This window comes from Streptomyces sp. 4F14, assembly GCF_048159485.1.
In the GTDB taxonomy this organism is placed as follows: domain Bacteria; phylum Actinomycetota; class Actinomycetes; order Streptomycetales; family Streptomycetaceae; genus Streptomyces.
The window spans coordinates 340138-452253 of record NZ_JBLRVY010000002.1; the positions used below are offsets into that span (position 1 = coordinate 340138).

At 71.9% G+C, this 112116-nt stretch carries 104 protein-coding genes and 3 pseudogenes (2 of these 107 cut by a window edge); 63 read left to right on the plus strand and 44 right to left on the minus strand.

What is annotated here, in order from left to right:
- Nucleotides 1-702 carry the 3' portion of a DUF3068 domain-containing protein gene (locus tag ACLZOT_RS03815; protein WP_416967250.1) on the plus strand. 285 nt of this gene lie to the left of the window's left edge, so 702 of the gene's 987 nt are visible here — the last part of the coding sequence; its start codon lies off the left edge, out of view; the stop codon is at nucleotides 700-702.
- On the opposite strand, the gene hrpB is transcribed toward ACLZOT_RS03815, so the two are convergent.
- Nucleotides 692-3268: an ATP-dependent helicase HrpB gene (gene hrpB, locus ACLZOT_RS03820; RefSeq protein ID WP_416967251.1), complete on the minus strand. Its 2577-nt coding sequence runs from the start codon at nucleotides 3266-3268 to the stop codon at nucleotides 692-694. The genes ACLZOT_RS03815 and hrpB overlap by 11 nt on opposite strands.
- Before the next feature lie 67 nt (nucleotides 3269-3335).
- Nucleotides 3336-4145 (minus strand): class I SAM-dependent methyltransferase, encoded by an 810-nt coding sequence (locus ACLZOT_RS03825; RefSeq protein WP_416967252.1) that lies wholly within the window; start codon nucleotides 4143-4145, stop codon nucleotides 3336-3338.
- 405 nt (nucleotides 4146-4550) lie between these two features.
- On the opposite strand from ACLZOT_RS03825, the gene rpsA reads away from it, so the two are divergent.
- From rpsA to ACLZOT_RS03845, 4 genes are all read left to right on the plus strand, one after another.
- The gene (gene rpsA, locus ACLZOT_RS03830) at nucleotides 4551-6047 is read left to right on the plus strand and encodes a 30S ribosomal protein S1 (protein ID WP_020137547.1); all 1497 of its coding nucleotides are present in this window, start codon (nucleotides 4551-4553) and stop codon (nucleotides 6045-6047) included.
- Nucleotides 6048-6209: 162 nt separating this feature from the next.
- Nucleotides 6210-7148, plus strand: a complete 939-nt coding sequence (locus ACLZOT_RS03835; protein ID WP_416967253.1) for a PAC2 family protein — start codon at nucleotides 6210-6212, stop codon at nucleotides 7146-7148.
- A gap of 76 nt (nucleotides 7149-7224) precedes the next feature.
- On the plus strand, nucleotides 7225-7833 hold the full coding sequence (coaE, locus tag ACLZOT_RS03840; RefSeq protein WP_416967254.1) for a dephospho-CoA kinase: 609 nt from the start codon (nucleotides 7225-7227) through the stop codon (nucleotides 7831-7833).
- Nucleotides 7834-7929: 96 nt separating this feature from the next.
- Entirely contained in the window at nucleotides 7930-8310 is a 381-nt protein-coding gene (locus ACLZOT_RS03845) for a tetratricopeptide repeat protein (RefSeq protein WP_416967255.1), read from the plus strand.
- A gap of 3 nt (nucleotides 8311-8313) precedes the next feature.
- Here ACLZOT_RS03845 and ACLZOT_RS03850 read toward each other — a convergent pair whose 3' ends face one another.
- On the minus strand, nucleotides 8314-8583 hold the full coding sequence (locus ACLZOT_RS03850; RefSeq protein WP_416967256.1) for a DUF6343 family protein: 270 nt from the start codon (nucleotides 8581-8583) through the stop codon (nucleotides 8314-8316).
- Nucleotides 8584-8682: 99 nt separating this feature from the next.
- Between ACLZOT_RS03850 and ACLZOT_RS03855 the strand changes: the two genes are divergently transcribed.
- From ACLZOT_RS03855 to pip, 4 genes are all read left to right on the plus strand, one after another.
- Nucleotides 8683-9603, plus strand: a complete 921-nt coding sequence (locus tag ACLZOT_RS03855) for an acyltransferase domain-containing protein (RefSeq protein ID WP_416967257.1) — start codon at nucleotides 8683-8685, stop codon at nucleotides 9601-9603.
- A 41-nt stretch (nucleotides 9604-9644) separates the two neighbouring features.
- On the plus strand, nucleotides 9645-9779 hold the full coding sequence (locus ACLZOT_RS03860; protein WP_416967258.1) for a hypothetical protein: 135 nt from the start codon (nucleotides 9645-9647) through the stop codon (nucleotides 9777-9779).
- 81 nt (nucleotides 9780-9860) lie between these two features.
- The gene (locus ACLZOT_RS03865; RefSeq protein ID WP_416967429.1) at nucleotides 9861-10442 is read left to right on the plus strand and encodes a uracil-DNA glycosylase family protein; all 582 of its coding nucleotides are present in this window, start codon (nucleotides 9861-9863) and stop codon (nucleotides 10440-10442) included.
- A 38-nt stretch (nucleotides 10443-10480) separates the two neighbouring features.
- Nucleotides 10481-11431: a prolyl aminopeptidase gene (gene pip, locus ACLZOT_RS03870; protein ID WP_416967259.1), complete on the plus strand. Its 951-nt coding sequence runs from the start codon at nucleotides 10481-10483 to the stop codon at nucleotides 11429-11431.
- Nucleotides 11432-11473: 42 nt separating this feature from the next.
- Here pip and ACLZOT_RS03875 read toward each other — a convergent pair whose 3' ends face one another.
- Complete coding sequence (locus ACLZOT_RS03875) at nucleotides 11474-12193, minus strand: GntR family transcriptional regulator (RefSeq protein ID WP_416967260.1); 720 nt, start codon at nucleotides 12191-12193, stop codon at nucleotides 11474-11476.
- Between the two features lie 147 nt (nucleotides 12194-12340).
- Between ACLZOT_RS03875 and ACLZOT_RS03880 the strand changes: the two genes are divergently transcribed.
- Both ACLZOT_RS03880 and ACLZOT_RS03885 read left to right on the plus strand, forming a co-directional pair.
- The gene (locus ACLZOT_RS03880) at nucleotides 12341-13783 is read left to right on the plus strand and encodes an NCS1 family nucleobase:cation symporter-1 (RefSeq protein ID WP_416967261.1); all 1443 of its coding nucleotides are present in this window, start codon (nucleotides 12341-12343) and stop codon (nucleotides 13781-13783) included.
- A 5-nt stretch (nucleotides 13784-13788) separates the two neighbouring features.
- Nucleotides 13789-14505 (plus strand): aspartate/glutamate racemase family protein, encoded by a 717-nt coding sequence (locus ACLZOT_RS03885; protein ID WP_416967262.1) that lies wholly within the window; start codon nucleotides 13789-13791, stop codon nucleotides 14503-14505.
- 62 nt (nucleotides 14506-14567) lie between these two features.
- Here ACLZOT_RS03885 and ACLZOT_RS03890 read toward each other — a convergent pair whose 3' ends face one another.
- Together ACLZOT_RS03890 and ACLZOT_RS03895 are read right to left on the minus strand one after the other, a co-directional pair.
- Nucleotides 14568-14969, minus strand: a complete 402-nt coding sequence (locus ACLZOT_RS03890; RefSeq protein ID WP_416967263.1) for a RidA family protein — start codon at nucleotides 14967-14969, stop codon at nucleotides 14568-14570.
- Between the two features lie 87 nt (nucleotides 14970-15056).
- Nucleotides 15057-15707, minus strand: coding sequence for a hypothetical protein (locus ACLZOT_RS03895; protein ID WP_416967264.1), 651 nt, complete (start codon nucleotides 15705-15707; stop codon nucleotides 15057-15059).
- Between the two features lie 37 nt (nucleotides 15708-15744).
- Here ACLZOT_RS03895 and ACLZOT_RS03900 point away from each other — a divergent pair, with 37 nt between their 5' ends.
- The 3 genes from ACLZOT_RS03900 (at nucleotide 15745) to ACLZOT_RS03910 (ending at nucleotide 20831) form a co-directional block, all read left to right on the plus strand.
- Nucleotides 15745-17745 carry a TIR domain-containing protein gene (locus ACLZOT_RS03900; RefSeq protein ID WP_416967265.1) on the plus strand — a complete coding sequence of 667 codons (2001 nt, stop codon included), beginning with the start codon at nucleotides 15745-15747 and terminating at the stop codon, nucleotides 17743-17745.
- 131 nt (nucleotides 17746-17876) lie between these two features.
- Complete coding sequence (locus tag ACLZOT_RS03905; RefSeq protein ID WP_416967266.1) at nucleotides 17877-18641, plus strand: nucleotidyltransferase domain-containing protein; 765 nt, start codon at nucleotides 17877-17879, stop codon at nucleotides 18639-18641.
- A 210-nt stretch (nucleotides 18642-18851) separates the two neighbouring features.
- Nucleotides 18852-20831, plus strand: a complete 1980-nt coding sequence (locus ACLZOT_RS03910) for an FUSC family protein (RefSeq protein WP_416967267.1) — start codon at nucleotides 18852-18854, stop codon at nucleotides 20829-20831.
- A gap of 96 nt (nucleotides 20832-20927) precedes the next feature.
- On the opposite strand, the gene ACLZOT_RS03915 is transcribed toward ACLZOT_RS03910, so the two are convergent.
- Nucleotides 20928-21869, minus strand: a complete 942-nt coding sequence (locus tag ACLZOT_RS03915) for an endonuclease/exonuclease/phosphatase family protein (protein WP_416967268.1) — start codon at nucleotides 21867-21869, stop codon at nucleotides 20928-20930.
- A gap of 128 nt (nucleotides 21870-21997) precedes the next feature.
- Between ACLZOT_RS03915 and ACLZOT_RS03920 the strand changes: the two genes are divergently transcribed.
- From ACLZOT_RS03920 to ACLZOT_RS03930, 3 genes are all read left to right on the plus strand, one after another.
- A complete protein-coding gene (locus ACLZOT_RS03920; RefSeq protein ID WP_416967269.1) occupies nucleotides 21998-23326 on the plus strand; it encodes an amidohydrolase in 1329 nt (442 codons plus the stop codon).
- 98 nt (nucleotides 23327-23424) lie between these two features.
- Nucleotides 23425-24066, plus strand: coding sequence for a DUF899 domain-containing protein (locus tag ACLZOT_RS03925; protein ID WP_416967270.1), 642 nt, complete (start codon nucleotides 23425-23427; stop codon nucleotides 24064-24066).
- A gap of 141 nt (nucleotides 24067-24207) precedes the next feature.
- Nucleotides 24208-24381: a hypothetical protein gene (locus ACLZOT_RS03930; RefSeq protein ID WP_416967271.1), complete on the plus strand. Its 174-nt coding sequence runs from the start codon at nucleotides 24208-24210 to the stop codon at nucleotides 24379-24381.
- Here ACLZOT_RS03930 and ACLZOT_RS03935 read toward each other — a convergent pair.
- The 3 genes and pseudogenes from ACLZOT_RS03935 to ACLZOT_RS03945 all read right to left on the minus strand — a co-directional run.
- Entirely contained in the window at nucleotides 24366-26237 is a 1872-nt protein-coding gene (locus tag ACLZOT_RS03935) for an ABC transporter ATP-binding protein (RefSeq protein WP_416967430.1), read from the minus strand. The genes ACLZOT_RS03930 and ACLZOT_RS03935 overlap by 16 nt on opposite strands.
- Before the next feature lie 338 nt (nucleotides 26238-26575).
- On the minus strand, nucleotides 26576-26980 hold the full coding sequence (locus tag ACLZOT_RS03940) for a hypothetical protein (protein WP_416967272.1): 405 nt from the start codon (nucleotides 26978-26980) through the stop codon (nucleotides 26576-26578).
- A 434-nt stretch (nucleotides 26981-27414) separates the two neighbouring features.
- Nucleotides 27415-27984 (minus strand): annotated as a pseudogene (locus ACLZOT_RS03945) (ATP-binding protein); the annotation flags it as partial.
- A 324-nt stretch (nucleotides 27985-28308) separates the two neighbouring features.
- Here ACLZOT_RS03945 and ACLZOT_RS03950 point away from each other — a divergent pair.
- Both ACLZOT_RS03950 and ACLZOT_RS03955 read left to right on the plus strand, forming a co-directional pair.
- Nucleotides 28309-29169, plus strand: coding sequence for a helix-turn-helix domain-containing protein (locus tag ACLZOT_RS03950; RefSeq protein WP_416967273.1), 861 nt, complete (start codon nucleotides 28309-28311; stop codon nucleotides 29167-29169).
- The gene (locus tag ACLZOT_RS03955) at nucleotides 29170-29430 is read left to right on the plus strand and encodes a DUF397 domain-containing protein (RefSeq protein WP_416967274.1); all 261 of its coding nucleotides are present in this window, start codon (nucleotides 29170-29172) and stop codon (nucleotides 29428-29430) included.
- Nucleotides 29431-29561: 131 nt separating this feature from the next.
- Here the strand turns inward: ACLZOT_RS03955 and ACLZOT_RS03960 are convergent, their stop codons facing one another.
- From ACLZOT_RS03960 to ACLZOT_RS03975, 4 genes are all read right to left on the minus strand, one after another.
- The gene (locus ACLZOT_RS03960; protein WP_416967275.1) at nucleotides 29562-30266 is read right to left on the minus strand and encodes a protein-tyrosine phosphatase family protein; all 705 of its coding nucleotides are present in this window, start codon (nucleotides 30264-30266) and stop codon (nucleotides 29562-29564) included.
- 190 nt (nucleotides 30267-30456) lie between these two features.
- Entirely contained in the window at nucleotides 30457-31740 is a 1284-nt protein-coding gene (locus ACLZOT_RS03965; protein ID WP_416967276.1) for a hypothetical protein, read from the minus strand.
- Nucleotides 31741-31879: 139 nt separating this feature from the next.
- Nucleotides 31880-33748, minus strand: coding sequence for a PEP/pyruvate-binding domain-containing protein (locus ACLZOT_RS03970; protein WP_416967277.1), 1869 nt, complete (start codon nucleotides 33746-33748; stop codon nucleotides 31880-31882).
- A gap of 535 nt (nucleotides 33749-34283) precedes the next feature.
- Nucleotides 34284-35699 carry a PLP-dependent aminotransferase family protein gene (locus ACLZOT_RS03975; protein ID WP_416967278.1) on the minus strand — a complete coding sequence of 472 codons (1416 nt, stop codon included), beginning with the start codon at nucleotides 35697-35699 and terminating at the stop codon, nucleotides 34284-34286.
- 46 nt (nucleotides 35700-35745) lie between these two features.
- Between ACLZOT_RS03975 and ACLZOT_RS03980 the strand changes: the two genes are divergently transcribed.
- Complete coding sequence (locus ACLZOT_RS03980; protein WP_416967279.1) at nucleotides 35746-36267, plus strand: carboxymuconolactone decarboxylase family protein; 522 nt, start codon at nucleotides 35746-35748, stop codon at nucleotides 36265-36267.
- Between the two features lie 49 nt (nucleotides 36268-36316).
- Here ACLZOT_RS03980 and ACLZOT_RS03985 read toward each other — a convergent pair whose 3' ends face one another.
- A complete protein-coding gene (locus ACLZOT_RS03985) occupies nucleotides 36317-37804 on the minus strand; it encodes a glutamate synthase subunit beta (RefSeq protein WP_416967280.1) in 1488 nt (495 codons plus the stop codon).
- 96 nt (nucleotides 37805-37900) lie between these two features.
- Complete coding sequence (locus ACLZOT_RS03990; RefSeq protein WP_416967281.1) at nucleotides 37901-38380, minus strand: DUF1772 domain-containing protein; 480 nt, start codon at nucleotides 38378-38380, stop codon at nucleotides 37901-37903.
- 161 nt (nucleotides 38381-38541) lie between these two features.
- Between ACLZOT_RS03990 and ACLZOT_RS03995 the strand changes: the two genes are divergently transcribed.
- The 3 genes from ACLZOT_RS03995 (at nucleotide 38542) to ACLZOT_RS04005 (ending at nucleotide 40223) form a co-directional block, all read left to right on the plus strand.
- The gene (locus ACLZOT_RS03995; protein WP_416967282.1) at nucleotides 38542-39183 is read left to right on the plus strand and encodes a uridine kinase; all 642 of its coding nucleotides are present in this window, start codon (nucleotides 38542-38544) and stop codon (nucleotides 39181-39183) included.
- Nucleotides 39184-39252: 69 nt separating this feature from the next.
- On the plus strand, nucleotides 39253-39648 hold the full coding sequence (locus tag ACLZOT_RS04000) for a PPOX class F420-dependent oxidoreductase (protein ID WP_416967283.1): 396 nt from the start codon (nucleotides 39253-39255) through the stop codon (nucleotides 39646-39648).
- Between the two features lie 155 nt (nucleotides 39649-39803).
- On the plus strand, nucleotides 39804-40223 hold the full coding sequence (locus tag ACLZOT_RS04005) for a CBS domain-containing protein (protein ID WP_416967284.1): 420 nt from the start codon (nucleotides 39804-39806) through the stop codon (nucleotides 40221-40223).
- 36 nt (nucleotides 40224-40259) lie between these two features.
- Here ACLZOT_RS04005 and ACLZOT_RS04010 read toward each other — a convergent pair whose 3' ends face one another.
- The gene (locus tag ACLZOT_RS04010; RefSeq protein WP_416967285.1) at nucleotides 40260-41387 is read right to left on the minus strand and encodes a magnesium and cobalt transport protein CorA; all 1128 of its coding nucleotides are present in this window, start codon (nucleotides 41385-41387) and stop codon (nucleotides 40260-40262) included.
- A 222-nt stretch (nucleotides 41388-41609) separates the two neighbouring features.
- Between ACLZOT_RS04010 and ACLZOT_RS04015 the strand changes: the two genes are divergently transcribed.
- The gene (locus ACLZOT_RS04015; RefSeq protein WP_416967286.1) at nucleotides 41610-42404 is read left to right on the plus strand and encodes a methyltransferase; all 795 of its coding nucleotides are present in this window, start codon (nucleotides 41610-41612) and stop codon (nucleotides 42402-42404) included.
- A 20-nt stretch (nucleotides 42405-42424) separates the two neighbouring features.
- On the opposite strand, the gene ACLZOT_RS04020 is transcribed toward ACLZOT_RS04015, so the two are convergent.
- Together ACLZOT_RS04020 and ACLZOT_RS04025 are read right to left on the minus strand one after the other, a co-directional pair.
- A complete protein-coding gene (locus ACLZOT_RS04020; RefSeq protein ID WP_416967287.1) occupies nucleotides 42425-43333 on the minus strand; it encodes a carbohydrate kinase family protein in 909 nt (302 codons plus the stop codon).
- A gap of 23 nt (nucleotides 43334-43356) precedes the next feature.
- A complete protein-coding gene (locus ACLZOT_RS04025) occupies nucleotides 43357-44265 on the minus strand; it encodes a pseudouridine-5'-phosphate glycosidase (RefSeq protein WP_416967288.1) in 909 nt (302 codons plus the stop codon).
- A 99-nt stretch (nucleotides 44266-44364) separates the two neighbouring features.
- On the opposite strand from ACLZOT_RS04025, the gene ACLZOT_RS04030 reads away from it, so the two are divergent.
- The gene (locus ACLZOT_RS04030; protein WP_416967289.1) at nucleotides 44365-44793 is read left to right on the plus strand and encodes a VOC family protein; all 429 of its coding nucleotides are present in this window, start codon (nucleotides 44365-44367) and stop codon (nucleotides 44791-44793) included.
- 17 nt (nucleotides 44794-44810) lie between these two features.
- On the opposite strand, the gene ACLZOT_RS04035 is transcribed toward ACLZOT_RS04030, so the two are convergent.
- Together ACLZOT_RS04035 and ACLZOT_RS04040 are read right to left on the minus strand one after the other, a co-directional pair.
- Entirely contained in the window at nucleotides 44811-45365 is a 555-nt protein-coding gene (locus ACLZOT_RS04035) for a methylated-DNA--[protein]-cysteine S-methyltransferase (RefSeq protein WP_416967290.1), read from the minus strand.
- A 36-nt stretch (nucleotides 45366-45401) separates the two neighbouring features.
- Nucleotides 45402-46277, minus strand: a complete 876-nt coding sequence (locus tag ACLZOT_RS04040) for a glycerophosphodiester phosphodiesterase (protein WP_416967291.1) — start codon at nucleotides 46275-46277, stop codon at nucleotides 45402-45404.
- A gap of 275 nt (nucleotides 46278-46552) precedes the next feature.
- On the opposite strand from ACLZOT_RS04040, the gene ACLZOT_RS04045 reads away from it, so the two are divergent.
- The 6 genes from ACLZOT_RS04045 (at nucleotide 46553) to ACLZOT_RS04070 (ending at nucleotide 54793) form a co-directional block, all read left to right on the plus strand.
- Nucleotides 46553-47416 (plus strand): MHYT domain-containing protein, encoded by an 864-nt coding sequence (locus tag ACLZOT_RS04045; RefSeq protein WP_416967292.1) that lies wholly within the window; start codon nucleotides 46553-46555, stop codon nucleotides 47414-47416.
- 56 nt (nucleotides 47417-47472) lie between these two features.
- Nucleotides 47473-49620, plus strand: a complete 2148-nt coding sequence (uvrB, locus tag ACLZOT_RS04050) for an excinuclease ABC subunit UvrB (RefSeq protein ID WP_416967293.1) — start codon at nucleotides 47473-47475, stop codon at nucleotides 49618-49620.
- 155 nt (nucleotides 49621-49775) lie between these two features.
- Nucleotides 49776-50354: a TerD family protein gene (locus ACLZOT_RS04055; RefSeq protein WP_010352498.1), complete on the plus strand. Its 579-nt coding sequence runs from the start codon at nucleotides 49776-49778 to the stop codon at nucleotides 50352-50354.
- Between the two features lie 49 nt (nucleotides 50355-50403).
- Complete coding sequence (locus tag ACLZOT_RS04060; RefSeq protein WP_416967294.1) at nucleotides 50404-52332, plus strand: TerD family protein; 1929 nt, start codon at nucleotides 50404-50406, stop codon at nucleotides 52330-52332.
- Nucleotides 52333-52564: 232 nt separating this feature from the next.
- Entirely contained in the window at nucleotides 52565-53578 is a 1014-nt protein-coding gene (locus ACLZOT_RS04065; RefSeq protein WP_416967295.1) for a TerC family protein, read from the plus strand.
- A gap of 114 nt (nucleotides 53579-53692) precedes the next feature.
- Nucleotides 53693-54793: a calcium:proton antiporter gene (locus ACLZOT_RS04070; protein ID WP_416967296.1), complete on the plus strand. Its 1101-nt coding sequence runs from the start codon at nucleotides 53693-53695 to the stop codon at nucleotides 54791-54793.
- Here ACLZOT_RS04070 and ACLZOT_RS04075 read toward each other — a convergent pair.
- Together ACLZOT_RS04075 and ACLZOT_RS04080 are read right to left on the minus strand one after the other, a co-directional pair.
- Nucleotides 54783-56063, minus strand: a complete 1281-nt coding sequence (locus ACLZOT_RS04075; protein WP_416967431.1) for an MFS transporter — start codon at nucleotides 56061-56063, stop codon at nucleotides 54783-54785. The genes ACLZOT_RS04070 and ACLZOT_RS04075 overlap by 11 nt on opposite strands.
- Nucleotides 56064-56167: 104 nt before the next feature.
- On the minus strand, nucleotides 56168-57214 hold the full coding sequence (locus ACLZOT_RS04080) for a S66 family peptidase (protein ID WP_416967297.1): 1047 nt from the start codon (nucleotides 57212-57214) through the stop codon (nucleotides 56168-56170).
- A 96-nt stretch (nucleotides 57215-57310) separates the two neighbouring features.
- On the opposite strand from ACLZOT_RS04080, the gene aroQ reads away from it, so the two are divergent.
- Nucleotides 57311-57784, plus strand: coding sequence for a type II 3-dehydroquinate dehydratase (gene aroQ, locus ACLZOT_RS04085; RefSeq protein ID WP_416967298.1), 474 nt, complete (start codon nucleotides 57311-57313; stop codon nucleotides 57782-57784).
- 56 nt (nucleotides 57785-57840) lie between these two features.
- Here the strand turns inward: aroQ and ACLZOT_RS04090 are convergent, their stop codons facing one another.
- The 5 genes from ACLZOT_RS04090 to ACLZOT_RS04110 form a co-directional block, all read right to left on the minus strand.
- The gene (locus ACLZOT_RS04090) at nucleotides 57841-58593 is read right to left on the minus strand and encodes an amino acid ABC transporter ATP-binding protein (RefSeq protein ID WP_416967299.1); all 753 of its coding nucleotides are present in this window, start codon (nucleotides 58591-58593) and stop codon (nucleotides 57841-57843) included.
- On the minus strand, nucleotides 58590-59465 hold the full coding sequence (locus tag ACLZOT_RS04095) for an amino acid ABC transporter permease (RefSeq protein ID WP_416967300.1): 876 nt from the start codon (nucleotides 59463-59465) through the stop codon (nucleotides 58590-58592). The genes ACLZOT_RS04090 and ACLZOT_RS04095 overlap by 4 nt, the downstream gene beginning before the upstream one ends.
- Nucleotides 59462-60349: an ABC transporter substrate-binding protein gene (locus tag ACLZOT_RS04100; RefSeq protein ID WP_416967301.1), complete on the minus strand. Its 888-nt coding sequence runs from the start codon at nucleotides 60347-60349 to the stop codon at nucleotides 59462-59464. Before ACLZOT_RS04100 ends, ACLZOT_RS04095 begins: the two co-directional genes overlap by 4 nt.
- A 360-nt stretch (nucleotides 60350-60709) precedes the next feature.
- On the minus strand, nucleotides 60710-61366 hold the full coding sequence (locus ACLZOT_RS04105) for an MBL fold metallo-hydrolase (RefSeq protein ID WP_416967302.1): 657 nt from the start codon (nucleotides 61364-61366) through the stop codon (nucleotides 60710-60712).
- Nucleotides 61367-61375: 9 nt separating this feature from the next.
- The gene (locus tag ACLZOT_RS04110; protein ID WP_416967303.1) at nucleotides 61376-62062 is read right to left on the minus strand and encodes a maleylpyruvate isomerase family mycothiol-dependent enzyme; all 687 of its coding nucleotides are present in this window, start codon (nucleotides 62060-62062) and stop codon (nucleotides 61376-61378) included.
- Between the two features lie 223 nt (nucleotides 62063-62285).
- Between ACLZOT_RS04110 and uvrA the strand changes: the two genes are divergently transcribed.
- Nucleotides 62286-65231, plus strand: coding sequence for an excinuclease ABC subunit UvrA (uvrA, locus tag ACLZOT_RS04115; protein WP_416967304.1), 2946 nt, complete (start codon nucleotides 62286-62288; stop codon nucleotides 65229-65231).
- 96 nt (nucleotides 65232-65327) lie between these two features.
- Here the strand turns inward: uvrA and ACLZOT_RS04120 are convergent, their stop codons facing one another.
- The 3 genes from ACLZOT_RS04120 to ACLZOT_RS04130 form a co-directional block, all read right to left on the minus strand.
- Nucleotides 65328-66239 carry a carbohydrate kinase family protein gene (locus ACLZOT_RS04120; RefSeq protein ID WP_416967305.1) on the minus strand — a complete coding sequence of 304 codons (912 nt, stop codon included), beginning with the start codon at nucleotides 66237-66239 and terminating at the stop codon, nucleotides 65328-65330.
- The gene (locus ACLZOT_RS04125; protein ID WP_416967306.1) at nucleotides 66236-67384 is read right to left on the minus strand and encodes a LacI family DNA-binding transcriptional regulator; all 1149 of its coding nucleotides are present in this window, start codon (nucleotides 67382-67384) and stop codon (nucleotides 66236-66238) included. The genes ACLZOT_RS04120 and ACLZOT_RS04125 overlap by 4 nt, the downstream gene beginning before the upstream one ends.
- A 289-nt stretch (nucleotides 67385-67673) precedes the next feature.
- Complete coding sequence (locus tag ACLZOT_RS04130) at nucleotides 67674-68627, minus strand: hypothetical protein (protein ID WP_416967307.1); 954 nt, start codon at nucleotides 68625-68627, stop codon at nucleotides 67674-67676.
- 424 nt (nucleotides 68628-69051) lie between these two features.
- On the opposite strand from ACLZOT_RS04130, the gene uvrC reads away from it, so the two are divergent.
- From uvrC to ACLZOT_RS04195, 13 genes are all read left to right on the plus strand, one after another.
- Nucleotides 69052-71076 (plus strand): excinuclease ABC subunit UvrC, encoded by a 2025-nt coding sequence (gene uvrC / locus ACLZOT_RS04135; RefSeq protein ID WP_416967308.1) that lies wholly within the window; start codon nucleotides 69052-69054, stop codon nucleotides 71074-71076.
- Entirely contained in the window at nucleotides 71073-72008 is a 936-nt protein-coding gene (gene rapZ, locus ACLZOT_RS04140) for an RNase adapter RapZ (protein ID WP_416967309.1), read from the plus strand. Before uvrC ends, rapZ begins: the two co-directional genes overlap by 4 nt.
- Nucleotides 72005-73072, plus strand: coding sequence for a gluconeogenesis factor YvcK family protein (locus ACLZOT_RS04145; protein ID WP_416967310.1), 1068 nt, complete (start codon nucleotides 72005-72007; stop codon nucleotides 73070-73072). Before rapZ ends, ACLZOT_RS04145 begins: the two co-directional genes overlap by 4 nt.
- Nucleotides 73063-74052, plus strand: coding sequence for a DNA-binding protein WhiA (gene whiA / locus ACLZOT_RS04150; protein WP_109363254.1), 990 nt, complete (start codon nucleotides 73063-73065; stop codon nucleotides 74050-74052). The genes ACLZOT_RS04145 and whiA overlap by 10 nt, the downstream gene beginning before the upstream one ends.
- A 344-nt stretch (nucleotides 74053-74396) precedes the next feature.
- Nucleotides 74397-77345: a M14 family zinc carboxypeptidase gene (locus tag ACLZOT_RS04155; protein ID WP_416967311.1), complete on the plus strand. Its 2949-nt coding sequence runs from the start codon at nucleotides 74397-74399 to the stop codon at nucleotides 77343-77345.
- Nucleotides 77346-77529: 184 nt separating this feature from the next.
- A complete protein-coding gene (gap, locus tag ACLZOT_RS04160) occupies nucleotides 77530-78534 on the plus strand; it encodes a type I glyceraldehyde-3-phosphate dehydrogenase (protein ID WP_416967312.1) in 1005 nt (334 codons plus the stop codon).
- 128 nt (nucleotides 78535-78662) lie between these two features.
- Nucleotides 78663-79874: a phosphoglycerate kinase gene (locus ACLZOT_RS04165; protein WP_416967313.1), complete on the plus strand. Its 1212-nt coding sequence runs from the start codon at nucleotides 78663-78665 to the stop codon at nucleotides 79872-79874.
- Between the two features lie 4 nt (nucleotides 79875-79878).
- Nucleotides 79879-80655: a triose-phosphate isomerase gene (gene tpiA / locus ACLZOT_RS04170; RefSeq protein WP_416967314.1), complete on the plus strand. Its 777-nt coding sequence runs from the start codon at nucleotides 79879-79881 to the stop codon at nucleotides 80653-80655.
- A gap of 102 nt (nucleotides 80656-80757) precedes the next feature.
- On the plus strand, nucleotides 80758-80994 hold the full coding sequence (gene secG / locus ACLZOT_RS04175) for a preprotein translocase subunit SecG (RefSeq protein ID WP_416967315.1): 237 nt from the start codon (nucleotides 80758-80760) through the stop codon (nucleotides 80992-80994).
- A gap of 217 nt (nucleotides 80995-81211) precedes the next feature.
- On the plus strand, nucleotides 81212-81547 hold the full coding sequence (locus ACLZOT_RS04180) for an RNA polymerase-binding protein RbpA (protein WP_319725533.1): 336 nt from the start codon (nucleotides 81212-81214) through the stop codon (nucleotides 81545-81547).
- 132 nt (nucleotides 81548-81679) lie between these two features.
- A complete protein-coding gene (locus ACLZOT_RS04185; RefSeq protein WP_416967316.1) occupies nucleotides 81680-82912 on the plus strand; it encodes an MFS transporter in 1233 nt (410 codons plus the stop codon).
- Nucleotides 82909-84558 carry a glucose-6-phosphate isomerase gene (gene pgi, locus ACLZOT_RS04190; protein ID WP_416967317.1) on the plus strand — a complete coding sequence of 550 codons (1650 nt, stop codon included), beginning with the start codon at nucleotides 82909-82911 and terminating at the stop codon, nucleotides 84556-84558. Before ACLZOT_RS04185 ends, pgi begins: the two co-directional genes overlap by 4 nt.
- Before the next feature lie 53 nt (nucleotides 84559-84611).
- Nucleotides 84612-85028: a hypothetical protein gene (locus tag ACLZOT_RS04195; protein WP_416967318.1), complete on the plus strand. Its 417-nt coding sequence runs from the start codon at nucleotides 84612-84614 to the stop codon at nucleotides 85026-85028.
- Nucleotides 85029-85079: 51 nt separating this feature from the next.
- On the opposite strand, the gene pgl is transcribed toward ACLZOT_RS04195, so the two are convergent.
- Genes pgl through tkt form a run of 5 tightly spaced genes read right to left on the minus strand, consistent with a single transcriptional unit; the run spans nucleotide 85080 to nucleotide 91816 of the window.
- Nucleotides 85080-85853 (minus strand): 6-phosphogluconolactonase, encoded by a 774-nt coding sequence (gene pgl / locus ACLZOT_RS04200; RefSeq protein WP_416967319.1) that lies wholly within the window; start codon nucleotides 85851-85853, stop codon nucleotides 85080-85082.
- A complete protein-coding gene (gene opcA, locus ACLZOT_RS04205; RefSeq protein WP_416967320.1) occupies nucleotides 85850-87043 on the minus strand; it encodes a glucose-6-phosphate dehydrogenase assembly protein OpcA in 1194 nt (397 codons plus the stop codon). The genes pgl and opcA overlap by 4 nt, the downstream gene beginning before the upstream one ends.
- On the minus strand, nucleotides 87040-88563 hold the full coding sequence (gene zwf / locus ACLZOT_RS04210; RefSeq protein ID WP_416967321.1) for a glucose-6-phosphate dehydrogenase: 1524 nt from the start codon (nucleotides 88561-88563) through the stop codon (nucleotides 87040-87042). The genes opcA and zwf overlap by 4 nt, the downstream gene beginning before the upstream one ends.
- Nucleotides 88564-88569: 6 nt before the next feature.
- Nucleotides 88570-89688: a transaldolase gene (gene tal / locus ACLZOT_RS04215; RefSeq protein ID WP_416967322.1), complete on the minus strand. Its 1119-nt coding sequence runs from the start codon at nucleotides 89686-89688 to the stop codon at nucleotides 88570-88572.
- Between the two features lie 40 nt (nucleotides 89689-89728).
- Complete coding sequence (tkt, locus tag ACLZOT_RS04220) at nucleotides 89729-91816, minus strand: transketolase (RefSeq protein WP_416967323.1); 2088 nt, start codon at nucleotides 91814-91816, stop codon at nucleotides 89729-89731.
- A 388-nt stretch (nucleotides 91817-92204) separates the two neighbouring features.
- Between tkt and ACLZOT_RS04225 the strand changes: the two genes are divergently transcribed.
- From ACLZOT_RS04225 to ACLZOT_RS04235, 3 genes are all read left to right on the plus strand, one after another.
- Nucleotides 92205-93158, plus strand: a complete 954-nt coding sequence (locus ACLZOT_RS04225) for a heme o synthase (RefSeq protein ID WP_416967324.1) — start codon at nucleotides 92205-92207, stop codon at nucleotides 93156-93158.
- A 44-nt stretch (nucleotides 93159-93202) separates the two neighbouring features.
- Nucleotides 93203-93520, plus strand: a complete 318-nt coding sequence (locus tag ACLZOT_RS04230) for a hypothetical protein (protein ID WP_416967325.1) — start codon at nucleotides 93203-93205, stop codon at nucleotides 93518-93520.
- A 93-nt stretch (nucleotides 93521-93613) separates the two neighbouring features.
- On the plus strand, nucleotides 93614-94666 hold the full coding sequence (locus ACLZOT_RS04235; RefSeq protein ID WP_416967326.1) for an amidohydrolase: 1053 nt from the start codon (nucleotides 93614-93616) through the stop codon (nucleotides 94664-94666).
- On the opposite strand, the gene ACLZOT_RS04240 is transcribed toward ACLZOT_RS04235, so the two are convergent.
- The 4 genes from ACLZOT_RS04240 to ACLZOT_RS04255 all read right to left on the minus strand — a co-directional run bounded on the left by ACLZOT_RS04240 (nucleotide 94663) and on the right by ACLZOT_RS04255 (nucleotide 98530).
- A complete protein-coding gene (locus tag ACLZOT_RS04240; protein ID WP_416967327.1) occupies nucleotides 94663-95670 on the minus strand; it encodes a COX15/CtaA family protein in 1008 nt (335 codons plus the stop codon). The two genes, ACLZOT_RS04235 and ACLZOT_RS04240, sit on opposite strands and share 4 nt — an antisense overlap.
- Nucleotides 95671-95840: 170 nt before the next feature.
- The gene (locus tag ACLZOT_RS04245; protein WP_416967328.1) at nucleotides 95841-96611 is read right to left on the minus strand and encodes an ABC transporter permease; all 771 of its coding nucleotides are present in this window, start codon (nucleotides 96609-96611) and stop codon (nucleotides 95841-95843) included.
- Nucleotides 96608-97531 carry an ABC transporter ATP-binding protein gene (locus tag ACLZOT_RS04250; protein WP_416967329.1) on the minus strand — a complete coding sequence of 308 codons (924 nt, stop codon included), beginning with the start codon at nucleotides 97529-97531 and terminating at the stop codon, nucleotides 96608-96610. Before ACLZOT_RS04250 ends, ACLZOT_RS04245 begins: the two co-directional genes overlap by 4 nt.
- 204 nt (nucleotides 97532-97735) lie before the next feature.
- Complete coding sequence (locus ACLZOT_RS04255; protein WP_416967330.1) at nucleotides 97736-98530, minus strand: aminoglycoside N(3)-acetyltransferase; 795 nt, start codon at nucleotides 98528-98530, stop codon at nucleotides 97736-97738.
- Nucleotides 98531-98691: 161 nt separating this feature from the next.
- Between ACLZOT_RS04255 and ACLZOT_RS04260 the strand changes: the two genes are divergently transcribed.
- The 8 genes from ACLZOT_RS04260 to ACLZOT_RS04295 all read left to right on the plus strand — a co-directional run bounded on the left by ACLZOT_RS04260 (nucleotide 98692) and on the right by ACLZOT_RS04295 (nucleotide 105216).
- Nucleotides 98692-99405 carry a helix-turn-helix transcriptional regulator gene (locus ACLZOT_RS04260; RefSeq protein ID WP_416967331.1) on the plus strand — a complete coding sequence of 238 codons (714 nt, stop codon included), beginning with the start codon at nucleotides 98692-98694 and terminating at the stop codon, nucleotides 99403-99405.
- Complete coding sequence (gene sufB / locus ACLZOT_RS04265; protein ID WP_416967332.1) at nucleotides 99402-100817, plus strand: Fe-S cluster assembly protein SufB; 1416 nt, start codon at nucleotides 99402-99404, stop codon at nucleotides 100815-100817. Before ACLZOT_RS04260 ends, sufB begins: the two co-directional genes overlap by 4 nt.
- A gap of 81 nt (nucleotides 100818-100898) precedes the next feature.
- Nucleotides 100899-102080, plus strand: coding sequence for a Fe-S cluster assembly protein SufD (sufD, locus tag ACLZOT_RS04270; RefSeq protein ID WP_416967333.1), 1182 nt, complete (start codon nucleotides 100899-100901; stop codon nucleotides 102078-102080).
- Nucleotides 102080-102397: a non-heme iron oxygenase ferredoxin subunit gene (locus tag ACLZOT_RS04275; RefSeq protein WP_416967334.1), complete on the plus strand. Its 318-nt coding sequence runs from the start codon at nucleotides 102080-102082 to the stop codon at nucleotides 102395-102397. The genes sufD and ACLZOT_RS04275 overlap by 1 nt, the downstream gene beginning before the upstream one ends.
- Before the next feature lie 7 nt (nucleotides 102398-102404).
- The gene (gene sufC / locus ACLZOT_RS04280; RefSeq protein WP_416967335.1) at nucleotides 102405-103169 is read left to right on the plus strand and encodes a Fe-S cluster assembly ATPase SufC; all 765 of its coding nucleotides are present in this window, start codon (nucleotides 102405-102407) and stop codon (nucleotides 103167-103169) included.
- Complete coding sequence (locus tag ACLZOT_RS04285; protein ID WP_416967336.1) at nucleotides 103166-104422, plus strand: cysteine desulfurase; 1257 nt, start codon at nucleotides 103166-103168, stop codon at nucleotides 104420-104422. Before sufC ends, ACLZOT_RS04285 begins: the two co-directional genes overlap by 4 nt.
- A 9-nt stretch (nucleotides 104423-104431) precedes the next feature.
- Nucleotides 104432-104887 (plus strand): Fe-S cluster assembly sulfur transfer protein SufU, encoded by a 456-nt coding sequence (sufU, locus tag ACLZOT_RS04290; protein WP_416967337.1) that lies wholly within the window; start codon nucleotides 104432-104434, stop codon nucleotides 104885-104887.
- The gene (locus ACLZOT_RS04295) at nucleotides 104884-105216 is read left to right on the plus strand and encodes a metal-sulfur cluster assembly factor (RefSeq protein ID WP_319725581.1); all 333 of its coding nucleotides are present in this window, start codon (nucleotides 104884-104886) and stop codon (nucleotides 105214-105216) included. Before sufU ends, ACLZOT_RS04295 begins: the two co-directional genes overlap by 4 nt.
- 71 nt (nucleotides 105217-105287) lie before the next feature.
- Here ACLZOT_RS04295 and ACLZOT_RS04300 read toward each other — a convergent pair whose 3' ends face one another.
- A complete protein-coding gene (locus tag ACLZOT_RS04300; protein WP_416967338.1) occupies nucleotides 105288-106178 on the minus strand; it encodes an AbfB domain-containing protein in 891 nt (296 codons plus the stop codon).
- Between the two features lie 193 nt (nucleotides 106179-106371).
- Here ACLZOT_RS04300 and ACLZOT_RS04305 point away from each other — a divergent pair.
- The 3 genes and pseudogenes from ACLZOT_RS04305 to dapD all read left to right on the plus strand — a co-directional run.
- A pseudogene (locus tag ACLZOT_RS04305) lies at nucleotides 106372-106482 on the plus strand (SMR family transporter); the annotation flags it as partial.
- A pseudogene (locus ACLZOT_RS04310) lies at nucleotides 106458-106559 on the plus strand (TetR family transcriptional regulator); the annotation flags it as partial. The pseudogenes ACLZOT_RS04305 and ACLZOT_RS04310, both read left to right, overlap by 25 nt.
- A gap of 148 nt (nucleotides 106560-106707) precedes the next feature.
- The gene (dapD, locus tag ACLZOT_RS04315) at nucleotides 106708-107697 is read left to right on the plus strand and encodes a 2,3,4,5-tetrahydropyridine-2,6-dicarboxylate N-succinyltransferase (protein WP_416967339.1); all 990 of its coding nucleotides are present in this window, start codon (nucleotides 106708-106710) and stop codon (nucleotides 107695-107697) included.
- A 68-nt stretch (nucleotides 107698-107765) separates the two neighbouring features.
- On the opposite strand, the gene ACLZOT_RS04320 is transcribed toward dapD, so the two are convergent.
- Nucleotides 107766-108272 carry a hypothetical protein gene (locus ACLZOT_RS04320; protein WP_416967340.1) on the minus strand — a complete coding sequence of 169 codons (507 nt, stop codon included), beginning with the start codon at nucleotides 108270-108272 and terminating at the stop codon, nucleotides 107766-107768.
- Nucleotides 108273-108417: 145 nt separating this feature from the next.
- Here ACLZOT_RS04320 and ACLZOT_RS04325 point away from each other — a divergent pair, with 145 nt between their 5' ends.
- Nucleotides 108418-108882, plus strand: coding sequence for a HEAT repeat domain-containing protein (locus tag ACLZOT_RS04325; RefSeq protein ID WP_416967341.1), 465 nt, complete (start codon nucleotides 108418-108420; stop codon nucleotides 108880-108882).
- A gap of 3 nt (nucleotides 108883-108885) precedes the next feature.
- On the opposite strand, the gene dapA is transcribed toward ACLZOT_RS04325, so the two are convergent.
- Entirely contained in the window at nucleotides 108886-109761 is an 876-nt protein-coding gene (gene dapA / locus ACLZOT_RS04330; protein ID WP_416967342.1) for a 4-hydroxy-tetrahydrodipicolinate synthase, read from the minus strand.
- 134 nt (nucleotides 109762-109895) lie between these two features.
- On the opposite strand from dapA, the gene ACLZOT_RS04335 reads away from it, so the two are divergent.
- Both ACLZOT_RS04335 and ACLZOT_RS04340 read left to right on the plus strand, forming a co-directional pair.
- Nucleotides 109896-110510 carry an ArsR/SmtB family transcription factor gene (locus tag ACLZOT_RS04335; protein ID WP_416967343.1) on the plus strand — a complete coding sequence of 205 codons (615 nt, stop codon included), beginning with the start codon at nucleotides 109896-109898 and terminating at the stop codon, nucleotides 110508-110510.
- A gap of 11 nt (nucleotides 110511-110521) precedes the next feature.
- Entirely contained in the window at nucleotides 110522-111256 is a 735-nt protein-coding gene (locus ACLZOT_RS04340; protein ID WP_416967344.1) for an SRPBCC family protein, read from the plus strand.
- 3 nt (nucleotides 111257-111259) lie between these two features.
- Here the strand turns inward: ACLZOT_RS04340 and ACLZOT_RS04345 are convergent, their stop codons facing one another.
- Nucleotides 111260-112116 carry the 3' portion of a TIR domain-containing protein gene (locus tag ACLZOT_RS04345; protein ID WP_416967345.1) on the minus strand. The gene runs 148 nt beyond the window's last position, so 857 of the gene's 1005 nt are visible here — the last part of the coding sequence; its start codon lies beyond the right edge, outside the window; it ends in the stop codon at nucleotides 111260-111262.

The following is a 112116-nucleotide window of genomic DNA, read 5'->3' on the forward strand; positions in this document are numbered from 1 at the left end:
TCCTACGTCGTCGGGCCCGACGGCAAGATGGTCTCCAAGGTCCCCGAGCGCTACATCTTCGACGCGCACACGCAGGCGCCCGTCCACGCCGACGGGGAGATGGTCGACGGCGACCCCGTCACCCGCACGGGCATCGAGTTCAAATGGCCCTTCCTCGTGGAGAAACGGGACTACGAGTACTTCGACGCGCAGACCCGCACCTCGGCGCCGATCCACTACAAGGGCACCCGCACCTTCCGCGGGCTGACCGTCTACTACTTCGAGCAGACCGTCCCCTGGACGCAGGTCCCGATGCCCAGGACGATGCCCGTCGCCGGGATCACCCCCGAGACCATCGCCTCCACCGGTACGACCCGCTGGTACACCACCGTCCGCAAGTTCTGGGTCGAACCGCTCACCGGGGCACCCGTCAACGGCGAGGAGGTCCACCAGGAGGAACTGCGCGGGGGCACGCTGCTCGGGGGGCGCGAAAAGGTCACCGCGTTCGCCGGGGAGGTCAAGATGCGCGAGGACTACATCGAGCACGCCGTCGACCTCGTGAAGAGCAACCGGACGCTCGTGCTGCTCATGACGTCGTACCTGCCGTGGGGGTTCGCGGGCCTGGGCCTGCTCCTGCTGGCGCTCGCGCTGCTCCTGGAGGCCAGGGGACGCAGGCCGGCCACCCCGCGCGCGGAGCCGCTCCCCGAACCGGTCAGCGTCTGAGGCGCGCGTTCGTGTGCCGGGTCGGTTCGGCCGTCGTCGGGTCCTCGGGCCACGGGTGCTTCGGGTACCGGCCGCGCAGCTCCGCGCGCACGCCCCGGTAGCCGTCCCTCCAGAACGACGCGAGATCCGCCGTCACGGCCACCGGCCGCCCCGCCGGGGACAGCAGATGCACCACCACCGGCACCCCGGCCACCTCCGGCGACTCCTGGAGCCCGAACATCTCCTGCAACTTCACGGCCAGCACGGGCCGTTCGGGGTCCCCGTAGTCGACCCGGACACTCGACCCGCTGGGTACGACGATCCGCTCCGGCGCCAGCCGGTCCAGCTTCCCGGCCTCACCGGAAGCCCACGGCAGCAGCCGCCCCAGCGCCGCCCCGGCGTCGATCCGCGCGAGATCCCTCCGCTGCCGGGCCCTGCCCAACTCCGGCTCCAGCCACTCGTCCACGCGCGCGTACAGCGCCTCGTCGGAGACGTCCGGCCAGGGTTCCCCGACCCGCGCCCGCAAGAACGCGAGCCGCTGCCGCAGCCCCGCCCCCGCGTCGGACCACCGCAACACCCCGAGCCCTTCCAGCCGCAGCCCCTCCAGCAGGGCTTCCCGTACGAGTCCGGCATCGGCGTCCCTGAGAGGCCGCACCGCCAACTCCACGGCCCCCAGCCGCTCCACACGCCGCGCGACGACGTCCCCGTCGGCCCACCGCACCTCCTCCCGCTCGTCGAGAAGCGCGCCCGCGGCCCACCGCGCGGTGTCCTCGTCGACGACCGCCGCGAGCTGCACGCGCGCGTGCCCCTTCCCGACGGGGCGGTCGGCCACGGCGATCGAGAGCCAGGGGGACGACCGCAGGGGCGAGCCGTCGCGGAGTTCCGCGCGCGTGCCGGACAGCATCAGATAGGAGCCGCCGTCGAGCTTGGCGAGGCGCTCGGGGAAGGCCAGGGCGGTGATCAGGGCGAGGGCGGGGGCGTCGCCGGAGGCGGTGGCTGGAGTGGGGCTCGGGGCGGCCGGGGCGGGGGAGACCCCGGGTGCCGCAGCCGTAGACGTTCCTGATGCCGGTGTCGCCGTCGCCCCCGCGGCGACCCCGCGCAGGCGCCGTACCTCCGTCCGCCAGCGCGCGCTGTACGCGTCGCCCCCGCGCCGGGCTGCTCGCAGCGCGGCGGCGAGGTCGTCGCCGTACTCCCGGGGGGCCTCCTCGCTCAGCAGGGCGACCGCCTCGGCAGCGCGGTCCGGGCCGAGGGCGTGGGTGCCGTCCAGGAGGGCCCGGCCGAGGCGGGGGTGCAGGCCGAGGCGGGCGAGCCGGACGCCTCGCTCGGTGGCCCGGCCGGTGGCGTCGACCGCGCCGATCGCCGTCAGCAGGTCGCGGGCCGCCGCCATCGCCCCGCCCGGCGGCGGGTCGAGCAGGGCCAGCGAGGAGGCCCCTGGATCGCCCCAGCAGGCCGCCTGGAGGGCGAACGCGGAGAGGTCGGCCACCTTGATCTCGGGGGCGGGAAAACGCGGGAGACGGGCGTTCTCGGCCTCCGCCCAGCAGCGGTAGACCGTGCCGGGCGCCTCACGGCCCGCACGGCCGGCCCGCTGCCGTGCCGACGCCCGGGACGCCCGCACCGTCGCCAGCGCGCTCAGCCCGCGCGCGTGGTCGACGCGCGGCTCCCGCGCCAGCCCCGCGTCCACGACCACCCGCACCCCGGGCACCGTCAGCGACGACTCCGCGACGGCCGTCGCCAGCACCACCCTGCGCCGCGCACCGGGGGAGAGCACCGCGTCCTGCACGGCGGCGGGCGCGCGCCCGTGCACCTGGAGCACCTCGACATCCCCGACGTCCCCGCCCAACTGCCCGGCCACCCGCGCGATCTCGCCCACCCCGGGCAGGAAGCACAGCACGTCCCCGTCCCGCTCGACGAGCGCCCGCCGCACCACCGACGCGACGTGCGCGAGCAGCGCCGGATCGACCCACGTGCCGTGCGGCGGCCGCACCCCGCGCGCGGGCGGCACCCACACGCTCTCCACCGGGTACGACACCCCCCGCGCCTCGACCACGGGCGCCCCGCCCAGCAGCGCGGCCCACCCCTGCGCGTCGGTCGTCGCGGACGCCGCCACGAGCCGCAGCTCCGGCCGCAGGGTCTCCCGGACGTCCCACAGGAACGCGGCGGCGGTGTCCGCGTCCAGATGCCGTTCGTGGCACTCGTCCAGCACGACGACGTCCACCCCGGCCAACTCCTGGTCCCGCTGGAGCCGTTGCAGCAGCACGCCGGTCGTGACGACCTCCACGCGCGTACGCCGCCCGACGACCCGCTCCCCGCGCACGGTGTACCCGACCGTCCCCCCGGCCTCCTCCCCGAGCAGCCACGCCATCCGCCGCGCGGCCGCCCGTGCGGCGATCCGCCTGGGCTCGGCGACGACCACCTTGCGCGCGGGCCCCTCCCCGAGCGCTCCCGCCAGCGCCAACGGCACGAGGGTCGTCTTCCCGGTCCCGGGCGGCGCCACGAGAACAGCCGTCCCGCGCGCGTCCAGAGCGTCACCGAGGGCGGGCAGAGCACTGCGGACGGGCAGGGCGCCGAGAGCGTCGTAGCGGATCACGCGACCCAGTGTCGTACGACGGGTGACGACCGCCTGCGCGCGCTTAGGTGCCCGCAGGCGGTTCCCGTCAGTCGCGTTCGCAGGTGAAGATCGCCGTTCCCGGGATCAAGTTGCCCCGCAGCGGCGACCAGCCGCCCCACTCCGACGTGTTCCAGGACGGCCACTGCGGCTCCGTGAGGGCGGTCAGGCGGAAGCCGGCGGTGACGATGTCGTGGACGCGGTCGCCGAGGGTGCGGTGGTGTTCTACGTAGACCGCCTGGCCCGCGTCGTCCTGCTCGACGTAGGGGGTCCGGTCGAAGTAGGAGGCGGAGACGGTGAGGCCCTCGGGGCCGGGCTCGTCGGGGAAGGCCCAGCGGACGGGATGGGTGACGGAGAAGACGAACCGGCCGCCGGGGCGCAGCACGCGGCGTACCTCGCGCAGGACCTGCACCGGCTCGGCGACGAACGGCAGCGCGCCGTACGCGGAGCAGGCGAGGTCGAAGGAGCCGTCCGCGAAGGGCAGGACGCCCGCGTCGGCGCACACCAGGGGGATGCCGCCGCCGATCCGCAGGGAGTGCTGGAGCTGCCGGTGGGAGATGTCGAGGGCGACGGGCCGGGCCCCCTGCGCGGCGAGCCAGCGCGAGCACTGCGCCGCGCCCGCGCCGATCTCCAGGACGGACAGGCCCGCCAGCTTCTCGGCGGGGCCCAGGAGTTCGGCCTCGACCTCGTCGAGCCCCTCGGGGCCCCACACGAAGCGGTCGTCGCCGAGGAACGTGCCGTGCTCGATCTGGTACTCGTCCGCGTTGCGGTCCCACCAGCCCCGGTTCGCGCGGGCGCTCTCCGTGACGCCGGCCGCACGCCGGGTGGCCTCGGAATCGGGTTCTGGGTCGTGGTCCACGGCGGACACCGTTGGCTCTTGGATGACGGGCTCCCTCGTCGTACTCTTCCGTCACCCGTTTTCGAGGCCGGGCGCTCGTACAGGTGTCACGGAAGGGGTCTCTCGGGCCTGCGTTGGCCTCCAGAGACGCTTCTTGTGCCGGGTATGCGGCGATCCGCCCCGGGTGTGCGCCTTCGCGCATTGACCCCGTCCGGCTGCCCCCGTATGCTACAAGTTGCGCTGCGGGCCTGCGCACCTCAGACGTAGCAGGTCGCGCTCGCATCTGTTGTAGTCCCCTCGGTTTTCGAGGCGCCACCGGATCTCCGGTGTGCCGCTTCCTTGGCTGTCCGGCTTCTTCAGAGCGATACGGGCTCCCGGCGTAGCAGTACCTACGACCTTCTGTCCGTAACCGGAGCCCTTTCCCACATGACGAGCAGCACCGAGACCACCGCCACCACCCCGCAGGTTGCGGTCAACGACATCGGTAACGAGGAAGCCTTCCTCGCCGCGATCGACGAGACGATCAAGTACTTCAACGACGGCGACATCGTCGACGGCGTCATCGTGAAGGTCGACCGGGACGAGGTCCTGCTCGACATCGGTTACAAGACCGAAGGCGTCATCCCGAGCCGCGAGCTCTCCATCAAGCACGACGTCGACCCCAACGAGGTCGTCGCCGTCGGTGACGAGATCGAGGCCCTGGTTCTCCAGAAGGAGGACAAGGAAGGCCGTCTGATCCTGTCCAAGAAGCGCGCGCAGTACGAGCGCGCCTGGGGCACGATCGAGAAGATCAAGGAAGAAGACGGCATCGTCACCGGTACCGTCATCGAGGTCGTCAAGGGTGGTCTCATCCTCGACATCGGCCTCCGCGGCTTCCTCCCGGCCTCCCTCGTCGAGATGCGTCGTGTCCGCGACCTCCAGCCCTACGTGGGCAAGGAGCTCGAGGCGAAGATCATCGAGCTGGACAAGAACCGCAACAACGTGGTCCTGTCCCGCCGTGCCTGGCTGGAGCAGACCCAGTCCGAGGTCCGCCAGACGTTCCTCACGACCCTCCAGAAGGGTCAGGTCCGCTCCGGTGTGGTCTCCTCGATCGTCAACTTCGGTGCCTTCGTGGACCTGGGTGGCGTCGACGGTCTGGTCCACGTCTCCGAGCTGTCCTGGAAGCACATCGACCACCCCTCCGAGGTCGTCGAGGTCGGCCAGGAGGTCACGGTCGAGGTCCTCGACGTCGACATGGACCGCGAGCGCGTCTCCCTGTCGCTGAAGGCGACCCAGGAAGACCCGTGGCAGCAGTTCGCGCGCACGCACCAGATCGGTCAGGTCGTGCCCGGCAAGGTCACGAAGCTGGTTCCGTTCGGTGCGTTCGTCCGCGTGGACGAGGGCATCGAGGGCCTGGTCCACATCTCCGAGCTGGCCGAGCGCCACGTGGAGATCCCGGAGCAGGTCGTCCAGGTCAACGACGAGATCTTCGTCAAGGTCATCGACATCGACCTGGAGCGTCGCCGGATCTCGCTGTCCCTCAAGCAGGCCAACGAGTCCTTCGGCGCCGACCCGGCCTCGGTCGAGTTCGACCCGACCCTGTACGGCATGGCCGCGTCCTACGACGACCAGGGCAACTACATCTACCCCGAGGGCTTCGACCCCGAGACCAACGACTGGCTCGAGGGCTTCGAGTCGCAGCGTGAGGTCTGGGAGAACCAGTACGCCGAGGCGCAGTCCCGCTTCGAGCAGCACCAGCAGCAGGTCATCAAGAGCCGCGAGGCCGACGCCGCTGCCGCTGCCGAGGGCGGCGACGCCGCGGGTGCGGCTCCGGCCGCGGGCGGTGGCTCGTACTCCTCCGAGGGCGCGGACACCTCTGGTGCCCTCGCTTCCGACGAGGCGCTGGCCGCCCTGCGCGAGAAGCTGGCCGGCGGCCAGAGCTGACGCTCACCGCACGACCGGCGCTCACTGAGCGGTAGTTGTTGACTGAGGGGCCGTACCTTCCGAGGTGCGGCCCCTCAGTCTTTTCGCGTATTCGCCTGATTACGGGAATGCCCGTGGCCGTCTGATCGTTGTGCTGTACGAACACGAGGAGGAGCGGTCCAAGTGCTTGATCCGCAGGGTTTGTACGCATGGGAGCCGAAGGGGCTGGCGGTCGTCGACATGGCGCTGGCCCAGGAGTCGGCCGGACTTGTCATGCTCTACCACTTCGACGGATACATCGACGCCGGCGAGACCGGCGACCAGATCGTGGAGGGCCTGCTCGACACGCTGCCCAACCAGGTCGTGGCCCGCTTCGACCACGACCGGCTCGTCGACTACCGCGCCCGGCGCCCGCTGCTCACGTTCAAGCGCGACCGCTGGCAGGACTACGAGGAGCCGTCGATCGACGTCCGCCTCGTCCAGGACGCCACGGGCGCACCGTTCCTGCTGCTGTCCGGCCCCGAGCCGGACGTCGAGTGGGAGCGGTTCGCCGCGGCCGTCAAGCAGATCGTGGAGCGGCTCGGCGTACGCCTGTCGGTGACGTTCCACGGCATCCCCATGGGCGTCCCGCACACCCGCCCCGTCGGCCTCACCCCGCACGGCAACCGCACGGACCTGGTCCCCGGCCACCGCAGCCCCTTCGACGAGGCGCAGGTCCCCGGCAGCGCCGAGGCGCTCGTCGAGTACCGCCTCATGGAGGCCGGGCACGACGTCCTGGGCGTCGCCGCGCACGTCCCGCACTACATCGCCCGCTCCGCCTACCCGGACGCCTCCCTCACGGTCCTGGAGGCCATCACGGCCGCCACCGGCCTCGTCCTGCCCTCCCTCGCGCACACCCTGCGCACGGAGGCGCACCGCACCCAGACCGAGATCGACCGCCAGATCCGCGAGGGCGACGAGGAACTCACCTCCCTCGTCGAGGGCCTTGAGCACCAGTACGACGCCGTCGCGGGCGCGGAGACCCGCGGCAACATGCTCGCGGAGCCGGCGGACATCCCCTCGGCGGACGAGATCGGCCGGGAGTTCGAGAAGTTCCTCGCGGAGCGGGAGGGGGAGGGCTGAGGCCGCCCACGACAGTCGTGACGGCGGTTGTGACCGCCCGCCCCCCGATGTCAGTGGCGGGTTCTAAGCTTTCCCCATGCTGACAGTGGGGCTGACCGGCGGCATCGGGGCCGGCAAGAGCGAGGTGTCGCGGCTGCTCGTGGCGGCAGGGGCCGTGCTGGTCGACGCGGACCGGATCGCCCGGGAGGTGGTCGCGCCGGGGACGGCCGGGCTCGCGGCGGTCGTCGAGGCGTTCGGGCCGGGCGTGCTCGGGGCGGACGGCGCGCTGGACCGGCCCGGGCTCGGCGCGATCGTGTTCGCCGACCCCGAGAAGCTGGCCCTGCTCAACTCGATCGTCCACCCCCTGGTCGGCGCCCGCTCCCGCGAGCTGGAGGCGGCGGCCCCGGCGGACGCGGTCGTGGTCCACGACGTCCCCCTCCTCGCCGAGAACGGCCTGGCCTCGCGCTACGACCTGGTGATCGTCGTGGACGTCGCCCCCGAGACCCAGCTCGACCGCCTCGTGCGGCTGCGCGGCATGACCGAGGACGACGCCCGCGCGAGGATGGCCGCCCAGGCCACCCGGGACAAGCGCCGGTCGATCGCGGACATCGTGATCGACAACGACGTACCGCTGGCGGAGCTGGAGCGCCGGGTGCGCGAGGTGTGGGACGGGCTCGTGCGCCGGGCCCGGGGGGAGGGCGTCTGAGACGCGGGGGTGTACGCGGCCGGGCGCGACGGCGTCGTAGGAATAGCGGCCCCCGTGCGGGGCGTTGAACGCGGTCAGTGAGGGAAGGACTGTTCCGTGCCCGAAATCAGCGGTTCGACCGGACGTTCTCCGGAGACGCATGTCATCGACTTCCGCGCCGCCGAGCAACTGCTTGCCGCGCGGGACCCGCGGGGTGCGGTGAAGCTGCTCGACGGGGTCATCGCCGCGCACCCCGAGAACACCGCCGCCCGTCTGCTGCGTGCGCGTGCCTTCTTCGCGGCGGCGCAACTGCGCCCGGCGGAGCTGGAGTTCACGATCGTCCTGGAGCGTGAGCCGGACAACGCGTTCGCGCACTTCGCGCTGGCCCGGACGTACGAGCGCCAGGGCCGCGACGACCAGGCCAAACGGCACTTCCGGCTGGCCGCGGCCCTCGACCCGAACCCGGAGTACCTGCGGGCGGCGCGGTTCGACGCGTAGGCGTCAGGGCCGGCGCCCCTGCTCCGGCGGCCGGTAGGGCGGGACGTCGCGGCCCGGCTGCCAGTGCGGGCCCTGCCGGATGTGGCGCAGGATCAGCGTCAGATCGACCATGATCACCAGCCAGAGCGCCCCGCAGGCGGCGGCCCAGCCGGGCCGGCCCGCGAGGGCGAACGCGGCCGTGCCGAAGACGGCCCAGGCCAGGCCCCACAAGCTCAGCCACAGTCGCATCCGCAGCGCACTGCGCGCGGTCGTCGGCTCACTGCCCGTACGCATCGGGATCACCACTCCTTCCTGAAACGTACTCTTCGGTGGAGACGTTCTCCAGAGGTGCCGGTCCTTCCGGAGCCACAGGGAGCTACAGGGGGTGCAGTCGTGGAACTCAAGGACGGTCTGTCCGTGCTCGCCGACGCCGACGCGCTGGTCGACGCGCTGCTCGATCTCGGGGTGTCGCACCAGGACATCGAGGAGCCGGTGCGGCTGAGCCGGCAGCTCCTCGACGACCCCGCGAGCAGGGCCGCCCTGGAGCGGGGTGTGGCCGGACTCGTGCGGGACATGGGGGCGGTGACCGGCGGGCTCGACCTGCCCCGCTATCCGGGCGCGTCCCACGCGGTCGCCCGGTGGTTCCCGCTGTACGTCTTCGTCGTCGCGCTGCCCTTCGTGCGCGCCTACCACCGCGAGCGGGGGATCCCCGCCGAGACCGGCCGCCGCACCCTCGCCGACATCGGGCGCGGGGTCGCCGTCCACCGGCGCTGGCACGGCACCGGCGGGATCATGACCGCGCGCTGGCTCTCCCTCCATCTGCGGGGCGAGCTGTACCAGTTGGGGCGGTTGCAGTTCCAGCGGGGCATCGTCCCCGAAGTGCTCGGCGAGTCCGTCGCCGCCGCCGGGCTCCGGGCCGGGGACCCGGCGCTCGGACTGCACATCCCCGACTTCATGGGCCCACTCAGCCCCGAGTCCTGCGACCGCTCCCTCGCGCTCGCGCGGGAGTTCTTCGCGGCGCACTTCCCCGAGGAGACGTACCGGGTCGCCACCTGCGGATCCTGGCTGCTCGACCCGCAGCTGAAGCGGTACCTGCCCGCCGGGTCCAACATCGTCCGCTTCCAGGAGCGGTTCCACGTGCACCGCCTGGAGGAGGAGAACGACCTGACGCCGGTCCGCTTCGTGTTCGGGTCCACACAGCTGGAACTGTCGGAGCTGCCTCGGCGGACCACCGTGGAGAAGGCGGTGCTGGAGCACCTGGAGGGGGGCGGGCACTGGTACGGCGGGGAGGGGTGGTTCCCGCTGGAGGGTTGAGCGCGGGGTGCCAGCGGAAGGGCGCGGGCTACCACACGGACGTGCCCCGGGAGCGGGTCGATCCCAGCGGGTTCAGCGTCGGCGTCCGGTCGTCGACGCCCGTCGGGGAGGGCGTCGACTCGGTCCACGTGCAGTACACGTTCCCGGACGCGGGCTGCGGGTGGACGAGGTGCTGACCGAGGACGGGATGTGGGTCGGAGGGGCGAGAGGCGGCGACTCGACCCGCTGGTGAGCCGCGATCCGCCGCCGCGTCCCGCCTGGCCGTCCTGGACGCCGGGATCGCCGGCTGCCGGGCCTGCCCCCGCCTGGTGGAGTGGCGGGAAGGGGTCGCCCGCACCAAGCGCGCCGCCTTCGCCGACTGGACGTACTGGGGCCGGCCGGTCCCCGGATTCGGCGCTGAGGACGCGAAGCTGCTGATCATCGGCCTCGCCTCGCAGCCGGAGTCCGTGGCCGTGGACGACGGACTGGAGCTGTACGGCGTCCGGATCACCGCGCCCGTGCACTGCGCACCCCCGGAGAACAAGCCGACCCCGGCTGAGCGGGACGCGTGCCGGCCCTGGCTCGTGGAGGAGCTGACGGCGCTGCGGCCCGGCCTTCGGGCGATCGTCGTGCTGGGGGCGTTCGGCTGGCAGGCGACGTGGCCCGCGCCGGCCCGGGCCGGGTGGGAGGTGCCGAGACCCCGGCCGGCGTTCGGGCACGGCGTACGCGTGGGGCTGGACGGCGTGGAGGTGTTCGGCTGCTTCCACGTCAGCCGGCGCAACACGTTCACCGGCAGGCTCACGCCGGAGATGCTGAGGGGGGTGCTGCGAACAGCGGCGCGGGCGGCGGGCCTGAAATGAGGTGAGGGCGAGGAGGCCGGGGACATAGCGTGCGGGGAATGGGACTGTATCCGGAGACCGAGCCGTACGACCACGGCATGCTCGACGTGGGGGACGGCAACCACGTGTACTGGGAGACCTGCGGAAACCCGCGGGGCAAACCGGCGCTGGTGCTGCACGGCGGGCCGGGGAGCGGCTGCGGCCCGTACTTCCGGCGGCTGTTCGACCCCGCGCGCTACCGCGTCGTCCTGCTGGACCAGCGCGGCTGCGGACGCTCCACCCCGCACGCCGCCGAGCCGGGCACCGACATGAGCGTCAACACGACCGGCCACCTGATGGCCGACCTGGAGCTGCTGCGCCGGGAGCTGGGCGTCGACCGGTGGCTGGTGTGGGGCGTGTCGTGGGGGTCGGTGCTGGGGCTGCGGTACGCGCAGACGTACCCCGGCGTCGTGTCGGAACTCGTGCTGACGGGTGTGGCGACCGGCTCCGACGCGGAGGTGGACCTCCTCACCCGCGGCCTCGGCCAGGTCTTCCCGGACGCGTTCGCGCGGTTCCTCGCGGGCCTGCCGGAGGACGACCGGGACGGCAACCTCGCCGCCGCCTACAACCGGCTCCTGGAGTCCCCCGACCCCGGGGTCCGCGAGCGGGCCGCCCGCGCCTGGACCGACTGGGAGACGGCGATGGCCTCGCAGCCTCCGCGCTCGGTCGAGCGCTACGAGGACCCGGTGTTCCGCAGGGGCTTCGCCCGCACGGTCACCCACTACTTCGGCAACGACCACTTCATGGAGACGGACGCCGTGCTGCGCGACGCCCACCTCCTCGCCGGGATCCCCGGCAGCCTCGTGCAGGGCAGCGTCGACCTCGGCAACCTCACGGGCGTCGTCTGGCGGCTCCATCACGCCTGGCCCGGCAGCGAGTTGACGGTCGTCGACGAGGTGGGCCACTCGATCGGCCCGGAGTCGATGACGGACGCGCTGGTGGCGGCGACGGACAAGTACGCGGACCGCTGAACGCCGGTTTACAGCGAGGGCGTTGGGGGAGGGCCGCGCCCCCTACGCCTCCCGCACCGCCTCCTGCGCCCCTTCGTCCCCGAACAACCGCCGTACCGTCGACCGGTAGTTGGTCTGGACGTGCGTCAGCGCATGGAGCCGCGCCCGCTCGGGGTCGCCGGACGCGATGGCTGCGTACAGATCCTGGTGCTCGGTCAGCAGCTGGGCCCAGTCCTCGTTCTGCCGGGTCAGCCAGCGCAGGCGGCCGTCGACGGGCTCCATCACGGAGCTGAGGAGGCTGTTGCCGGCCATCGTGAGCACGCGGTCGTGGAAGCGCGTGTTGATGTCGGTGACGGCCTCCGCGTCGGCCGCCTCCGTCGCCCTCGCCGCCTCTTCGAGGAGCCTCCGCAGCTCCCCGAGCGCCTCCGGGGTCGCGCGCGCCGCCGCGAGCCCGGCCGCGTACACCTCCAACGCCTCGCGCAGCTCGAAGAGTTCCCGTACGTCGTCGGGGGTGAGACCGCGTACGGCGGCGCGGCGGGCGGACGCGAAGTGGACGAAGCCCTCGGCGACCAGCGCGCGCACGGCCTCGCGGACGGGGACGCGGGAGACGCCGAACCGGTCGGCCAGCTCGCGTTCCACGAGCCGGTCCCCGGGGGCCAGGCGCCCGGCGATGATGTCCTGCCGCAGCGTCGCGAGGACGCGTTCCCGGACCGCGCCGAGGGGTTCGCCGTTCGCGGTGTCCCGCGTCGGGGCCTTCGTCGCGGTCTTCGTCGTGGAGCCCATGCAGCCATTTTCTCCGACGCGGAGAGGTCTTTTACCTAGCTGTAACTGTGGAGACATCGACACGGGTGCCCGACAGCGCGACCATGTCCGCACTTTGGTATACCAAAACCCGCTCAGCGTCCCCGAGTTCTCCCCTCTGGAGCCCCTTTGTCCCTCGCCGACAGCGTCGAAGCGCCCGCGTTCACCCCCGACCCCCGGCTCGTCAACGAAGACCTCGCGCCCGCGAAGAAGCGCAACTGGAAGGTCTTCGACCTCTTCGCGATGTGGATGTCCGACGTCCACAACCTCGGCAACTACACGTTCGCCGCGGGCCTGCTGGTCCTCGGCATGAACGTCTGGCAGGTCTTCACCGCCCTCCTCGTCGGCTTCGTGCTGATCTACGTCGGCATGAACTGGATGGGGAAGATCGGCCAGCGCCACGGCGTGCCGTTCCCCGTCGTCAGCCGGATCAGCTTCGGCGTCTGGGGCGCCAACATCCCCGCGCTGATCAGGGCCGTCATCGCGATCATGTGGTACGGCATCCAGACCTACCTGGCCTCCGTCGCCGTCAACGTCATGCTGCTCGCCGCCTGGCCCGGACTCGACTCCTGGACCAAGCACTCCTTCCTCGGCCTCGACGCGCTCGGCTGGGTGTCGTTCATCGCCCTGTGGCTCGTCCAGGCGCTGATCATCCGGCAGGGCATGGAGGCCGTCCGCAAGTTCCAGGACTTCTGCGGACCCGCGATCTGGCTCGTGATGATCGCGCTCGCCGTGTGGATCCTCGCCAAGGCCGGCTGGTCGATCTCCCTCACCACCACCCCGCACCCCGTCTCCGTCGGCGAGCAGTGGCGCCAGTGGTTCGGCGCGATCGGCCTGATCCTCGCGACCTACGGCACGCTGATGCTGAACTTCTGCGACTTCTCCCGCTTCGCCCCCGACTTCAGGACCGTGCGCCGCGGCAACTTCTGGGGCCTGCCGATCAACTCGACCGCCTTCGTCGTCGTCTCCGTGATCGTCACCGCCGGCTCCCTGGAGGTCTACGGCCAGGCCATCACCGACCCCGCCGAACTCGTCGCCAAGGTCGGCAACACCTGGGTCCTGATCGTCGGCGCGCTGACCTTCGCCATCGCCACCATGGGCGTCAACATCGTCGCCAACTTCGTCTCCCCGGCGTACGACCTCGCCAACGTCTGGCCGCAGAAGATCACGTTCAAGGTCGGCGGCATGATCAGCACCGTCGCCGCGCTGCTCGTCACGCCGTGGAACCTCTTCTCCAACCCGACCGTCGTCAACTACTTCCTCGGCGGCCTCGGCGCGTTCCTCGGACCGCTGTTCGGCGTGATCATGGTCGACTACTACTGGGTCAAGCGCGGGCGCGTGAACGTCGACGAACTCTTCGACGCGACCCCCGGCTCCCGGTACTACTACCGCCACGGCGTCAACCCCAAGGCCCTGTGGGCGTTCCTGCCCTCCGCCGGTGTCGCCGCGGTCCTCGCGCTCGTCAAGACGTTCAGCGACGTCGCGCCCTACTCCTGGTTCATCGGCACGGCCCTCGCCGCCGGCCTCTACCTGGTGATCTGTCGCAGCGAGCGCGCGGAGCAGGAGGTCTGACGGACGTGCGGATCGTCGTCACCAACTGCAACACCACGCAGGAGATGACCGCCGAGATCGTACGGGGTGCCCGCGCCGCAGCCGCGCCGGGCACCCTCGTCACGGGTCTCACCCCCGCGTGGGGGCCCGCGTCGGCGGAGGGCTGGCTCGACAGCTACCTCTCCGCGGCGGCCGTCATCGACACGCTGCGTACGTACGACGGGCCCGCGTACGACGCCGTCGTCATGGCCGGGTTCGGGGAGCACGGGCGGGAAGGGGTGCGGGAACTGGTCGACGTACCCGTCGTCGACATCACGGAGGCGGCGGCGCACCTGGCGTGCCTCCTCGGGCGCCGGTACGGGGTCGTCACGACGCTGGAGCGGACGTGCGGGCAGATCGAGGACAGCCTTGAGCTGGCGGGAGTGGCCCGCAACTGCGCCGCCGTCGTCTCGACGGGGCTCGGCGTCCTCGAACTCACCGACCCCGCGCGCACGGAGGCGGCGTTCGTCGGCGCCGCCGAGCAGGCCCTCTCCGCCGGGGCGGAGGTGCTGGTCCTCGGGTGCGCGGGGATGACCGGCCTCCAGCAGGTCGTCGCCGAGAAGCTGGGAGTGCCGGTGGTGGACGGGGTCGGGGCGGCCGTGAAGCTCGCCGAGTCCCTGGTGTCGCTGGGGCTGAACACGAGCCGGGCGGGGAGCTTCGAGAGGCCGCTGGACAAGAGGAGGATGTGGGGGAGGGGCGGGTAGGGGGGGTGTGGTGCTTGTACGGAGGCGGCTTGCGTCCGGCCGTGCGCGCCCCCCGTACGCCCCTACTCCGGTACTACCGCCGTCGCCGTGATCTCCACCAGCTGGCCCGGGTAGCCGAGGCAGGCGACGCCGAGGAGGGTCGAGGAGTGGGGGCCGGTGCTGAGGCCGGACGCCTCGATCACGGTCCACACCGTCGCCAGGACGGCCGGGTCGGCGCTGACGACGTACACGTCCGTGACCGCGACGTGCGCCAAGTCGCTGCCGATCGCCGCGAGTTGTTCCTCCAGGTTGGCGATCGCCCGCTCGGCCTGCCGTACCGGGTCGCCCGGCCCCACGAGCCTGCCGTCCGCGTCGAGCGGCACCGAACCGGCGAGGAACGCGAGTCTCGTGCCGGCCTCGACGACCGAGGCGTGGGAGTAGGTGGGCGGGCGGAAGAGGGCCGGGGACGTGACGCGGCGGATCATGGGAACTCCTCGGTGACGGACGACCGCCGATCATTCCGCCCGGCGCGCGCGGGCGCACCCGAGTTTCGGCCCGGCCGGATCAGGGCATCACGCGGCCCGCAGGGCCGTCTCACGACTCCGGGCCGTCAGGGTCCGCTCGAACCTGCGGGGGGGGGTGCCCCTGTCGGCCCCCAGCCCCGGCGAGCGGGGCGCCGGGAGGTCGATGAGGTCGCTGACGCCGGCGACCTGCTGGAGCGTGCGGGCCAGCGACGACAGGGTGCGGCGGACCTCCGTGAGCTGGGCGCGCAGCTGCGGTGCGTGGTCCCAGGCGCGCTCCCACGCGACCGGGTCCCGGCCCTCGGGCCGCCCGGACTCGTACGCGGCCAGGCGGGGGTGCCAGGACGCCAGGAAGGGCCGCAGGACGCGGTTGAGGACGGTCACCGCGAGGACGCCGAAGCTGACATGGCCGGGCGCCAGCGGCGGGGCCACGTCGGGGCCGTAGCGGCGCAGGATCTCGCGGGTCGTGCCGAAGAACGTGTACAGCGAGGTCAGCGCCTCGCGCAGGAACCCCTCGTCGGGGTGCAGGTCCTCCACCGAGACCCGCGTCACCAGCTCCAGGTACAGCTCCCACGCCGCGCTGCGCTCCGCGTCGGCCGGCTGCCAGGTGCCGGAGATCTCGCCCACGAACGGTATCGACAGTGTCGCCGTGATCTGCGACGGTCCGCCCGGTCCCCGTCGCCTGCGCTGCCTGTGTCCCATGATCGCCTCCCCGGTGCCCACAGTAGGGTAAGGCGCCGTGTGGGACGTCTTCCTCAGCTACAGCCGCGCGGACGCGGAATCGGTCCGTCCCCTCGCGCGGGCGCTGCGCGAGGCGGGCCTGCGGGTGTTCACCGACGAGACGGGCGTGGCCCCCTTCGCGGGCATCAGCGAAACGATCCGCCGCGAACTCGCCCGCTCCAAGGCGCTGCTGGCCTACTACTCCGCCGGCTATCCCGCGCGTGAGGCATGCCAGTGGGAGCTGACCTGCGCCTATCTCGCGGGCCTCGCCGAGGGCGACCCCCGCCGCCGCGTCATGGTCGTCAACCCGGAGCCGGCCGCCGCCCACATCCACCCCGTCGAACTGCGCGACGCCCGCCACGCGGACCCGGCGGACCCCGCCGGGCTCGTCGCCGACGTCCTGGCGCACCTCGCCCGCCTCGACGGCCCCCTGCCGCTCCCGGAGACCGCCGCGGGAGGCGCCGGGTTCCTCGGCCGGCTGCCGGAACTGTGGCGCGTCCACTCCGCCCTGCACGCCCACTCCGCGCCCCTCACCGCCGGCCGGGCCGGGGCACGTGCCGTCCAGATCCGGGGCATGGCCGGCATCGGCAAGACCGCGCTCGCGCGCGAGTACGCGCTGCGCTTCGAGGCGGCCTACCCGGGCGGCGTCCACTGGCTGGACGGCCACTCGTACGACGCCCCCGCCCCGGCCCCGGACCGCCCCTTCCTCCGGATCGTCGACGACGTCCCGACGGAGCGCCTCACCGCCCGCGAGATCGCCGCCCTGACCACTGCCCACCCCCTGGGACACACCCTCTTCACCCTCCGCAGCCACGCCTACGACGGACTGGGCACCGCCCTCGACCTGGGACCGCTCGACGCGCACCACGCGCGCGTGCTGCTCGGCGACGGCGACGGTGACACTGACGGCACCGACGCCCTCGCGGAAGCCGTCGACGGGCACCCCCTCGCCCTCACGCTCCTCGGCCGGGCCGTCCGCGCGGGACACAGCCCGCGCGCCCTGTACGACCTGCTGCACGCGCGCGGGAGATCGCTCCTGGACACGCTGGCCGAACAGGACGTCACGGCGGGCGTCGTCGCGGACGTGACCGGCGAGGAGGCCGCCGACGTCCTGCGGTGCGCCGCCGCCCTGCACCCGCTGCCGGTCACCGTGCAGGACGCGGCCGGGGTGCTGGCCGACGTCGACCGGGTGCCGCGGGCGGTCGCCCGGCGGCGGGCCGTCCAGGGGATCGCCGAGTTGTCCGCACGGAGTCTGCTGGAGCCCGGGGACGCCGTGGGCGGCTCGGGGGGCGTGGACGGCTCTCCGGGGGCTCCAGGCGGGTCTCTGGGCGCCGCGGGCTCACCAGGGGGCGCGGACGGTTCCCCGAGGGCTTCGGGCGGGCCTGCGGGGGCTTCGGGCGGCTCTGCGGGGGCCTGGCGGCTGCACCCCGTCACGCTGCACGCCTGGCACCACCACGACCCCGCTCCGGCCCGTACGGAGGCCCTGAGGCACGCCGCCCTGCGCACGCTGTGCGGGCACCGGGGCCCGGCTACCCTGGGCCTTCCCGGCAGCCGGAGGGAGGGCCCCGTGGCAGCACCCAGCGAGTCCGAGCGGATGGCCGCGTTCGACATCCAGGTCGAACTGGTCACCCGCATCGGCGTCCAGGAACTCGCCCCCGGGCAGGGGAGCCTGCGGGAGGCCCTGGCCTCGCTCAAGTCGGTCATCGACTTCACGCGCGCGACGCTCCACACGTACAGCATCGGCCTCGCGCCGGGCGCGGGCGCACCGACCGTGCAGAGCCTCGCGTACAGCCTGGTCAACGAGGTGATCCGGCCCTTCACCACCGCCTGGCACCCGCGCCTGACCGCGTACGAGGCGACCCGGTCCCCGGAGGTCAGCCCGCTCGACCACGAGGCCGGCTGGCCCGAGGGCGAGGCGATGCGCGCCGAACTGGCCGCGCTGCGAGGGCCGTTGCAGGGGATCGTGGAGGGGCTCGGGGGGATCTCCGGGGCGGGGTTCGGGCTGACGGCGGCGGGCTGAAGCGGTCGGCGCCGGGGGCTGGATCCGGTGCTGTGTGCGGGGCGGATCCGGTGGTGCGCGCGGTGAGTCCGGTGGCGCGCGCGGGGTGAATTCGGTGGTGGGGGCGGGGCGGCGCTCCGTAGCCTGCGCGCATGTCCCACCTCACCGACACCCAGTTCCTCGACACCGTCGCCGACCGGCTCGCCGCACTGCCCGGCGTACGGGCCGTCGCGCTCGGCGGCTCGCGCGCGCAGGGGACGGGGCGCCCCGACAGCGACTGGGACCTGGCGGTCTACTACCGGGGCGCCTTCGACCCGGCGGACCTGCGGGCGACCGGCTGGCCCGGCGAGGTCTCCGAGATCGGCGGCTGGGGCGGGGGAGTCTTCAACGGCGGCGCCTGGCTGGACATCGAGGGCCGGCGCGTCGACGTCCACTACCGCGACCTCGACGTCGTGGAACGCGCGCTGGCGCACGCGCGGGAGGGCCGGTACGAGGTCGAGCCCCTGCTGTTCCACCTCGCCGGCATCCCGACGTACCTGATCGTCGCCGAACTGGCCGTCAACCGCGTCCTGCGCGGACACGCGCCCCGCCCCGACGGCTACCCCGAGAAGCTGCGTACGGCCGCGAGCACGCGGTGGTACGACACCGCGCGGGCCACCCTCGCCTACGCGCGCGCCGCGCACGCGTCCGAGGGGCGGTGGACCGAGGCCCTGGGGGCGATCGCCGTCGCCGCCGCACAGACCGGGCACGCGGTGCTCGCCGCGCGCGGGGAGTGGGTCACGAACGAGAAGCGGCTCCTGGAGCGGGCGGGGCTGCGGGACGTCGACGGCATCGTCAGGGGTGCGGGGGACGTCGGGGAGGCGATCGACCGGGCGGGCGCGTTGTTCGCGGAGCGGTTCGCGGCGGTGGCTCGGTAACGGGCGCCCCTGGAGGCGGCTTCGGGGAATCGCGGTCCCCGCGCGGGAGGTGTGTCACGGGAGTTGCGTTCATAAAGAAACCGCCTGATCGCACCCCGCTTCACCTCGACGAAACGCAACCGGCCCACCCGTTCCGTACGGTGGAGGAACAGCCCGAAGCCCCGGCCGACGTCGCCCGACGGCACCCGTCCCCGTCACGACAGGAGCCCCGTGTCCCGAAGCGCCGGTGTCGCCCTCCCGCCCTGGCTCGCGCACGCGCTGCGCGCGCAACGAGGCCCCGTCCCCTGGGCGGCGGTCGCGCGCGGGGCGCTCGCGGCGGGGCCGCTGCTGGCGGTCGCCGTCGCCGCCGGACGCACCTCCCTGGGCGTCGTCGCCGCGATCGCCGCGATGCTCGCCGGGATCAACGACCGCCCGGGCAGCAGGCGGACGTCCGTCCAGCGGCTCGGCACGCCCGCGCTCGCGGGAGCGGCCGGACTCCTCGCCGGCACCTACGCGGGCGCGCACGCGGGACCCGTCGTCCTCACCCTCGCCCTCACCGCCCTCGGCCTCCTCGCGGGCGGCATGAGCGCCATCGGCCCCGTCGCCTCCGCGGCCGGCACCCAGGTGCTCGTCGCCGCCGCGATCGGCGCCGGCATGCCGGTCGACGAGGCGGGCTGGCAGCGCGCCCTCGCCTACCTCGCGGGCGCGGGCTGGCTGCTCCTGCTGCGCCTGGCCCTGCCCACGCCGGGCTCGCTCGCCGGGGACTTCCGCTTCGACGGCGAACGCGCCGCCGTCGCGGGCGTGTACGACGCGATCGCCGCCCTCCTGGACGCCGTCGGCGGCCCCGACGCCACCGCCCGCCGAGCCGCCCTCACCGCCGCCCTGGACCACGCCCAGGACGCCTTCGCCGGACCCCGGCTGCGCCGCTACGCCAGCTCCTCCACCGAACGGCGCCTGCACGCGCAGTACGCCGCCGCGCTGCCCCTCGGGGAGGCCGCGACCGCGCTCGCCTGGGCCGGGGAGCCCGTCTCCGAACGCGCCTCCGAAGGACCCCGGCGGCTGGCCGCCGCCGTCCGCGAGAACACTCACACCGGGCCGCTGCCCGCGCCCTCCCGCTCCGCGCCCGCGCTGCGCGCCCTCGACGACGCCCTGCTGCACGCCGCCGAGGCGTTCGACCGGGGGCACAGCACCGCGCCCCACGCGCGCAGGCGTACGGCCGCCGACCTGCTGCGGGCCGCCTTCGGCCCGGGCGGGCGCGAGTACGGGATGCGCGTCGCCCTGTGCTTCGGCGCGAGCGCGGCCATCGCGCAGGCCCTGCACCACTCCCACTGGTACGGCGAGCACACGCACTGGTACTGGCTCCCGGCCACCGCCGTCTTCCTGGTCAAGCCCGACCTCGGACCGCTCGTCTCGCGCGTCCTGAACCGGGCCGCCGGCACGGTCCTCGGGGCGCTGGTCTTCGCCGGGTTCGCCCTGTTCCTGCCCCGGCCCGAGGGACTCGTCGCCCTCGTCGCCGTCTGCGGGGCCCTCGTCCCCGTCGCCACCCGGCACTTCGCCGCGCAGACCGCCGTCGTCACCGTCCTGGTCCTCGCCCTCGTCATGGTCGGCGGCGAACCCCAGGCGTCCGCCGGGCGCATCGGCGAGACCCTCCTCGCCTGCGTCCTCGTCCTCGTCGTCGGCCACCTCCCCATGCCGGGCGAACGCGGCGGCCAGGTACGCGCCCGCCTCGCCCTCGCGACCCGGGCCGCCCAGGAGTACCTGGCGTACGTCCTCAGCGGCACCGGCGAGGAACCGCGCCCCCAGAAGCCCCACAAGCGCCTGTGGCGGCCGGAGACCCACGAGAAGCACCAGACCGCCCGGACCATCCCGAACGGCCCCGAGAACGCCCCTCAGGCCCCTCCCGCAGGCGACCGCGCCACCCGCTGGGCGCTGCGCCGCGAGGCGTACCGCACCCTCGCCGAGGCCCGCGCCGCCATCGCCCTCTCCGCCGCCGAACACCCCGCGCTCGCCCGCCACACCGCTGGCACCGACGAGGTCGCCGCCCTCCTCGAACGCCTCGTCGACACGACCACGGCCTCCGCCGTGCAGCTCGACGACACGGGCCACCTGGGCCGGCGCCACCGCGAGCTGCTCGACGAACTCCTGACGGCGCTGGACGCGCACCGGGTGCCGGGGGCCAGGGGGAGGCTGAGGCTGCCGCGCGCGGTGTGAGGCCGACGCTGGGGGAGCCGGCGCCCGCGATGGGTGAGGGCGTTCCACGCACGCTGTGCGAAGGCGGCCCGTGCGCGGAGTGAGGCCCCGTGCGAGCTACCCCACCCGCACCCACACCGGCGCGTGGTCCGACCCCGCCGCGTTCCGGCGGTCCTTCGGGTCCTCGCCCACCGACGGGAGGCGCAGGATCTCGTCGGGCGATCCGATCCCGGTGCCTGCCCCGGTCGCGCGGTGGACCAGCCGGTGGCTGAGGAGGACGTGGTCGATCAGTTCGCGGCGGCCGGAGTTGACGCGGGAGTAGCGGCGGTCGGCCGGTATCAGCGGGGCGATGTCCCAGAGGCGGGCCTTGTCGCCCTTGTCGGCGAGCTGGTAGCCGGACGTGCCGATCTCCGATCCGGGCGGCCCCAGGAGGATCTGCGTCGTGGCGGCCTGCACCTCGTCGTTCAGGTCGCCCAGGACGACGACGTCCCGCGCGCGTCCGTCACCGGCGAGCAGGTCGTCGGCGAGCGCGCGCAGGGTCACCGCCTCGGCGGCCCGGCGGTACAGCGCGTACGCGCCGTAGCGGGCCCGTTCCCCCTCGTCATGGGGGAAGAAACGGTTGCCCGGATAGGTCAGGAGCTTGGACTTCAGGTGGGCCACCGCGAGGTGCACGGACCCGGCCCGCACCGCCAGCAGGCCGCGTCCGGTGGCCGAGACGGTCAGGCCGGAGTCGTCCGACTGCACGGGACGCAGCTTGTGCGGGAACGCCTCGACGTCCGCGACGACCTCCAGGGGCGTCCTGCTGAGCACCCCGACGCGGATGCCGCGCCCGTCGGGGTGCTCGGACAGCGCGGTGTGCCAGGCGCCGCCCACCACGTCGAGGAGGTCGGCCAGCGCGTCGGGGTCGCCGACCTCCTGGACGCCGAGGAGGTCGGGGGCGAGGGCCGTGATCGTCTCGGCCAGGGCGGCCAGCTTCGCGTCGTAGGCGGCTTCGTCCTTGGGGCCGAAGGGCCCGCCGGGACGGTAGAGGTTCTCCAGGTTCCAGGTGCCGAGGAGCATGCCGGGCTCCCTCCAGAGCGCTGTGCAGGGCCCAAGGGTGCCCTCCGGGGAGGCCGCCGCGACAGGTGCCGGGACACGATGCCCGCCACGGCTCACGCAGGCCGAGGACCCCGTCGTACGGTGTCAGGATGACTCCGATCGCGGACCTCGTCATCTCGGGCTGCACGATTCTCGAACCGGGTCTCACGTTCCGGGAGGACGCCACGGTCGTCGTCCGGGACGGCCGGATCGAGTCGGTCGGCGACGACCCTCCCGGGCAGGCCGCGCGACGGATCGACGCGCGCGGGCAGGTCGCGCTCCCCGGGCTGGTCAACTGCCATACGCACGCGCCGATGGTCGCCCTGCGCGGACTCGCGGAGGACCTGCCGACCGAGGAGTGGTTCAACGACGTCGTGTGGCCGGTCGAGTCGAACCTCACCGCGCGGGACGTCGAACTGGGCGCCCGGCTGGCCTGCGCCGAGATGATCCGCGCGGGCGTCACCTGCTTCGCCGACCACTACTTCGCGATGGACGCGGTCGCCGCCGTCGTCGAGGAGACCGGGATGCGCGCCCACCTCGGGCAGGCGTACTTCTCCTCCCAGGGGCGGCGGGGCCGCGAGGAGTCCGTGGAGTTCGCCCTGAGGCACCGCGGGGGCGCGGGCGGGCGGATCACCACCACCCTGGCCCCGCACGCCCCGTACACCGTCACGGAAGCCGATCTCGCGGCCACCGCGGCCCTCGCCCAGGAGCACGGACTCCCCGTCCACCTGCACGCCTCGGAGAACCGCGACCAGGCCGAGACGAGCCTCGCCCGCCACGGCGTCACCCCGATCGACGTCCTGGAGCGCACCGGGATCCTCGACACGGACGTCCTCATCGCGCACGGCACCGGCATCCTCGACCGCGACCTGCCCGTCCTCGCCCGCGCGCGAGGGCGCGTGTCCGTGGCGACCGCCCCGCGCGGGTACCTCAAGTTCGCCTGGCCGACGACCACCCCCGTGCGCGCGCTGCGCGACATCGGCGTACCCGTGGGGCTCGCGACGGACGGCGCCGCCTCCAACAACTCCCTGGACGTCTGGGAGGCGATGGCGCTCACCGCGCTGGTCCAGAAGTCGACGACCGGCGACCCGCGCTGGCTGACCTCCCGTCAGGCCCTCGACCACGCGGGCCCGCAGAGCGCGCGGGCCCTCGGCCTCGGCGACCGGATCGGCACCCTCGCCCCCGGCATGCGCGCCGACCTCGTCCTCGTCGACCTCACCGGCCCCCACACCCAGCCCGTCCACGACCTCGCCGCCACCCTCGTGCACAGCGCCCGCGCGAGCGACGTCCGTACGACGATCGTCGACGGCCGCGTCCTGATGCACGAGCGTCGGCTCCTCACCGTCGACGTGGAGTCCGTCGTCACGGAGCTGACGGCCCGCCTGCCCGCCCTCACCGACCGCGCCCACGGCCGCCGGATCCAGGACTACGGCACCTGAGCCGGACGGCCGGAAAAATCCTTCGCGTACGGCGATGAGTTCCGCGCCGCCCTCCAGTCACCCCCTCCGACGGACCGTCGTACGTGAAGGGGTGGGCGATGTCGCTCCCGGAGATCGTCTCGCGCGAACAGTGGCGCGCGGCGCGCGAGGACCTGTTGGCCAAGGAGAAGGCACTCGCCCGCGCGCGCGAGGCGCTGGGCGTCGAGCGGCGCCGGATGCCGATGGTCGAGGTCGACGCGGAGTACGTCTTCGAGGGCGGCGACGGCAAGGCGACCCTGCTCGACCTCTTCGAGGGACGCGGCCAGCTCGTCGTCCACCACTTCATGTTCGCGCCCGAGTGGGAGACCGGCTGCCGGGGCTGTGCCGCCTTCCTCGACCAGGTCGGCCACCTCGCCCACCTCAAGGCCCGCGACACGTCCTTCGCGGTCGTCTCCAGGGCGCCGTACACCCGCATCCTGCCCTTCAAGGCGCGGCTCGGCTGGACGGTGCCCTGGTACTCGTCCCACGACAGCGACTTCAACACCGACTTCGAGGCGACCCTCGCGCGCGCGGACGGCGAACCGGTCGAACGCCAGGGTCTGAGCTGCTTCCTGCGGGACACGGACCGCGTCTTCCACACGTACTCCGCCTTCGGACGCGGACTCGACGGGATCGGCACGGCGGCCGGCCTCCTGGACCTGACCGCGCGGGGACAGAGGCGTGAAACGGACACGCTCCATCACGACGAGTACGACTTCTGATCACCGTCCGTACGGGCGGTGTGTCAGGTAGGTCTCAGTCCTGTCATGCGCCGAGTCCTCACACCCCCGCTGAGCGTTCACTCCAGTACGAGCGACGGCCGACGTGGACGGCCGTACGGGTGGCGCTTACCGGAGGACGGCATGGTGAACGGGCGGACCGTACTGGAGCGGTTCCCCGCGGGCGGCCCGCGCGGGTCGTGGCCCGCGGAGGAGTTCGCGCGCGCGAGGCGCTCGGAAGGGCTGCCGGCGGAGGTCGTCATGGACCTCGCGAGCGACGCGTTCCTGGTGATCGTGCGGGCTCACTCCGGCGAGTGAGCGGGCAGCCGTACGGTGAACTGCTCGGCCTGCAGGGCGTACAGCTCGGCGTACACGCCCCCCGTCGCGAGGAGTTCGTCCGGGGTGCCCGACTCCACGAGCCGGCCCTGCTCCAGGACGTGCACCAGGTCGGCGTGGCGGACCGACGCCAGCCGGTGGGTGATCAGGACGACCGTCTGGCCGCTGCCGGCGAGCGCCCGGATCTTCTCGAACACCTCCAGCTCCGCGCGCGCGTCCAGCGCCGCCGTCGGCTCGTCCACGATCAGGATGCGCCCGCGCCGGTAGGCCGCCCGCGCGATGCCGAGCCGCTGCCACTGGCCGCCCGACAGCTCGTGCCCGCCGCTGAACTGACGCGCCAGCAGCGTGTCCAGCCCGCGCGGGAGGTCCGCCACGACGTCCTGCGCGCCCGCCTGCGCCACCGACGCCGCCAGCCGCTCCTCGGTCAGCGGCGCGGCGGAGCGGCCGATCGCCACGTTCACCTTCGCCGTGAACGGCCAGCGCTTGAAGTCCTGGGCGACCATCGCGATCCGCTCCGCGAGCTGCCGGCGGTCCGCGCCGGCCGCGTCCACGTCGTCCCACAGGACACGGCCCGACTCCGGGCGGTACAGCCCGGCGAGCAGCTTCACCAGGGTCGTCTTGCCGGAGCCGTTCTCGCCGACCAGCGCGACGATACGGCCCAGCGGCAGCGTGAGGGTGACGTCGTCCAGGGCCGGACGGTGGTCCGGCGATCCGTCGCCCGGGTAGCGGAACGTGACGTTCTCGAACCGGATCTCCCGGGGGTCCTCCGGCAGATCCGCGCCGCCCGCCGGGATCGCCCGCTCGGCCGCCTCGACGTACAGCCGCCGCAGATCGCCCACGAACAGGGCCTCCTCGTGGAGCTGGTTCACCTCCAGGACCAGCGTGTTCAGGCTCGCCGAGCCGCTGCGGATCGCGATCACGGCCGTCCCCGCCACGGCCAGCGCCATCGCGTCGCCCAGCAGCAGGCCGCCCAGGGTCGCGTACGTCGCGACGGTCGCCAGGCCCGTCCAGGCCGCCGCGATCAGGCCCGTACGCGCCTGCAGGCGGGCCAGCCGCGCCTGTTCGGCCTCCGCGGTCTCCGACATCGACCGGTAGTGCCGCAGCAGGAACGGGCCGACGCCGTGCACCCGGATCTCCGGGGCCGCCGCCGGCTCCGTCAGCAGGCTCGCGATCAGCTGTCCCGCGCGCGCGTGCTGCACCCACGTGTGGAACGACTCGTAACGGCGCCGCGCGTTCGTCAGCGCGCTCCACGCGCTGGGCAGCGTCATCGTCAGCAGCAGTGGCAGCAGCACCGGGTGCAGGACCGTCAGGACGCCCGCCGCGGCCGCCAGCGAGATCACCGAGTTCACCACGCGCGTGCCGTACCCGATCATCCTGCGCGCCGACTGAGCGCCGTACTGGGCCGTGTCCAGCAGCTTGTGGAAGGCGTGGTCCTCGATCGCCGCGAGCTCCACGGCGGCGGCCCGCTCCAGGTAGAGCTCCGTCGCCACGCGCTCGACCTTCGGCTCCAGGCGGCCCGTCGCGTACGTCGACGCCGCGCGCAGCAGGGCGCCCAGGAACAGGACGGCGGCCATCGTGACCAGCGCGGGGGCGGCGGAGCGCACCCGGTCCTCGATCGGTGCCTGGGTGATCAGGCGGCTCAGGACGCTGTTCACCGCCAGCAGGCTCACGGCCTGGGCGACGCCCCTCGACAGCTCGGCGGCCACGACGAGCCGGGCCGCGCGCGGGTCCGCCTGGCGGGCCAGCCCGAGGCTCACCGCGAGCAGGGAGGGCAGGCGGGTGAGCATCGAACGGAACCCCAGCTCCAGGAACGCGTCCCGGTGCTGGTTCCAGCCCATGTCGTAACTGAGCGGCCCTCCGAACAGCAGACGCTCCGACTCGGAGACGTCCCGCTCCTCCCGGCCGCTCTTGCGCTCACCGCGCGAACTGCGCACCGCTTCGCCTCCCCCGACGGCTGTCACCTGTCATATGCACGAACGGCCACTATGGCGCGCGGGGGCGAGGCGGGGGAGGGCGCGTGACGGGGGGCGGGTGCGCGCGGGCGTGCGCCGTGGGGAGGGCGGGGTGGACCTGACGTGGCGTGGGGCTGAGCGTGATCTCTTGAGGCTGCGCCGGAACACACGGCCTCAAGAGATCACGCGGCTCACGAGGTGATCACGGGCGTTGTGCGGGGCCCTTACGCGCTGATCGGGCGGGACCAGGTGGGCGTCGCGCCGGTCAGGCGGCACAGCGCCAGGTACAGCGGTATCGGCGGCGTGTACGGGACGGTGCCCGTGGGGCGGTTGATGAGGGTGAGGGCGTGCGGCGCGTCGGGGAGGACCGCGCCGGTGACGTACTGCGCGGGCGCGGGCCATTCGACGGCGTAGTCGGAGTCCGCCGGGACGAGCCACCACCAGTGCGTCTCGTCGGCGTACACGCACCCCACGCGCGGGAGGCGCGGCATCAGCAGCGGGCCCAGGCGCGCGGGTACGGCGACGGCGTCGCAGCCCAGGGGGACCGTCATACCGTCGGGGACGGGCAGGCGCGCGGGGGCGCCGGGTGTGTGGGTCAGATGGCGGCCGACTCGGACGAGCGTGTTCATGGTGAGCACCGGACCTTCTGCGGACGGGGCGCTCACGCCCTGCCCCGCTCTCGGCCCCGCTCGACGGCGCCGGGAAGCCCCGGCTGCGACGTCGCGGTGGCCGGACCGGGGTGCGAGCGCCAGCTGATGGGGTCCCCGTCGGGACTCTGGGCGTGCTGCCTGCCCGGCCGAGCCGGGTGCCCCGGAAGCGGAGGGGTGTCGGGGTGGGCGTGCGGCGGGTGGTGCGGCACGGGCCGCTGGACGCTGTCGACGGGGCGCGGCTGCGGCGCCGGGACGGCGTGGAGGGAGGGCTGCCCGGCGTGCGGGCCCCGGGCCGGGCCCGCGGGGGCCTCGGCGGCGTACGGCGGAGCTTCGGCGGGGGCCGTCGCCGCGCGCTGGGTCACCACCCGCTCGTCCGGGTCCGTGCCGGCACCCGCGGGAGCCGCCTTGGTGTGCTCGCCCTCGTGGGGTTCGGGCTCGTCCTGGGGGGCCGGCTGGGGGCGGGCGCCCCAGCCGAGGTCGTTGTGGGGCTCGGAGGCGCCCCGGGGGAGCTCGGCCCACACCAGGAGGCCGGGGCCGTGCTCCTGGGCCCCCCAGGCGCGACACAGGGCGTCGACGAGGAGGAGGCCGCGGCCGTGCTCCTCCTCGGGGAGCTGCGGCGACGGGCGCGGTTCACCCGGCGCGCACCCTTCGTCACGCACGGCTATGCGCAGGGTTTCGTCGCCGTCCTGGAGCTCGCAGACGACGACTCCGCCGGCGGTGTGCACGATGGCGTTGGTGACCAGCTCGGTGATGACGAGGGCGGCCGAGTCGCAGGTGTCCTCGCACACCGACCAGCCGGTCAGCCGGGCCCGCACCAGGCGTCTCGCCTGGGCCGGGGAGCCCGGGTGTGCGGCCAGCTCGAACCGGAACCGGCGCTCGGCAGAGGTCTGGTCAGAACCTGCTCCCGGCGCGGCACCGAGACCGGCGGGGCGGCCTGCGGTGGCGTCTGTTCCTAAAGGCGCGGACGGAATCACGCTTGCCACTATCGCCCCGCCGTGAACACTTGGCAAGTGTCACTCTGAAAATTGCAGAGTGCTGTGTGACGCGGTGGGACGCCGTGGCACACTGCTCGCAACAGCACGTAGAGCGGCGCCAATTGGGACCACGGACAACCGTCGCCCACGCGCGGACGTACATCGCCGTACGCGCGCGTTGCGGTCGTACGGAACTCCGCGAAGTCTTCGAACGGCGCCGCAGGGCTGTCGGGATTCTTTTTCGGCCGACAGTCCGCGCGGCCGTCGGGCGGCCGGCGTGCGGGTCAGGAGAACAGTCAGCGAGACGTTCGTGAAGCTTCGTGGAGGTGGAGCGTGAGCGAGCCGCGGTCCGCGCCGACCGTGGGACAGGTGGTCCTCGGCCGGCGCCTGCTGGACCTGCGGGAACGCGCCGGGCTCAAACGCGAGGAGGCCGCCAAGGTCCTGCGCGTCGCGCCCGCCACGATCCGCCGCATGGAGAACGCCGAGGTCGCGCTCAAGATCCCGTACCTACAGCTGCTCCTGAAGGCGTACGGCGTCGTCGAGGAGGAGGCCGCGGGCTTCGTCCGGCTCGCCGAGGACGCCAACCGGCCCGGCTGGTGGCAGCGCTACCACGACGTCCTGCCCGGCTGGTTCTCCATGCACGTCAGCCTGGAGGGCGCCGCCGCCCTGATCCGCCAGTACGAGCCGCATTTCGTCCCCGGACTGCTCCAGACCGAGGACTACGCGCGCGCGGTGCTCATCTCGGGCGCGATCGCGCAGACCCGGCCGGAAGACATCGACCGGCTCGTCGCCCTGCGCATGCGCCGTCAGGATCTGCTCACTCGTGCTGACGCGCCCCGCATGTGGGTGGTCATGGACGAGACGGTGCTGCGCCGCACGGTCGGCGGCCCGGAGGTGATGCGTGCGCAGATCGACAGGCTGCTCGACGCCGCGAAGCTGCCCAACGTGGTGCTCCAGATCGCCCCGTTCGCCAACGGGCCGCATCCGGGCACGTACGGGCCCTTCGTGCTGTTCCGATTTGCCATGCCGGAGCTTCCGGACATGGTCTACAGCGAGTACTTGACCGGCGCCGTCTATCTCGACGCGCGTGAGGAGGTGGCGACACATCTCGAGGTCATGGACCGCATGGCGGCGCAGGCCGCTACGGCACATCGCACGAAGGAGATCCTCCGGGATCTCCGCAAGGAGCTGTAAATGAATCGCATCTCGTCCTCTGCCGCCCCGCGGATCTACAACGGCATGCCCGCGCGGGACCTGGGCAACGAGGGCTGGCACAAGCCGTGGAGCGGCGGGAACGGGGGGAACTGCCTGGAGGCGATGAAGCTGGAGGACGGCCGGATCGCGCTGCGTCAGTCGACGGATCCGGACGGACCCGCGCTGATCTACACCCCGGCCGAGATGACGGCGTTCATCGAGGGCGCGAAGGCGGGTGAGGCGGACTTCCTGCTCTCCTGAACACCTTGTTCACGGGTCCGGATCATGTTCGGTGACTTCCCTTTTGTTTGCTTATCGCGCCTCTTGAAAATTGACTGCTCGACCCACATTGATCAGTTATGACCGCATCGACGACCCTCTAGGCGGGTGAACTACAGCCACGACCACATGCGGCGCGGGGCGTCCACCAGGCGGCTCAGCGCGACCACCGGAAGCGGTGGCTGCTCCGCCTCGTGCCGCTCCAGGCTCAGCCCGTAGTAGATCTGCTCGATCGACGGCGGTCCGACCGCGAGATTGCGCCGGACCGCCGCCGACGGGGACTCCTCGCCGGTCTGCACCAGATACGCCGCCGCCATCGTCCCCGTACGGCCCACTCCCGCGCCGCAGTGCACGAACACCCGCCCCGGCGCGTCCTGCACGACCGTCAGGAACCGCCGCACCTGGTCCTGCGTGGGCGTCTGCCCGTCCCGCACCGGCATGCGTACGGCCGTGAGGCCCGCCTTCGCCGGTTCGGCGAGCTGCGCCGTGCTCAGGTCCTCCGCGCGCAGGTCCACGACCGTCGTGAAGCCGAGCCTCTTCAGCTCCCGGTACCCGTCCGGCTTCGGCGCGGCCCCCCGCCACAGCCGGCCCTCGGTGTCCACCGGCTGAAAGTGATGAACCCCACGCAGCTCCCGCGTCCCCGGCGGTGTCGGGGTGCCCTCGCGCGCCAGGTACGACAACCCGAGGATCCCCAGCGCGCCGGTGGCCCACAGGGCGAGGTATCCCACCGTCACGATCAGCGCACCACGCAGCACACGTCTGCGGATCCGCCGCGAGGGCGAGGAGGTAGGGGGGAGCGGGGCGATGACGACGGCCATGGACAACCCGGGGGTGTCGGGGACGGGGGACGCCTTCGCATGGTAACCCGATGGGGTGAAGAGGTGACAAGAGTGAATAAAACGACAAGGGGTGGGGGAGGGGCGGGGGTTTCGGACGTGGGGTGTGGCGCGGTCCGCCCGGGGCTCGGCGTGGTTCGGGGCGTGGGAACTTCGGGAGGGGGCCCTTCGTTCAGTCGTCGTCCGCGTCCGTTTCTCCGATCCCCAGCACCGTCAGATGCGTCCGGTCCAAGGCCGCGTCCTCCAGGCAGCCCCGCAGGCGCATCCGGTCGTGCTCGGACAGCGCCGGGCGGACGACACCGGCGAACAGGTCGTCCCCGAGGCTCCCCAGCGTCGCGTGGTCCAGCGGCACCGACGTCGAGTCCCGGCACCCCTCCCAGACCTGCCGCGCGGCCAGCGCGCGCCGCTGGGCCGTCATCGTCGTCCCGCGCGTGTCGACCCGCATCAGCACCGACGTCGCCTCGTTCTGGTCCGCCTTCTCGTCGCGGGTCTGCGTGAGGTCGGCGAGCCCTACGACCAGCGCGCCGAGCAGCAGACCTCCCACAGCGGTCACGGCACCGAACCGCACGGCCCGCGCGCGCGAGCGCCCCGCGCCGAGCGGCGGGAGATCCTCCAGGTCGACGACCGGCGGCGAGGTCTCCCGCACGGGGCTGTACGAGACGCGCCCGTGGGCGGAGACGTACACGCCTTGCTCGGCGCCGGCGGGCGCGTACGAGTCCCGCCCGCCGCCGGGGACGTCCACGCCGTGCCCGGTGCCGGCCGCGTACGGGTCCCGCTCGGCGTCGGGCTCGTACGCCCCGGGCTCGGTGCCGGCCGCATGCGCGTCTCGCTCCGCGCCGGCCGCGTACGTCCCCGCGTTGGGCGGGTGCGGCTCCCGCTCCGCGCCGACCGCGTACGGCCCCGCCCCTGCGCCGACTGCGTACGCCCCTCGCTCCCCGTCGGACGCGTACACACCGTGCCCCGAGCCCGCCGCGTACGAGGCTTCCTCCGCGCCAGGCGCATATGCCGTCGGCCCCGCATCAGGTGCCGCGAGGACGGCGAGACGCCCGGCCAACCGCTTCTCCGCGGGCCCGCGGACCGTCGCCGACGCGATCCGCTGGACCACCCACGCCAGGCCCGACAGCAGCACGCCGGTCACCATGAGCACCGGCACGAAGACATGCGTCCGCTCGCCCGTCTCCGCCTCGTCCAGCCACCGGAACCGCCGGACCTCCCCACCGCGCTCCCGCAGCCGCGCCAGCACGTCGTCCTGCCGCCGCTCCCCGTCCCGGATCCGCTCCTCCAGCTTCGCGAACCGGCCCAGCAGCACGAGCCCGAGCAGCATGACCTCCACGACCAGCAGCAGCACGCCGCACAGGACGGCCCGCTGCCACTGCCACCGGTACAGGTACACGACGAGATACACCGCCGCGCCCGCCGCCGCGGCACCCCCGAACAGATAAGCGACCCGCCTCATCGCACACCTCCGGGGTCCGCCACGCCCGCACGCGGTACGCCTGCGCCTGAACCACCCGCACCCGCACACAGCCCGCCCCCAACACCACCGCACCCCCAACCACCCTCCGGCAACCGCCCCTCCGCCTCAGCCGTCCGCATCACGTCTCCCCCTCCCGCACATCCCCGGTCGTCCCGTCCAGCACGACCCGCGTGCCCGGCGGGAACCGCCGTACCGCGTCGGTCACCCCCACGACCGCCGGCACCCCGAACTCCCGCGCCAGTACGGCGAGATGGGACAGCGGACTCCCGGTCTGCGCGACCACCCCGGTCAACCCCGCCAGCAGCGGTGCGAGCGCCGGATCGAGGGTCCGTACGACGAGTACGGCGCTCTCGGGCCGCGCACCGGCTCCGTCCCACGCGGTGCCCAGGGCCCGCCCGCCGGACACCCCGCGCCCACCGCCTCCCCGGCCGCTCTCCCGCTCGGCGACCGCGCGCCCGTCCGCGGCCAGCCGGAACACGTCCGGCAACGGCGCGCTGGCCGCCACCGGCAGCCGCCCGGCCAGATCCCCGGGCAACCTCCCGCCCTCCAGGACCCCCACGAACTCCCGCCACCGCAGCACCCCCACCGCCTCGACCCCGACGCCCACCCGCCGAGCCCCCTCCCGCACCAGCCTGACCTGCAACTCCTGCACCCACCGCACCCGCAACCGCAGAGCCTCCCGAACGGGCAGCACAGGCACCCGCACGCCACCCGAAGCCCCCACACCCCCGGACCGTCCCCCGACAACACCCGCCGCCGCTTCTCCCACCCCCGGCGAGCGCCCCCGCAACCCCGGCGCCACCAAAGCCAGCACCACCGGCTCGCGCGCCAGAGTTCTCGCCGCGGACTCCCCGCGCGCCCGCCCCTCCGCCAGAGCCGCGAGCGCCGCCCCCGCGGCTGTCTCCGTCTGGTCCGGCGTGGACAGCAGGGCTCCGGCGAGGGACTCCTGCGCGTGCAGGGAGACCAGGACCGCCCTGGCCCACCGCAGCTCGGCGACCAGTTCGGGGCCGGTCAGGGCGGCGAGCGGGGGTATCTCCGACAGGCGGCGGTCGACGTCGGCCAGCAGGTCGGTCGCGAGGCCCGGCAGGGCTCCGCCGAGGCGCCCCACGCGCCAGGCCGCGCCGAGCCGCCGGGCACCCGGCGCCGGGTTGAGGAGCGACAGCCACCGGTGCCGGGGCGGGACCGCGCCGAGGAGGCGGAGGTCGGCCGCGGCACGCCCGCCGACGGTCCTCACCACCGGCACCCGCGCCAGCACCCGCCGCGGCGCGCTGCCGCCGATGTCGAGCGCGGCGGCGAGTCCGCGGGACATGGGCGTCACCCAGAGGTCCTCCTCCAGCGGCAGCAGCTGGTCCGGCAGGGTCTCGGCGACCGGACCGGGCCCGAGGAGCCGGGCCCCGCGCGCGGGCCGGACGGCCATCGCGGTGATCGGCCGGCTCTGGAAGAGCCACAGCCGCCCCTGCGCGTCGAACCCGAACTCGACGTCCTGCGGCCCGCCGAACACCCTCCGCACCCGCCGGGCGAGCCGCGCCAGCCGGACCAGCTCGCCCCGCGTCAGCGGCGCCTCCCCGTCGGCCGGCTCGGTGCGCAGCAGCCGCCCGCGCCTGCTCAGCCAGTGGTCGACGCCGGCCCGCTCACCGCTGACCAGACTGTCCGGCCCGCCGCGCACCGCGCTCACCAGCATCCGGTCGCGACGCCCCTCGACGGGGTCCGCGCCGAACATCACCCCGCCGACCCGCGCCGTCAGCATCGGCTGCACCAGTACCGCCATGGGGACCGCCGTCCCGTCCGGCCGCCGCGCCGAGTCCAGCACCGCCCGCACCGCCGTACGGAAGCCGTCCCACCCCCGTACGTCGAGCACGGACGTGAACTGGCCCGCCAGCGACGACTCCTCGGTGTCCTCCTGCGGCGAGGAGGACCGTACGACCAGAGAACGGCTCCCGTCCTGCGACAGTTCCCGCCAAGCCCGGCGAATTTCGTCAGAAGCCACAAAGCCTTGAGAATGCCGCGAATCGTCAGAAAATATGACAGCCGCACCGGCCCCCGCACCCCCGCCGGACGCATCCCACACCCGATGAGGAATCACGAACCCCGGCAGCACGGGCAACCCCGCCCGGGCCGCCCGCGCGAGATGCGCCGCCTTCGACCCGGCGAGCTGCGCAAGCGTGGCGGCCGCCTGATCCAGCCGGACCGCGTGCGTGGGGTGCCCGTCCGGCGCGAACGGGCCGGCGGCAGAGGACGCACCGGGGGAGAGGTCGCCCCGGGCACCGTCCCCCTGACGTTCGTAGAGCGTCGTCATCGAACAACACCCTCCAGGACCGGCCGCCAACAGGGGGGACGCGCGGGGTGGCCCTACGCCTGACGGCGGAACGAAGGATGGGGGCGCTCCGCGAACCGGCCTCGGCCCCCGGCACGCCTCCTCCTCCCAGGATCCCACCGGTCACGGCATTCCCGCCGGTCCACGACCGTTTTCCGGCCTCCAGGGCCCTGATCTCGTCCACCGGCAGGAGACACCGCGGCCGGGGCTACTGCGCCGGGAGTACGCCGCACAGGGCCTGGAGTGCCCCCTCGTACGCGTGCTCGGACGGAGTGCCGTACCCGACGACGAGCCCGTCCCCCTGCGCCCCCTGCGCCGCCGGATGCCGGAACGCGGCGAGCCCCTCCAGCGCGACCCCGCGCGCGGACGCCGCCTCGACGGTCGCCCGCTCCGTGCCGGGCGGCAGCCGCAGCACCGCGTGCAGTCCGGCCGCGACCCCGCTCACCCGGATGTGCGGCGCCCGCTCGGCCAGCGCCGCGACGAGCCGGTCCCGGCGCCCCCGGTACCGCTGCCGCATCCGGCGCACATGACGGTCGTACGCCCCCGACCCGACGAAGTCGGCGAGCCCCAGCTGATCGGGGACGCCCGACCAGGTCTCCCGCTCGCCCTTGACCGCGCGTACGGCGTCGACGAGGTGGTCCGGCAGGACCATCCAGCCCAGCCGCAGGGCCGGCGACAGGCTCTTGCTGACCGAGCCGACGTAGACGACCCGCTCCGGATCGAGCCCCTGGAGGGCGCCGACGGGACGGCGGTCGTAGCGGAACTCGCCGTCGTAGTCGTCCTCCACGACGATCGACCCGCGCGCGCGTGCCCAGTCGACCACCGCGGCCCGGCGCTCCGGGTGCAGCGGGCCGCCGGTCGGGAACTGGTGGGCCGGGGTCAGCAGCACGGCCCGCTCCCGCCCCAGCGGGTCGACGCGCGCGCCGTGCTCGTCCAGGGGCAGCGGCACGGTCCGTACGCCCGCGTCCGCCAGCAGGTCCCGGTGGAACGCCAGCCCGTACGACTCGACGCCCACCGGACCGCGCAGCACCCCGCCCGCGCCGAACAGCAGCCGCAGGGCGTGCGCGAAACCGGCGCAGACCACGATCCGGTCCGGTTCGGTGCGCACCCCGCGCGCGCGTGCCAGGAACTCGGTCAGCGCCTCCCGCAGCTCCCGCCGCCCCGCCGGGTCCCCGGGCCCCAACGCCTCGCTCGGCGCGCTGTGCAGGGCCCGCCGGTAGGACGCCAGCCAGGCCGCGCGCGGGAACGACGAGGCGTCCGGGGCGCCCGGCCGCAGGTCGTACCGCGGTCCTCGCGCGCGTGGAGGGTCGCTGACCGCCGGTCTCCCGGCGTGTCGCAAGGGCTCCGTACGGTCCGCCACGCGCGTGCCGGACCCCTGCCGCGCCGTCAGCCAGCCCTCGGCGACGAGTTCGCCGTACGCGTCCGCCACCGTGTTGCGGGCCACCCCGAGGTCGGCGGCCAGCGAACGGTACGGCGGCAGCCGGGTCCCCGGCGCGAGCCGGCCACTGCGTACGGCGTCCCGCAGCGCGCCCGTGAGCGCGGCTCGGCGGCCACCCGGCCCGGACACGTCGAGGTGCAGGTCGGAGCCGATGCGCTCAGCGGAATTGACCCATGAACTCGCCATGGAAATGCACCCTACAGAGGGGCTTTACGGAGCCTAGATTCGAGGCATGACGACGCACACGAACACGCCGGACGCCCTCACCGCCACCGACATCGACTCCGGTATCGCCGCCGCCGAGGCCGGCCGCACCCGCCTCGACTTCGCCACCGCCTCCCGCAAGACCTTCCGCGCCGTCGTCGCCCTCGGCATGGCCGCCCGCGAGGGACTCGACCCGGCCCTCGTCGAACTCGTCCAGATCCGCGCCTCGCACCTCAACGGCTGCGCCTACTGCCTCCACATGCACACCAACGACGCCCGCAAGGCCGGCGAGAACGAGGACCGCCTCCACCTCGTCCCCCTCTGGCGCGAGGCCCGCCACTTCTACACCCCGAAGGAGCGCGCGGCCCTGGCCCTCACCGAGGCCCTCACCCTCCCCCGGGGCGGTGTCCCCGACGAGGTCTACGCCGAGGCCGCGACCCACTTCGACGACACGCAACTGGCCCAGCTGATCGGCCTGATCTGCACGATCAACACCTGGAACCGGGTGGCCCTGGCGACGGGCAAGGTGGCGGGCACGGACGAACGCTGAACGCGCCACGGGAGGCCGCGCCCGGCTCCGGCACGGGGAACGGCCCCCCTCACACGGCCCTCGGCCGGTCGTCCGGGCCGATCGGGGCCGGCAGGGTCGAGGCGCCCGTCAGATAGCGGTCGACGGATGCCGCCACCGACCGGCCCTCCGCGATGGCCCACACGATCAGGGACTGCCCGCGCGCGGCGTCCCCGGCGGCGAAGACACCGGGGGCGGTCGTCGAGAAGTCGCGCCCGCGGGCGATCGTGCCGCGCGGCGCGAGGGTGACGCCGAGCTGGTCGAGCAGGCCGTCCGAGACGTCGGGACCGGAGAAGCCGAGGGCGAGGAGGACGAGGTCGGCGGGGAGGGCGCGGGACGCGCCGGTCACCGGGCGGCGGTGTGCGTCGACCTCGACGAGGTGCAGGGCGGCGACCCGGCCCTGTCCGTCGCCGGTGAAGCGGAGCGTGGACGCCGCGAAGAGCCGCGCGTCGGCGTCCGCCGCGGGCGCCGTACCGAGTTCGCCCGCCTCCTCGTGCGCGGCGGAGAGCCGGTAGACCCTCGGGTACGTCGGCCACGGGTCGGCGTCCGCGTCCCGGTCGTCCCCCGGCCGGCCGTAGATGTCCAACTGCGTGACGGACGCGGCCCCTTGCCGCACCGCCGTCCCCAGGCAGTCCGCCCCTGTGTCACCTCCGCCCACGATCACCACCTGTCTGCCGGCGGCCGACAGCGGGGAGACCTCCGGCTCCCCCTCGCACACCCGGTTGGCCGGCGGCAGATACTCCATGGCCTGATGTATCCCCTCCAACTTCCGGCCCGGCACCGAAAGTTCCCGCCACGCCGAAGCCCCCGTGGCGATCACCACCGCGTCGTACCGCGCCCGCAGCCGAGCCGCCTCCACGTCCCGCCCGACGACCACGGATGTCCGGAACTTCGTCCCTTCGGCCCGCATCTGATCGATACGGCGCTCCAGGTGGCGCTTCTCCATCTTGAACTCGGGGATGCCGTACCGCATGAGTCCGCCGAGCCGGTCGTCCTTCTCGTACACGACGACGGTGTGACCGGCTCGCGTCAACTGCTGCGCGGCGGCGAGTCCGGCGGGTCCGGAGCCGATGACCGCGACCGTCCGCCCGGAGAGCCGGTCGGGCGGCCGGGGCGCCACGAGCCCCTCCTCCCAGGCCCGGTCGGCGATCGCGCACTCGACGTTCTTGATGGTCACGGCGGGCTGGTCGATCGCGAGCACGCACCCCGCCTCGCACGGCGCCGGGCACAGCCGGCCGGTGAACTCGGGGAAGTTGTTCGTCGCGTGCAGCCGCTCGCTCGCGGCCCGCCAGTCCGCGCGGGACACCAGGTCGTTCCACTCCGGGATCAGGTTCCCGAGCGGACAGGCGTCGTGGCAGAACGGGATCCCGCAGTCCATGCACCGGTCGGCCTGCGCGCTCACGACGGGCAGCAGCGCCCCGGGCACGTACACCTCGTCCCAGTCCCGCACCCGCTCCGCGACGGGCCTGCGCGGCCAGTCCTGACGGGGGGTGCGCATGAATCCCTTGGGGTCCGCCATGGCTGAATTCCTCGGGGGCTTGCGCGTGCGGGCGCCGTACGACGGCACCTTTCCGCCACGATACGACGCCCCCGACGCTCGCGCAGAGCGTAAAGCTCAGGCCAACGCCAGGACGTACGACAGGGCCGCCGCGCCCGAGGCGACCGTCCTGACGTGGTTCCACAACGTCCACTCCCGCAGGTAGGCGGGCCAGTAGGCGAGCCCCTCCGCCGACTCCGCGCCGAGCCCGCGCAGCTTCTCGTTGCGCGGCACGTTCGCCGTCACGGTCACCCCGAACGCCCCCACCAGGTACAGCCCGCTGCCCAGCAGCAACTCGACCCGCCCGGCGGTCGGCCACAGCACGAACGTCACCACCGCGACCACCGCGCACACCACCGCCGCGCCGAGGAACAGCCACATGAACCCCGAGGTCAGCGCCGCCCTGTTGATCGCGTTCATCGCGGCCACCCCCTGCGCCGCCGGCAGCGCCCGCAGTCCCCGCATGACCAGCACCGAGAACGCCGCGAACACGCCCGCCATGACACCGGTCACCAACACCCCGGCGACCGCCATCGCCGCGTACGGCCCGTCCACCATGAACGTCAACCCCCCGTCTGCCGCCGAGATCCTGCCCCACCTGCACCGTCACCACAAGTGATGCCCCGGACAGGATCGGCGACACGCGCCGCGGCGAGCGCGGCCACGGCCGGACGGCCGTCTCCGCCCCGGAGCCCGTCGCCGACCGCCTCTGACGCATCATGACCTCTGTGCGACTAGAAGCGATCACTTGGGACCGGCTCGCCGACCTCCTGGCGGAGCGACTGTTCGATCTGGAACCGACAGACGGCAGCCCCTGGCCGCGCATCGCCTTCGACGGTGCCCCGGCGGCCCGCCCGGGAGACCTCGCGGCGCGGGTCGCGGAGGGGCTGAGGGCGCGTGGCCGGCCCTCCCGTGTCGTCGACACGCACGGCTTCCTGCGGCCCGCCTCCCTCCGCTTCGAGTACGGGCACCACGACGTGGACGCCTACTACGACGGCTGGTTCGACACCCGCGCGCTGTGGCGGGAGGTCTTCGGCCCCCTCGAACCCGGCGGCACCGGCCGGATCCTGCCCGACCTGTGGGACCCGGCGACCGACCGCGCGACCCGCAGCCCGTACGTCGAACTCCCGCCCGGCGGACTCCTGTTGCTCCATGGCCCGCTTCTGCTGCGGCACTGGTTCCCCTTCGACCTCAGCGTCCATGTCCGCCTCTCGCCGGGCTCCCTGCGCCGCCGCACCCCCGAGGGTGAGCAGTGGACGCTGCCCGCCTTCGAGCGGTACGAGCGGGAGACCGACCCGGCGTCGGGCGCGGACGTCCTGGTGCGTGCGGACGACCCCCGCCACCCCGCGTGGAACGGCTGAGAGCGAACAGGCGGGGGAGAGTCGGCCGAAGCTCTTTTATATGCACGTGCATGTAACTAGGGTGGCGGCATGACGATCTCCTTCGACGACTCCGTCCGCGCCCTCCTCGACGGCAAGAACTTCGCGTCCGTGGCGACCCTCGGCGCCGACGGCGCCCCGCACAACTCCGTGGTCTGGATGAAGCGCGACGGCGACTTCGTCCTGCTGACCTCCGTGGACAACCGGCAGAAGGTGCGCAACCTGCGCCGTGACCCGCGCATCAGCATCACGGTCTTCGACCTCGCGAACCCCTACAGCTCGGTCGAGATCCGGGGCCGGGCCGAGATTCTCCCGGACCCCGAGAAGCGGCTCCCGCGCGACCTCGCGCACAAATACCTCGGCATCGACCCGCCCGCCGAGAAGGAGGACGAGGGCAGGGTGGTCATCCGGGTCGTCCCGGAGAAGGTCGTGGGGTTCTCGGCCTGAGGCGCTCCTCCGATGCGCCTGACCTGCCCTGACCTGCCCGGCGCCGGGCACCCGCCGCGCGGACATGCGGCCCGCCCGGCGCGCGGCGAGAATGTAGGGCGCCGGGACAGCGGCGCGTCCGCGCCGTGCCGGCCGTCCGGCCAGGGAGGCTGTCCATGACCACCGCCGGAGACATCATGCACCGGGGCGCCCAGTGGATCCCCGAGCACGAGACCCTCGACCGTGCCGCCCAGCTGATGCGCGACCTCGACGTCGGAGCGCTGCCCATCAGCGACGCGGACGACCGGCTCTGCGGCATCCTCACGGACCGCGACATCGTCGTCGGCTGCGTCGCCATGGGGCACGACCCCGCCCAGGTGACCGCCGGCCAGATGGCCCAGGGCACACCCCGCTGGATCGACGCCGGGGCGGACGTCAGCGAGGTGCTCGAAGAGATGCAGGGGCACCGGATCCGCCGGCTCCCCGTGATCGAGAACAAGCGCCTCGTCGGCATGATCAGCGAGGCCGACCTCGCCCAGCACCTCACCGAGAGCCAGATCGCCTCCTGGGCCGAGAGCGTCTACGCCCGCGGCTGAACCGCACCGTGCCTCCGGCGCACCGGCCGGCCGTCCTCACAGCCAGCCGTTGCGCCGGAAGCCCCGGTACAGCGACAGACACGCCGTGACGATCACCCCCAGCACCAGCGGGTACCCGAACCTCCAGCGCAGCTCCGGCATGTGGTCGAAGTTCATGCCGTAGATCCCGCACACCATCGTCGGCACCGCGATCACCGCGGCCCACGCCGTGATCTTCCGCATGTCCTCGTTCTGCGCGACCGTCACCTGCGCCAGATGAGCCTGGAGGATCGAGTTCAGCAGTTCGTCGAAGGCGGCGATCTGCTCGGTGGCGCGCTGGAGGTGGTCCGAGACGTCCCGGAAGTACGCCTGTATCTCCGGGTCGACCACCCGCGCCGGACGGTCCGCGAGGTCCAGCAGCGGACGGCCCAGCGGCACCACCGCCCGCTTCAGCTCCAGCAGTTCACGCTTGAGCTGGTAGATCCGGCCCGGATCGGCCCGGGCGCCGTCCGCCGCGAAGACGTCCGTCTCCACCTGGTCGATGTCGGCCTGCAACGCGTCCGTGACGTGCAGATAGTCGTCCACCACGTGGTCCGCGACCGCGTGCAGCACCGCGGCGGGGCCCTTGGCGAGCTGGACGGGGTCGGACTCCAGCTCCTCGCGCAGCGGGCCCAGCGAGCCGTGCCGGCCGTGCCGGACGGTGATCACGAAGTCCGGGCCGGCGAACACCATGATCTCGCCGGTGTTGACGACCTCGCTGGTCGCCGTCAACTGCTCGTGCTCCACGTAGCAGACCGTCTTGAAGACCGCGAACAGCGTCTCGCCGTACCGCTCCACCTTCGGGCGCTGGTGCGCCTCCACCGCGTCCTCGACCGCCAGCGGGTGCAGGTCGAACAGCTCGGCGATGCCCGCGAACTCCGCGTTCGTCGGCTCGTGCAGCCCCAGCCAGACGAAGCCGTGGCCCTTCTTGCGGACCCGCTCCACGGTCTCCACCAGATCCGCGCCGGACGGGGCCCGCACACCGTCCAGGTACGTCACGCAGTTCACCACCGAGGAGCCCAGCGGCGAGCGCGCGGGATGGCTGAGATCGACCTTCGCGCGCCGCCGCGCCAGCCGGGCCACCCGGCGCAGACCGCCGACCCTGCCCAGGCCGGTGACCTTCCGCAGATTCCCCGCCATGGTCATGTGGATCTCCTCGCCGGCTCCCCGTACACCGCGTTTCCCGCGTCTGGCTGGCCAGTGTGCCAGGTCGGCGCAAGGGTCGGGTAAGCCTGTGGACAACTCCGATTCCGCTTCCGGCCCGCCTGTGGACAACTCTCTTCCCCCGGCACCGGAAGCCATGCGGGGAGCGGATTTCCGGCCGCGTCGACCCCCTCCGGGAACCAGGGTAAATGGGATGATCCGATCATGACGCGAACCGACGGGTATCTCCTCGACAACCGGCGGGCCGAGGCCGCAGAACGCTTCGACGCCTTCGCCACGCTCTTCGACCCCACCACCTTCCGCCACCTCGAAGCGCTCGGCATCGGACCCGGCTGGCGCTGCTGGGAGGTCGGCGCGGGCGGCACCTCCGTCGCCTCCTGGATCGCCAAGAAGGTCGGACCCACCGGCCGGGTCCTCGCCACCGACATCGACACCACCCACCTCGCGCGCGCCGCGCGCCCGCCCATCGAGGTCCGCGTCCACGACGTCGGCGTACAGGAGCCGCCGGGGGAGGGCTTCGACCTCGTCCACGCCAGGCTCGTACTCGTCCATGTCCCCGACCGCGAACGGGCGTTGCGCTCCATGATCAAGGCCCTGCGCCCCGGCGGACGGCTCCTGATCGAGGATGCCGACCCCGCCCTCCAGCCGCTCCTGTGCCCCGACGAGCACGGCCCCGCGCAGCAGTTGGCCAACCGCCTGCGCAACGCCTTCCGCACCCTCCTCGCGGACCGCGGCGCCGACCTCGCCTACGGCCGCCGTCTGCCCCGCCTCCTGCGCGAGGCCGGCCTGCACCGCGTCGAGGCCGACGCGTACTTCCCCGTCGCCTCCCCCGCCTGCGCCACCCTCGAATCCGCCACGATCCGCCACCTGCGCCCGGAACTCCTCGCCGCGGGCCTCGCGACGGACGAGGAGATCGACCGCCACCTCGCGAACGTGGCGTCAGGACAGATGGACCTGGCCACGGCACCGATGATCTCGGCGTGGGGGAGGAAGGGGTAGGCGGGTACCGGAACGTTCCCCTATCGCCCCGCCGGCCGGGCCCCCACCACCTCCACCGCGCGTGCGCCGGCCCGGCAGCCCTCTGCCGCGGCGGCTTCCGGCGGGGCGCCGGTGAGCAGGGCCGCGAGGAAGGCGCCGGTGAAGGCGTCGCCCGCGCCGGTGGTGTCGCGGGGCTGTGCGGGGACGGCGGGGACGTGCGCGAGGAGGGTGCCGGCGCGGGCCACGAGGGCGCCGTGCGGGCCGTCCTTGGCGATGACGAGGGGGAAGTGGCGACTGAGCTTGACCGCGGCGTCGGCCGTGTCCGGCAGGCCGGTGAGGAGGCACGCCTCGTCGCGGCTCGGGAGCAGCACGTCGACGCCGTCCACGAGTTCCAGGAACCGTTCGACGCCCAGCTCCGCGAGGAACCCCGCCGACGCGGGATCGACGCTCACCGGCACACCTCGCGCGCGTGCGGACGCGAGAGCGACCCGGACCAGCTCACGCCCGCCGGACGAGAAGAGCAGATAACCCGACAGATGCATCCGTACGACACCGTCGAGCAGCCCCTCCGACCAGTCCCCGGCGTCCAGCCGCAACGCCGCGCCGCTGTCCGTGAGGAACGTCCGCTCGGCCGCCGCCCCCGAGTCGACGAGGCAGATCACCGTCCCGGTCGGCGCGTCCGGATCGACGACCAGGTGCGGCCGTACCCCGCACGCCACCAACTCCCGCTCGTGCCAGGCCGCCTCCGCCACCCCCACCCGCCCCAGCAGCCGCACGTCCCCGCCTCCCCAGGAGGCCGCCCAGCACGCCACATTGGCCCCCGCCCCGCCCGGCAGCCGCCGTACGACGGCCGCCGTGTCGGTCCCCACGGCCAGCGGTCCCCGGTACCGCGCGACCACGTCGGTGACGACGTCCCCGACGACCAGCAGCCCGCCGTGGCCCCCGGACACACCGGCGCCCGAAGCCCGCCCCCTCAATCCCCCGCCCAGGCCGCCGCGATGCGTCCCGCGAGCCGTACGTTGCCGCGTACGGCCGCCAGGTTGGCTTCCAGGGACGCCCCGTCGGTGTGGCGGACGAGGTAGTCGAGGAGGAAGGGCGTGACGGCCTGGCCGGTGATGTTCTCCGCCTCGCAGGCGCCGAGGGCGTCGGCGAGCACGCGCGCGTGGAGGGCCGGTTCCAACTGCTGGTCCCTGGGGACGGGGTTGGCGACGATCAGGGCGGACCCCGGCCCGTCGAGGAGATCCTGGGCCCGCATCACCCCGGCGACCTCGCCGGGCGTACGGAGCGTCCACTCGACGGGGTGCCCCGAGTCGGACAGGTAGAAGCCGGGGAAGCGGTCGGTGCCGTACCCGGCGACGGCCACGCCGAGCGTCTCCAGGCGCTGGAGCGTCGCGGGCACGTCCAGGATGGACTTGACGCCCGCGCACACCACGGTGATCCGCGTGCGCGCCAGCAGCCCGAGGTCGGCCGACTCGTCCTGGGTGAGGGTCCACTCCCGGTGCACGCCCCCGAGCCCGCCGGTCGCGAACACCCGCACCCCGGCCAGCGCGGCGAGCTGCGCGGTCGCCGAGACGGTCGTCGCCCCGCTCGCCCCGGTGGCCACCGCGAGCGGCAGGTCCCGATGGCCCAGCTTGCGGATGCCGTCGCTGTTGGCGATCCGCTCCAACTGCTCCTTGTCGAGCCCCACGCGCGGCTGCCCGTCCAGCACGGCGACGGTCGCCGGTACGGCGCCCTGCGCGCGGACGACGTCCTCCAGCTCGCGCGCCACCTGGAGGTTGCGCGGCCGGGGCAGCCCGTGCGCGATGATCGTCGACTCCAGCGCCACGACGGGCCGGCCCGCCGCGAGCGCGTCCCGTACCTCTTCCGACACCACCAGCACCATGGGCCCGCCTCCTGTCGGTCGCTCTCCTCTCATCTCTGGCGACCCTCCTGGCCGGTCAAACCCTTGCGGCCTGTGGGAGACACCACCAGCCTTGGACGCATGACGGACAACTCCGCACGTCTCGACCACGTCGTGCTCTGGGTACGCGACCCCGTCGCCGCCGCGGGCTTCTACGCGCGCACGGTGGGCCTCGAACCCGTACGACTCCCCGAGTTCACCGCGGGCGAGGCCCCCTTCCCGTCCGTACGGGTCAACGACGACACCCTCCTCGACCTCATGCCCCTCACCATGGCGCCTCAGATGCGCATGCTTCCCGACTCCGCCGCCAGCGCGGGCCACCCCGTCAACCACCTCTGCCTGGCCCTCCCCGCCCCCGCCTACGACGCCCTCCGCGCCCGCCTGGAATCCCTCGCCGTCCCCGTCTCCTCCGTCGCCCACGGCTCCTTCGGGGCCCGCGGCAAGGCCCCGCGCAGCTTCTACTTCCGCGACCCCGACGGGAACGTGGTGGAGGCCCGGCACTACGACTGACGGGCCGCCCGCGCCGGTCAGAACAGCGGCTCCGGCAGCACCCCCTCCAGGGCCAGCAGCCGCCGCTTGGTCTCCAGCCCGCCCCCGAACCCGCCGATCCCGCCGTCGCGCTCCACGACCCGGTGACAGGGCACCACCACCGGCAGCGGGTTGGAGCCCATCGCCGCTCCCACCGCCTGCGCGGCCTCCGGCTGCCCCACGCGCCGCGCGAGGTCGCCGTACCCGACGACCGCGCCGTACGGCACCCCGGCCGCCAGCTCGCGCAGGACCCGCCGGTTGAAGCCGGAGATCAGCGACCAGTCCAGCGGCAGCGCGAAGTCCCGGCGGCGGCCGGCGAAGTACTCCTCGACCTGCCGGACCGCCTCGGCCAGCACGGGCGAGCCGGGCGCCTCCACCGGGACCGCCCCCAGCCGCTCCCCGAGCCGCTCCAGCGCCCGCTCCCGCACCGCGTCCGTCGCGTGGAACACGACGTTCACCAGCCCCTCGCCGGTCGCCGCCAGGAGCAGCGGACCGATCCCGCTGTCCACGACGGTCCACACGACCCGCTGCCCGAACTCCCCGTCACCGCTCATGCCCCCACGGTACGGCGCACCACTGACAACGCCCCCTCACCCCCAGGACAGGGCGTCCCGCACCACGTCCGGCTTGTTCGTGATGATGCCGTCCACCCCGAACCCGGCCACCTTGCGCGCGTTGACGGCGTCGTCGACCGTCCAGACGTACATCTGGAGCCGCCGGTGGTGCGGCCCCCGCAGCGCGTGCACGGCGGCGACGTAGTCACTCGTGACCGTGGTGTGCGAGGGATTGATCAGATCGGCGAACCGCGCGTAGGACGGCAGATCGGCCACGGCGGGCGTACCGAGGAACCCGGTGCGGACGGCCGGCCTGAGGCCGTGCACCGTACGGAGGCTCGCGGCGTCGAAGCTCTGCACGATCAGACGGCTGTTCAGATGCCAGGGGCTGAGCCACCCCTCGTTGCCGAGCACCTTGATGATCTGCTGCTCGATACCGGGATAGAGCTGGGGATTCTTGATCTCCAGGAGGAGTTTCTGCCGGTGGGTGTCGAGGCGGTTCACGAACTGCTTGAGCGTGGGCACCCGCTCACCCGCGAACGCGGGCCCGAACCAGCTCCCCGCGTCGAGCTGGGCGATCTCCGCGGCGGTGAAGTCCTTCACTTTCCACGGGGCCCGGTCCGGAAAGATCTTCGCCGCATTGGTGGTGCGCCGCAGCGTGTCGTCGTGGATCACCACGAGTTCGCCGTCCTTTGTCCGCTGGACGTCGTTCTCGACCCAGGCGACATCCATTTCGGCCGCTTTGTCGACGGCGGCGAGCGTGTTCTCGGGCGCCTGCGCGGAGGCGCCCCGGTGGGCCACGACGACGGGTGCGGGACGGGCTGCCGCGCTCGCCTCGGGGGCCTGCGCCAGGAGAACCGCGGCGGCTCCCAGAAGAGCGGTGGAGGTAACGGCGGCTACGCGCGCGTGCATGACGACTCCTCGCTTCCTGTGATCACGTAGGGATTCACTGTGACATCACAGGGGCGGCGCGGGAGGAGACCGCGGATGGCCACAGAATGAATGGAGACAGCCACACGCGCTCACCCCAGGCGCACAAGTGGGGCAAGGGCGTGTTTCTTTGCCGGAAAATCGTTCGACCATTCCGGTGGGGGTCATACTCTCTGCGTCAACCCTGACCGCTCGGCGGTCCTGGGAAGGGGCGCATTCCAGGGAAAATCATCAACAGGGCGGAAGGGCAACCCCGCATGCAAGGCACGGTCGACGGATTCAGCTACGGACTCGTCACCCCTCTGGTGGCCTACTTCATGGCCTGCCTCGGTGGCGCCCTCGGTCTGCGCTGTACGACCAGAGCCCTGCTCGTCTCCCACTCCTGGCGCCCCGGCTGGCTCGCCCTCGGCGCGGCGGCGATCGGCTCCGGCATCTGGACGATGCACTTCGTCGCCATGATGGGATTCACCGTCCAGGGCGCACCCATCCGGTACGACAAGCCCCTCACGTACGCGAGCCTCGGCGTCGCGATCCTCATGGTCGGCATCGGGATCTTCATCGTCGGCTACAAGGGGGCGTCGGGAACCGCCCTGTTCACCGGAGGGACGATCACCGGCCTCGGCATCGCCTCCATGCACTACCTGGGCATGGCCGGCATGCAGCTCAACGGCAGGCTGGAGTACAACACGCTCACCGTCGCGACGTCCGTCGCGATCGCCATGGGGGCCGCGACCGCCGCCCTGTGGGCCGCCGGACAGGTCAGAGGCTTCCTGTGGAGCGTGGGCGCGAGCCTCGTCATGGGCCTCGCCGTCACCGGCATGCACTACACCGGCATGGCCGCCCTCAGCGTCCACGTGCACTCCGGTGACACCACCTCCGGCGACTCGCCCGCCTCCCTCCTCGCCCCCATGCTGATCGGCCCCCTCGCGTTCCTGGCGCTCGCCGCGGTCGTCGTCGTCTTCGACCCCCTGATGGTCATGGGCAGACCCGCCGTACCCCCCGTCGAGCACAAGCCCGGCGTCCCCGCCCACCCGGCCGGACACCACACCGGCCGCCGCCCGAGCGTGCGCGCCCGCCGCCGCACCGCCCGCCAGGAAGTCCGCGCCCCGCAGAACCGCTGACCCGTAAAACCCCTGATGGGACCCCGTTGTCAGTGGGGGGTCGTACGGTGGGTGGCATGCGGCCCGTTTCCAGCATCGAACGTACGGTGGCGCCCTTCGAGGTCGTCAGCCCCTACCAGCCCAGCGGCGACCAGCCGGCGGCCATCGCCGAGCTGGCCCAGCGCATCGAGGCCGGTGAGAAGGACGTCGTCCTCCTCGGCGCGACCGGCACCGGCAAGTCCGCCACCACCGCGTGGATGATCGAGAAGCTCCAGCGCCCCACGCTCGTCATGGCGCCGAACAAGACCCTGGCCGCCCAGTTGGCGAACGAGTTCCGCGAACTGCTCCCGAACAACGCGGTCGAGTACTTCGTCTCGTACTACGACTACTACCAGCCCGAGGCGTACGTCCCCCAGTCGGACACCTACATCGAGAAGGACTCCTCGATCAACGAGGAGGTCGAGCGCCTGCGCCACTCCGCGACGAACTCGCTGCTCACCCGCAGGGACGTCGTCGTGGTCGCCTCCGTCTCGTGCATCTACGGCCTCGGCACCCCGCAGGAGTACGTGGACCGCATGGTCCGTCTGAAGGTCGGGGAGGAGATCGACCGGGACGACCTGCTGCGCCGCTTCGTCGACATCCAGTACACGCGCAACGACCTCGCCTTCACGCGCGGGACGTTCCGGGTGCGCGGCGACACCATCGAGATCTTCCCGGTCTACGAGGAACTGGCCGTCCGCATCGAGATGTTCGGCGACGAGATCGAGGCACTCTCCACGCTCCACCCGCTGACCGGCGAGATCATCAGCGACGACCAGCAGCTCCACGTCTTCCCGGCCACCCACTACGTCGCGGGCCCCGAGCGCCTGGAGCGCGCCGCCAACGACATCGAGAAGGAACTCGGCGAGCGCCTCGCCGAACTGGAGAAGCAGGGCAAGCTCCTGGAGGCCCAGCGCCTGCGCATGCGCACGACCTACGACCTGGAGATGCTCCGCCAGATCGGCTCCTGCTCCGGCGTCGAGAACTACTCGATGCACTTCGACGGCCGCGAACCGGGCTCCCCGCCCAACACCCTCCTGGACTACTTCCCGGACGACTTCCTGCTCGTCATCGACGAGTCGCACAACACGGTCCCGCAGATCGGCGCGATGTACGAGGGCGACGCCTCCCGCAAGCGCACCCTCGTCGACCACGGCTTCCGCCTCCCCTCGGCGCTCGACAACCGCCCCCTGAAGTGGGAGGAGTTCCAGGAGCGCATCGGGCAGACGGTCTACCTGTCGGCGACCCCCGGCAAGTACGAGCTCTCGCGCGCGGACGGCGCCGTCGAGCAGATCATCCGCCCCACCGGCCTCATCGACCCCGAGGTCGTCGTCAAGCCCACCGAGGGCCAGATCGACGACCTGGTGCACGAGATCCGCGGCCGCGTCGAGAAGGACGAACGCGTCCTGGTCACGACCCTCACCAAGAAGATGGCCGAGGACCTCACGGACTACTTCCTCGAACTCGGCATCCACGTCCGCTACCTGCACAGCGACGTCGACACCCTGCGCCGGATCGAGCTGCTGCGTGAACTGCGCGCCGGCGAGTTCGACGTCCTGGTCGGCATCAACCTCCTGCGCGAGGGCCTCGACCTGCCCGAGGTCTCCCTCGTGGCGATCCTCGACGCCGACAAGGAGGGCTTCCTGCGCTCGGGCACCTCCCTGATCCAGACCATCGGCCGCGCCGCGCGCAACGTCTCCGGACAGGTCCACATGTACGCCGACCGGATCACCCCTGCGATGGAGCGCGCCATCGAGGAGACCAACCGGCGCCGGGAGAAGCAGGTCGCCTACAACACGGCGAACGGCATCGACCCGCAGCCGCTGCGCAAGAAGATCAACGACATCGTCGCCCAGATCGCGCGCGAGGAGGTCGACACCGAACAGCTCCTCGGCAGCGGCTACCGCGCGAAGAAGGACGGCCGCGGCACCAAGGCGCCGGTGCCCTCGCTCGGCGACAAGGCCCTCAAGGGCGCCAAGTCCACCAAGGCGGCCAAGGGCAGGGCCAAGGACACCGTCCCCACGGACACGCCGGCCGCCGACCTCGCCGAGCAGATCGAGGCGATGACCGAGCGGATGCGCGCCGCCGCGGCAGACCTCCAGTTCGAGGTCGCCGCCCGGCTGCGGGACGAGGTCTCCGAGATGAAGAAGGAACTGCGCCAGATGAAGGAGGCGGGTCTCGCCTGACCCGCGTATCCGGGAGCGCCGCGCCGTACGCGCTGTGTTGCAAGACCGACACAAAACGCGCTCCCGGGTACGGCACTGTCAGTGCCCTTGCGTAGGGTTCTGGAACATCCGCGCAGCCCGCGGGAACAGGGGAAGTTCGAGAGGGGAATCAGCTCGTGACCGTCAACATGACCAAGGGTCAGGCCATCAGTCTTCAGAAGAACGACGGAGGCAGCCTGAGCGCGGTGCGGATGGGTCTCGGCTGGCAGGCGGCCCCCCGGCGCGGCCTGTTCGGTTCCCGCACCCGTGAGATCGACCTCGACGCCTCGGCGGTCCTCTTCGCCGACCAGCAGCCGGTCGACGTCGTCTTCTTCCGCCACCTCGTGAGCGACGACGGCTCCGTGCGCCACACCGGCGACAACCTGGTCGGCGGCGTCGGCCAGGGCGGGGACGACGAGGCGATCCTCGTCGACCTCTCGCGCGTGCCGGTCCACATCGACCAGATCGTCTTCACCGTCAACTCCTTCACGGGCCAGACCTTCCAGGAGGTGCAGAACGCGTTCTGCCGCCTGGTCGACGAGACCAACGGCCAGGAGCTGGCGCGCTACACCCTCGCGGGCGGCGGCAACTACACCGCCCAGATCATGGCCAAGGTGCACCGCGTGGGCCAGGGCTGGTCGATGACCGCCATCGGCACCCCGGCCAACGGCCGCACCTTCCAGGACCTCATGCCGGCCATCCAGCCGGTCCTCTGAGGCCCGTAGCACCACAACCACACAGCACGACACAGGGGGACGACAGGCGATGACGGCCGAGCTGACGCGGGGGCAGAACCATCCGCTCTCCCAGGTCCGCCTGGTGATCAGGGTCTCGGCCGGGGCCCCGGTCGTGGCCGGGGTCACGCTGGGGGACGACCAGGGGCGGGTCCCCGGCCCCGAGTGGGTCGCCCACCCCGGCGCCCCCGCCCTGCCCGGCCTGGACGTCCCTCACCGGGCCGCCGCCGAGCACCGCATCGCCGTCGACCTGGACGCCGTACCAAAGCGCGCGCACCGCGTGCACGTCCTGATCGCGCTGCCCACGGGCTCCGGGGCCGTCCGCTTCGGCGCCTCGGCCGCCCCGTTCGTCGCGGTCGCCGGCGCCGACGGCACCGACCTCGCGACGTTCACCCTCACCGGCCTGGACGCCGAGTCGGCCGTCGTCGCCGTGGAGCTGTACCGCCGCCAGGGCGCCTGGAAGGTCCGCGCCGTCGGCCAGGGCTACGCGGGCGGCCTCGCCGAACTCCTCGCCGACCAGGGCCTGCCCCAGGCCCACCAGGTCGCGTCCACGATCCAGCAGGCCACCGCCCCCACCCCGCCGGTCCCGGCCCCCCTCACCCCGGACCAGAACACGACGCCGTACGACACCCGCCCGACGGCGCCGGCGGGCCCGTACGGCAGCCCCTACGACGACCACCCCGCCGCACCTCCGCAGGGAGCCGGGCTCTACAGCCCGCAGAACGCGCCGAACGCCCCGGCGGGCGGCCCCGTCGACTACACCCACCCCGGCCGCCGCACGACCCCTCCGCCGCCCCCGCCGGCCGCGCCCCCGGCCTCCCCGGGGCAGCCCGCGCGGCCCGTCGCGGGGGACGCGACGGGGTGGTCGATGGAGGAGCGGCTCTACAACCAGGTGTGGGGCATGTTCGAGGACTACGCGCGCACGACCGCCGCGTACCGCAGCGCCGTCGACTTCGCGGACACGCGCATGGAGCGCGAGCTGGACGAGGCGCTCGCGGACCCGCGCGCCCGCATGGGCGGGCAGGCCGACGCCGCGCGGGAGGCGGCCCGCGCCAAGCACACCCAGCTGATGGACCAGGCGCGCGAGGTGCTCGACCGGGACCTGGCGCAGCTCGTCGCCGAGTCGGACGTCGTCGAACCCGCGCTGCCGCCGTCCTACGCGGGCTGGGACAACCCCGTCTGGCACGCCTACCGCGTCCCCGAGGAACTCCCCATGGCCCTGCGCCTGGGCGATCTGCGGCTGCCCGAGAGCGAGCGGCTGCGCATCCCGATGCTGGTCAGGCTGCCCCTGGAGCGCGGCCTGTGGATCGACAGCGGCGCGAGCGGCCCGGCGGACGGCACGGTCGACGCGTACGACGTGCGGCGGCTCGCGATGGACACGGCCGTCGCCCATGTGGCCCGGCTCCTCGCGGCGCACCCGGCGGGCGCGTTCACGGTGCACGTCGTGGACGCGGCGGGCGCGGCGGCGTCGTCCCTGGCCCCGCTGGTGGGGGCGGGCGTGCTGGCCGGGCCGCCGGCCGTGGGCGCCGCCGGGGTGGCGGACGTCCTCGGGCGGCTCACGCGGCGCGTCGACCTGGTGCAGATGGCGGTGCGCGGCGGTGCCCCGGACGCCTTGCCGCCGGACTTCGACCCCGCGCACCAGCTCCTCGTCGTGAACGACTTCCCGCACGGCTTCGACGACCGGGCGGTGACGCAACTGCGCTACCTCGCGGACGAGGGCCCGGGCGTCGGCGTGCACCTGATGATGGTCGCCGACCGGGAGGACGCGTCCGCGTACGGCCCGCTCCTCGACCCGCTGTGGCGCTCCCTGCTGCGGCTGACGCCAGTGGCCGACGACCATCTCGCCGACCCGTGGGTGGGGCACGCGTGGACGTACGAACCGGCGCTCGTGCCGCCCGGCAGCGGGGTGCTCCGGCAGGTTCTCGCGCAGGTCGCGGCCGCCCGCACCAAGCCTCGGTAAAACGCCCTGACCTGCGTTTTTGATCTTTCTTTTGCCAATCGCTTTACCGTTCCTTGGTGATTGGGGTACTGTTTTCCGTACGGAGGGGAGTACTCCCTGACAACTGCGGCGTACCCGTCAATACGGATCAGGCCAGATCCCGGGGCGTCGGCCCACAAGTGGGTGGAAGAGACCTCCGGCAGCGCGACGCGACGCTGAGTATCTGCCGTTACGTACTGCCGGAGGCACAGCAGTGGATGTTTCCTTGACCCTGTGGGTCCTGACGATCGTGGGCCTCAGCGCCCTCATCGCGGTCGACTTCTTCATCGGCCGCAAACCGCACGACGTGTCCATCAAGGAAGCGGGGATCTGGACGGTCGTCTGGATCGCCCTGGCCGCGCTCTTCGGCCTCGGACTCGCGATATTCGGCGGCGGTGAGCCTTCCGGGGAGTTCTTCGCCGGGTTCATCACCGAGAAGTCGCTCAGCGTCGACAACCTCTTCGTCTTCATCCTGATCATGGCGAAGTTCTCGGTCCCCTCGCAGTACCAGCAGCGGGTCCTGCTCATCGGCGTCCTCATCGCCCTGGTCCTGCGGGCGATCTTCATCGCCGCCGGCGCCGCGATCATCGCCAACTTCTCCTGGGTCTTCTACATCTTCGGCGCCTTCCTCATCTGGACCGCCTGGAAGCTCATCCAGGAGGCGCGGGCCGACGGGGAGGACGAGGAGTTCGAGGAGAACAAGCTCCTCAAGGCCGCCGAGAAGCGCTTCGGCGTCGCCGACCGCTACCACGGCACGAAGCTGTGGATCCAGGAGAACGGCAAGCGGGTCATGACCCCGATGCTGGTCGTCATCCTCGCGATCGGCACCACGGACGTCCTGTTCGCGCTCGACTCGATCCCCGCGATCTTCGGCCTCACCCAGGACCCGTACATCGTCTTCACCGCCAACGCCTTCGCCCTCATGGGCCTGCGCCAGCTGTACTTCCTCCTCGGCGGCCTGCTGCGCAAGCTGGTCCACCTCAGCTACGGCCTCTCCGTCATCCTCGGCTTCATCGGCGTCAAGCTCGTCCTGCACGCCCTGCACGAGTCGGGCGTCCACGTCCCGGTGATCAGCATCCCGGTCTCCCTGGGCGTCATCTGCGGGGTCCTGGTCATCACGACGATCACGAGCCTGCGGGCCTCCAGGAAGCAGGAGGCGGCCGAGGCGGCGCAGGGCGGCAGCGAGTCCGGCACCGAGTCCACGCCGAAGGACAGCATCAGCAGCTGATCCCCGTACCGCCCGAGTGGTGTCCCGGCAGCGTGCCGGGGCACCACTTTCCCGCGCCCGCCCTCCTCTGGAGCTCCACATGCACCCCGCCACCCCGTCTGCGACGATCGCCGCATGATCACTGGGCTTCGGACGCTCACCACGCGGTGGACGACGATCGTGCCGGTCCTCGCGGTCATCCTTCTCGCCCTCACCTGGGGCCGTGACCTCCCCGGCGCGGTCGTCGCCCTGGTCACCCTGGTCCTCGCCGGAGCCGTCCTCGCGGCGGTCCACCACGCCGAGGTCATCGCCCACCGGGTCGGCGAACCCTTCGGCTCCCTGGTCCTCGCGGTCGCCGTCACGATCATCGAGGTCGCCCTGATCGTCACCCTGATGGTGGACGGCGGCGACAAGAGCTCCACGCTCGCCCGGGACACCGTCTTCGCCGCCGTGATGATCACCTGCAACGGCATCCTCGGCCTGTGCCTGCTCGTCGCCTCCCTGCGGCACGGCACGGCGGTCTTCAACCCGGAGGGCACCGGCGCCGCCCTCGCGACCGTCGCGACCCTGGCCGTGCTCAGCCTCGTCCTGCCGACGTTCACGACCAGCAAGCCCGGCCCGGAGTTCTCCACGGTCCAGCTCACCTTCGCCGCGCTGTCGTCCCTCGTCCTGTACGGCCTGTTCGTGGCGACCCAGACCGTCCGCCACCGCGACTACTTCCTGCCGGTCACCCACGACGGAGACGTCCTCGACGCCGACGACCACGCCGACCTGCCGACCGTCCGCACCGCCTACGTCAGCCTCGGGCTGCTCGGCCTCGCGCTGATCGGCGTGGTGGGCCTCGCCAAGGGCGTCTCGCCGACGATCGAGTCGGGCGTCGAGTCGGCGGGGCTGCACCACGCGGTCGTCGGTGTCGTCATCGCCCTGCTGGTCCTGCTCCCCGAGACCATCGCCGCGCTGCGGGCCGCCCGCCGCGACCGCGTCCAGACCAGCCTGAACCTCGCGCTCGGCTCGGCCATGGCGAGCATCGGGCTGACGATCCCGGCGGTCGCCCTCGCCTCCGTGTGGCTGTCCGGGCCGCTCGTCCTCGGGCTCGGCTCGACCCATATGGTGCTGCTCGCGCTGACCGTCGTCGTCGGCTCCCTGACCGTCGTACCCGGACGGGCCACGCCGCTCCAAGGGGGCGTGCACCTCGTGCTGTTCGCCGCCTATCTGGAGCTGGCCGTCAACCCGTGACGCCCCGCGCGGCCACCTCCCGGACGGCCGCCACCGGCCGGGTCTCCGGCAGCAGCGCGAAGCAGCCGAGGCTCACCAGCGCCACCACCGCCAGATACGCCGCCACTCCCCACGGCACCTGGCCGGACCCCTCGGCCAGCGCCGTCGCGACGACCGGGGTGAGCGCGCCCCCGAGCACCCCGCCGAGGTTGTAGCCGACCGCCGCACCCGTACAGCGGACGCGCGGTTCGTAGAGTTCCGGCAGATATGCCCCGATCGCGGCGAACATCAGGGTGAACGCGAGCAGCGCCCCCAGGACCCCGGCGAACATCGGCAGCGGCTCACCGGTCGCCAGGAGCGCGACCGCCGGGAACATCCACAGCACCGTCGCCGCGCACCCGGTCATGCACAGCGGCCGCCTCCCGAAGCGGTCTCCCAGATGAGCCGCGAGCGGGGTGAGCGCCCCCTGCACGACGACGGCGGTCATGACGCACGTCAGCATGACCGTACGGCTCACGCCGAGCCGTTCCGTCGCGTAGGCGAGCGACCAGGTCGTCACCGTGTAGAAGACCGCGTACCCGGCGGCCAGCGCGCCGGCCGTCAGCAGGAGGCGCCGCCAGTGGCGGACGAACACCTCGACGAGCGGCACGCGCGCGTGGTCGTCGATCTCCAGGAACCGGGGGCTCTCCGTGAGGGACGACCGCAGCCACAGCCCCACGAGCGCGAGCACCCCGGCGGCCCAGAACGGCACCCGCCACCCCCAGGACGCGAACTGCGCCTGCGAGAGGCCCGCCGACAGGCCCAGCATCACCCCGTTGGCGAGCACGAACCCTACGGCGCCTCCCACCGGCGGAAAGCTCGACCACAGTGCGCGCCGTTCGGCCGGCGCGTGCTCCGCCGTCAGCAGCACCGCCCCGCCCCACTCCCCGCCGAGCCCCAGCCCCTGGAGGAACCGCAGCACGAGCAGCAGCACCGGCGCGGCCACCCCGATCGAGGCGTACGACGGGACGCAGCCGACCGCGACCGTCGCGGCGCCCGTCAGGAGCAGCGACACCACCAGCACCGGACGCCGCCCGTAGCGGTCGCCGACGTGCCCGAACAGCATCGACCCCAAGGGGCGTGCGACGAACCCGACCGCGAACGTCCCGAAGGCCGCCAGCGCGCCCGCGAGGGGCGAGAACGTCGGGAAGAACAGTGGCCCCAGGACCAGCGCCGCCGCCGTCCCGTAGGCGGAGAAGTCGTAGAACTCGATGGCCGTCCCCGCGAGCGAGGCGGCGGCGAGCCGGGGCATGGAGGGCGGGGACGGTGATGTCACCGTGCGTACAGGCTGCATATCGCGTCAACCAGCCCTGACCACCGTGAGTCACGCGGGCGCGCGGAGCACGCGGGGGCGCGTCAGTAGGTCACGGTGATCCGCCGCGCGGGACCGTCGACCCGTACGACACCGCCGTAGGGGATGACGAGTTGAGGGTTCGTGTGGCCGAGGTCGACGTCGAAGACGGCCATCGTGTCCGGGGCGTACGTCTTCAGCGCCTCCTCGACGGCCGCGCGCTGGTCGGCGGCGTACTGTGCGCTCGCCTGAGGGCCGTTCGGGTGCTCGAAGGACCAGGTCTTCGCCCGGCCCGTCAGAAGCGCCGGGAAGTGCCTCAGGAGGCCGCGCTCGCCCATGCCGCGCAGGACGCGGAAGACCGTCGAGGCGCTGGGGAGTTCCTCGGACGTCTCCAGGAAGAGCACGCCGCCGTCGTACGCCGAAGGGTCCGCGGCGATCTCGCGGTCGGCCATCAGGAGCCCGCAGAGGGTCTCCACGTTGCCGCCCCAGCTGCGGCCCTCCACCACGCGGTCGGCGTTGCGCCAGGTCCAGCCGGTGCCGGGGCGGGTCCGCGGGGCCCGCGCGAAGGTCTCCGGGTCGGCCCAGTCGCCCTCGACGTCGCTCCAGCGGGCGGCCGGGCGCAGCTCGTAGGGGCCCGAGGTGAACAGGGCCGCGCGCAGGGAGTCGGCGGTCTCGCGGTCCATGGCGAGCGGGCGGCCGAACTGCACCATGACGCTTCCGCCGTGGTAGCCGACGATCCCCGTGCTGTACAGGTGGGCCAGCAGGTTGGTGTTGTCGCTGTACCCGAAGAACGGCTTCGGGTGCGCGCGGATCAGCTCGCGGTCCAGGAAGGGCAGGACGGTGATCTGGTCGTCGCCGCCGATCGACGCGATCACCGCCTTGATCTCCGGGTCCGCGAAGGCCGCGTGCAGGTCGGCGGCGCGCTCGCGCGCGGTGGCGCCCATCCGCCGGGTCGTCGGGTACTCGACCGGGACGAGACCGAACTCCTCGCGCAGGCGCGCGAGTCCGAGGTCGAAGGGGCGCGGGAAGAGACCGGGCAGCCCGGCGGCCGGGGAGACGACGGCGACACGGTCACCGGGAGACGGCTTGGGCGGATACACGGGAGCTGCCATAGCCGCACGTTACGGGCCTCACCCGAACGGCGCACCGTGATAAACCGGGGGTGAGCGGCGGCCTCGCCGGGCCGCCCCGACCGGACCGGAGGAACCGTGCCCCGCACCCTGGCCAACGCCCCGATCATGATCCTCAACGGCCCCAACCTGAACCTCCTGGGGCAGCGCCAGCCGGAGATCTACGGGTCCGACACGCTCGCGGACGTCGAGGCCCTGTGCGCCAAGGCGGCGGCCGTGCACGGCGGCACGGTCGACCTCAGGCAGTCCAACCACGAGGGCGAACTCGTCGACTGGATCCACGAGGCACGGCTGAACCACTGCGGGATCGTCATCAACCCCGGCGCCTACTCGCACACCTCCGTCGCGATCCTCGACGCCCTCAACACCTGCGACGGACTGCCGGTCATCGAGGTCCACATCTCCAACATCCACCAGAGGGAGACGTTCCGGCACCACTCGTACGTCTCCCTGCGCGCGGACGGGGTGATCGCGGGGTGCGGGGTGCAGGGGTACGCGTTCGGGGTGGAGCGGGTCGCGGCGCTGGCCGGGGCGGGCACGGCGCGCGCGTGACGGGTCGTTCTCGTTTCGCGTAAGGGGCGCCGTCCAGGCCGACGCCCCTTACCGGGCTACAGGCGGCCGGCCTCCACGATCCGCCGCAGGAAACGCCGGGTGCGCTCCTCCTGCGGGGCGCCGAAGATCTGCTCGGCACTCCCGCGCTCCAGCACGACCCCGCCGTCCAGGAAACAGACCTGGTCGGCGACCTCGCGCGCGAAGCCCATCTCGTGGGTGGCCAGCACCATCGTCATCCCGTCGCCCTTCAGGTCCCGGACGACGTTCAGGACCTCGCCCACCAGCTCCGGGTCGAGGGCGGCGGTGATCTCGTCGAGGAGCAGCAGCCGGGGCCGCACCGCGAGGGCCCGCACGATCGCCACACGCTGCTGCTGGCCGCCGCTGAGCCTGTCCGGGTAGGCGGACGCCTTGTCGGCCAGCCCGAGGCGCTCCAGCAGCTCCCCGGCCCGCTCCTCGGCCTCCTCGCGGGGCACGCCGTGGACGCGGCGCGGGGCGAGCGTGATGTTCTCCAGGACCGTCATGTGCGGGAACAGGTTGTACGACTGGAAGACCACGCCGATCCGGCGCCGCACCGCGTCCTGGTCCGCGCGCGGGTCGGTGATCTCCTCGCCGTCCAGCCAGATCGCGCCGTCGTCGATGTCCTCCAGCAGGTTCGCGCACCGCAGCAGCGTCGACTTGCCCGACCCGGAGGCCCCGATGAGCGCGGTCACCGTGTGCGGGGCGACCTCCAGATCGACGTCCCTGAGGACGACGGATCCGCCGAACGTCTTGCGCACGGACTCCATCCGCAGCACCGGCCCGCCGCTCATGCCGTACCTCCCTGGGACCGCTGACGGTCCATCCGCGCCGTCACCCAGTCCGTGAACCGGGTCATCGGGATCGTCAGCGCCACGAACAGCAGCCCCGCGACGATGTACGGCGTGTAGTTCAGGCTCCGCCCGACGATGATGTCCGCCGCGCGCACCGCGTCGATCGCACCGCCGATCGACACCAGACCGGTGTCCTTCTGGAGCGACACCAGGTCGTTCAGCAGCGGCGGCACCTGACGGCGCACCGCCTGCGGCAGCACCACGTGCCGCAGCGCCTGCCGGTTCGTCAGCCCCAGCGAACGGGCCGCCGCGCGCTGCGAGGGGTGCACGGACTCGATGCCCGCGCGGAACACCTCCGCGACGTACGCCGAGTACGTCAGCGTCAGCGCCGTACCGCCCAGCAGCACCGGATCGACCGTCACGCCCTGCAGGCGCAGCGCGGGGACGCCCAGGACGACGATCATCAGGTTGATGATCAGCGGCAGGCCCCGGAAGAAGTCCGTGTAGGCAGCGGCGAGGACCCGCAGCGGGAAGAACACCGGGCCGCGCAGCGTGCGCGCGATGGCGATGAGCATCCCGAGCACCAGGACGGCCGCCCCGCAGACCACCAGCAGCCGCAGGTTCAGCCACAGCCCTTCGAGGACCTTCGGCAGCGCCTCGCGCGCGTAGTGCCCGTCGAAGAACGTCTCCTTGGTGCGCTGCCAGCCCGGCGCGTTGACGACGACCAGGTAGAGCGCCACACCGACGACGAGCGTCGACAGCGCGGCGATCGCCGTCGCCCTGCGCGCACGCGCGCGCCGGTAGCGCTCCCGCTCCAGCCGGCGTTCCGACGGGATGTACGCGTGCCCCTCCTCGGCCTTGGTGAGCGTCACTTGAGCACCGGGGCGTCGACCGCGTCGGACAGCCACTGCTGCTCCAGCTTCGCCAGCGTGCCGTCCTTGCGCAGGGCGTCCACGGCGGCCGTCACACAGGGCGTGAGCGCGCTGCCCTTGTCGAGGACCAGCCCGAACTGCTCGGGAGCGCCGCCCCGGTTCTCGAACTGGCCGACGATCGTGGCGTCGGTGATCTCGGCGCCGGTGATGTAGAACGCGGTCGGCAGGTCCACGACGATCGCGTCGACCTGCTTGTTCTGCAGGGCGGCCTTGGCCTGGTCGTTCTCGGCGTACGCGGCGGCCTCCCGACCCGGCTTCACCACGTCCTGGATGTACTCCAGGCTCGTCGTGCCGACCTGGGCGCCCAGCTTGAGGCCCTTCAGGTCGGCGAGGCTCTTCGCCTGCGCGGCCTTGGTGCCCTTGAGCGCGATCACGGCCTGGCGGACGTCGTAGTAGCCGGACGAGAAGTCGACGGCCTTCCTGCGCTCGTCGCTGATCGACACCTGGTTGATGTCGAAGTCGAAGGTCTTCACCCCGGGCGTGAACGCCTTGTTGAACGGCACGGTCTGCCAGACGACGGCGCTCTTGCCGTAACCGAGCCGCTGCGCCACCGCGTAGGCGACGGCGGACTCGAAACCCTGGCCGTTGGACGGCTTGTCGTCCTTGAACCACGGCTCGTACGCGGGCGTGTCGGTGCCGACGGTCAGTTTCCCGGAGGCCGTGGTCGCGAGCGCCCCCTTCGCGCACGCGGCGCCGGACGACGAACCGGAGGGGGTCGCGCCGGCCTTGTCGTCCGGCTGGGGAGCACATCCCACGGCGGTGGCGAGGAGGGCGACGGTGGCGGCCGCGAGGACACGGCGCTGGGCACGGGGGACGAGACGCATGGCCGGAGAGTGGCAGCGAAAGCGCCGGTTTGTCCAGTTCACGACAGCGGGTGTCCGCATAGTGGGAACGGGTGTTGCGCCTGCGTGAACAGGGCGACGGGAGCGCCCGCAGGAGTGCCCGGGAGAGTGCCTGGGCCGCCGATCGAGGGCGGGGAATACGAAAGACCGGCGGCCCTTGCCGAGCGGGAGCCGTCATCCCGCGCGGGGCACGTGGACCAGTGGACCGCACGCCCCCGCGCGCGGGGAGCGCGTGCGCGGGCCCGGCGCGGGTGCGCGATTCACACGGGGCGCGGAGCAGGCCACGCCGGGTGCGAGCGGGGGGGGTCCTGCGGGGGCTGTACGGGGCGTGGGCCCCGTGGGTCACCACCCGCGCGCGTGCCACTCCGGGAGCTGCGGACGCTCGGCGCCCAGCGTCGTGTCGTCGCCGTGGCCCGGGTACACCCACGTCTCGTCCGGGAGGACGTCGAAGATCTTCGTCTCCACGTCGTGGATGAGGCTCGCGAACGCCGCCGGGTCCTTGCGGGTGTTGCCCACCCCGCCGGGGAAGAGGCAGTCGCCGGTGAACACGTGCGGATGGCCGTGCGGGTCGTCGTAGACCAGCGCGATCGACCCCGGCGTGTGCCCGACCAGGTGACGCGCGGTCAGCTCCACGCGGCCCACCCGGATCACGTCACCGTCGTCGACCGGGACGTCCGTCGCCACCGGGATGCCCTCGGCGTCCGCGCGCCCCGCGTACGTGCGCGCGCCGGTGGCCGCGACGACCTCCGCGAGCGCCTGCCAGTGGTCGCCGTGCTGATGCGTCGTCACGACCGACGCGAGGCCGTCGTCGCCGACCGTGCCGAGCAGGGCGTGCGCGTCGTTCGCCGCGTCGATCAGCATCTGCTCGTCCGTGGCCCGGCAGCGCAGCAGATAGGCGTTGTTGTTCATCGGGCCGACCGCGATCTTGGTGATCATCAGGTCCTTGAGCTCGTGCACGTCCGCCGGGCCGCCGACCCTCACCTGTCCGCTGTACGTCATGACCGCAGCCTATAGCGGGGGCAGCGCCGGCAGGAGGCCGCCGTCGGCGACCGGCGCGGACTCGCCGGAGCGCCCCGCGAGCCAGCCCAGCAGCTCCGCCCCGGACCCGGTGACGGTCACCTCGGGGACGTCCGCCGCCCGGCCCGTGCGCCACGTGCGTGTGCCGTCCGTCAGCAGGACCGGCGGGACGGCGGCGAGGCCGGCGTACCGGTCGGCGAGGAAGGCCGTCTCCCGCTCGGTGAAGTCCGCCGGGAGGTCCTTCAGGCCGTACCCGATGCCCAGGTCCACGTGGTGCAGCTCGACCTCGATCCAGCGCCGGAACGGGACCCTGGACGCGCTGTCCGTCGTGCCGTTGCGCAGGGTCACCGTCCGCGACCAGTCGCCCGGGACGTCCGCCGCCGCGAGGAAGCGGGCGTGGCTCGCGCGCAGGTCGGCGAGGTGGACGTCCAGCGCGCGCGGGGCGTCCCGCTCGATGTCCGCGTCCCGGATCTCGGCGGTCGCGTACATCGGGCGACCGGCGAAGACGTTCGCAAGGGCGTCGGCGTTGCGGGCGAGGTGGGCGAGGACATGACCGCGGCTCCAGCCGGGCAACCGTGACGGTTCGGCGACCGACGCGTTGTCCAGTCCGGCGACCGCGTTCAGCAGCCGCTCCGTCGCGTCCCGTACAGAGGCCAGGTCACGCACGTGATCAGTCATGGGGCCGACCCTAGTCCCGTCACTCCATCGGGTGAAGACGGCTCGACAGCACCGTGAATCGAATGCATGTGCGATACGGTGACTTGCAGGCGTCGGGCATGCTGGATGGCCGGGGATTGTTCGCAACCCGTGCATCCGACCGGCGTTGTCAGTGGCTCCCCCTAGTCTGAGAAGGACGGGGGCCCCGCCCCTGTCACATCTCTCAAGAAAGGTGCGGACCGGCGTGGCCGACCGTCTCATCGTCCGTGGCGCGCGCGAGCACAATCTGAGGAACGTCTCGCTCGACCTGCCTCGTGACTCGCTCATCGTCTTCACGGGGCTGTCCGGCTCGGGCAAGTCCTCCCTCGCCTTCGACACGATCTTCGCCGAGGGCCAGCGGCGCTACGTGGAGTCCCTCTCCTCGTACGCCCGCCAGTTCCTCGGCCAGATGGACAAGCCCGACGTCGACTTCATCGAGGGCCTCTCCCCGGCCGTCTCGATCGACCAGAAGTCGACCTCGCGCAACCCCCGCTCCACGGTCGGCACGATCACCGAGGTCTACGACTACCTGCGCCTGCTCTTCGCCCGCATCGGCAAACCGCACTGCCCCCAGTGCCGGCGCCCGATCTCGCGCCAGTCGCCGCAGGCCATCGTCGACAAGGTCCTGGAGCTCCCCGAGGGCAGCCGCTTCCAGGTCCTCTCGCCGCTCGTGCGCGAGCGCAAGGGCGAGTTCGTCGACCTCTTCGCCGACCTCCAGACCAAGGGCTACTCCCGCGCGCGCGTGGACGGCGAGACGATCCAGCTCTCCGAGCCGCCCGTCCTCAAGAAGCAGGAGAAGCACACCATCGAGGTGGTCATCGACCGCCTCACCGTCAAGGACAGCGCCAAGCGCCGCCTCACCGACTCCGTCGAGACCGCCCTCGGCCTCTCCGGCGGCATGGTCGTCCTCGACTTCGTCGACCTCCCCGAGGACGACCCCGAGCGCGAGCGCATGTACTCGGAGCACCTGTACTGCCCGTACGACGACCTCTCCTTCGAGGAGCTGGAGCCGCGCTCCTTCTCCTTCAACTCGCCCTTCGGCGCCTGCCCCGAGTGCAGCGGCATCGGCACGCGCATGGAGGTCGACGCCGAGCTGATCGTCCCCGACGAGGACAAGTCGCTCGACGAGGGCGCCATCCACCCCTGGTCCCACGGCCACACGAAGGACTACTTCGGCCGCCTGGTCGGCGCCCTCGCCGACGCCCTGGGCTTCCGCACCGACATCCCCTTCGCCGGGCTCCCGCAGCGCGCCAAGAAGGCCCTGCTGCACGGGCACAAGACCCAGATCGAGGTCCGCTACCGCAACCGCTACGGCCGCGAGCGGGTCTACACGACCCCCTTCGAGGGCGCCGTCCCGTTCGTGAAGCGCCGGCACAGCGAGTCCGAGAGCGACGCCAGCCGCGAGCGCTTCGAGGGCTACATGCGCGAGGTGCCCTGCCCGACCTGTGAGGGCACCCGCCTCAAGCCGATCGTCCTCGCGGTCACGGTCATGGGGAAGTCCATCGCCGAGGTCTCCGGGATGTCCATCAGCGACTGCGCCGACTTCCTGGGCGAACTGCGGCTCAGCGCGCGCGACAAGAAGATCGCCGAGCGCGTCCTCAAAGAGGTCAACGAACGGCTGCGGTTCCTGGTCGACGTCGGCCTCGACTACCTCTCGCTGAACCGCGCGGCCGGCACGCTCTCCGGCGGCGAGGCCCAGCGCATCCGCCTCGCCACCCAGATCGGCTCCGGCCTCGTCGGCGTCCTCTACGTCCTGGACGAACCGTCCATCGGCCTGCACCAGCGCGACAACCACCGGCTCATCGAGACGCTGGTGCGCCTGCGCGACATGGGCAACACCCTCATCGTCGTCGAGCACGACGAGGACACCATCAAGGTCGCCGACTGGGTCGTCGACATCGGCCCCGGCGCCGGTGAGCACGGCGGCAAGGTCGTCCACAGCGGCTCCTACAAGGAACTGCTCGACAACACCGAGTCGCAGACCGGGCAGTACCTGTCGGGCCGCAAGTCCATCCCGCTGCCGGACGTCCGCCGCCCCCGCGACCTCGCCCGGCAGCTCACGGTCCACGGCGCCCGCGAGAACAACCTCAAGGACATCGACGTCTCCTTCCCGCTCGGCGTCTTCACCGCCGTCACGGGCGTCTCGGGATCCGGCAAGTCCACGCTGGTCAACGACATCCTGTACACGCACCTGGCGCGCGAGCTGAACGGCGCGAGGAGCGTCCCCGGCCGGCACACGCGCGTGGACGGCGACGACCTCGTCGACAAGGTCGTCCACGTCGACCAGTCGCCCATCGGCCGCACCCCGCGCTCCAACCCGGCCACCTACACCGGCGTCTTCGACCACATCCGCAAGCTGTTCGCCGAGACCACCGAGGCGAAGGTCCGCGGCTACCTGCCCGGCCGCTTCTCCTTCAACGTCAAGGGCGGCCGCTGCGAGAACTGCGCGGGCGACGGCACGATCAAGATCGAGATGAACTTCCTCCCGGACGTCTACGTCCCGTGCGAGGTCTGTCACGGCGCCCGCTACAACCGGGAGACCCTGGAGGTCCACTACAAGGGCAAGTCCATCGCCGAGGTCCTGAACATGCCGATCGAGGAGGCCACGGCCTTCTTCGAGGCGGTCCCCTCGATCGCCCGGCACCTCGGCACCCTCAAGGACGTCGGCCTCGGCTACGTCCGCCTCGGCCAGTCCGCCACCACGCTCTCCGGCGGCGAGGCCCAGCGCGTCAAGCTCGCCAGCGAACTCCAGCGCCGCTCCACCGGCCGGACCGTCTACGTCCTGGACGAGCCGACCACCGGCCTGCACTTCGAGGACATCAGCAAGCTCCTCAAGGTCCTCTCCGGCCTGGTCGACAAGGGCAACTCGGTCATCGTCATCGAGCACAACCTCGACGTCATCAAGACCGCGGACTGGGTCGTCGACATGGGCCCCGAGGGCGGCGCGGGCGGCGGCGTCGTGGTCGCCGAGGGCACCCCCGAGGAGGTCGCGGGGGTCCCGGCCAGCCACACCGGCAAGTTCCTGAGGGAGATCCTCGGTGCCGACCGCGTCAGCGACGCCGTGCAGGTGAAGGCGCCGCGGAAGAAGGCGGCACCGGCGAAGAAGGCAGCACCGGCGAAGAAAGCCGCAGCAGCCAGTAAAAGGAAATAAAAGGCAAAAAAGTCGGCGCCCCACGGGAACTCCCCGTGGGGCGCCGTCCGTTCCACCATCAGACAGGCGAACCTTGACAACGCCACAGCGTGCGAGTCAGAAGTCCTCCAGCTCGGAGGCGTACGGCGGTTCCGCCCCCGCCCGGGAGCAGGTCAGCGCGGCGGCGCGCGTGGCGAAGCTCAGCAGCCGGTACCAAGCCTCGTAGCCCAGCGCCCCCATCGCGTCGGCGGACAGCGCCCCGATCTCCGAAAGCCCGTGCAGCAGCGCCGCGTTCACGGTGTCGCCCGCGCCGATGGTGTCCACCACCCGCACATCCTGGCCGGGCACCGGATACACCTTCCCGCCCGGGAGGAACAGCGACAGCCCGGCCGAGCCGTGCGTGACCACGACGGCGGCCGGCCCCGAGGCCAGCAGGTCGAGCGGGGTGATGCCCAGCCAGCGCATGTCGTCCTCGGACAGTTTGAGGAGGGTGACATGCGGCAGCCAGCTGCGGAAGCGGGCCCGGTAGGCGTCCGGGTCGGAGATCAGACCGGGGCGGATGTTCGGGTCCAGGAGGGTGAACAGGCCCTTGTCGGAGGCGTCGCGCATCAGCCGCTCGTAGGCGCTCGCCCCCGGTTCCAGGACGAGTGAACAGGTGCCGAAGGACACCGCCTCCGTCCCCGGGGGCAGTTCGCTCGGCGCCGTGAAGAGGCGGTCGGCGGTGCCGGCGACGTAGAAGGAGTAGACGGCGGCCCCCTCCTCGTCCAGGGTCGCGGCGGCCAGCGTGGTCGGCTCCGGGCCGCGCTGCACATGGGAGACGTCCACCCCCGAGCCGCGCAGCCCCGCCAGCAGCGCGTCCCCGAAGGCGTCGGTGGAGGTGCGGGAGAGGAACGCGGTGGGGGAGCCGAGACGGCCCAGGGCCACCGCAGTGTTGTACGGCCCGCCGCCCAGCGCCGGCTGGAGCTCGGCGAGGGCGCCCTCGCCGAGCGGGACCAGGTCGATCAGGGCTTCTCCGGTGACGACGATCACGAGTCGGTTCCTCTCTGGCGGTGCGTGGACCGCTCGCTGCCGAGGGGCGGTTCGGGGCAGCCGCACGAGGTGCGGTGGACGAAGACGGAAGGGAGGCGGACGGTGCGGGTCGGTCGGCCCGGCTCGGCGAGGCGGTCCAGGAGCAGACGGACGGCGCGGGCGCCGATCTCCCGGCCCGGCTGGGCGACGGCGGTGAGACGGGGCGAGAGGAGGTCGGCCCAGGGAAAGTCGTCGAAACAGCACAGGGCGAGATCGCCGGGGACGCGGAGACCGCGCGCCCGCAGGGCGGTCAGGGCGCCGAGGGTGATGGCGTCGTTGCCGGTGACGAGAGCGGTGGGCGGATCGGGCAGGCCGAGAAGAGCGGCGGTGGCCTGCTCGGCGGAGGGGGAGGCGGGGTGGGCGTGCGGGGCGGGGGCGTCCGGGGCGGCGGAGCCGGTGGGCGGGAGGTGGCCGGCGGAGGCCGGGAGCGCCGGGACGCTCGCGTGGGCCAGGAGGCCGGGGTCGAAGGGGAGGCCGGCCGCCGCGAGGCCCTGGCGGTAGCCGGTGACGCGCTCCCCGGTGGTGCTCAGGCCGGGGTGGCCGGCGACGAGGGCGATCCGGCGGTGTCCGAGGGCCGCGAGGTGGGTGACGAGGTCGGCGGTCGGCGCGGTGTTGTCGGCGCACACCTGGTCGAAGAGGGGACCGGCGTCGGGCGGGGCGGCGAGGACGCGGTCGAGGAGGACCGTGGGGACGCGGTGGCGGGTGAGGTAGGAGACGAGGCCGCGCGGGTCGGCGGAGGGGGCGACGATCAGACCGTCGACGCGGCGCTCGTGCAGGAGCTGGACGACGGTGCGCTCGTGGCCGGGGTCGTCGTGCGGGTCGGCTATCAGGAGGCTGTAGCCGTGCTCCAGGGCGGCGGTCTCGACGCCCTGGAGGATCTGGGTGAAGTACGGGTTGGTGAGCGTGGACACCGCGAGGCCGATGGAGCGGGTGCGGGAGGTGACGAGCGAGCGGGCCAGGGTGTTCGGCGTGTAGCCGAGGGCGTCGACCGCGTCGAGGACGGCCCGGCGGGTGTGCGGGAGGACCGGGCGGGTGCCGTTGAGGACGTGGGAGACGGTGGCGACGGAGACACCCGCGAGGCGGGCGACGTCGGCCATGGTCGCCATGGTGGGCTCCCCTCCCTGGGCGGCGCGGGTAGCGGTACGGCGGGGAAGGTATCGCAGTTCCCGGGGGACGTAAACGCTTGCGCAAGCGTTTACGTCCGGAGGAACCGGATCAGGCGGGACCGGCGGTGGGCGAAGCAGGGGCTCCGCTGTGGGGCGCGGGGCTCCCGGGCAGGCGGGAAAGGGCTCCGGCATACGGGCCCCGCGGCGAGCGGGGTGCGGGGAGCGGCCCCGGAGTCCGGGGCTCCGGGGTGGCGGGCCGCTCAGGGAAGGGGGTTCGCCGTGGGGCGGGTCACTCCCAGTCCCAGCCGATGCCCACGATCCCGGTGCGCAGGCGGGGTTCGACCAGGTGGACCGAGTGGTGGCTGCCGCTCAGGGGGAGGGACTGGCGGCCGGTGCGGGGCGCGGCGTACGAGTGCTGGGTGAAGCGGTGGCAGCGGGCGGGGAGGGCCTGTTCGTCGAACTGGATCTGAAGGACGTACTGGCCGCCGGCCAGGTTGACGTCGTGGACGTACTCGCGGGAGGCGCCGGCGGTGCCGTCCTCCACCTCGTAGCGGAAGAGGAAGGTGTCGCCGGGGCGCAGCCGGGTGTCGAAGAGCAGCTCGGCGACGAGGATGCCGGTCTCCTGGTGGTGGCGGACGCGCCCGGTGCGGCAGTTCTCCAGGGCGCGCACCCGCATCCGGTCCGGGGCGCAGCCGGGGTCCCCGTGGTGGACGGCGACGTAGCGGTCGACCCCGTCGCGGTGGGCGCGGACGATGTGGTGGGCCTCGCGGCTCAGGAGTTCCCGGCCCGCGCCGATGCGGACGCGCTCGTGGTGGCCGATGGTCTGGAGCCCGGGGTCCAGCGGGCAGCCCAGGTCGGCGAGGAGGCGTTCCAGGACGTCGGTGGCCTCCAGGAGCGCCCGGTAGGAGCGGGCGGCGGGGCGGCCGGGGGCGGGGTCGTCCTCGACCTCCGCGAGGAGGCGGATGAGGGACTCCTCCGGGAGATGGAGGATCTCCTCCAGGGCACGGACGGCGCGCAGGGACTCCGGGCGCTGGGGGCGGCGGGCGCCCTGCTGCCAGTAACTCAGGCTGGTCACGCCGACTCTGACGCCGTAGCGGGACAGATGGTGCTGGACGCGTTGCAGCGGCAGGCCGCGTGCGGCTATCGCGGCCCGCAGGGCGACGTGGAAGGGGCCGCCTCGCAGGGCCGTGTCCAGTTCCGCTGTGACGTCGGAGGGGCCCGCGTGCTGTGCGGCGTGCGGCATGGAGGGGCCTTTCTGTGAACAACGGCTGGTCAGACCGTTCGCATGGATCGGGGCCTCCCCGATGGCGCAGGAGGGTTTTCTGCCTCTTCCTACGGCTCACCCGTACGACGCTGTTCACGGCCCCGAGTTCCCCCGCATTGAAGCGTGTCGGTCTGGCGGCGACAACAGTTGTGACGGGGCTGGTGCGAGGGGTGGCCGAGTCGTGCTGCCGGGGTGGGGGAGCGGGGGCCCGGGAAGGGGCGAGGAGCACGGGGGAGGGGGGAGAGGGACGGCGCCGGGGGAGGTGACCGGAATGGGGCGGGGCGTCCGGGCCGGCCGCCCTGAAGCGCCGGCCCGTCGCCCGGGCGCTCCGGGTGCCGCAAGCGCGGTCGGGCGTCTTCTCGCGGACACCTGAGTGTCAGTGGGCGACAGTAGGGTGGGGTGTATGGCCGATCCCTCCAGCTACCGCCCGAAGCCGGGTGAGATCCCGGAGTCTCCGGGGGTGTACAAGTTCCGCGACGAGCACCGGCGGGTGATCTACGTCGGGAAGGCGAAGAGCCTGCGGCAGCGGCTGGGGAGCTACTTCCAGGACCTGTCGGGACTGCACCCGCGGACGCGGACGATGGTGACGACCGCGGCGTCCGTGGAGTGGACCGTGGTGTCCACGGAGGTCGAGGCGCTCCAGCTGGAGTACTCCTGGATCAAGGAGTACGACCCGCGGTTCAACGTGAAGTACCGCGACGACAAGAGCTACCCGTACCTCGCGGTGACGATGAACGAGGAGTACCCGCGCGTCCAGGTGATGCGGGGTCAGAAGAAGAAGGGCGTGCGGTACTTCGGGCCGTACGGCCACGCGTGGGCGATCCGGGACACGGTGGACCTGCTGCTGCGGGTGTTCCCGGTGCGGACGTGCTCGGCGGGCGTGTTCAAGAACGCTGCGCGGACGGGCCGGCCCTGCCTGCTCGGGTACATCGGGAAGTGCTCGGCGCCCTGCGTGGACAAGGTCTCCGCCGAGGAGCACCGCGAACTGGCCGACGAGTTCTGCGACTTCATGACCGGCCGGACGGGGACGTACCTGCGCCGGCTGGAGAAGCAGATGACGGCGGCGGCGGACGAGATGGAGTACGAGCGGGCGGCTCGCCTGCGCGACGACATCGAGGCCCTGAAGAAGGCGATGGAGAAGAGCGCGGTGGTCCTCGCGGACGCGACCGACGCCGACCTGATCGCGGTCGCCGAGGACGAGCTGGAGGCGGCCGTCCAGATCTTCCACGTCCGGGGCGGCCGGGTGCGGGGCCAGCGCGGCTGGGTCACCGACCGGGTGGAGGCGGTCACGACCGCCGGACTCGTGGAACACGCCCTCCAGCAGCTCTACGGCGAGGAGAGCGGCGACGCGGTCCCCAAGGAGGTGCTGGTCCCCGCACTCCCGGAGCCCGTGGAGCCGGTCCAGGAGTGGCTGACCGGGCGGCGCGGCGCCGGCGTCTCCCTGCGCATCCCGCAGCGCGGCGACAAGCGGGCCCTGATGGAGACCGTCGCCCGCAACGCCCAGCAGGCCCTGGCCCTGCACAAGACGAAGCGCGCCTCGGACCTCACGACCCGCTCCCGCGCACTGGAGGAGATCGCCGAGGCCCTCGGCCTGGACAGCGCCCCCCTGCGCATCGAGTGCTTCGACATCTCCCACCTCCAGGGTGACGACGTCGTGGCCTCCATGGTGGTCTTCGAGGACGGGCTGGCCCGCAAGAGCGAGTACCGCCGCTTCCAGATCAGGGGGTTCGAGGGCCAGGACGACGTCCGGTCCATGCACGAGGTGATCACCCGCCGCTTCCGCCGCTACCTCGCGGAGAAGGAGAAGACCGGCGAGTGGACCGACGAGGACACCCCGGCCGGTGACATCGGCAACGCCTTCACCGAGGACGACGGCCGCCCCAAGAAGTTCGCCTACCCCCCGCAGCTCCTCGTGGTCGACGGCGGCCAACCCCAGGTCGCTGCGGCGAAACGCGCCCTCGACGACCTCGGCATCGACGACATCGCCGTCTGCGGCCTGGCCAAGCGCCTGGAGGAGGTCTGGCTCCCGGACGACGACGACCCGGTGGTCATGCCACGTACCAGCGAGGGCCTGTACCTTCTGCAACGCGTGCGTGACGAGGCGCACCGCTTCGCGATCACCTATCAGCGCACCAAACGGGCCAAGAGGTTCCGTGCGGGCCCGCTGGACGACGTACCGGGACTGGGCGAGACCCGCAAGCAGGCGCTGATCAGGCACTTCGGCTCGGTGAAGAAGCTGCGTTCCGCGACGGTCGACCAGATCTGCGAGGTTCCGGGCATAGGCCGTAAGACGGCCGAAACCATTGCTGTGGCCCTCGCGCAGGCGGCCCCGGCGGCACCCGCCGTCAACACGGCCACGGGAGAGATCATGGAAGACGAAGTGCGTGAAGAACGCGAAGCACGCGAAGAACGGGGACAGGAGCCATGACCGAGCACGAGAAGCGTCAGGAAGAAGCACAGGTGAGTACCGAAACACCGTCGCCCGGGATCCCCGACGCGGCGATCCCCGAGCTGGTGATCATCTCTGGCATGTCGGGTGCCGGCCGTTCCACGGCCGCGAAGTGCCTGGAGGACCTCGGCTGGTTCGTCGTCGACAACCTGCCGCCCGCCCTGATCCCCACCATGGTGGAGCTGGGCGCCCGCTCGCAGGGGAACGTGGCGAGGATCGCCGTCGTCGTGGACGTCCGCGGCCGGCGCTTCTTCGACAACCTCCGCGAGTCCCTCGCCGACCTGGAGTCCAAGCACGTCACCCGGCGGATCGTGTTCCTGGAGTCCTCGGACGACGCGCTGGTGCGCCGCTTCGAGTCGGTGCGCCGCCCGCACCCCCTCCAGGGCGACGGCCGCATCGTCGACGGCATCGACGCCGAGCGCGAGCTGCTGCGCGAGCTGCGCGGCGACGCCGACCTGGTGATCGACACCTCCAGCCTCAACGTCCACGAGCTGCGCGCCAAGATGGACGCCCAGTTCGCGGGCGAGGAGGAGCCCGAGCTGCGGGCCACGGTCATGTCGTTCGGCTTCAAGTACGGCCTCCCCGTGGACGCCGACCTGGTCGTCGACATGCGCTTCCTGCCCAACCCCCACTGGGTCCCGGAGCTGCGCCCCTACACCGGCCTCAACGAGGAGGTCGCGGCGTACGTCTTCAACCAGCCCGGCGCGAAGGAGTTCCTCGACCGGTACGCCGAGCTTCTCCAACTGATTGCCGCGGGCTACCGTCGTGAGGGCAAGCGGTACGTGACCATCGCCGTCGGCTGTACAGGCGGCAAGCACCGGTCCGTGGCGATGTCGGAGAAGCTCGCCGCGCGGCTCGCGGCCGAGGGCGTGGAGACGGTGGTCGTGCACCGGGACATGGGACGGGAATGAGAGGACGTACTCCGCGGCTGGGCCGGCTGCGCAGGGGGGTGCCCGAGGGACGGGCGGGGCGGCCGGTCGAGGTGCGCGGGGCGCGACCGCGACGCAGGGGCGCACAGCCCAAGGTCGTCGCGCTCGGCGGCGGCATGGGCCTGTCGGCCTCGCTGGCCGCGCTGCGCCGGATCACCGGCGACCTCACGGCCGTCGTCACCGTCGCCGACGACGGCGGCTCCAGCGGGCGGCTGCGGGACGAGCTGGGGGTGCTCCCGCCCGGCGACCTGCGCAAGGCGCTCGCCGCGCTGTGCGGGGACGACGACTGGGGCCAGACCTGGGCCCGGGTCGTCCAGCACCGCTTCCAGTCCCAGGGCGAGATCAACGGGCACGCGGTCGGCAACCTCCTGATCGTCGCCCTGTGGGAGCAGCTCGGGGACCACGTCCAGGCGCTCGACCTGGTCGGCAAGCTGCTGGGGGCACACGGCAGGGTGCTGCCGATGTCGGCGGTGCCGCTGGAGCTGGAGGCCCTGGTCAAGGGCCACGACCCGGCGCGGCCCGACGAGGTGGACACCGTCCGGGGCCAGGCGACGGTCGCGCTGACGCCCGGGGAGGTGCAGTCCGTGCACCTCGTGCCGCACGACCCGCCCGCCGTGCCGGAGGCCGTGGAGGCCGTCAGGGACGCCGACTGGGTGGTTCTCGGACCGGGATCCTGGTTCTCCTCCGTCATGCCCCATCTGCTGGTCCCGGAGCTGGTGGAGGCCCTGACGGAGACGAAGGCGCGGCGGGTGCTCTCGCTGAATCTCGCCCCGCAGCCGGGCGAAACCGACGGGTTCTCACCGCAGCGTCATTTGGAGGTTTTGGGGCGACACGCCCCTAAACTCGCCCTGGACGTGGTGCTGGCCGACGAGGCCGCCGTGCCCGACCGCGCATCCCTGACCGACGCCGCCAAACCGTTCGGGGCCGCGGTCGAGCTGGCGCCGGTGGCCCGGCTCGACGGGACTCCGAGGCATGACCCGGAGCTGCTGGCCGCCGCGTACGACCGTATTTTTCGGATGCATGGAAGGATCGGCCCATGGCGATGACGGCAGCGGTGAAGGACGAGATCTCCCGGCTCCCCGTCACCCGGACCTGCTGCAGAAAAGCGGAGGTCTCGGCCATCCTGCGGTTCGCCGGCGGCCTGCACCTGGTGAGCGGGCGGATCGTGATCGAGGCGGAGCTGGACACGGCGATGGCGGCCCGCCGGCTCAAGCGGGACATCCTGGAGATCTTCGGGCACAGCTCGGAGCTGATCGTGATGGCGCCCGGCGGCCTGCGCAGGGGTTCGCGGTACGTCGTGCGCGTCGTCGCCGGCGGGGACCAGCTCGCGCGCCAGACGGGCCTCGTGGACGGCCGCGGCCGGCCGATCCGGGGCCTGCCCCCACAGGTCGTCTCCGGGGCCACCTGCGACGCCGAGGCGGCCTGGCGCGGGGCCTTCCTGGCGCACGGCTCCCTCACCGAGCCGGGCCGCTCCTCCTCCCTGGAGGTGACCTGCCCGGGCCCCGAGGCCGCGCTCGCCCTCGTCGGCGCCGCCCGGCGGCTGTCCATCGGCGCGAAGGCCCGCGAGGTGCGGGGCGTGGACCGGGTCGTCGTCCGCGACGGCGACGCGATCGGCGCGCTGCTCACCCGCCTCGGCGCGCACGAATCGGTGCTGGCCTGGGAGGAGCGCCGGATGCGGCGCGAGGTCCGTGCCACCGCGAACCGCCTCGCCAACTTCGACGACGCGAACCTCCGCCGCTCGGCGCGGGCCGCGGTCGCCGCCGGGGCCCGGGTGCAGCGAGCCCTGGAGATCCTCGGCGAGGAGGTCCCCGAGCACCTCGCGGCGGCGGGCCGGCTGCGCATGGACCACAAGCAGGCGTCCCTGGAGGAGCTGGGCGCGCTCGCCGACCCCCCGCTGACGAAGGACGCGGTCGCCGGCCGTATCCGCCGCCTGCTCGCGATGGCCGACAAGCGCGCCACCGACCTCGGGATCCCCGGCACGGAGGCGAACCTCAGCGAGGAGCTGGCCGACAACCTGGCGGGCTGAGCCCCACGCGGCGCACCTCGCGCCGCGCGCCCCCGCGCACCGACCCCGACACCGACACCGGGCGTCGCCTCCGAAGGCGGCGCCTTTCGGCCACCCGGAGCGGCCCCGCACAAGCCTCCGCGCCGCCCCGTGCCCCGACGGAGCACACCCCCTTCACGGTCCCCTCCCCACCCCCTCCCCGCCAACCACCGTCGCCCCACAATTCCCTGACTTACCGTCACAGAACCCCCCGCAGATTGACCCGTACGCATGGTTTTCCCTTGAGGCACCCTTGACGCAGCTGTGCCCGTGTCATGAGCCTGAGCCCTGTTCGTGGATGTGGTGGACCAGGGCTAGGGGAGTTCATGAGACGCAGAGCGAGATCGATCCTCGCCGTAGGGGCGCTGCTGGCCGGCGGAGCCGTCGTCGCGCCGATCGCGCAGGCCCAGCCGGGAGAGGCGGACGGCGGGGACGAGGTGAAGGTCTTCCGGGCCGACGTCACCAAGGCCCAGGTGCCGTTGCTGCTGGCGGCGGGGCAGGACGGGCACGAGCTGAGCGAGGCGGTGCCGGAGACCGGCGAGGCCACCGTCGAGGTCTACCTCACTGACCCGCAGGCCGACGCCCTGGAGAAGAAGGGCGTCGACCTCACCGAACACACCCTCTCGGCGAAGGCCGAGCGCCGCGTCGAGGCGGCCTCCGACGGGGTGTTCCGCCCCTACAGCGGCAGCGGCGGCCTCAAGGAGGAGATCCTGCGCACCGCGCAGGAGAACCCGGGCCTGACGAAGGTCGTCTCCATCGGGAAGACGGTCAACGGCCAGGACATCCTCGCGCTGAAACTGACCAAGGGCGCGAAGAAGACCAAGGACGGCAGCAAGCCGGCCGTGCTGTACGCCTCCAACCAGCACGCGCGCGAGTGGATCACCCCGGAGATGACCCGGCGGCTGATGCACCACTACCTGGACAACTACGGCAAGGACCGGCGGATCAGGAAGATCGTCGACTCCACGGAGCTGTGGTTCCTGCTGTCGGCGAACCCGGACGGCTACGACTACACGTTCAAGGACGCCTCCACCCGCATGTGGCGCAAGAATCTGCGCGACAACAACGGCGACGGCGCGATCTCGACCGGCGACGGCGTCGACCTGAACCGCAACTTCGCCTACAAGTGGGGCTACGACGACGAGGGTTCGTCCCCCAACCCGACCAGCGAGACCTACCGCGGTACGGCGCCGGGCTCCGAGCCGGAGACCAAGGCGCTCGACGCGTTCGAGAAGCGGATCGGGTTCACGTACGGCATCAACTACCACTCCGCCGCGCAGCTGCTGCTGTACGGGGTGGGCTGGCAGGTCGCGACGGACAGCCCGGACGACATCGTCTACAAGGCGCTCGCGGGCACGCCCGAGAACTCCGCGATCCCCGGCTACCGCCCGCAGGTCTCCTCGGAGCTGTACACGACCAACGGCGAGGCGAACGGCCACGCGTCGAACGTCAACGGGGCGGCGATGTTCACCCCCGAGATGTCGACCTGCCAGACCGCGTCCGACCTCGACCCGAACGACCAGTGGAACGCGGCCGACTGCCGCTCCGTCTTCACGTTCCCGGACGACGAGAAGCTGATCCAGCAGGAGTTCGCGAAGAACATCCCCTTCGCGCTCTCGCTCGCCGAGTCCGCGCTCACCCCGGACCAGCCGAAGTCCTCGCTCGGCCTGAAGGCCGCCGACTTCACGCCGGCGCCGTTCACGACGTCGTACGCGCGCGGCGCCGACCAGGAGGTCGCCGTCGTCGCCCGCAAGGCGCTGCGGGACAAGGAGCTCAAGTACCGCGTCAACGGCGGCCGTACGCACGACGGGGCGCTGAGGGCGTGGAAGGGCGGGGAGACGTTCGGCGGGGCCGACAACCTCTTCTACGACGAGTACCGCGCGAAGGTGAGGGGCGCCGCTCCCGGCGCCAAGGTCGAGGTGTGGTTCACCGGGAAGACCAACGCCGGGAAACAGGTCTCCAGCGGCAGGTTCACGTACACCGTCGCGAAGCGGGCCGCCGCCGACACGCTCGTCGTCGCCGAGGAAGGTGCCGCGGCGACGCAGGCGCAGGCGTACGTCGACGCGCTGAAGGCCAATGGCCGCAAGGCAGTCGTGTGGGACGTCGCCACGCAGGGCGTGCCCGACGCGCTCGGGGTGCTGAAGCACTTCCGTACGGTCGTGCACTACACGGGCGCCGCGATCCCCGGCAACCCGACCCAGCTCGAACTGCGGGCCTACCTGAACGAGGGCGGCAAGCTGGTCGAGGCCGGTGAGCGGGCCGGCGGCGCGGTCGACCTCGGCGACGGCACCCCCTCCGACGACTTCAGCCAGTACTACCTGGGCGCCTACTCGCGCACCTCGGTCGCGGGCGCGAGCGGCGTCACGGGCTCCGGGAAGCTGACCGGCTTCTCCGCCCTGCTGGCCGGCGCTCCCGGCAACCCGCTGGACCAGGCGGGCACGTACAACGTCACCTCGGACGAGCTCCCGGTCGCCACGTACCCCCAGTTCGCCAGCGCGGGCGCGGGCCAGTACGCCGGGGCGGTCAACCCGTACGGCCCGTACTCGGGCTCGTACATGGCGGCGGCCGTGCACACCGACGACGCCTACAAGCGGCTGACCCGGACCATCGACCTGACCTCGGTGACCGCGGCCCAGCAGCCCACCTTGCGGGCGCGGCTGTTCTGGGACACCGAGCAGGGGTACGACAACGCGATCGTCGAGGCGCACACCGCGGGCGGTGCCGACTGGACGACCCTGCCGGAGAAGAACGGCGCGACCGGCACGGCCGTACCCGCGGACTGCGGTGCCGGCTTCTACATCGGTGAGCACCCCTGGCTCAGCCACTACCTGACCCTGAACGGGGGCGCCTGCGCCAACACCGGGACCTCGGGTACCTGGAACGCGTTCACCGGAACCTCCAGCGGCTGGCAGCCGGTCGAGTTCGACCTGAGCGCGTACGCCGGGAAGAGCGTCGAGGTGTCCTTCGCGTACGTCACCGACCCGGGCTCCGGCGGCCACGGCGTGCTCCTGGACGACACCTCCGTCGTCGTGGGCGGCACGGCGACCCAGGCCGAGGGCTTCGAGACGGCGCTCGGCGCCTGGCAGGTCACCGGGCCCCCGGCGGGCAGCCCGGCCGTGCTGAAGGACTGGACGCGCACGGGCGCGCTGTTCCAGACGTACGGCGCCGTCACCACGAAGGACACCGTGCTGCTGGGCTTCGGCCTGGAGCACCTGACCTCGGCGGCGGACCGCAAGGCGCTCATCGGAAAGGCCCTCGCCTCACTTGAGAAGTGAGTGAGGGTTTTCCGGGTCCTGGCGGTCCGTACCCCTACTGGGGGGTACGGACCGCCTCGCCGTGTATGGGACGACTCGATGTCACCGCGGCCCTCCCGGAGAGGTAGGGTCGGGGGTGGTCGGGGACATCCCAAATACAGCTCGCCGGCGACGAAGGCCGGCGTACCAACGAGGAGATCGGTTCGTGACGATCCGCGTAGGCATCAACGGCTTCGGCCGTATCGGCCGCAACTACTTCCGCGCGCTGCTGGCGCAGGGTGCCGACATCGAGGTCGTGGCCGTCAACGACCTGGGTGACACCGCGACCACCGCCCACCTGCTCAAGTACGACACGGTGCTCGGCCGGCTCAAGGCCGAGGTGACCCACACCGCCGACACCATCACCGTCGACGGCCACGTCATGAAGGTGCTCTCCGAGCGCGACCCCGCGCAGATCCCGTGGGGCGAGCTGGGCGTCGACATCGTGATCGAGTCGACCGGCATCTTCACCAAGCGCGCCGACGCCGCCAAGCACATCGCGGGCGGCGCCAAGAAGGTCCTCATCTCCGCTCCGGCGAGCGACGAGGACATCACCATCGTGCTCGGCGTCAACCAGGAGAAGTACGACGCCGAGAACCACCACATCATCTCCAACGCCTCCTGCACCACCAACTGTGTGGCGCCGATGGCCAAGGTCCTCCTGGAGAACTTCGGCATCGTCTCGGGCCTGATGACGACGGTCCACGCCTACACCAGCGACCAGCGCCTCCAGGACTTCCCGCACAAGGACCTGCGCCGCGCCCGCGCCGCCGCCGAGAACATCATCCCGGCGTCCACCGGTGCCGCGAAGGCCCTCGGCGTGGTCATCCCGGAGCTGTCCGGCAAGCTCAACGGCATGGCGATGCGCGTCCCGGTCCCGACCGGCTCCGTCACCGACCTGGTCGTCGAGACCGAGCGTGTCGTCACCAAGGACGAGGTCAACGCGGCCTTCCAGAAGGCGGCCCAGGACGAGCTGAAGGGCTACCTCGACTACACCGAGGACCCGATCGTCTCCTCGGACATCGTCAACTGGCCGGCGTCCTGCACCTTCGACTCGTCCCTGACGATGGTCCAGGGCAAGCAGGTCAAGATCATCGGCTGGTACGACAACGAGTGGGGCTACTCCAACCGCCTCGTCGACCTCACGGTCTTCGTCGGCGGCCGGCTCTGATCACCGCCTGACAGGCACCGCACCGATGTGAGCCGCAGGGCTCGGGCAGCATGCGAAGAGGCGCTGCCCGGGCCCTGTCGCGTGTGCAAGCACCCGTACGATCCCGAGACCGTTCCCTGGAGACTGCATTGAAGACGATCGACGACCTCGTCGAAAGCGGCGTCGAAGGCAAGCGGGTCTTCGTCCGCGCCGACCTGAACGTCCCGCTGGCTGGCACCGCGATCACCGACGACGGCCGTATCCGTGCCGTCGCGCCCACCATCAGCGCGCTCGTCGCCGCGGGCGCCAAGGTGATCGTCGCCTCGCACCTCGGCCGTCCCAAGGGCGCCCCGGACCCCGCGTTCTCCCTCGCCCCCGTCGCCGCCCGGCTCGGCGAGCTCATCGGCAAGAGCGTCGCCTTCGCCACCGACACCGTCGGCGACTCCGCGAAGGCCGCCGTCGCCGCTCTCGCCGACGGTGAGGTCGCCGTCGTCGAGAACCTCCGCTTCAACGCGGGCGAGACCGCGAAGGACGACACCGAGCGCGGCGCCTTCGCCGACCAGCTCGCGACCCTCGCGGACGTGTACGTCGGTGACGGCTTCGGCGCGGTCCACCGTAAGCACGCCTCCGTCTTCGACCTCCCCGCGCGCCTCCCGCACTACGCCGGGTACCTCATCGCCACCGAGGTCGGCGTCCTGAAGAAGCTCACCGACGACGTCGAGCGGCCGTACGTCGTCGTCCTCGGCGGCGCCAAGGTCTCCGACAAGCTCGCCGTCATCGACGAACTCCTCGGCAAGGCCGACCGCATCCTCATCGGCGGCGGCATGGCCTTCACCTTCCTCAAGGCCCAGGGCCACGAGGTCGGCGCCTCCCTCCTCCAGGAGGACCAGATCCCGGCCGTCCTGGAGTACATCGAGCGCGCCGAGAAGACCGGCGTCGAACTGGTCCTGCCGGTCGACGCGGTCGTCGCCCCCGCCTTCCCCGACCTCAAGGACAAGACGCCGGCCGGCTCCACCACCGTCGCCGCCGACGCCATCCCCGCCGACCGTATGGGCCTCGACATCGGCCCCGCGTCCGGCAAGCTGTACGCCTCGAAGATCACCGACGCCGCCACCGTCTTCTGGAACGGCCCGATGGGCGTCTTCGAACACCCCGAATTCGCCGAGGGCACCAAGGCGGTCGCCCAGGCTCTCCTCGACTCCCCGGGCTTCACGGTCGTCGGCGGCGGCGACTCCGCCGCGGCCGTGCGCACCCTGGGCTTCGACGAGACCGCATTCGGCCACATCTCGACCGGTGGCGGCGCCTCCCTCGAATACCTTGAGGGCAAGACGCTCCCCGGCCTCGCCGCATTGGAGAACTGAGCCCATGACCACCCGCACGCCGATCATGGCGGGCAACTGGAAGATGAACCTCAACCACCTTGAGGCCATCGCCCACGTCCAGAAGCTCGCCTTCGCCCTGGCCGACAAGGACTACGAGGCCGTCGAGGTCGCCGTCCTCGCCCCCTTCACCGACCTGCGCTCCGTGCAGACCCTGGTCGACGGCGACAAGCTGAAGATCACGTACGGCTCCCAGGACATCTCCGCGCACGACTCCGGCGCCTACACCGGCGAGATCTCCGGCCCCATGCTCGCCAAGCTGAAGTGCTCGTACGTCGCCGTCGGCCACTCCGAGCGCCGCCAGTACCACGCCGAGACCGACGAGATCGTCAACGCCAAGGTCAAGGCCGCGTTCAAGCACGGGATCACCCCGATCCTGTGCGTCGGCGAGGAACTCGACGTCCGCGAGGCCGGCAACCACGTCTCCCACACCCTCGCGCAGGTCGAGGGCGGGCTGAAGGACGTCGCCGCCGAGCAGGCCGAGACCGTCGTCATCGCCTACGAGCCCGTCTGGGCCATCGGCACCGGCAAGGTCTGCGGCGCGGGCGACGCGCAGGAGGTCTGCGCCGCGATCCGCGCGAAGCTCGCCGAGCTGTACGACCAGGAGCTCGCCGACAAGGTCCGTATCCAGTACGGCGGTTCGGTCAAGGCCGGGAACGTCGCCGAGATCATGGCGCAGGCCGACATCGACGGCGCGCTCGTCGGGGGCGCCTCCCTCGACGCCGACGAGTTCGTCAAGATCGTGCGCTTCCGGGATCAGTGAGTAGGCCCTAGCGGCGATCCGTCGTACCCTGACGGGGACCTTTGGTGGTGACAACCGCTAGAGTCCCCGTCGTCATCCGCATCCGAGGAAGTTGGTCCAGCCGTGGTTCTGGGGTTCTCCATCGCCCTGATCGTCTTCAGCCTGCTGCTGATGCTGCTGGTGCTGATGCACAAGGGGAAGGGCGGCGGCCTCTCCGACATGTTCGGTGGCGGCATGCAGTCCTCCGTCGGCGGCTCCTCGGTCGCCGAGCGCAACCTCGACCGCATCACCGTCGTGGTCGGTCTGCTCTGGTTCGCGTGCATCATCGTCCTCGGCCTGATCATGAAGACGAACAACTGAGCGACGTCCCGCAGCAGCACCATACGCACACAAGGCCCCATGTTCGGTACGCGCTCCAGGGCGCGGCCTATCATGGGGCTTGCGTCTGTGTGCGGTAACTCCAATCACTGGACGCGCGTTGGGTCTTAGGCCGATCGGTCTTACGTAGACTGAGGCGCTCGCAGCGGAGCGAAACGCCGACTCGCTTCGCGGCACCATCACGCAGGGAGTTACGACCGTGGCAAGTGGCAACGCGATCCGAGGAAGCCGGGTCGGGGCGGGGCCGATGGGCGAGGCCGAGCGGGGCGAGTCCGCACCCCGACTGCGTCTGTCCTTCTGGTGCTCCAACGGGCATGAGACGCAGCCGAGTTTCGCGAGCGATGCGCAGGTGCCGGATACGTGGGACTGTCCGCGGTGCGGGTTCCCTGCGGGGCAGGACCGGGACAATCCGCCGGCTCCGCCGAAGACCGAGCCGTACAAGACGCATCTCGCGTATGTGCGGGAGCGGCGTAGTGATGCTGATGGTGAGGCGATCTTGGCGGAGGCGTTGGCCAAGTTGCGGGGCGAGATTTAGGCCCAACGGGGTGCCGCGGTCTGTGGTTTCGGGGCTGCGGCGCCGTCGTGGTTTCTCGCGCAGTTCCCCGCGCCCCTAAAGGCAAAAAGCAGCTCAACCGGCGTTGTCAGTGGTCGCCTCTACCGTCGGGGTATGAGACGTGGGTTCTGGCAGTTGTGGTCTGCCGCTGTTGTGTCGCGGTTCGGGGATGCTCTGCGGGCTACTGCCATGCCCCTGCTGGCTGTGCGGCTTACCGATGATCCGTTGGTGATCGCTTCTGTTACCGCCTGTGGGTATGTGCCGTGGTTGTTGTTCGGGTTGGTGGGGGGAGCGCTGGCTGATCGGGTGGATCAGCGGCGGGCCATGTGGGGTGTGGATGTGGTGCGGGGGGTGTTGGTTGCTGGGTTCGGGGTTGTGGTGGCCTTGGGGGAAGCATCTGTGGGGGTGTTGTTGGGGCTTGCTTTTGTGCTGACCACTCTTCAGACGCTGTTCGACAACGCGTCCACCGCTCTGCTGCCTTCCGTTGTCGAGCGGGATCAACTCGGGGTTGCCAATGCTCGGTTGATGACGGGGCAGCAGGTTGCCGGGGGGCTGGTGGCGGGGCCTGTTGTGCCGGTGCTGGTGGTTCTGGGGATGAGTGTGCCGTTCCTGGTGGATGCGCTCAGTTATTTCGTCGCCGCCGGGCTTATTGCTTCTTTGCGGGTGCGGAGCGTTGAGCGGGAGGCTCGGGCTACGGGGAGCACCTTGCGGGGGGAGATCGCCGAGGGGGTGCGGGTGTTGTGGCGGGATCGGGTGCTGCGGGCGATCTGTACGGCCACGTTGCTGTGCAACGTCGGGATGGGGGCGTTGATCGCGACGCTGGTGGTGGTCGTCACCCGGTGGCTGGACGCGGGGGATGCCGGGTTCGCCGCTGCCATGACCGCGTACTCCGTCGGGTCGATCGGTGGGGGGTTTCTCGCGCAGAGAGTTGCCCGGAGGTTCGGGCGGGCGCGGGCGTTGTTGTGGGGTGGGAGTGTTCAGTTTCTGTCGCTGGTCGTCATGGGGTCCGTGCGGCATCTGGGGGCGCTGCTCGTGGGGATGGCGCTGCTCGGGGTGATGGGCATGGTGTGGAACGTGAATCAGGTGACGCTCATGCAGGAGCGGGCGCCTGAAGGGCTGTTGGGGCGGATCGCCGCCGCTTTCCGGACGGCCTCCACCTCGGGTGCGCCGGTCGGCGCGCTGCTCGGTGGGGTCGCCGCGAAGGGCTTCGGGCTCAACGCGCCGCTGCTGCTCGCGGCCGTGCTGTTCCTGCTCGCCGTCGTCGCGTTGATACCCGCGGGCAAGGCGGACGTACCTGTGGGTGTGAACGGCACCCGTACGGCAGCTCAGGAAAGGCGGGTTCGATGAACGCAGGCGGTCGGGAGAGGCTGGATCGGCTGGGCGAGTGGGCCGCCCTCGGCAAGCACCGGGAGGAGTGGGGCGCGACCGGGATGCGGGAGCTGTTCGACGCGGATCCCGGGCGGGGGGAGCGGTACCGGGCCCGGGTCGGGGAGCTGTACGTCGACTACTCCAAGCACCTCGTGACCGACGAGACGCTCGCCCTGCTGCGTGAACTCGCCGTCGCCACCGATGTGTTCGGGCTGCGGGACGCCATGTTCGCGGGCGAGCGGATCAACGTCACCGAGGACCGGGCCGTCCTGCACACCGCCCTGCGGGCGCCCCGGGACGCGGTGATCGAGGTCGACGGTCAGGACGTCGTCCCCGGTGTGCACGAGGTGCTCGACCGGATGGAGCGGTTCGCGGAGCGGGTGCGGAGCGGGGAGTGGACCGGGCACACCGGGCGCCGTATCCGCACCGTCGTCAACATCGGGATCGGGGGGTCCGACCTCGGGCCCGCCATGGCGTACGAGGCGCTGCGGTCGTTCACCGACCGGGAGCTGGCCGTGCGGTTCGTGTCCAACGTCGACGGGGCCGATCTGCATGAGGCGCTGCGCGATCTCGACGCCGCGGAGACGCTCTTCGTCATCGCGTCCAAGACGTTCACGACGATCGAGACGATCACCAACGCGGCCTCGGCCCGGGAGTGGCTGGTCGGGGCGCTGGGGGAGCCCGCCGCCGTCGCCCGGCACTTCGTCGCGCTGTCCACCAACGCCGGGAAGGTCGCCGAGTTCGGGATCGACACGGCGAACATGTTCGAGTTCTGGGACTGGGTCGGCGGGCGCTACTCCTTCGACTCCGCGATCGGGCTCTCCCTGATGATCGCGATCGGGGGCGCCCGGTTCCGGGAGATGCTCCAGGGCTTTTGGACCGTCGACGAGCACTTCCGCACGGCCCCCGCCGAGGCCAACGTGCCGTTGCTGCTCGGGCTGCTGGGCATCTGGTACGGGAACTTCCACGGGGCGCAGTCCCATGCCGTGCTGCCCTACTCGCACTACCTGTCCAAGTTCGCCGCGTACCTCCAGCAGCTCGACATGGAGTCCAACGGGAAGTACGTCGGGCGGGACGGGCGCGAGGTCGGGTGGGAGACCGGGCCCGTGGTGTGGGGGACGCCGGGGACCAACGGGCAGCACGCCTACTACCAGCTCATCCACCAGGGGACGAAGGTGATCCCCGCCGACTTCATCGGGTTCGCGGAGCCGGTGGGGGAGCTGGGCGAGGGGCTCAGGGCCCAGCACGACCTGCTGATGGCGAACTTCTTCGCGCAGACCCAGGCGCTGGCGTTCGGGAAGACCGCCGAGGAGGTCCGAGCGGAAGGGGTCGCCGAGGAACTGGTCGCGCACAAGGTGTTCAAGGGGGACCGGCCCACCACGACGATCCTCGCCCGGGAGCTGACGCCGGGGGTGCTCGGGCAGCTCATCGCGCTGTACGAGCACAAGGTGTTCGTGCAGGGGGCCGTCTGGGGGATCGACTCGTTCGACCAGTGGGGCGTGGAGCTGGGGAAGGTGCTGGCCAAGAGGGTGGAGCCGGCGCTCACGGAAGGGGCCGAGGTGGCGGGGGCGGACTCCTCCACGCGGGCGCTCGTCGGTCTGTACCGGGAGCTTCGCGGGCGCTGACCGGCAACCTCCGGAGCCTTTCTCGCATCTGGATGGGTGGCGGGAATTGCTTCGTGGGAGGGGTCGCTGTGCGCGGGATCGGCAGAGGTCTGAGCGGGGTGGGGATCGGGCTGGCCGTGGTGGGGCTGGCCGCTGTCCCCGCTCACGCCAAGGGGGACGTGGCCGTGGCGGCGCCCCGGACCGCCGTGGTGGGGAAGGCGTTCAAGGTCAGCGCCCATGGGGACGACGACGCCGCGCGCTATCTGCGGATATGCGTGCAGGAGCGCAGCGGCAAAGGGGCCTGGCGGCAGGTCGGGTGCGGGGCCGTGGTCCGGCGGGGCGGGCCCGAGGGGCGCGCGGCCGTGCAGGTGAAGGCCGTACGGCGTGGGGGGTTGCAGTTCCGGGCCGTGATGTACGGGCTCAAGGGGCCGCACGACCTGCGTCCCGTGCGGTGGCGGGCCTCGGACGTCGTGAGTGTCCGGGTGAGGTGAGAGCACGACAGAGGGCCCCGGCCACAACGGCCGGGGCCCTCTGTCCTGTGCCTATGCCGTCGCCGGCGGGTACAGCGCGCGCGGCAGCTGGGACGCCGCCGCCTGGTCGAGGAGCCAGAGCGTACGGGAGTGGCCCCGGGCGCCGGCCGCCGGTGCCTGGATCTCGCCCGCGCCGGAGAGCGCGATGGCCGCGGCCTGGGCCTTGTCCTCGCCCGCCGCGAGGAGCCAGACCTCCTTGGCGGCGCGGATCGCCGGGAGCGTGAGGGTGACCCGGGTCGGCGGAGGCTTGGGAGCGCCCCGGACGCCGACCACCGTGCGGGTCTCCTCGCGGACCGCGGGAAGCTCCGGGAAGAGCGACGCCACGTGCGTGTCCGGGCCCACGCCCAGCATCAGGACGTCGAACGCCGGGACCTCGCCGTGCTCGGCCGACCTCGCGAGCTCCTCCGCGTACGCCTCCGCCGCCGCCTCGACGTCCGAGCCGTACGCGCCGTCGGACGCGGGCATCGCGTGCACGCGCTTCGGGTCGAGGGGGACGGAGTCGAGGAGGGCCTCGCGGGCCTGGGTGACGTTGCGGTCGGGGTCGCCCTCGGGGAGGAAGCGTTCGTCGCCCCACCACAGGTCGAGGCGGGTCCAGTCGACGGCGTCGCGGGCGGGGGCCGTGGCCAGCGCCGCGAGGAGGCCGTTGCCGTTGCGGCCGCCCGTGAGGACGATCGACGCGAAGCCCTTCGAGGACTGCGCGTCGACGATCCGCGTGATGAGGCGGGCCGCGGCGGCCTGCGCCATCAGCTCCTTGTCGCGGTGGACGACCAACTGGGGTGCGGTCATGGGGAGATGGCCTTCCTCACCGGCTGCGGCGCTTCGGCCGGTAGTACGGGAGCTTGCGCAGCCGCCGGGGGAGCGGCGGGAGTTGCCCCTCCTGCGGCTGCCCCTCCTGCGACTGTCCCTCCCGCGGGCTCGCCTGCTCCGGCAGCGCCACTTTTTCGCGCTCCCTCGACGGGGGAGTCGCTCTTCGGGACGGCGACGGGATCGGCGGCGGCCGAACCGGGGGCCGCCTTCCGTGTCACCGGCGCCGGAAACGCCGTGGACACCGACGAGTTGAGCCGCTCCACCCCGAACCGCAGCGCGGACGCGTACGTGTCGTCCGGGTCCAGCCGCCGCAGTTCCTCCGCGATGAGGTCGACGGTGTCCCGCCGCTTCAGCGCGACGGCGCGGTCCGGCTGGCCCTGGATGGAGAGGGTCGCCACCGAGCCGTCGGGACGGGCGAGGGCGATGGGCCCCGCGTCGGTCGCGAGGCGGACGGCGGTGAGGCCGGGCCCCGCGGAGAGCGTGCGCCGGACCGGGACGTCGAGCCGGTCCGCGAGCCACATCGCCAGCAGCTCGCAGCTCGGGTTGAACTCCTCCCCCTCGACCTCGACGGACGTCACCTCGCAGGTGACCTGGTCGAGAGCAGCGGCCAGCATCGAGCGCCAGGGCGTGATACGGGTCCAGGAGAGGTCGGTGTCGCCGGGGGCGTACGACTTCGCGCGGGCGGTCAGCTCGCGGACCGGCTGCTCGGCGGCGTACGAGTCGGTGACCCGGCGTTGGGCGAGCGCGCCGAGCGGGTCGTTCGCCGGGTCGGCGGGCGCGTCGACGGGCCACCAGACGACGACCGGCGCGTCCGGCAGCAGCAGCGGCAGGACGACGGACTGGGCGTGGTCGGACACCTCGCCGTACAGGCGCAGGACGACGGTCTCGCCGGTGCCCGCGTCCGCGCCGAGCAGGACCTCCGCGTCGATGCGGGACTGGGTGCGGTCGCGCGAGGAGCGGGAGACGCGGCGGATGACGACGAGCGTGCGCGAGGGGTGCTCGCGGGACGCGTCGCCGGCCGCCTTCAGGGCGTCGTACGCGTTCTCCTCGTCGGTGACGAGGACCATGGTGAGGACCATGCCGACGGCGGGGGTGCCGATCTCGCGGCGGCCCTTGACCAGGGCCTTGTTTATCTTGCCGGCGGTGGTGTCGGTGAGGTCGATCTTCATGGGCGGCGCCAGCTCCTTCCCTCGCGCGCGAGCATCTCGTCCGCCTCGGCCGGGCCCCAGGTGCCCGCCGGGTACTGGGCCGGGGTGCCGTGCGTGTCCCAGTACTCCTCGATCGGGTCGAGGATCTTCCAGGACAGCTCGACCTCCTCCGTGCGCGGGAAGAGGTTGGAGTCGCCGAGCAGGACGTCCAGGATGAGGCGCTCGTACGCCTCCGGGGACGACTCGGTGAAGGACTCGCCGTACGCGAAGTCCATGGACACGTCCCGGATCTCCATCGACGTGCCCGGCACCTTGGAGCCGAAGCGGACCGTGACGCCCTCGTCGGGCTGGACGCGGATGACGATCGCGTTGGAGCCCAGCTCCTCGGTGGCCGTCGTGTCGAAGGGGGAGTGCGGGGCGCGCTGGAAGACGACCGCGATCTCGGTGACGCGGCGGCCGAGGCGCTTGCCGGTGCGCAGGTAGAAGGGGACGCCCGCCCAGCGGCGGTTGTCGACCTCGACCTTGATCGCGGCGTACGTGTCGGTCTTCGACGCCTTGTCGATGCCGTCCTCTTCGAGGTAGCCGATGACCTTCTCGCCGCCCTGCCAGCCGGCCGCGTACTGCGCGCGGACGGTGTCGCGGCCGAGGTCCTTGGGGAGCCTGACCGCGCCGAGGACCTTGGTCTTCTCGGCGGCGAGCGCGTCCGCGTCGAAGGAGGCGGGCTCCTCCATGGCGGTCAGCGCCATCAGCTGGAGCAGGTGGTTCTGGATGACGTCGCGGGCGGCGCCGATCCCGTCGTAGTACCCGGCCCGGCCGCCGATGCCGATGTCCTCGGCCATCGTGATCTGCACGTGGTCCACGAAGGACCGGTTCCAGATCGGCTCGAACATCGTGTTGGCGAAGCGGAGCGCCAGGATGTTCTGGACGGTCTCCTTGCCGAGGTAGTGGTCGATGCGGAAGACCTGGTCGGGGGCGAAGACCTCCTCGACCGTCGTGTTGAGGTCCTCGGCCGACTTCAGGTCGTGCCCGAAGGGCTTCTCGATGACCGCGCGCCGCCACGAGCCGCGCGACTGGTCGGCGAGCCCGTGCTTCTTCAGCTGCTGGATGACGACCGGGAAGGCGCCCGGCGGCACCGACAGGTAGAAGGCGAAGTTGCCGCCCGTGCCCTGTGCCTGGTCCAGCTCCTGGATGGTGTCGCGCAGCCGCTCGAACGCCTCGTCGTCGTCGAAGGTGCCCTGCACGAAGCGCATCCCCTGGATGAGCTGCTGCCAGACCTCCTCACGGAACGGGGTGCGCGCGTGCGCCTTGACCGCGTCGTGGACCTCGGCCGCGAAGTCCTCGTGCTCCCACTCCCGGCGCGCGAACCCGACCAGGGAGAAACCCGGCGGAAGCAGGCCACGGTTGGCGAGGTCGTACACGGCGGGCATCAGCTTTTTACGTGACAAATCGCCCGTGACACCGAAGATGACAAGGCCCGACGGCCCCGCGATACGCGGGAGCCGTCGGTCTGCCGGGTCACGCAGCGGATTGCTGCTCGACAAGTGAAATCAGCCCTCCGAAGGAGCGAGGCGCTGAAGCTCCGCCTCGGTCGACTTGAGCAGGTCGATCCAGGACTCCTCGAACTTCTGGACGCCCTCGTCCTCAAGGAGCTGGACCACGTCGTCGTACGAGATCCCGAGCTTCTCCACCGCGTCGAGCTCGGCGCGCGCCTGCTCGTAGGTGCCCGCGATGGTGTTGCCGGTGATCTGCCCGTGGTCCTCGGTGGCCAGCAGGGTGGCCTCCGGCATGGTGTTGACGGTGTTCGGCGCGACCAGGTCGTCGACGTACAGGGTGTCCTTGTACGCCGGGTCCTTCACGCCGGTCGAGGCCCACAGCGGACGCTGCTTGTTGGCGCCCGCCTTCTCCAGGGCCGCCCAGCGGTCCGAGGAGAAGACCTCCTCGTACGCCTGGTAGGCGAGGCGCGCGTTGGCGAGGGCCGCCTTGCCCTTGAGGGCGAGGGCCTCGTCGGTGCCCAGCGCGGTCAGGCGCTTGTCGATCTCGGTGTCCACGCGGGACACGAAGAACGACGCCACCGAGTGGATGCCCGCCAGGTCGATGCCCTTGGCCTTGGCCTTCTCCAGGCCCGCCAGGTAGGCGTCCATGACCTCGCGGTAGCGCTCCAGCGAGAAGATCAGCGTGACGTTGACGCTGATGCCGTGGCCGATCACCTCGGTGATCGCCGGGAGGCCCGCCTTGGTGGCCGGGATCTTGATCAGCGTGTTCGGGCGGTCCACCAGCCACGCGAGCTGCTTCGCCTCGGCGACCGTCGCCGTCGTCTCGTGCGCCAGCCGCGGGTCGACCTCGATGGAGACCCGGCCGTCCTGGCCGCCGGACGCGTCGAAGACGGGGCGCAGGATGTCGGCGGCGTCCCGGACGTCCGCCGTCGTGATCATCCGGATCGCCTCGTCGACGGTGACCTTGCGGGCGGCGAGGTCGGTGACCTGCTGCTCGTAGCCGTCGCCGGACGAGATCGCCTTCTGGAAGATCGACGGGTTGGTGGTGACGCCCACGACGTGCTGCTGGTCGATCAGCTCGGCGAGGTTGCCGGACGTGATCCGCTTGCGCGACAGGTCGTCCAGCCAGATCGCGACGCCCTCCTCGGAGAGGCGCTTCAGTGCGTCTGTCATGGAATTACATCTCCTACGTACGTGGGGTGTCTTATGGGCGTCAGCGCTGGGCGGCGGCGACGGATTCCCGCGCCTTCGCGGCCACGTTCTCGGCAGTGAAGCCGTACTCCTGGAAGAGGACCTTGCCGTCCGCCGAAGCGCCGAAGTGCTCCAGGGAAACGATGCGGCCCGCGTCACCGACGTACTTGTGCCAGGTGAGCCCGATACCGGCCTCGACGGAGACCCGCGCCTTGACGGCGGCGGGGAGCACCGACGCCTTGTACTCGGCGGACTGCTCCTCGAACCACTCCACCGACGGCATCGAGACGACACGCGTCGGCGTGCCCTCGGCCTCCAGCAACTCCCGCGCTGCGACGGCCACATGGACCTCGGAGCCGGTCGCGATGAGGATGACCTCCGGGGTGCCGGCGGACGCCTCGGTGTGGACGTAACCGCCCTTGACGGTGTCCTCGTTCGGCGCGTACGTCGGCACGCCCTGGCGGGTCAGCGCCAGGCCGTGCGGCGCGGAGACGCCGTACTCGCGCTTGCCGCGGCGCAGGATCTCGCGCCAGGCGATGGCGGTCTCGTTGGCGTCGGCCGGGCGGACCACGTTCAGGCCCGGGATGGCGCGCAGCGCGGCGACGTGCTCGACCGGCTGGTGGGTCGGGCCGTCCTCGCCGAGGCCGATCGAGTCGTGCGTCCACACGTAGGTCACCGGGAGGTGCATCAGCGCGGACAGGCGCACGGCGTTGCGCATGTAGTCGGAGAACACGAGGAACGTGCCGCCGTAGATACGGGTGTTGCCGTGCAGCGCGATGCCGTTCATCTCGGCGGCCATCGAGTGCTCGCGGATGCCGAAGTGGATCGTGCGGCCGTACGGGTCCGCCTCGGTCAGCGGGTTGTCCGCCGGGAGGAAGGAGGACGACGCGTCGATCGTCGTGTTGTTGGAGCCCGCGAGGTCGGCCGAGCCGCCCCACAGCTCCGGGATGACCGCGCCGAGCGCCTGGAGGACCTTGCCGGACGCGGCACGCGTCGCGACACCCTTGCCCGCCTCGAAGACCGGGACCTTCTCCTCCCAGCCGGCCGGCAGCTCACCCGCGTCGATCCGGTCGAACTCGGCGGCGCGCTCCGGGTTGTCGTCGCGCCACAGCTGGAACGACTTCTCCCAGTCGGCCTTCGCCTGCGCGCCGCGCTCCAGGGCGCCGCGCGTGTGCGCGATGACCTCGTCGGAGACCTCGAAGCTCTTCGCCGGGTCGAAGCCCAGCACGCGCTTGGTGGCGGCCACCTCGTCGTCACCCAGCGCCGAGCCGTGCGCGGCCTCGGTGTTCTGCGCGTTCGGGGCGGGCCAGGCGATGATCGAGCGCATCGCGATGAACGACGGCTTGTCCGTCACCTTCTTCGCGGCCTCGATCGCGTTGTAGATCGCGTGCGGGTCGAGGTCGCCGTCCGGCTTCGGGGCGACGCGCTGGACGTGCCAGCCGTACGCCTCGTACCGCTTGACGGTGTCCTCGGAGACGGCCGTCTCCGTGTCGCCCTCGATCGAGATGTGGTTGTCGTCCCACAGCAGGATCAGGTTGCCGAGCTTCTGGTGGCCGGCCATCGAGGAGGCCTCGGCGGAGATGCCCTCCTGGAGGCAGCCGTCACCCGCGATGGCGTACACGAAGTGGTCGAAGGGGGACTCGCCCTGCGGAGCCTCGGGGTCGAAGAGACCGCGCTCGTAGCGGGCGGCCATCGCCATGCCCACCGCGTTCGCGACACCCTGGCCGAGCGGTCCGGTCGTCGTCTCGACGCCGGTCGTGTGGCCGTACTCCGGGTGGCCCGGGGTCTTCGAGCCCCAGGTGCGGAACGCCTTCAGGTCGTCCAGCTCCAGGCCGAAGCCGGCCAGGTACAGCTGGGTGTAGAGGGTCAGGGACGAGTGGCCCGCGGACAGCACGAAGCGGTCGCGCCCGACCCAGTCGGCGTCGGCGGGGTCGTGCCGCATCACCTTCTGGAAGAGGGTGTAGGCGGCCGGGGCGAGGCTCATCGCCGTACCCGGATGGCCGTTCCCGACCTTCTGTACGGCATCGGCGGCCAGGACGCGGGCGGTGTCGACGGCCCGCTGGTCCAACTCGGTCCAGTCGAGGTCTGTGGTGGTCGGCTTGGTGCTCACCCTGGGTCAGGGCTCCTCTCCACATGTTCGGTTCACCGGCTGCTCGGGCACGCGCCCACCGGCTGCCGGTGCACGGGGGCCCACCGGCCGTTGTCGAGCCTACCCCCGTAAGTACGTGCGGTTTCTCCCGTCCGTCCAGACTGCCGGGAGTCTTCGGGATCCGCCTGTCGACCGGGTTCCCGGGGCTCGGCATCTGAATACGGAGCGCGTCATCCGAGCACTCAAACGAGCCGTCGTGCGCCCGTTCTGTCCCCCCTCCCGGTGGCCCTCCCAACACGGGGCACCCCCGCGAAGGCCGAGGTATGGGCAACGTCTACAGTGGCGTGGTACGCGCGAGCCTTTACCGGGACTTCACACGGTCGGGCTTGCTGGGAAATCTCTTTCAGGGGTGTGCGTGACGGCCGTCGAATCCCGTCCAGCGGGGGTTATCGGTGCGAGTCAAAGCCCGGTGCAGCGGCCGTTCGGGGCCCGTGTCAAGGCGTTCGTGGCGCTGACGAAGCCGAGGATCATCGAGCTGCTGCTGATCACCACCGTTCCGGTGATGTTCCTGGCGCAGCAGGGGGTTCCCGACCTCGGGCTCGTCCTCATCACCTGCCTCGCCGGGTACCTGTCGGCGGGCGGCGCGAACGCGCTGAACATGTACATCGACCGCGACATCGACGCGCTGATGGACCGGACCTCGCAGCGGCCGCTGGTCACCGGCATGGTCTCGCCGCGCGAGTGCCTCGCCTTCGGGATCTCGCTCGCGATCGGCTCGACGCTGCTGTTCGGGCTCGCCGTCAACTGGCTGTCCGCGTGGCTCGCCCTCGGGGCGCTCCTCTTCTACGTCGTCGTCTACACGATGATCCTCAAACGCCGTACGGCGCAGAACATCATCTGGGGCGGCATCGCGGGCTGCATGCCGGTCCTCATCGGCTGGACCGCCGTCACGAACTCGCTCTCCTGGGCGCCGGTCATCCTCTTCCTCGTCATCTTCTTCTGGACGCCGCCGCACTACTGGCCGCTGTCCATGAAGGTGAAGGACGACTACGCGCGCGTCGGCGTGCCGATGCTGCCGGTGATCGCCTCCAACAAGGTCGTCGCCAAGCAGATCGTCATCTACAGCTGGGTGATGGTCGCCGTCTCCCTGCTGCTCACCCCGCTCGGCTACACCGGCTGGTTCTACACGGTCGTCGCCCTCGCGGCGGGCGGCTGGTGGCTGTGGGAGGCGCACGCCCTCCAGAACCGGGCCAAGGCCGAGGTCGAGGGGGTCAAGCTGAAGGAGATGCGGCTGTTCCACTGGTCGATCACCTATGTCTCCCTGCTCTTCGTGGCCGTCGCGGTGGACCCCTTCCTGCACTGATCCGTTATTGCCGACGTTTCCTACTCGCCGGTAGCATCGTGGGCATGGCAGACACCAAGGCTCTTGAGAAGCTCGACCGCACGGCTGCGAAGCTCGCCAAGCGCATCGGTACGTTCGCGAAGGCGCACGGCGGTGCGGAGGGCCAGGTCGCGTACATCGGGCAGCGCGGCGCGCGCATCGTCCTCGTCGGCGAGGACGGCGGGTGGGGTGACCTGGTCGCTCCCTCGTACGACGTCGCGGTGCTCGCCGTCGAGAAGGCAGGGATCACCCGGCACGAGGAGTTCGACGGGGAGTTCGCCGCGAAGGTGGAGACCGGGCCGTACGAGTGGAAGCGGATGGCCGGGATCCAGATCGGCGGCTGAGGTCTTTTCCGGACGCCCTGCGCGTCAACCGCGACCTGACGCACGCCTCTCCCGTTAACCCCTGTAAGGCGACGCCACCTACAGGGAGACCGGATGATCGAGACGCCGTCCCTGGTGGACCAGTACTGTCACGGCGTCCTCAGAACCGAGCTGGGCCTGGGCACCTTCGAGGCCCAGCTCGCGCGTACGGACGGCCCCCCGGCCTCCGGCACCACCCTCTTCGACACGCAGACCGGCTTCGCCGTACGCCGCTGGTGTCCCCCTCTGCTCGACCTGGAACCCCACTGCCCGCCCGCGCGTTATCTGGCCAGGCGGCGGGAGCTGGGGGTGCTGGAGGCGGGGCGCAGACTGCTGCGCGGGTCGGGGGTGGCGACGTTCCTCGTCGACACCGGCGTGCCGGACGACCTCACCCAGCCCGGTGAACTCGCCGCGGCCGCCGACGCCGGCGCGCGCGAGATCGTCCGCCTCGAACTCCTCGCCCAGCAGGTCGCGGACACGTCCGGGACGGTCGAGGGGTTCCTCTCCAACCTCGCGGAGTCCGTGCACGCCGCCGCCGCGAACGCGATCGCCTTCGCCGCCGCGGGAAACGTCGTGGTGGCCGACCCGCCCGACGCCGGGGAGGTCCGCGGCGCGGCCGGCCGCTGGCTCGCCGGCCGCCGTGTCGGGGACGGCCTGCGCGACCCCGTCCTCCTCGCACACCTGCTGTGGATCGCCCTCGCCTCCGGACGCCCGCTGCAACTGCGGGTGGGCCCGGTTCTGCCGGTGGACTTCATCCGTACGACGACCGGGCTGGGCACGGACCTCGTCCTGCTCCACGCGTACCCCCGGCACCGGGAAGCCGCCCGCCTCGCCGCCGCGCACCCCCACGTGTACGCCGACTGCGGGACGGCCTTCCTCCACGCCGGCGCCCGCGCCGCCGCCCTCCTCGCCGAGACCCTGGAGGTCGCGCCGTTCGGCAAGATCCTCTACGCCAGCGGGGCCCGGGGGCTGCCCGAGCTGCACCTCGTCGCCGCACGGCTGTTCCAGGAGGCGGTGACACGGGTGCTCGGGGGGTGGGTCGCCGAGGGGGCGTGGTCACTCGGGGACGCGCAGCGGGTGGCGGGGATGCTGGCGTCGGGGAACGCTCGGCGGGTGTACGGAATCTAGGCGCGCGTCGGGATCGCGGTCGCCGTCGGGGCGGGGACCTCGACCTCGTCGTACGGGCGCTCCCGCAGGGACAGCAGGACCCTCAGGACCCAGATCCAGGTCACCGTCGAGCCGAACATGTGGGCGCCGACCAGGATCTCGGGGAGGTTCGTGAAGTACTGGATGTAGCCCAGCCCGCCCTGCGCCAGGAGGATCAGGAAGAGTTCCCGGGTCCTGTGCAGGGGGCCCTGCGGGGCGTCCACCGCCTTCAGGACGAACCACAGGGCGAACGTCAGCGTCACGACGATCCAGGCCAGCACCGCGTGCAGCTTCGCGATCGTCTCCCAGTCGATCGGGATGCGCTCGACCTCGCTGGAGTCGCCCGCGTGCGGGCCCGCGCCGGTGACGATCGTGCCCACCGCGATCAGCAGCGCCGACGCGATCACCAGCGACCACACGAGCTGCTGGACCGCCTTCCCCACCACCGGGCGGGGGGCCGTGTCGCCCTCCCGCGTGCGCTGCCACATCACCGTCGCCACCGCGATCAGCGCCGAGGAGAGCAGGAAGTGGGCCGCGACCGTGTACGGGTTCAGGCCGACGAGGACGACGATGCCGCCCAGGATCGCGTTGCCCATCACCACCCAGAACTGGGCCCAGCCCAGGCGGGTCAGGGACCTGCGGTACGGCTTCTGAGACCTCGCCGCGATGATCGCCCAGCCGACCGCCGCGCACAGGACGTACGTCAGCATGCGGTTGCCGAACTCGATCGCGCCGTGCAGGCCCATCTCGCTGGTCGCCGTGAGCGAGGTGTCCGTGCACTTCGGCCAGGTCGGGCAGCCGAGGCCCGAGCCGGTCAGTCGGACCGCGCCGCCGGTGACCACGATGACGACGGACATCACCAGGGCGGTGAGGGCCGCGCGCTGGACCGTCCGGGGGGTGGGGGTCCAGCGGGTGGCGATGTAGGCGAGGGGGTTGCGCAGGGCGGCTGCGGCGTCGGCTCGGGTCAGGTTCGGCACGGGGTCCATCGTAGGGCGGGGTTTGTGAGTGCGTTCACGAGGGGGTCGGGTGCGGGTTGAGGGTGGCTGGGGTAGGGGGCGTTTCGCTTGCCCGCGCTTGCGGGGTGCCGCTGCGCCCACCCGTGCCGCCCCTAGCGGCACGACTGCCCGCAGCTAAGCGGGCTGGTAGGTGGACGGGCTTACTCCCAGCGGAAGAACTTGCCCGCCGCTGCCAGACCCGTCACCGACCACGCCGCCAGGATGCCCAGGTTCGACCACGGGATTCCCGAGCCGTGTTGGAGGACGTCTCGGAGGCCGTCCGAGAGGGCTGAGATGGGGAGGAGGGCCAAGGCGTCCTGGGCCCCTGAGGGGTATTTGTCCATCGGGACGATCACGCCGCCGCCCACCAGCAGGAGCAGGAAGACCAGGTTCGCCGCCGCCAAGGTCGCTTCCGCCTTCAGGGTGCCTGCCATCAGGAGGCCCAGGCCGGAGAAGGCCGCTGTGCCGAGGATCAGGAGGAGGAGCACGGTGACCGGGTTGCCGTGCGGGGACCAGCCCAGGGCCAGGGCGATTGCCGTTACCAGGAGGACCTGGAGGATCTCCGTCACCAGGACCGAGGCCGTTTTGGCCGTCATCAGGGCCCAGCGGGGGAGGGGGGAGGAGGCGAGGCGTTTCAGGACGCCGTATCTGCGTTCGAAGCCTGTGGCGATGGCCTGGCCGGTGAAGGCGGTGGACATGACCGAGAGGGCGAGGATGCCGGGGGTCAGGAAGTCGATGGACTTGCCCTGGCCCGTGTCGATGATGTCGACCGAGCTGAAGAGGACGAGGAGGAGGGTGGGGATGATGACCGTGAGGAGGAGTTGCTCGCCGTTGCGCAGGAGCATTTTCGTTTCCAGCGCCGCCTGCGCCGCGATCATGCGGGGGAGGGGCGCCGCGCCCGGCTTCGGGGCGTACGTGCCGGTCGCGGTCATGAGCGCAGCTCCTTGCCGGTGAGCTCCAGGAAGACGTCCTCCAGCGTGTGGCGTTCGACCGAGATGCGGTCGGGCATCACGCCGTGCTGTGCGCACCAGGAGGTGACCGTCGCGAGGAGTTGGGGGTCGATCTTGCCGGTGATCCGGTAGGAGCCGGGCGTGAGTTCGTCGGCGGTGGAGTCCGTGGGGAGCGCCTTGAGCAGCGAGCCGACGTCGAGGCCGGGGCGGCCGGAGAAGCGGAGAGTGTTCTCGGCGCCGCCCTTGCAGAGGGTCTCCGGGGAGCCCTGGGCGATGACCTTCCCGGCGTCGATGATCGCGACGTCGTCGGCGAGCTGCTCGGCCTCGTCCATGTGGTGGGTCGTGAGGATGACCGAGACGCCGTCGTCGCGCAGGTCCCGGACGAGGTCCCAGGTGGCGTGGCGGGCCTGGGGGTCGAGGCCGGCGGTGGGCTCGTCGAGGAAGACGAGCTCGGGGCGGCCGACGACGGCCATCGCGAGGGCGAGGCGCTGCTGCTGGCCGCCGGAGAGGCGGCGGTAGCTGGTCCGGCCGCAGCTGCCGAGGCCGAGCCGGTCGATGAGGGCGTCCACGTCGAGGGGGTGCGCGTGGAGTCTCGCCACGTGCCGGAGCATCTCGTCGGCGCGGGCACCCGAGTACACGCCCCCCGATTGCAACATCACGCCGATCCGCGGCTTCAGCTCACCGGCCTGGGCGACGGGGTCGAGCCCCAGCACTCTCGCCGTCCCGCCGTCGGCCCGCCGGTACCCCTCGCACACCTCGATCGTCGTCGTCTTCCCCGCGCCGTTGGGTCCCAGCACGGCGGTGACTCCGCCCAGGGCCACCAGATCGAGGCCGTCCACCGCGGTCTTGTCGCCGTACCGCTTGACCAGGCCCCGGACCTGGACGACAGGCTCACTTCGCATGAGAGACGAGTCTAGGGAGCGGGGCGGGGGCGCGGGCGCGGGGGTGGGAGAACTCTCCCGGGGGGAGGTGGCCGAGGGGCCGGCGGGACGTGGGTGGCGCTGAGGGCCCCTCGGCGCGGCCTGAAGCAGGGCGGGACCGGCGGCGTGCCCGGCCCGCGGGCCACGGTGGCACCGACACCGACCCGGTCCGCTCGGGCGCGGCGCTCACGGGATCTCGTACGGCCGGTGGACCGGCAGCCACCTCGTCGCGTACGCCACCGCGTCCCGGAGGGGGAACAGGCGGGTGTCCGCCGCGCCGGCCCGGCCCCGGAGCACCGGGCGGTCGCGTTCGTAGTCGTGGCCGAGTTCGTCGAAGCGGTGGTCGGAGAGGGCGAGGTCGGTGACGGTGCGCCAGCCGTCGGGGGTGGGGTGGCCGTGGGTGGTCAAAGGGCTGGGGACTCGGTATTCGGCCAGGTGGAAGGCCGTGCAGGTGGTGTAGCCGGTGCCCAGGAAGAGGATCCGGGCGTCCAGGGACTCCAGGCGGGCCAGGGGGCTGCGTTCGCCGAGCTGGCAGTCCACGGCGTGGTCCGCGGTGATCTCGGCCGCGTTCGGGCCGATCGCGGCGAAGGACGACTGGGGGTGGGCGCTGCGCAGGGCGCCGGGCCAGCGGCGGGCCGTCTCGGGGACGACGCCCATGCCCCGGGTGAGGGTGGTGGCGGGGTCGTACGGGGGCATGGTCGCGCGGATCTCCTCCCACCAGGACTCGGGGACCGGCGGGCGCTGCCAGAAGGCCGGGTCGGAGAGGTCGCCGGACTGGGTGGGGACCGTGAGGGTGCCGGTGGGGCCGAGGGCGTCGAGGAGGGCGTGGACGACGGTGACCGCGCCGCCGTTGACCCAGCCGAGGGCGGAGAGGGAGGAGTGGACGAGGAGGGTTTCGCCCGGTTTCACACCCAGCGCGCGGAGGTCGTCCGCGAGGGTCTTCCGGGTGACGAGTGGGCCGGTGGGAGGGGGTGTGGGCATGTCCGGGAGTGTCTCGCGGAGCCCCTTCGCGGTCCACCGGTTTGATCGATCAGAAGATCGTTTCCGCAGGTCAGATTAGGTATGCCTAAGTGACGCAGGGCACCGTCCACCGGGGAGGGCGCGGCTTGCCCGCCCCTGGGGAATTACGCAACAATGGCGTTGTGAAAAACGTCGGTGAGGCCCCGCAGGAGGAGCTGGCGACCGGTGAGCGGTCCACCCGCAACCGCGTCGCGCGCTCGATCCTGGACCACGGCCCCTCCACCGTCGCCGAGCTGGCCGCCCGTCTGCGCCTGACCCAGGCCGCCGTCCGCCGCCACCTGGACGCGCTGACCGCCGACACCGTCGTGGAGGCCCGTGAGCAGCGGGTCTACGGCGCCCGTACCCGCGGCCGCCCCGCGAAGGTGTTCGTCCTGACCGACTGCGGCCGGGACGCCTTCGACCAGTCGTACGACAAGCTCGCCGCCGACGCCCTGCGCTGGATCGCCGAGCGCGAGGGCGGCGAGGACGCGGTCGCCGCGTTCGCCCGCGCCCGCGTCGCAGCCCAGGCCCCCGCCTACCGCAGGGCCATCGCCGGGGTTCCGCCCGAGAAGCGTACGGAAGCCCTGGCCAAGGCCCTCTCGGTGGACGGGTACGCTGCTACGGCCCGGAGCGCGCCCGTGGGAGAGCAGCTCTGCCAGCACCACTGCCCCGTGGCACACGTCGCGGAGCAGTTCCCGCAGCTCTGCGAGGCGGAGACCGAGTTCTTCGCCGAACTGCTCGGAACCCACGTCCAGCGCCTCGCGACCATCGCACACGGCGACGGCGTGTGCACGACGTTCATTCCCAAGATTTCCCCAGACGCATCAGCAAGCACGGCCGGGAGGAACCCAGCATGACCACGGAGACTGCCCACCCCGAACTCGAGGGCCTTGGCAAGTACGAATACGGCTGGGCCGACTCCGACGAGGCCGGTGCGGCTGCCAAGCGCGGACTGAACGACGACGTCGTCAAGGACATCTCGGACAAGAAGTCCGAGCCCGAGTGGATGACGAAGCTGCGCCTCAAGGGCCTGCGCCTGTTCGAGAAGAAGCCCATGCCGAACTGGGGCTCCGACCTCTCCGGCATCGACTTCGACAACATCAAGTACTTCGTGCGCTCCACGGAGAAGCAGGCGGAGTCCTGGGAGGACCTGCCCGAGGACATCAAGAACACGTACGACAAGCTCGGCATCCCGGAGGCGGAGAAGCAGCGCCTCGTCGCGGGCGTCGCGGCCCAGTACGAGTCGGAGGTCGTCTACCACCAGATCCGCGAGGACCTGGAGGAGCAGGGCGTCATCTTCCTCGACACCGACACCGCGCTCAAGGAGCACCCGGAGCTCTTCAAGGAGTACTTCGGGACGGTCATCCCGGTCGGCGACAACAAGTTCGCCTCGCTGAACACGGCCGTGTGGTCCGGCGGCTCCTTCATCTACGTCCCCCCGGGCGTGCACGTCGAGATCCCGCTCCAGGCGTACTTCCGCATCAACACCGAGAACATGGGCCAGTTCGAGCGGACCCTGATCATCGTCGACGAGGGTGCCTACGTGCACTACGTCGAGGGCTGTACGGCGCCGATCTACAAGTCGGACTCCCTGCACAGCGCGGTCGTCGAGATCATCGTCAAGAAGAACGCCCGCTGCCGGTACACGACCATCCAGAACTGGTCGAACAACGTCTACAACCTGGTCACCAAGCGCGCCGTCGCCTACGAGGGCGCGACCATGGAGTGGGTCGACGGCAACATCGGCTCCAAGGTGACGATGAAGTACCCGGCCGTCTACCTCATGGGCGAGCACGCCAAGGGCGAGACCCTCTCCATCGCCTTCGCGGGCGAGGGCCAGCACCAGGACGCGGGCGCCAAGATGGTCCACATGGCGCCGAACACGTCGTCCAACATCGTCTCCAAGTCGGTGGCGCGCGGCGGTGGCCGTACGTCCTACCGCGGTCTCATCGAGATCGGCGAGGGCGCCCCCGGTTCGAAGTCCAACGTGCTGTGCGACGCGCTGCTCGTCGACACGATCTCCCGCTCCGACACCTACCCGTACGTCGACGTCCGCGAGGACGACGTGTCGATGGGGCACGAGGCGACCGTCTCCAAGGTCTCCGAGGACCAGCTCTTCTACCTGATGAGCCGGGGTCTGAGCGAGTTCGAGGCGATGGCGATGATCGTGCGCGGCTTCGTCGAGCCGATCGCGAAGGAGCTGCCGATGGAGTACGCGCTGGAGCTGAACCGGCTGATCGAGCTCCAGATGGAAGGCGCGGTCGGCTGATCGCACCGGCCTCCAGGGAGCCGCACGGCTCTGTCAGCTCTGAAGTCATACAAGCGTAAGAAAGTGAGCACTACGACAGCCATGGCTGAGGCTCAGAACTCCCCGGTGGGCTCCACCACCGCCGGCGCCATCGCGGTGGCCGCCGAGTCGACCGTCGCCACGCGCATGAGCGCGCCCCCGTCCTTCGACGTGGCGGACTTCCCCGTCCCCCACGGCCGCGAGGAGGAGTGGCGGTTCACCCCGCTGGAGCGCCTGCGCGGGCTGCACGACGGCACCGCCGTCGCCACCGGCGAGGGCGTCAAGGTGGACGTCGAGGCCCCCGAGGGCGTCACCGTCGAGCTGGTCGGCCGCGACGACGCCCGGCTCGGCCGGGCCGGCACCCCCGTCGACCGGGTCGCCGCCCAGGCGTACTCCGCGTTCGAGCAGGCCGCCGTGATCACCGTCGCCAAGGAGACGGTCCTCACCGAGCCCATCCGCGTCGCCGTGCACGGCGAGGGCGGCACCCGCTTCGGCCACCAGGTCATCGAGCTGGGCGCCTTCGCCGAGGCCGTCGTCGTCATCGACCACACCGGCGACGCGGTCATCGCGGCCAACCTCGAATACGTCCTCGGTGACGGCGCCAAGCTCACCGTCGTCTCCATCCAGGACTGGGACGACAAGGCCGTCCACGTCGCCCAGCACAGCGCGCTGGTCGGCCGCGACGCCAGCTTCAAGTCCGTCGTCGTCACCTTCGGCGGCGACCTCGTACGCCTGCACCCGCGCGTCTCCTACGCCGCGACCGGCGGCGAGGCCGAGCTGTTCGGGCTGTACTTCACCGACGCCGGCCAGCACCAGGAGCACCGTCTCCTCGTCGACCACAACACCCCGCACTGCAAGTCGAACGTCGTCTACAAGGGCGCGCTCCAGGGCGAGGGCGCCCACGCGGTGTGGATCGGCGACGTCCTCATCGAGGCCAAGGCCGAGGGCACCGACACGTACGAGATGAACCGCAACCTCGTCCTCACCGACGGCGCGCGCGTCGACTCCGTACCGAACCTGGAGATCGAGACCGGCGAGATCGTCGGCGCCGGGCACGCCTCCGCGACCGGGCGCTTCGACGACGAGCAGCTCTTCTACCTGATGGCGCGCGGCATCCCGGCCGACGAGGCCCGCCGGCTCGTCGTGCGCGGCTTCTTCGCCGAGCTGGTCCAGCAGATCGGTGTCCCGGACATCGAGGAGCGCCTCCTCGCGAAGATCGACGCGGAGCTGGAGGCGTCCGTCTGATGACGTACGTACGCGCCTGTGGGCTGAGCGAGCTGACGGAGGACACCCCGAAGCGGGTGGAACTCGACGGCACGCCGGTCTCGGTCGTGCAGACCGAGGGGGAGGTGTTCGCGATCCACGACATCTGCTCGCACGCGAACGTCTCGCTCTCCGAGGGCGAGGTGGAGGACTGCCAGATCGAGTGCTGGCTGCACGGCTCCGCCTTCGACCTCCGCACCGGCAAGCCGTCCGGCCTCCCCGCGACGCGCCCCGTACCCGTATACCCCGTAAAGATCGAAGGGGACGACGTGCTCGTCTCCCTCACCCAGGAGTCCTGAGGCATCCATGGCAACGCTTGAAATCCGAGACCTGCACGTCACCGTCGAGGCCGACAACGCCACGAAGGAGATCCTCAAGGGCGTCGACCTGACCGTGAAGCAGGGCGAGACGCACGCCATCATGGGCCCCAACGGCTCCGGCAAGTCCACCCTCGCGTACTCCCTCGCCGGTCACCCGAAGTACACGATCACCGGCGGCACCGTCCTGCTGGACGGCGAGGACGTCCTGGAGATGTCCGTCGACGAGCGCGCCCGCGCGGGCCTGTTCCTCGCGATGCAGTACCCGGTCGAGGTGCCCGGGGTGTCCGTGTCGAACTTCCTGCGGACCTCCGCCACCGCGATCCGCGGCGAGGCCCCCAAGCTGCGCACCTGGGTCAAGGAGGTCCGGGAGGCCATGGAGCGCCTCTCCATGGACCCCGCCTTCGCCGAGCGCAACGTCAACGAGGGCTTCTCCGGCGGCGAGAAGAAGCGCCACGAGATCCTCCAGCTCGAACTGCTCAAGCCGAAGATCGCGATCCTCGACGAGACGGACTCCGGCCTCGACGTCGACGCCCTGCGCGTCGTCTCCGAGGGCGTCAACCGCGTCCGCGAGACCGGCGAGGTCGGCACCCTGCTGATCACGCACTACACGCGCATCCTGCGCTACATCAAGCCCGACCACGTCCACGTCTTCGCGAACGGCCGGATCGTCGAGTCGGGCGGCCCCGAGCTGGCCGACAAGCTGGAGGCCGAGGGCTACGAGGCTTACACGAAGGGCGGCGCATCCGAGTGACACAGCTGCCGGGCCTCCTCGACGTCGAGGCGATCCGCAAGGACTTCCCCGTCCTGGACCGCCAGGTCCACGACGGCCAGAAGCTCGTGTACCTGGACAACGCGGCGACCTCCCAGAAGCCGCGCCAGGTGCTGGACGCCCTCTCCGAGTACTACGAGCGCCACAACGCCAACGTCCACCGCGGTGTGCACGTGCTCGCCGAGGAGGCCACGGCGCTGTACGAGGGCGCGCGCGACAAGGTCGCCGACTTCATCAACGCGCCCTCGCGGGACGAGGTGATCTTCACCAAGAACGCCTCCGAGTCGCTGAACCTCGTCGCGAACATGCTGGGCTGGGCCGACGAGCCCTACCGCGTGGACTCCGAGACCGAGATCGTCATCACGGAGATGGAGCACCACTCCAACATCGTGCCGTGGCAGCTGCTGTCGCAGCGGACGGGCGCGAAGCTGAAGTGGTTCGGCCTCACGGACGACGGCCGCCTCGACCTGTCGAACATCGAGGAGATCATCACGGAGAAGACGAAGATCGTGTCCTTCGTCCTGGTCTCCAACATCCTCGGCACGGTCAACCCCGTCGAGGCCATCGTGCGCCGCGCGCAGGAGGTCGGTGCGCTGGTCTGCATCGACGCCTCGCAGGCCGCGCCGCACATGCCGCTGGACGTACAGGCGCTCCAGGCGGACTTCGTCGCCTTCACCGGGCACAAGATGTGCGGGCCGACCGGCATCGGTGTCCTGTGGGGCCGGCAGGAACTCCTGGAGGACCTGCCGCCGTTCCTCGGCGGCGGCGAGATGATCGAGACCGTGTCGATGCACTCGTCGACGTACGCTCCCGCTCCGCACAAGTTCGAGGCGGGGACGCCGCCGATCGCGCAGGCCGTGGGTCTGGGCGCGGCGATCGACTACCTGAGCGCGATCGGCATGGACAAGATCCTGGCGCACGAGCACGCGCTGACGGAGTACGCGGTCAGCCGTCTCAACGCGGTGTCCGATCTGCGCATCATCGGACCGACGACGGCCGAGGACCGCGGCGCCGCGATCTCCTTCACGCTCGGTGACATCCACCCGCACGACGTGGGCCAGGTCCTCGACGAGCAGGGCATCGCCGTACGTGTCGGTCATCACTGTGCCCGGCCCGTCTGCCTGCGGTACGGAATTCCTGCGACCACGCGAGCGTCGTTCTATCTGTACTCCACGCCGGCCGAGATCGACGCTCTGGTCGACGGCCTGGAGCACGTACGGAACTTCTTCGGCTGAGAGGCTGTCGTGAAGCTGGATTCGATGTACCAGGAAGTCATCCTGGACCACTACAAGAACCCGCACGGGCGTGGTCTCCGGGACGGCGACGCCGAGGTGCACCACGTGAACCCGACGTGCGGCGACGAGATCACGCTCCGCGTGAAGTACGACGGTACGACGGTCGAGGACGTGTCGTACGAGGGCCAGGGCTGCTCCATCAGCCAGGCCAGCGCCTCCGTCCTGAACGAGCTGCTCGTCGGCAAGGACCTCGCCGACGCGCAGAAGATCCAGGAGACCTTCCTGGAGCTGATGCAGTCCAAGGGCCGCATCGAGCCCGACGACGCGATGGAGGAGGTCCTGGAGGACGCCGTCGCGTTCGCCGGGGTCTCCAAGTACCCGGCGCGCGTGAAGTGCGCCCTGCTGAGCTGGATGGCCTGGAAGGACGCGACGGCGCAAGCCTTCGCGGAAAGGGAGTCGGCATGACCGAGACCGTGGAGATGAAGCCGGCGTCCGAGGACGAGGTCCGCGAGGCCCTGTACGACGTCGTGGACCCGGAGTTGGGCATCGACGTCGTCAACCTCGGCCTGATCTACGGCATCCACATCGACGACGCGAACATCGCGACGATCGACATGACCCTGACGTCCGCGGCCTGTCCGCTGACCGACGTCATCGAGGACCAGGCGAAGTCCGCGACCGACGGGCTGGTCAACGAGTTGCGGATCAACTGGGTGTGGATGCCGCCGTGGGGGCCGGACAAGATCACGGACGACGGGCGGGAGCAGCTGAGGGCGCTGGGGTTCAACGTCTGAGGCTGCCTGAGCCTTGTGCGTGACTGAGGGCGAGGTCTTCGCGGACCTCGCCCTCTTTCTGTTGCGGTGGTTCAGCCCAGCGGGGTCGTCACGTGGAAGTAGAAGTCCTGGCGGTTGGTGGTGTTGTAGCCGTACGGGTCCAGGCGGAGCTGGAAGTTCCGGTGGCGCAGGGCGTAGTTGGGGTAGTTGATCGAGCTGAGGGTGACGGCGCCGTACCCGCCGTAGCCCGAGCAGAAGGTGGCGTCCTGCCGGAACAGGCTGGAGCCGTCGTTGCGTTCGGCGCGGAGGATGAAGTTGCGGTGGCGCAGGTACCGGCCGTCGTGCGTCTTGAAGGTGTAGCAGGAGTTCTTCGCGAGGCCGGGGACGACCGTGAAGGTGGAGTCCTCGCGGGACTCCGAACCGCGCGGGGCGTCGAGCTTCACGAGACCGTCGCTGACGTGCCAGTAGCGGTCGGGGTAGTTGACGGCGCTGATCGAGCGGTCGTACGGGCTGGTGGCGGGTTGCGCCGGGGGCTTCGGGGCGGGCTTCGCCGGGGGCGCGGAGGGGGACGGCTGGGTCTTGCCGCCGCCGGTGCCGCCGGCCGCCTTGCCGTCGTCGCCCTGCGGGGACGGGGACGCCGAGGGGTGGGCGGACGGGGAGGGGGAGCCCGAGGGGGTCGTCCCCGTGGTGTCCTTGCCCTTGCCGCCGGACGCCGAGACGCTCGGCGTGGGGGTCGGGGTGGCGAACGAGATCAGGCCGGGGCCCGCCTCCTTCGCCGACTTCGTGTCGGCCTGCTTCGCCTCGGGCGCGGGCTCCGACTGCCTGTCCATGACGGTGATCGCCGTGACGCAGGCCGTCACCGTGGCCAGCGCGAGGGCACCGGCCAGCCACAGACGTCGGGTGCCGGGGGCCCGCGAGGTGTCCGGGGCCCAGCCGTTCTCCCACGAATTCTCTTGAGAGGGCCGGGACTTCTTGAATGGCATGCGCTGATCCTCCAGCGGCGCCCATGACGGGGCCGCGAATGCGGGGGCCCGGTGTGTGAACGGTGAAACACTAGTGGACCGTGTGACCGGCGAGTAGCCGTTTGGGTGATCGCGTTCGATAACGCTTTCTCAACTGCCGTTCACAAGGCGGGGTACGGACGCGTCGCATGTGTGTATGCGTACGCCCGTACACATGGGACATCCGATGCTCGCCGGCGCGATCCTCGCCGAGGTGATCGCCACCAGCGCGATGAAGTACAGCGACGGTTTCGGCAAGTTGTGGCCCTCCCTTACGAGCTGTATCTCGCGGCTCTGCGGCGCCCCGCGTTGAAGGTGGTGGCGGGGGAATGGGCCGAGACCGCGGGGGAGTTGCCGGCGCGGTGGGAGTGCTTCCCGGGGTGCCGGGGTCTGTCGGGGGTGCTCGGCCTGGGTGCCTCGTACCGTTCTCTCGGGCGGGCCGGTCGTTCGTACCCTGAGACACCTGGTGGCTGGTTCGCTTCTGGGGGTATTCGCCGGTTAGGTTTCCCTCATGAGTGACACGACTGCACCTGGTACCAGCGGCGCGGTGGCCGCGGGTCTTGCCACCATCGCCGCCGACGGCACCGTACTCGACACCTGGTTCCCCGCCCCCGCGCTCGTCGCCGAGCCCGGCCCCTCGGGGAGCGAGCGGTTGTCGGCCGAGCGAGCGGTCGAGCTCCTCGGCGAGGGCGCGGCGAAGGCGATCGGGCCCGACGCGCGCCGGGGTGTCGAGGTGGTCGCGGTCCGTACGGTCGTCTCCTCGCTCGCGGAGAAGCCGGTCGACGCGCACGACGCGTACCTGCGGCTGCACCTGCTCTCCCACCGGCTCGTACGGCCGCACGGGCTGAGCCTCGACGGGATCTTCGGGTTCCTCGCGAACGTGGCGTGGACCTCGCTGGGCCCCGTCGCCGTGGACGACGTCGAGACGGTCCGCCTGAACGCGCGCGCCGAGGGCCTCCACCTCCAGGTGACGTCCATCGACAAGTTCCCCCGCATGACCGACTACGTCGCCCCCAAGGGCGTCCGCATCGCCGACGCCGACCGCGTCCGCCTCGGGGCGCACCTCGCCGAGGGCACGACCGTCATGCACGAGGGCTTCGTCAACTTCAACGCGGGCACGCTCGGCACGTCCATGGTCGAGGGCCGGATCTCGGCGGGCGTCGTCGTCGGCGACGGCTCCGACATCGGGGGCGGCGCCTCCACCATGGGCACCCTCTCCGGCGGCGGCAACGTCCGCATCACCATCGGCGAGCGGTGCCTCATCGGCGCCGAGGCCGGGGTCGGTATCGCCCTGGGCGACGAGTGCGTCGTCGAGGCGGGCCTCTACGTCACCGCCGGCACCCGCGTCACCATGCCGGACGGCCAGATCGTCAAGGCCCGCGAGCTGTCCGGCGCGTCCAACATCCTCTTCCGCCGCAACTCGGTGACGGGGACGGTCGAGGCGCGGCCGAACAACGCGGTGTGGGGCGGGCTGAACGAGATCCTGCACAGCCACAACTGACCTGCGCCGCCTGCTGGTTCGCTGAGCGCTCTTCCCTGGAACGGGGGAGGGCGCTCAGGCGTTGGTGCTCATGCGGGGGTGCTCGCCCACTCCTCCAGCACCTCGAAGTCGCCCTCCTTCAGGCCCAGTCGGGGGTTCACGTGGTGGAGGAGGGCCGGGGCCGGGTGGTGGGCTCTGACGTACTCCGTGTCCGCCGGGGACTGCTCGTCGTCCACCCAGACGAAGGGGCGGCCTGCCGCGTACGTCAGCAAGTGGGGTGTCTTCCAGTGGAGTTCGTCGGGGCGGAGGTTCAGGAGGTCGGGGCCGAAGTCGACGTACGGGAGGGGCGGGAGGCCCAGCGTCGGGGCTATCCAGGTGTTGGCCTGTGCCATCCAGGTCGTCGCCCAGACCAGGTCGTAGGGGAGGGCGAGGAGTGAGGGGCCGTGGGTCGGGTTCAGCCAGACGCGCAGGGGGCGGGAGTGGGAGGGCACCGTGGCGCGGATCGTGGTGTAGCCCTCGGGGCGGCGTTCGGGCTTGGCCGCGTAGGGGTTCAGGGGGCCGTCTACGTCCAGGAAGAGGAGGGGGCGGGGTGGCATCTTGCTCACAGTAGAGGGGAGTTGGGGGAGGGGCTCGTGAGTTTCGGGGGGCTGGGGAATTGTTTTGCCCGGTGGGTGCGCGGGGGCCGACACTGGCGGCATGCTGGGATTTGTCCGGACCGACAATGAGGCTTTGGTCTCGTGCTTGGGGGATCCCCAACGCACGACTGCGGCGTACTGGGAGCTGCTGCGGCGCGGAGATGCCGCGCTGGGGGCGATCCGCGCCGGACTGCGGGACGCGAACGCGGGGGTACGGGAGGGGTGTTGCCGGCTGCTCGACCATCTGGTCGACGTCGATTCGATGGGCGACCTCATCGGCATGGCCGACGATCCCGACGCACGGGTCAGGGTCGCCGCTTTCCACGCGCTGGCCTGCGACCGGTGCAAGGGGGACACCTGCGCGCCGGGAGCGGATCGGGTGCTCGAACCGGCGCTGCGGCACCTTTCCACGGACCCCGACGCCCATGTCCGTTCCATGGCCGCCGAACTCGTCGGCAAGTTCGCCCTGACGGAGCCGCGTGCCGCCGAGGCGCTGGTGGAGTGCCACGCGCACGATCCGAGTCCTGCGGTGCGGAAGAAGGCGGGATGGCTGTCACGAGGGAAGGGCTGACTGTCACCCGCACTCCTCGTACGCCGCGCGCAGCGCCTTGCGGGTCTCGGTGTCCGCGTCCAGGAGCGGGCGCCGTACCGGGCCCGAGGGCAGGCCGAGGCCGGAGAGCAGGGCCTTGGCGGTGACCGTGCCGGGGAGGTCGGAGGCCATCATCAACTCCGTGAGGGGGATGAGGCGTTGTTGGGCTCGGGCCGCTGCCGAGGTGTCGCCCGCGTCGAACAGGTCCAGGACGGCGCGGACTTGGCGGGGGACGGCGTTCGCGATGGTGCTGACATAGCCCGTGCCGCCGACCGCGTACAGGGCGAGGTTGTGTTCGTCGCAGCCCGCGTAGTACGCCAAGTCCGTGCGGGCGATGAGCTTCTGGGCGGCCAGGAAGTCGTAGGAGCAGTCCTTGACCGCGACGATCCGGGGGTGGTCGGCGAGGCGCAGGAGGGTGTCGGGCTCGATGCGGACGCCGGTGCGGGAGGGGATGTCGTAGAGCATGACCGGGAGTTCGCTGAGGTCGGCGATGTCTCGGAGGTGGGACTCGACGGCGTTCTGGGGTGGGCGGCTGTAGCAGGGTGCCGCCAGGAGGATGCCGGTCGCGCCGGACTCGGCTGCGGCCAGGGTGAGTCGAGCTGTGTGGTGGGTGTCGGCTGTGCCAACTCCCGTGAGGATGGGGGTTGCCGGACCCACCGCTTCCCTCACCGCCTTCACCAGCGCCGACTTCTCCGCGTCCGTCGTCGTGGGGGATTCGCCGGTCGTGCCGGAGAGGACCAGGCCGTCGCAGCCCTTGGCGACGAGGTGGGCGGCCAGGTGCTGGGCGCCGTCCAGGTCGAGGGCGCCGGTCTCGGTGAAGGGGGTGATCATCGCGCAGAGGGCGCGGCCGAAGGTGGTCATGGGAGTAGTGTCGGCGGGGTGACGGTGAAGCTCTACTTAAATCTGCTATCGGGTATTGATTAGGGTTGCTTCGCTTATTGGCCGACAACTCTTCTCTCCTGGACAAAAAAAGTTTTCGGTGAGACGGTGGACCCATGCTGGACGTCACCGTGATCGAGAACCCCGAGGCGGCAGCCGCGACGCTGGACCCGATAAGGGCCCGTCTGCTGGCCGAGCTGGCCGCCGGGCCCGCGTCCGCCGCGATGCTGGCCGGGCAGGTCGGGCTGCCCCGGCAGAAGGTGAACTACCACCTCAAGGCGCTGGAGAAGCACGGCCTGGTCGAGCTGGCCGGGGAGCGCCGCAAGGGGAACGTGACCGAGCGGCTGATGCGGGCCACCGCTGCCTCGTACGTCATCTCGCCCCTCGCGCTCGCCGAGGTGCAGCCGGACCCGGACCGGTTCCGCGACCAGCTCTCCGCGCGCTGGCTGCTGGCGCTCGGCGCACGGCTCGTACGGGACGTGGGCGCGCTGATCACCGGCGCGGCCAAAGCCCGCAAGGGGCTCGCGACGTACGCCCTGGACGGCGAGGTCCGGTTCGCGTCCGCCGCCGAACGGGCCGCGTTCGTCCAGGAGTTGACGGCCGGGGTGAGCGCGCTGATCCGTAAGTACGACGCGCCGGACGCGGCGGGCGGGCGCGACCACCGGATCGTGCTCGGGCTGCATCCGACGCTCAAAGAGACGCCGTCCCGTACCGAACTGACCGAACACTGAGGAGAGTTGCCATGTCCCAGGGCACGGAGAAGGAATTCGAGATCGTCCGCGAGTTCGAGGTGGACGCGACGCCGGAGCAGGTGTGGGAGACGGTGACCCGGAACACCGGGGCGTACCTGTGGCCCATGGAGGCGCCGGAGCCGCGCCTCGGGGGGAGCGGGCCGTTCGGGTCGACCGTCACGGCGTGGGATCCGCCGCACCGGTACACCAACCTCAGTGACGACGTGGGGATGGCGGTGCAGTCCCGCAACCAGCTCGACTACACGGTCGAGCCGCGTGACGAGGGGCGGCGGGCATGGGTGCGGTACGTGCACAGCGGGATCTTCGTCGACGACTGGGAGAACCAGTACGACGGGGCCGGGCGGCACACGGACTTCTATCTGCATACGCTGCGGGAGTACCTGGTGCACTTCGCGCCGCGCGCGGTGACGTTCTCCTCGGCGGAAGGGCCCGCCGCCTCCGCCACGCCGGAGGCTCTTGCCGTGGTGGCGCGGGAGTTGGGGGTCGGGGAGGCCGCCGGGGAGCGGGTGAGTGTGCGCGGGCCCCGGGAGTTCGAGGCCGTACTCGACTACCGGACACCGGAGTTCATCGGGCTGCGGACCGAGCATGCGCTTGTCCGGGTGTTCGGGCGGGGGCGGTGGGGAGCGCCCGTGGGGATCAGCGTGCACGACTTCGCGGAGGGCGCGGATCCCAAGGCCACGGAGGCGGGTTGGCAGGGGTGGCTGGACGGGGTGTTCGGGAAGTAGGGGTCACCACCGGGCGTTGGCACGGGTCTCGACGGCCAGGTCGACGAGGCGGCGCACTTCGAGGGTCGCCTCGTCGTCGCCGAGTTCTTCGAGGGCTTCGGCGAGGGCTTGGAGGACGTCCGGGGTGCCTTGTTTCCAGGCGAAGTTGACCAGGGCGATGACGCGGGTGCGCAGGGCGTTCGAGTCGGTGAGGGGTTCCAACTGGGTGGGGGCGATGAGGAGTCGGACGGACTCCAGCCAGAGTTCGTAGGTCTCACGGGGGCCGGAGATGGGAGAGCGGACGAAGGCGTTGACGAGGTCGTTCTTCTTGAAGGCCCCGACTTGAGGGGCCGGCTTCTCGAAGGTCGCGACCGGAGGTTCCGGGACCGCCTTCGCCGGCTTCGGCTCCGTCTTCAACTCCGGCTCCGGCGCGGGGGTCTGCTCGCCCTCCGGTGCCGGCAGTCCGAACGCCGGTGGGTAGTACGCCGCCAAGTCTGCGTCCATCTCCGGCAGTTGGCCCGGCGCCTCCTGCACCATGTGGTCCGTCAGGCCGATCACGAACTTCTCGTACGCCTGCGGGTCGCCCCGCATCAGGTCGACCAGGCACGCGTCCGTGTAGGCCGCGCCGAGCGTCGCCATCCGGAGCTGCAAGTCGGCGATCTCCTCGGGGAGTTCGGCGCTGACCCGGGTCCAGAAGAGGGGGAGGAGCGCCACCGGTTCCGCCGGCTTTGCGAGCCGTGCGCGTTCCTTCACCACCGCCCACTCCCGTGCGCACCAGGGGCTCACCAGGTAGTCGTTCGTCAGGAGGACGACCAGGAATCTGGTCCGGCCCAGCGCCGTACCGATCTTCCGGCGCCAGCCCTGGCCGAGCCGTAGGGAGC

What these genes read in the sequence shown, in the direction of transcription:
- rpsA (WP_020137547.1), top strand. Translation starts at nt 4,551, where the DNA reads ATGACGAGCAGCACCGAGACCACCGCCACCACCCCGCAGGTTGCGGTC.
- coaE (WP_416967254.1), top strand. Translation starts at nt 7,225, where the DNA reads ATGCTGACAGTGGGGCTGACCGGCGGCATCGGGGCCGGCAAGAGCGAG.
- ACLZOT_RS03850 (WP_416967256.1), bottom strand. Translation starts at nt 8,583, where the DNA reads ATGCGTACGGGCAGTGAGCCGACGACCGCGCGCAGTGCGCTGCGGATG.
- pip (WP_416967259.1), top strand. Translation starts at nt 10,481, where the DNA reads ATGGGACTGTATCCGGAGACCGAGCCGTACGACCACGGCATGCTCGAC.
- ACLZOT_RS03875 (WP_416967260.1), bottom strand. Translation starts at nt 12,193, where the DNA reads ATGGGCTCCACGACGAAGACCGCGACGAAGGCCCCGACGCGGGACACC.
- ACLZOT_RS03890 (WP_416967263.1), bottom strand. Translation starts at nt 14,969, where the DNA reads ATGATCCGCCGCGTCACGTCCCCGGCCCTCTTCCGCCCGCCCACCTAC.
- ACLZOT_RS03895 (WP_416967264.1), bottom strand. Translation starts at nt 15,707, where the DNA reads ATGGGACACAGGCAGCGCAGGCGACGGGGACCGGGCGGACCGTCGCAG.
- ACLZOT_RS03905 (WP_416967266.1), top strand. Translation starts at nt 17,877, where the DNA reads ATGTCCCACCTCACCGACACCCAGTTCCTCGACACCGTCGCCGACCGG.
- ACLZOT_RS03915 (WP_416967268.1), bottom strand. Translation starts at nt 21,869, where the DNA reads ATGCTCCTCGGCACCTGGAACCTGGAGAACCTCTACCGTCCCGGCGGG.
- ACLZOT_RS03920 (WP_416967269.1), top strand. Translation starts at nt 21,998, where the DNA reads ATGACTCCGATCGCGGACCTCGTCATCTCGGGCTGCACGATTCTCGAA.
- ACLZOT_RS03925 (WP_416967270.1), top strand. Translation starts at nt 23,425, where the DNA reads ATGTCGCTCCCGGAGATCGTCTCGCGCGAACAGTGGCGCGCGGCGCGC.
- ACLZOT_RS03930 (WP_416967271.1), top strand. Translation starts at nt 24,208, where the DNA reads ATGGTGAACGGGCGGACCGTACTGGAGCGGTTCCCCGCGGGCGGCCCG.
- ACLZOT_RS03935 (WP_416967430.1), bottom strand. Translation starts at nt 26,237, where the DNA reads ATGGGCTGGAACCAGCACCGGGACGCGTTCCTGGAGCTGGGGTTCCGT.
- ACLZOT_RS03940 (WP_416967272.1), bottom strand. Translation starts at nt 26,980, where the DNA reads ATGAACACGCTCGTCCGAGTCGGCCGCCATCTGACCCACACACCCGGC.
- ACLZOT_RS03955 (WP_416967274.1), top strand. Translation starts at nt 29,170, where the DNA reads ATGAATCGCATCTCGTCCTCTGCCGCCCCGCGGATCTACAACGGCATG.
- ACLZOT_RS03960 (WP_416967275.1), bottom strand. Translation starts at nt 30,266, where the DNA reads ATGGCCGTCGTCATCGCCCCGCTCCCCCCTACCTCCTCGCCCTCGCGG.
- ACLZOT_RS03965 (WP_416967276.1), bottom strand. Translation starts at nt 31,740, where the DNA reads ATGAGGCGGGTCGCTTATCTGTTCGGGGGTGCCGCGGCGGCGGGCGCG.
- ACLZOT_RS03975 (WP_416967278.1), bottom strand. Translation starts at nt 35,699, where the DNA reads ATGGCGAGTTCATGGGTCAATTCCGCTGAGCGCATCGGCTCCGACCTG.
- ACLZOT_RS03980 (WP_416967279.1), top strand. Translation starts at nt 35,746, where the DNA reads ATGACGACGCACACGAACACGCCGGACGCCCTCACCGCCACCGACATC.
- ACLZOT_RS03985 (WP_416967280.1), bottom strand. Translation starts at nt 37,804, where the DNA reads ATGGCGGACCCCAAGGGATTCATGCGCACCCCCCGTCAGGACTGGCCG.
- ACLZOT_RS03990 (WP_416967281.1), bottom strand. Translation starts at nt 38,380, where the DNA reads ATGGTGGACGGGCCGTACGCGGCGATGGCGGTCGCCGGGGTGTTGGTG.
- ACLZOT_RS03995 (WP_416967282.1), top strand. Translation starts at nt 38,542, where the DNA reads ATGACCTCTGTGCGACTAGAAGCGATCACTTGGGACCGGCTCGCCGAC.
- ACLZOT_RS04000 (WP_416967283.1), top strand. Translation starts at nt 39,253, where the DNA reads ATGACGATCTCCTTCGACGACTCCGTCCGCGCCCTCCTCGACGGCAAG.
- ACLZOT_RS04005 (WP_416967284.1), top strand. Translation starts at nt 39,804, where the DNA reads ATGACCACCGCCGGAGACATCATGCACCGGGGCGCCCAGTGGATCCCC.
- ACLZOT_RS04010 (WP_416967285.1), bottom strand. Translation starts at nt 41,387, where the DNA reads ATGACCATGGCGGGGAATCTGCGGAAGGTCACCGGCCTGGGCAGGGTC.
- ACLZOT_RS04015 (WP_416967286.1), top strand. Translation starts at nt 41,610, where the DNA reads ATGACGCGAACCGACGGGTATCTCCTCGACAACCGGCGGGCCGAGGCC.
- ACLZOT_RS04025 (WP_416967288.1), bottom strand. Translation starts at nt 44,265, where the DNA reads ATGGTGCTGGTGGTGTCGGAAGAGGTACGGGACGCGCTCGCGGCGGGC.
- ACLZOT_RS04030 (WP_416967289.1), top strand. Translation starts at nt 44,365, where the DNA reads ATGACGGACAACTCCGCACGTCTCGACCACGTCGTGCTCTGGGTACGC.
- ACLZOT_RS04035 (WP_416967290.1), bottom strand. Translation starts at nt 45,365, where the DNA reads ATGAGCGGTGACGGGGAGTTCGGGCAGCGGGTCGTGTGGACCGTCGTG.
- ACLZOT_RS04040 (WP_416967291.1), bottom strand. Translation starts at nt 46,277, where the DNA reads ATGCACGCGCGCGTAGCCGCCGTTACCTCCACCGCTCTTCTGGGAGCC.
- ACLZOT_RS04045 (WP_416967292.1), top strand. Translation starts at nt 46,553, where the DNA reads ATGCAAGGCACGGTCGACGGATTCAGCTACGGACTCGTCACCCCTCTG.
- uvrB (WP_416967293.1), top strand. Translation starts at nt 47,473, where the DNA reads ATGCGGCCCGTTTCCAGCATCGAACGTACGGTGGCGCCCTTCGAGGTC.
- ACLZOT_RS04060 (WP_416967294.1), top strand. Translation starts at nt 50,404, where the DNA reads ATGACGGCCGAGCTGACGCGGGGGCAGAACCATCCGCTCTCCCAGGTC.
- ACLZOT_RS04070 (WP_416967296.1), top strand. Translation starts at nt 53,693, where the DNA reads ATGATCACTGGGCTTCGGACGCTCACCACGCGGTGGACGACGATCGTG.
- ACLZOT_RS04075 (WP_416967431.1), bottom strand. Translation starts at nt 56,063, where the DNA reads ATGCCCCGGCTCGCCGCCGCCTCGCTCGCGGGGACGGCCATCGAGTTC.
- ACLZOT_RS04080 (WP_416967297.1), bottom strand. Translation starts at nt 57,214, where the DNA reads ATGGCAGCTCCCGTGTATCCGCCCAAGCCGTCTCCCGGTGACCGTGTC.
- ACLZOT_RS04090 (WP_416967299.1), bottom strand. Translation starts at nt 58,593, where the DNA reads ATGAGCGGCGGGCCGGTGCTGCGGATGGAGTCCGTGCGCAAGACGTTC.
- ACLZOT_RS04100 (WP_416967301.1), bottom strand. Translation starts at nt 60,349, where the DNA reads ATGCGTCTCGTCCCCCGTGCCCAGCGCCGTGTCCTCGCGGCCGCCACC.
- ACLZOT_RS04105 (WP_416967302.1), bottom strand. Translation starts at nt 61,366, where the DNA reads ATGACGTACAGCGGACAGGTGAGGGTCGGCGGCCCGGCGGACGTGCAC.
- ACLZOT_RS04110 (WP_416967303.1), bottom strand. Translation starts at nt 62,062, where the DNA reads ATGACTGATCACGTGCGTGACCTGGCCTCTGTACGGGACGCGACGGAG.
- ACLZOT_RS04125 (WP_416967306.1), bottom strand. Translation starts at nt 67,384, where the DNA reads ATGGCGACCATGGCCGACGTCGCCCGCCTCGCGGGTGTCTCCGTCGCC.
- ACLZOT_RS04130 (WP_416967307.1), bottom strand. Translation starts at nt 68,627, where the DNA reads ATGCCGCACGCCGCACAGCACGCGGGCCCCTCCGACGTCACAGCGGAA.
- uvrC (WP_416967308.1), top strand. Translation starts at nt 69,052, where the DNA reads ATGGCCGATCCCTCCAGCTACCGCCCGAAGCCGGGTGAGATCCCGGAG.
- rapZ (WP_416967309.1), top strand. Translation starts at nt 71,073, where the DNA reads ATGACCGAGCACGAGAAGCGTCAGGAAGAAGCACAGGTGAGTACCGAA.
- ACLZOT_RS04145 (WP_416967310.1), top strand. Translation starts at nt 72,005, where the DNA reads ATGAGAGGACGTACTCCGCGGCTGGGCCGGCTGCGCAGGGGGGTGCCC.
- whiA (WP_109363254.1), top strand. Translation starts at nt 73,063, where the DNA reads ATGGCGATGACGGCAGCGGTGAAGGACGAGATCTCCCGGCTCCCCGTC.
- ACLZOT_RS04155 (WP_416967311.1), top strand. Translation starts at nt 74,397, where the DNA reads ATGAGACGCAGAGCGAGATCGATCCTCGCCGTAGGGGCGCTGCTGGCC.
- tpiA (WP_416967314.1), top strand. Translation starts at nt 79,879, where the DNA reads ATGACCACCCGCACGCCGATCATGGCGGGCAACTGGAAGATGAACCTC.
- ACLZOT_RS04185 (WP_416967316.1), top strand. Translation starts at nt 81,680, where the DNA reads ATGAGACGTGGGTTCTGGCAGTTGTGGTCTGCCGCTGTTGTGTCGCGG.
- pgi (WP_416967317.1), top strand. Translation starts at nt 82,909, where the DNA reads ATGAACGCAGGCGGTCGGGAGAGGCTGGATCGGCTGGGCGAGTGGGCC.
- pgl (WP_416967319.1), bottom strand. Translation starts at nt 85,853, where the DNA reads ATGACCGCACCCCAGTTGGTCGTCCACCGCGACAAGGAGCTGATGGCG.
- opcA (WP_416967320.1), bottom strand. Translation starts at nt 87,043, where the DNA reads ATGAAGATCGACCTCACCGACACCACCGCCGGCAAGATAAACAAGGCC.
- tal (WP_416967322.1), bottom strand. Translation starts at nt 89,688, where the DNA reads ATGACAGACGCACTGAAGCGCCTCTCCGAGGAGGGCGTCGCGATCTGG.
- ACLZOT_RS04230 (WP_416967325.1), top strand. Translation starts at nt 93,203, where the DNA reads ATGGCAGACACCAAGGCTCTTGAGAAGCTCGACCGCACGGCTGCGAAG.
- ACLZOT_RS04235 (WP_416967326.1), top strand. Translation starts at nt 93,614, where the DNA reads ATGATCGAGACGCCGTCCCTGGTGGACCAGTACTGTCACGGCGTCCTC.
- ACLZOT_RS04240 (WP_416967327.1), bottom strand. Translation starts at nt 95,670, where the DNA reads ATGGACCCCGTGCCGAACCTGACCCGAGCCGACGCCGCAGCCGCCCTG.
- ACLZOT_RS04245 (WP_416967328.1), bottom strand. Translation starts at nt 96,611, where the DNA reads ATGACCGCGACCGGCACGTACGCCCCGAAGCCGGGCGCGGCGCCCCTC.
- ACLZOT_RS04250 (WP_416967329.1), bottom strand. Translation starts at nt 97,531, where the DNA reads ATGCGAAGTGAGCCTGTCGTCCAGGTCCGGGGCCTGGTCAAGCGGTAC.
- ACLZOT_RS04255 (WP_416967330.1), bottom strand. Translation starts at nt 98,530, where the DNA reads ATGCCCACACCCCCTCCCACCGGCCCACTCGTCACCCGGAAGACCCTC.
- sufB (WP_416967332.1), top strand. Translation starts at nt 99,402, where the DNA reads ATGACCACGGAGACTGCCCACCCCGAACTCGAGGGCCTTGGCAAGTAC.
- sufD (WP_416967333.1), top strand. Translation starts at nt 100,899, where the DNA reads ATGGCTGAGGCTCAGAACTCCCCGGTGGGCTCCACCACCGCCGGCGCC.
- ACLZOT_RS04275 (WP_416967334.1), top strand. Translation starts at nt 102,080, where the DNA reads ATGACGTACGTACGCGCCTGTGGGCTGAGCGAGCTGACGGAGGACACC.
- sufC (WP_416967335.1), top strand. Translation starts at nt 102,405, where the DNA reads ATGGCAACGCTTGAAATCCGAGACCTGCACGTCACCGTCGAGGCCGAC.
- ACLZOT_RS04295 (WP_319725581.1), top strand. Translation starts at nt 104,884, where the DNA reads ATGACCGAGACCGTGGAGATGAAGCCGGCGTCCGAGGACGAGGTCCGC.
- ACLZOT_RS04300 (WP_416967338.1), bottom strand. Translation starts at nt 106,178, where the DNA reads ATGCCATTCAAGAAGTCCCGGCCCTCTCAAGAGAATTCGTGGGAGAAC.
- dapD (WP_416967339.1), top strand. Translation starts at nt 106,708, where the DNA reads ATGAGTGACACGACTGCACCTGGTACCAGCGGCGCGGTGGCCGCGGGT.
- ACLZOT_RS04320 (WP_416967340.1), bottom strand. Translation starts at nt 108,272, where the DNA reads ATGCCACCCCGCCCCCTCCTCTTCCTGGACGTAGACGGCCCCCTGAAC.
- dapA (WP_416967342.1), bottom strand. Translation starts at nt 109,761, where the DNA reads ATGACCACCTTCGGCCGCGCCCTCTGCGCGATGATCACCCCCTTCACC.
- ACLZOT_RS04335 (WP_416967343.1), top strand. Translation starts at nt 109,896, where the DNA reads ATGCTGGACGTCACCGTGATCGAGAACCCCGAGGCGGCAGCCGCGACG.
- ACLZOT_RS04340 (WP_416967344.1), top strand. Translation starts at nt 110,522, where the DNA reads ATGTCCCAGGGCACGGAGAAGGAATTCGAGATCGTCCGCGAGTTCGAG.